This window comes from Candidatus Krumholzibacteriota bacterium, assembly GCA_016932415.1.
Classification (GTDB): domain Bacteria; phylum Krumholzibacteriota; class Krumholzibacteriia; order Krumholzibacteriales; family Krumholzibacteriaceae; genus Krumholzibacterium.
Map to the genome: position 1 here is coordinate 1 of JAFGCX010000018.1, position 115,343 is coordinate 115,343.

At 50.5% G+C, this 115,343-nt stretch carries 75 protein-coding genes, 3 tRNA genes and 1 riboswitch (1 of these 79 running past the window's edge); of the genes, 51 read left to right on the top strand and 27 right to left on the bottom strand.

Going from position 1 to position 115,343, the window contains the following annotated elements:
- From JW814_06650 to JW814_06660, 3 genes are all read left to right on the top strand, one after another.
- Positions 1-2,147, top strand: a 2,147-nt coding sequence (locus JW814_06650; GenBank protein MBN2071123.1) for a T9SS type A sorting domain-containing protein, incomplete at its 5' end; no start/stop codon positions are given.
- 336 nt (positions 2,148-2,483) lie between these two features.
- Positions 2,484-3,701, top strand: a complete 1,218-nt coding sequence (locus JW814_06655; GenBank protein ID MBN2071124.1) for an ATP-binding protein — start codon at positions 2,484-2,486, stop codon at positions 3,699-3,701.
- Between the two features lie 368 nt (positions 3,702-4,069).
- Entirely contained in the window at positions 4,070-6,109 is a 2,040-nt protein-coding gene (locus JW814_06660) for a right-handed parallel beta-helix repeat-containing protein (GenBank protein ID MBN2071125.1), read from the top strand.
- A 36-nt stretch (positions 6,110-6,145) separates the two neighbouring features.
- Here JW814_06660 and JW814_06665 read toward each other — a convergent pair whose 3' ends face one another.
- Together JW814_06665 and JW814_06670 are read right to left on the bottom strand one after the other, a co-directional pair.
- On the bottom strand, positions 6,146-6,610 hold the full coding sequence (locus JW814_06665; protein MBN2071126.1) for a hypothetical protein: 465 nt from the start codon (positions 6,608-6,610) through the stop codon (positions 6,146-6,148).
- Positions 6,611-6,749: 139 nt separating this feature from the next.
- On the bottom strand, positions 6,750-9,215 hold the full coding sequence (locus tag JW814_06670) for a DNRLRE domain-containing protein (protein ID MBN2071127.1): 2,466 nt from the start codon (positions 9,213-9,215) through the stop codon (positions 6,750-6,752).
- A gap of 364 nt (positions 9,216-9,579) precedes the next feature.
- Between JW814_06670 and JW814_06675 the strand changes: the two genes are divergently transcribed.
- The 12 genes from JW814_06675 to JW814_06730 all read left to right on the top strand — a co-directional run bounded on the left by JW814_06675 (position 9,580) and on the right by JW814_06730 (position 26,821).
- A complete protein-coding gene (locus JW814_06675; protein ID MBN2071128.1) occupies positions 9,580-9,918 on the top strand; it encodes a hypothetical protein in 339 nt (112 codons plus the stop codon).
- A gap of 132 nt (positions 9,919-10,050) precedes the next feature.
- Positions 10,051-12,738, top strand: a complete 2,688-nt coding sequence (locus tag JW814_06680; protein MBN2071129.1) for a caspase family protein — start codon at positions 10,051-10,053, stop codon at positions 12,736-12,738.
- A gap of 269 nt (positions 12,739-13,007) precedes the next feature.
- Positions 13,008-14,276, top strand: coding sequence for a hypothetical protein (locus tag JW814_06685; GenBank protein ID MBN2071130.1), 1,269 nt, complete (start codon positions 13,008-13,010; stop codon positions 14,274-14,276).
- 68 nt (positions 14,277-14,344) lie between these two features.
- On the top strand, positions 14,345-15,082 hold the full coding sequence (locus JW814_06690; GenBank protein MBN2071131.1) for a hypothetical protein: 738 nt from the start codon (positions 14,345-14,347) through the stop codon (positions 15,080-15,082).
- 11 nt (positions 15,083-15,093) lie between these two features.
- Positions 15,094-16,626 (top strand): SpoIID/LytB domain-containing protein, encoded by a 1,533-nt coding sequence (locus tag JW814_06695; protein MBN2071132.1) that lies wholly within the window; start codon positions 15,094-15,096, stop codon positions 16,624-16,626.
- A 47-nt stretch (positions 16,627-16,673) separates the two neighbouring features.
- Positions 16,674-17,819: an N-acetylmuramoyl-L-alanine amidase gene (locus tag JW814_06700; protein ID MBN2071133.1), complete on the top strand. Its 1,146-nt coding sequence runs from the start codon at positions 16,674-16,676 to the stop codon at positions 17,817-17,819.
- Between the two features lie 40 nt (positions 17,820-17,859).
- Positions 17,860-18,738 (top strand): tetratricopeptide repeat protein, encoded by an 879-nt coding sequence (locus JW814_06705; GenBank protein ID MBN2071134.1) that lies wholly within the window; start codon positions 17,860-17,862, stop codon positions 18,736-18,738.
- Between the two features lie 100 nt (positions 18,739-18,838).
- Entirely contained in the window at positions 18,839-19,810 is a 972-nt protein-coding gene (locus tag JW814_06710; GenBank protein ID MBN2071135.1) for a hypothetical protein, read from the top strand.
- Positions 19,811-19,871: 61 nt separating this feature from the next.
- Positions 19,872-21,029, top strand: coding sequence for an S-layer homology domain-containing protein (locus JW814_06715; protein ID MBN2071136.1), 1,158 nt, complete (start codon positions 19,872-19,874; stop codon positions 21,027-21,029).
- A 24-nt stretch (positions 21,030-21,053) separates the two neighbouring features.
- A complete protein-coding gene (locus tag JW814_06720; protein MBN2071137.1) occupies positions 21,054-21,890 on the top strand; it encodes a DUF4384 domain-containing protein in 837 nt (278 codons plus the stop codon).
- A 29-nt stretch (positions 21,891-21,919) separates the two neighbouring features.
- Entirely contained in the window at positions 21,920-23,206 is a 1,287-nt protein-coding gene (locus JW814_06725; GenBank protein MBN2071138.1) for a hypothetical protein, read from the top strand.
- A 9-nt stretch (positions 23,207-23,215) separates the two neighbouring features.
- Entirely contained in the window at positions 23,216-26,821 is a 3,606-nt protein-coding gene (locus tag JW814_06730) for a caspase family protein (GenBank protein ID MBN2071139.1), read from the top strand.
- Between the two features lie 56 nt (positions 26,822-26,877).
- Here the strand turns inward: JW814_06730 and JW814_06735 are convergent, their stop codons facing one another.
- The 9 genes from JW814_06735 to JW814_06775 all read right to left on the bottom strand — a co-directional run bounded on the left by JW814_06735 (position 26,878) and on the right by JW814_06775 (position 41,379).
- Positions 26,878-29,220: a S8 family serine peptidase gene (locus JW814_06735; protein ID MBN2071140.1), complete on the bottom strand. Its 2,343-nt coding sequence runs from the start codon at positions 29,218-29,220 to the stop codon at positions 26,878-26,880.
- 32 nt (positions 29,221-29,252) lie between these two features.
- Positions 29,253-29,612 carry a hypothetical protein gene (locus JW814_06740; GenBank protein ID MBN2071141.1) on the bottom strand — a complete coding sequence of 120 codons (360 nt, stop codon included), beginning with the start codon at positions 29,610-29,612 and terminating at the stop codon, positions 29,253-29,255.
- Between the two features lie 112 nt (positions 29,613-29,724).
- Complete coding sequence (locus tag JW814_06745; GenBank protein ID MBN2071142.1) at positions 29,725-32,472, bottom strand: caspase family protein; 2,748 nt, start codon at positions 32,470-32,472, stop codon at positions 29,725-29,727.
- A gap of 129 nt (positions 32,473-32,601) precedes the next feature.
- Positions 32,602-33,756: a pentapeptide repeat-containing protein gene (locus tag JW814_06750; GenBank protein MBN2071143.1), complete on the bottom strand. Its 1,155-nt coding sequence runs from the start codon at positions 33,754-33,756 to the stop codon at positions 32,602-32,604.
- Positions 33,757-33,949: 193 nt separating this feature from the next.
- The gene (locus JW814_06755; GenBank protein MBN2071144.1) at positions 33,950-35,245 is read right to left on the bottom strand and encodes a 2-oxoacid:acceptor oxidoreductase family protein; all 1,296 of its coding nucleotides are present in this window, start codon (positions 35,243-35,245) and stop codon (positions 33,950-33,952) included.
- Positions 35,238-36,377 carry a hypothetical protein gene (locus tag JW814_06760; protein ID MBN2071145.1) on the bottom strand — a complete coding sequence of 380 codons (1,140 nt, stop codon included), beginning with the start codon at positions 36,375-36,377 and terminating at the stop codon, positions 35,238-35,240. The genes JW814_06755 and JW814_06760 overlap by 8 nt, the downstream gene beginning before the upstream one ends.
- Before the next feature lie 36 nt (positions 36,378-36,413).
- Positions 36,414-37,589 carry an acyl-CoA dehydrogenase family protein gene (locus tag JW814_06765; GenBank protein MBN2071146.1) on the bottom strand — a complete coding sequence of 392 codons (1,176 nt, stop codon included), beginning with the start codon at positions 37,587-37,589 and terminating at the stop codon, positions 36,414-36,416.
- A 205-nt stretch (positions 37,590-37,794) separates the two neighbouring features.
- Positions 37,795-39,261 (bottom strand): T9SS type A sorting domain-containing protein, encoded by a 1,467-nt coding sequence (locus JW814_06770; GenBank protein ID MBN2071147.1) that lies wholly within the window; start codon positions 39,259-39,261, stop codon positions 37,795-37,797.
- A gap of 12 nt (positions 39,262-39,273) precedes the next feature.
- Positions 39,274-41,379 carry a TonB-dependent receptor gene (locus JW814_06775; protein MBN2071148.1) on the bottom strand — a complete coding sequence of 702 codons (2,106 nt, stop codon included), beginning with the start codon at positions 41,377-41,379 and terminating at the stop codon, positions 39,274-39,276.
- Between the two features lie 164 nt (positions 41,380-41,543).
- Positions 41,544-41,687, bottom strand: a riboswitch (cobalamin riboswitch).
- A gap of 194 nt (positions 41,688-41,881) precedes the next feature.
- On the opposite strand from JW814_06775, the gene JW814_06780 reads away from it, so the two are divergent.
- Complete coding sequence (locus JW814_06780; GenBank protein ID MBN2071149.1) at positions 41,882-42,436, top strand: acyltransferase; 555 nt, start codon at positions 41,882-41,884, stop codon at positions 42,434-42,436.
- Between the two features lie 61 nt (positions 42,437-42,497).
- On the opposite strand, the gene JW814_06785 is transcribed toward JW814_06780, so the two are convergent.
- Both JW814_06785 and JW814_06790 read right to left on the bottom strand, forming a co-directional pair.
- A complete protein-coding gene (locus JW814_06785) occupies positions 42,498-44,738 on the bottom strand; it encodes a hypothetical protein (protein MBN2071150.1) in 2,241 nt (746 codons plus the stop codon).
- Positions 44,739-44,752: 14 nt separating this feature from the next.
- On the bottom strand, positions 44,753-47,227 hold the full coding sequence (locus JW814_06790) for a hypothetical protein (protein ID MBN2071151.1): 2,475 nt from the start codon (positions 47,225-47,227) through the stop codon (positions 44,753-44,755).
- 195 nt (positions 47,228-47,422) lie between these two features.
- Between JW814_06790 and JW814_06795 the strand changes: the two genes are divergently transcribed.
- Both JW814_06795 and JW814_06800 read left to right on the top strand, forming a co-directional pair.
- A complete protein-coding gene (locus JW814_06795; GenBank protein ID MBN2071152.1) occupies positions 47,423-48,079 on the top strand; it encodes a pentapeptide repeat-containing protein in 657 nt (218 codons plus the stop codon).
- Positions 48,080-48,100: 21 nt separating this feature from the next.
- Positions 48,101-48,454 (top strand): hypothetical protein, encoded by a 354-nt coding sequence (locus JW814_06800; protein ID MBN2071153.1) that lies wholly within the window; start codon positions 48,101-48,103, stop codon positions 48,452-48,454.
- Positions 48,455-48,463: 9 nt separating this feature from the next.
- On the opposite strand, the gene JW814_06805 is transcribed toward JW814_06800, so the two are convergent.
- The 5 genes from JW814_06805 to JW814_06825 all read right to left on the bottom strand — a co-directional run bounded on the left by JW814_06805 (position 48,464) and on the right by JW814_06825 (position 55,504).
- Positions 48,464-50,566: a hypothetical protein gene (locus JW814_06805; protein ID MBN2071154.1), complete on the bottom strand. Its 2,103-nt coding sequence runs from the start codon at positions 50,564-50,566 to the stop codon at positions 48,464-48,466.
- Positions 50,566-52,437, bottom strand: coding sequence for a hypothetical protein (locus JW814_06810; protein ID MBN2071155.1), 1,872 nt, complete (start codon positions 52,435-52,437; stop codon positions 50,566-50,568). Before JW814_06810 ends, JW814_06805 begins: the two co-directional genes overlap by 1 nt.
- 164 nt (positions 52,438-52,601) lie before the next feature.
- Positions 52,602-53,318 carry a hypothetical protein gene (locus tag JW814_06815; protein MBN2071156.1) on the bottom strand — a complete coding sequence of 239 codons (717 nt, stop codon included), beginning with the start codon at positions 53,316-53,318 and terminating at the stop codon, positions 52,602-52,604.
- A gap of 289 nt (positions 53,319-53,607) precedes the next feature.
- On the bottom strand, positions 53,608-54,303 hold the full coding sequence (locus tag JW814_06820; GenBank protein ID MBN2071157.1) for a hypothetical protein: 696 nt from the start codon (positions 54,301-54,303) through the stop codon (positions 53,608-53,610).
- Positions 54,304-54,412: 109 nt separating this feature from the next.
- On the bottom strand, positions 54,413-55,504 hold the full coding sequence (locus tag JW814_06825; protein MBN2071158.1) for a glycosyltransferase: 1,092 nt from the start codon (positions 55,502-55,504) through the stop codon (positions 54,413-54,415).
- A gap of 181 nt (positions 55,505-55,685) precedes the next feature.
- Here JW814_06825 and JW814_06830 point away from each other — a divergent pair.
- From JW814_06830 to JW814_06845, 4 genes are all read left to right on the top strand, one after another.
- Positions 55,686-55,759, top strand: a tRNA-Arg gene (locus JW814_06830).
- A gap of 53 nt (positions 55,760-55,812) precedes the next feature.
- Positions 55,813-56,742 (top strand): ABC transporter ATP-binding protein, encoded by a 930-nt coding sequence (locus JW814_06835; GenBank protein MBN2071159.1) that lies wholly within the window; start codon positions 55,813-55,815, stop codon positions 56,740-56,742.
- A complete protein-coding gene (locus tag JW814_06840; protein ID MBN2071160.1) occupies positions 56,723-57,766 on the top strand; it encodes an ABC transporter permease in 1,044 nt (347 codons plus the stop codon). The genes JW814_06835 and JW814_06840 overlap by 20 nt, the downstream gene beginning before the upstream one ends.
- Before the next feature lie 61 nt (positions 57,767-57,827).
- Positions 57,828-57,903, top strand: a tRNA-His gene (locus JW814_06845).
- A 149-nt stretch (positions 57,904-58,052) separates the two neighbouring features.
- Here JW814_06845 and JW814_06850 read toward each other — a convergent pair.
- Positions 58,053-58,526 (bottom strand): redoxin domain-containing protein, encoded by a 474-nt coding sequence (locus JW814_06850; GenBank protein MBN2071161.1) that lies wholly within the window; start codon positions 58,524-58,526, stop codon positions 58,053-58,055.
- Between the two features lie 282 nt (positions 58,527-58,808).
- Between JW814_06850 and JW814_06855 the strand changes: the two genes are divergently transcribed.
- From JW814_06855 to JW814_06870, 4 genes are all read left to right on the top strand, one after another.
- Complete coding sequence (locus JW814_06855; GenBank protein MBN2071162.1) at positions 58,809-59,246, top strand: single-stranded DNA-binding protein; 438 nt, start codon at positions 58,809-58,811, stop codon at positions 59,244-59,246.
- 135 nt (positions 59,247-59,381) lie between these two features.
- Entirely contained in the window at positions 59,382-61,031 is a 1,650-nt protein-coding gene (locus tag JW814_06860) for a M14 family metallopeptidase (protein ID MBN2071163.1), read from the top strand.
- Positions 61,028-63,877 carry a helix-turn-helix domain-containing protein gene (locus JW814_06865; GenBank protein MBN2071164.1) on the top strand — a complete coding sequence of 950 codons (2,850 nt, stop codon included), beginning with the start codon at positions 61,028-61,030 and terminating at the stop codon, positions 63,875-63,877. The genes JW814_06860 and JW814_06865 overlap by 4 nt, the downstream gene beginning before the upstream one ends.
- Before the next feature lie 153 nt (positions 63,878-64,030).
- On the top strand, positions 64,031-65,044 hold the full coding sequence (locus JW814_06870) for a DUF4097 family beta strand repeat protein (protein MBN2071165.1): 1,014 nt from the start codon (positions 64,031-64,033) through the stop codon (positions 65,042-65,044).
- 166 nt (positions 65,045-65,210) lie between these two features.
- On the opposite strand, the gene JW814_06875 is transcribed toward JW814_06870, so the two are convergent.
- A complete protein-coding gene (locus tag JW814_06875) occupies positions 65,211-66,581 on the bottom strand; it encodes an FAD-dependent oxidoreductase (protein ID MBN2071166.1) in 1,371 nt (456 codons plus the stop codon).
- Positions 66,582-67,148: 567 nt separating this feature from the next.
- On the opposite strand from JW814_06875, the gene JW814_06880 reads away from it, so the two are divergent.
- The 21 genes from JW814_06880 to JW814_06980 all read left to right on the top strand — a co-directional run bounded on the left by JW814_06880 (position 67,149) and on the right by JW814_06980 (position 98,571).
- Positions 67,149-68,894 carry a PAS domain-containing protein gene (locus tag JW814_06880; protein MBN2071167.1) on the top strand — a complete coding sequence of 582 codons (1,746 nt, stop codon included), beginning with the start codon at positions 67,149-67,151 and terminating at the stop codon, positions 68,892-68,894.
- Between the two features lie 113 nt (positions 68,895-69,007).
- Positions 69,008-69,673, top strand: a complete 666-nt coding sequence (locus JW814_06885; protein ID MBN2071168.1) for a hypothetical protein — start codon at positions 69,008-69,010, stop codon at positions 69,671-69,673.
- A gap of 111 nt (positions 69,674-69,784) precedes the next feature.
- Positions 69,785-69,857, top strand: a tRNA-Lys gene (locus JW814_06890).
- Between the two features lie 201 nt (positions 69,858-70,058).
- Positions 70,059-71,990 carry a hypothetical protein gene (locus JW814_06895; protein MBN2071169.1) on the top strand — a complete coding sequence of 644 codons (1,932 nt, stop codon included), beginning with the start codon at positions 70,059-70,061 and terminating at the stop codon, positions 71,988-71,990.
- 430 nt (positions 71,991-72,420) lie between these two features.
- Positions 72,421-73,662 (top strand): hypothetical protein, encoded by a 1,242-nt coding sequence (locus tag JW814_06900; protein ID MBN2071170.1) that lies wholly within the window; start codon positions 72,421-72,423, stop codon positions 73,660-73,662.
- Positions 73,663-73,836: 174 nt separating this feature from the next.
- Positions 73,837-74,751: a hypothetical protein gene (locus tag JW814_06905; GenBank protein MBN2071171.1), complete on the top strand. Its 915-nt coding sequence runs from the start codon at positions 73,837-73,839 to the stop codon at positions 74,749-74,751.
- A gap of 240 nt (positions 74,752-74,991) precedes the next feature.
- Complete coding sequence (locus tag JW814_06910) at positions 74,992-78,402, top strand: T9SS type A sorting domain-containing protein (GenBank protein ID MBN2071172.1); 3,411 nt, start codon at positions 74,992-74,994, stop codon at positions 78,400-78,402.
- 84 nt (positions 78,403-78,486) lie between these two features.
- Positions 78,487-81,000 carry a SpoIIE family protein phosphatase gene (locus JW814_06915; GenBank protein MBN2071173.1) on the top strand — a complete coding sequence of 838 codons (2,514 nt, stop codon included), beginning with the start codon at positions 78,487-78,489 and terminating at the stop codon, positions 80,998-81,000.
- A gap of 141 nt (positions 81,001-81,141) precedes the next feature.
- On the top strand, positions 81,142-81,390 hold the full coding sequence (locus JW814_06920) for a hypothetical protein (GenBank protein MBN2071174.1): 249 nt from the start codon (positions 81,142-81,144) through the stop codon (positions 81,388-81,390).
- A 164-nt stretch (positions 81,391-81,554) separates the two neighbouring features.
- Positions 81,555-83,972, top strand: a complete 2,418-nt coding sequence (locus tag JW814_06925) for a protein kinase (protein MBN2071175.1) — start codon at positions 81,555-81,557, stop codon at positions 83,970-83,972.
- A 188-nt stretch (positions 83,973-84,160) separates the two neighbouring features.
- The gene (locus tag JW814_06930) at positions 84,161-84,586 is read left to right on the top strand and encodes a hypothetical protein (GenBank protein MBN2071176.1); all 426 of its coding nucleotides are present in this window, start codon (positions 84,161-84,163) and stop codon (positions 84,584-84,586) included.
- Between the two features lie 112 nt (positions 84,587-84,698).
- On the top strand, positions 84,699-86,078 hold the full coding sequence (locus JW814_06935; GenBank protein ID MBN2071177.1) for a TolC family protein: 1,380 nt from the start codon (positions 84,699-84,701) through the stop codon (positions 86,076-86,078).
- On the top strand, positions 86,078-87,409 hold the full coding sequence (locus JW814_06940) for an efflux RND transporter periplasmic adaptor subunit (GenBank protein ID MBN2071178.1): 1,332 nt from the start codon (positions 86,078-86,080) through the stop codon (positions 87,407-87,409). The genes JW814_06935 and JW814_06940 overlap by 1 nt, the downstream gene beginning before the upstream one ends.
- A gap of 21 nt (positions 87,410-87,430) precedes the next feature.
- The gene (locus JW814_06945) at positions 87,431-90,556 is read left to right on the top strand and encodes an efflux RND transporter permease subunit (GenBank protein ID MBN2071179.1); all 3,126 of its coding nucleotides are present in this window, start codon (positions 87,431-87,433) and stop codon (positions 90,554-90,556) included.
- 261 nt (positions 90,557-90,817) lie between these two features.
- On the top strand, positions 90,818-93,037 hold the full coding sequence (locus JW814_06950; GenBank protein ID MBN2071180.1) for a T9SS type A sorting domain-containing protein: 2,220 nt from the start codon (positions 90,818-90,820) through the stop codon (positions 93,035-93,037).
- Between the two features lie 92 nt (positions 93,038-93,129).
- Positions 93,130-93,777, top strand: a complete 648-nt coding sequence (locus JW814_06955; protein MBN2071181.1) for a hypothetical protein — start codon at positions 93,130-93,132, stop codon at positions 93,775-93,777.
- A gap of 18 nt (positions 93,778-93,795) precedes the next feature.
- On the top strand, positions 93,796-95,424 hold the full coding sequence (locus JW814_06960) for an alkaline phosphatase family protein (protein MBN2071182.1): 1,629 nt from the start codon (positions 93,796-93,798) through the stop codon (positions 95,422-95,424).
- A gap of 108 nt (positions 95,425-95,532) precedes the next feature.
- Positions 95,533-95,691 carry a rubredoxin gene (locus JW814_06965; protein MBN2071183.1) on the top strand — a complete coding sequence of 53 codons (159 nt, stop codon included), beginning with the start codon at positions 95,533-95,535 and terminating at the stop codon, positions 95,689-95,691.
- Positions 95,692-95,731: 40 nt separating this feature from the next.
- Positions 95,732-96,223: a ferritin family protein gene (locus JW814_06970; protein MBN2071184.1), complete on the top strand. Its 492-nt coding sequence runs from the start codon at positions 95,732-95,734 to the stop codon at positions 96,221-96,223.
- A 130-nt stretch (positions 96,224-96,353) separates the two neighbouring features.
- Positions 96,354-97,514, top strand: coding sequence for an MFS transporter (locus JW814_06975; protein ID MBN2071185.1), 1,161 nt, complete (start codon positions 96,354-96,356; stop codon positions 97,512-97,514).
- Between the two features lie 97 nt (positions 97,515-97,611).
- Positions 97,612-98,571, top strand: a complete 960-nt coding sequence (locus JW814_06980) for an SUMF1/EgtB/PvdO family nonheme iron enzyme (protein MBN2071186.1) — start codon at positions 97,612-97,614, stop codon at positions 98,569-98,571.
- A 10-nt stretch (positions 98,572-98,581) separates the two neighbouring features.
- Here JW814_06980 and clpB read toward each other — a convergent pair whose 3' ends face one another.
- The 5 genes from clpB to JW814_07005 all read right to left on the bottom strand — a co-directional run bounded on the left by clpB (position 98,582) and on the right by JW814_07005 (position 106,802).
- The gene (gene clpB / locus JW814_06985) at positions 98,582-101,176 is read right to left on the bottom strand and encodes an ATP-dependent chaperone ClpB (GenBank protein ID MBN2071187.1); all 2,595 of its coding nucleotides are present in this window, start codon (positions 101,174-101,176) and stop codon (positions 98,582-98,584) included.
- Positions 101,177-101,424: 248 nt separating this feature from the next.
- Positions 101,425-103,134, bottom strand: a complete 1,710-nt coding sequence (locus JW814_06990; GenBank protein ID MBN2071188.1) for a response regulator — start codon at positions 103,132-103,134, stop codon at positions 101,425-101,427.
- A 70-nt stretch (positions 103,135-103,204) separates the two neighbouring features.
- Positions 103,205-103,765 carry a hypothetical protein gene (locus JW814_06995; GenBank protein ID MBN2071189.1) on the bottom strand — a complete coding sequence of 187 codons (561 nt, stop codon included), beginning with the start codon at positions 103,763-103,765 and terminating at the stop codon, positions 103,205-103,207.
- Between the two features lie 24 nt (positions 103,766-103,789).
- The gene (locus tag JW814_07000; protein ID MBN2071190.1) at positions 103,790-106,285 is read right to left on the bottom strand and encodes a sigma 54-interacting transcriptional regulator; all 2,496 of its coding nucleotides are present in this window, start codon (positions 106,283-106,285) and stop codon (positions 103,790-103,792) included.
- A gap of 139 nt (positions 106,286-106,424) precedes the next feature.
- Positions 106,425-106,802 carry a hypothetical protein gene (locus JW814_07005; protein MBN2071191.1) on the bottom strand — a complete coding sequence of 126 codons (378 nt, stop codon included), beginning with the start codon at positions 106,800-106,802 and terminating at the stop codon, positions 106,425-106,427.
- A gap of 554 nt (positions 106,803-107,356) precedes the next feature.
- Here JW814_07005 and JW814_07010 point away from each other — a divergent pair.
- Entirely contained in the window at positions 107,357-109,408 is a 2,052-nt protein-coding gene (locus JW814_07010) for a DUF3857 and transglutaminase domain-containing protein (protein ID MBN2071192.1), read from the top strand.
- A complete protein-coding gene (locus JW814_07015; GenBank protein MBN2071193.1) occupies positions 109,408-111,342 on the top strand; it encodes a DUF3857 domain-containing protein in 1,935 nt (644 codons plus the stop codon). The genes JW814_07010 and JW814_07015 overlap by 1 nt, the downstream gene beginning before the upstream one ends.
- Before the next feature lie 92 nt (positions 111,343-111,434).
- Here the strand turns inward: JW814_07015 and JW814_07020 are convergent, their stop codons facing one another.
- Together JW814_07020 and JW814_07025 are read right to left on the bottom strand one after the other, a co-directional pair.
- Entirely contained in the window at positions 111,435-112,118 is a 684-nt protein-coding gene (locus JW814_07020) for an acetate--CoA ligase family protein (protein MBN2071194.1), read from the bottom strand.
- Positions 112,112-113,479 (bottom strand): CoA-binding protein, encoded by a 1,368-nt coding sequence (locus tag JW814_07025; GenBank protein MBN2071195.1) that lies wholly within the window; start codon positions 113,477-113,479, stop codon positions 112,112-112,114. Before JW814_07025 ends, JW814_07020 begins: the two co-directional genes overlap by 7 nt.
- A gap of 344 nt (positions 113,480-113,823) precedes the next feature.
- On the opposite strand from JW814_07025, the gene JW814_07030 reads away from it, so the two are divergent.
- Together JW814_07030 and JW814_07035 are read left to right on the top strand one after the other, a co-directional pair.
- Complete coding sequence (locus JW814_07030) at positions 113,824-114,564, top strand: tetratricopeptide repeat protein (protein ID MBN2071196.1); 741 nt, start codon at positions 113,824-113,826, stop codon at positions 114,562-114,564.
- Between the two features lie 25 nt (positions 114,565-114,589).
- Positions 114,590-115,343, top strand: the start of a protein-coding gene (locus JW814_07035) for a PEGA domain-containing protein (GenBank protein MBN2071197.1). The gene runs 1,433 nt beyond the window's last position; the window shows 754 of its 2,187 coding nt (coding positions 1-754); it begins with the start codon at positions 114,590-114,592; the stop codon falls past the right edge of the window.

Below are 115,343 nucleotides of genomic sequence, written 5' to 3' on the forward strand. Positions count from 1 at the left end.
TCTCTATTCCAGCAAACGCACTACCCGGGAAATATGAACTTTTAGGTTCTGTCCGTAATCGTGATGATTGGGATGATGTTTATGAAGTCACCGGGTGCGAAATTAATAGCGGATGGGATTGCCAAGATATGTGGATTAGTTGCCTGGGGGTTGGTGATGGTATAAGAACATACAAAGCAGTTATCACAGGAACAGATAATCACTCTCGACCATATCAATTCGAATTAATTACTGATGATATTGACAACTTGGCGGCAACTATCTTGGAATCTGGACCTAGTCATTGGTTTGTGGAAAATATGTTCTTAGTATATCCGCCAATGGCAACACAATCTGCTATCGAGGGTGCGATAAATAATGCTGCAGCCGGAATGGATGCAGATGACATTTTGATGTTCCAACACACTGGACATGGCAATGATAGCAGTGATGACTATGGTGGATTATTTCTCCAAAATAGCGATTATTTTTCACGTGCTGAGTTGTATAATTTCTTGGACACAAATCTTCCGTACGGAGCAACCTGTATTTTAGCTATAAATGTATGTAACTCAGGTGGGTGGATTGAGTGGCTAAACACATTCGATGCTCACCGAATTACATACTACGTTCTCAGCTCAAGTGAAGCTGATGAAGCTACTTCGGTAACAACTTGGGAGTTGGGAATGGACTCAACCCCATTTGGGTATTGTTTGCGAAAGGCGCTTGCAGGATATTCAGATGATAACAGCGATCTCGATGTAGATTTTAACGAAATTCATTCATATGTATTTGATTATATGTCAAATCTTCCCCCTTATTTATTATTAATATATAAAGCAAGTCACCCGATGATATATCCATCGACAGCATCAGACTATCCTGTCCTTATACATCAATATGGCAATATGGATATCTTGCCATGGATAGAGATTCAGCAACCAGACGCAGACATCCAGGTTGTTGCTGGCACTGATATAACTATATCCTGGTATGATAATGACAGTGATGATGATGCGACCGTGAATCTGTATTGGGGAGGGACAACTATCATTTCTGGGCTTACAGATTCCAATGGATCTCTGTGCACACATGATTGGGAGACAGATGGCGTATCACCGGGAGCTTACTATATAATGGGCGAGATTGTTGATGGCGAACACGAACCGTGTTACTCTTCGTCTCCAGGCCTTGTGACAATATTGCCCCCTGAACCACCAGTAGTGATAACGGTGAGCGATTCACCCGATCCACTAACAAGACCTGAAATGCTTATATTATCCGCAAATGTAAATGCCGGGACATCTGCAGTGAACGCTGTCCAATTCTGGCGCGAGAATAATGAAATTGAGGGTCTTCAAGTCACTGAAGTCACCGATTTATTCCTTGGCGAGGATCTATCAGCGGATGGAGGCTGGTCTCTTGAGATTCCTACATCCAATCTGTCTGCTGGTGATTATCAATATTATGCTTATGCAATTGACGTAAATGCTCAGGGAAGTGTAGTTGGCAGTTCTGCACTTTCAACGATGAACACTATTCAAAACATTCCCCCTCAATTCGAAAGCCTCTCGATCTCTGATGGCAGTTTGGAGGGGGGGCAAGAATTTACTCTTATTGCTCACGATCTCACGGATTCCGATGGCCAGATTGTGCTAGCTGAATTCTATTTCGATATTGACAAGAATTCTATATTCGACCCAGAACAGGATACAAAGCTGGGTGATGATGAGAACGGAGCCGATGGTTGGTCGTGGACAGGGTCTCTTATCGACCAACCACCAGGAATGCTTCGCTTTTTCGCTTGGATTAAGGATAACGACAACGGCTGGAGTACGCCCAAAAGCATCTCCGCAAACTCGACAGTAGTTGATGTAGAAAATACGCCTCTGATCTTTGCTTTAGGACAGAATGTTCCTAACCCTTTCAATCCATCAACAACGATTAATTTCAACTTGCCTTATCCCGCACATGTACGAATTGATGTGTTCTCAGTTGATGGTAAACATGTATCTACTCTATTAAATAGATCTAAGGGAGCAGGACATCACGTTGTACAATGGTTGGGTCAAAACGATAATGGAACTCCAATGGCATCGGGTGTATACTTCTACCGGATCCAGGCAGGCAGTTATACTGAGACAAAACGGATGGTGTTAGTCAGATAATTCATAATCTGATTCTTTCTTCAAATGGCTTGAGTATCATTCCAGGAAATTATACAAAACAGCACAATCTGATGGACATATAAAGCATGGGGGCTAGGTCAATGTTCTGATCGTAGATTATCATTAGGAGAATAATTATAGCTAAAAAGATGGATCCGATACATCCTGGAGAGATACTTTGGATTAGTTAAGACTTAATCGGACAATTGACCTCGAAAGAGAGAGGGTCACTGACCTTTCGCCTTGAAAACAGCCACTCAACGAGGCACATAATTTTTCTGCCTGTTGAAAAATAGTCTTGACTAATTTTCAGTTGCATGCAAACATGATACCATGTTGAAAAGAGATTTATACCTGTCGATCTGGCGGCAGTTGTCTGCCGAGAAGCATATGATCCTGCTGAGCGGTCCCCGCCAGTCGGGAAAGACGACACTGGGCAAGATGATCGCGGATGACTATACGAGCAGCCTTTACTTCAACTGGGATGCTCCTCCCAATAAGGCGAAGCTTATAGAGAATCCCTATTTCTTTCAGGAAATACCGAGAAAGGATGATTCGATTCCCATAGTCATGTTCGATGAGATCCACAAATACCGACATTGGAAAAACTATCTCAAAGGTTCATATGACACTTTTCACGAGGAGTTCCTGTTCCTTGTCATGGGCAGCGGCCGGATGGATATATACCAGAGAGGTGGAGATTCGCTTGCGGGAAGGTATCTTCATTTTCATCTGTGGCCCCTTACGCTGGCTGAACTGGCAGACAGGAGTACGTCTTTTAAAAAATTCATAAGAGATCCTCTCGGCGTCGAGACGAAGGGATCGGACGAGCTGGAAGCCCTATGGCACAGGCTCGGGAAGTTCAGCGGATTCCCGGAGCCGTATCTGGCCGCGAAAGCGACGACTTTCCGCCGGTGGTCGAACGCGTATTCCAGGACGCTTATCCGTGAAGATATTAGGGATCTGACCGAAATGAGGTCGGCAGATGATATCGAGATACTGTATTCACTGCTTCCTTCCAAGGCGGGAAGCCCGCTCTCCATCAGCTCGCTCTCACGGGATTTGCAGGTCGCCTACAACACAGTGAAGAGCTGGATTAGCGTTCTTCAGCGTTTCTACATGTTGTTCAGCATACCGACGTGGACCCCTAAAATAGTAAGGGCGATCCGGAAGGAGACGAAGGTATATCTTTTTAATTATGCTCTGATCGACGATCCGGCCTCGAGATTCGAGAACATGATCGCGATGGAACTGCTGAGAGCGGTCTCCAGCTGGAACGATATCGGGTATGGTGATTTTACGCTGCATTTCTTGCGGGACAAGGAAAAACGGGAAGTGGATTTCCTTATCGCTGACGGAAGAAAGCCGATGTTGCTGGTCGAAACCAAGCTGTCCGATACGCAGGCTTCCGCCGATCTTGTCAGGTTTCAGAAGCATCTCAAGATCCCGGCAGTGCAGCTTGTCAATAACGGTGACGAGTTCAGACTCCTGAAGAAAGATGGACAGAAGCTCTTAATCGCACCGGCCTGGCAATGGCTGGCAAGGCTGCCCTGAACATCTGTCTCAGCAAGGGGCCACCAGATGCTATCATGCCTAAGTTCAACGAGGTTGATTTTTCCGCATTGAACGAAACATTAGGATGCTTGATTAACAGGGAAAGATCATCCAGTCACCCCGACCATTTATCTCCCGGGCGACACTCCTTTGCATTAAATCAAAACTTCCCTTCAGTTTTCTCAATTCCTTACGAATAACCAGTAACTGTAGTAATAACAAAGTAGAAGAATTAGTTTGAGGAAACTGACGGGGCATAATCAGCTTTGGCCTGGTTGACAAATCTGTAACTTTGTGATACAATGCCAGTTAGTGCTTAATGGCATTATGCGGCTTCGGGTTTTCTGCAGACTACCAGGGGAAATGAAATGTTAAGAATTATCTGTTCTATGATCGCCATTGCCGTGCTGTCTTCAAGCCTTTCAGCCAGGGTATGGCATATCAGAGATGATGGGAGCGGCGACGCTCCGACGATCCAGGCTGGAATCGATTCATGCAGCAGCGCCGATACTGTTCTGATCGCTCCCGGCTATTATACGGATCCAGGGAATATGGATATTGATTTTAAGGGGAAATCGATCGTGGTGACCTCAGAAGCCGGCCCGGACAGTACGACTGTCTTCGGTTTTCTGACTTCCGCCTTCAATTTTCATAGTGGCGAAGACAGCACTTCGATTGTTCAGGGCTTATTTATTGAGTCAGTTTGGGGGAATACGATATCGATCGATTCCTCATCACCTAAAATAACTGGAAATCGTATTCATAACAATACATATGAAGCATGCATATACTGTGAAAACAGTTCGGCGATGATCTGCGAAAATGAGTTGAGAGCTTCTGAAAATGGGGGTATTTGCATAAAGAGCCTTAACGACAGTTCGACGATATTGAATAATTCTTTTGCCGGTAATGATTATTCACCCTGTATCCAATGCGACAGTTCCTGCGTTGAAATAATCGGAAACAGTACTGAATGGGGAAGATGGGGCATATTCGTAACATATGGGTCTTACTCCATCATCGATAATGAAATAATCCATCCTTATTGTGAGAAAATTAATATTGAAGTTTCTGATCGATACGAATATATCCCGCCATCGCCTGGGGCAGGGATCGAGGTGATAGGAGCGACGACTACGATTGAAAACAACATCCTGTCCCGTGGAGGTAATAGAGGGATAAGTCTGACTGGCGGCTCGCATTATATACATGGAAATGAAGTAAAATATTTCGGCGGGATATATCACGCTGCAGGCATATATTGTACAGATCTGGATTCAACCACTACAATAGGAAATAATTCAATTTCATATATCGAGAGTATGGAAGGCAGCCCGGGTATTTACTGTGAAAATTCAAGCCCATTAATAACCGGTAACATTATATCAGGGAGTCTTTCAAGTGGTGACTGTTCAGGTATTCATTGTGTTAATTCTTCTCCATATATTACAGGCAACACGATAACAAATACCACGATGGTAAATTCGGGCCATGCCGTAATATTATGCGAAAACAGCAGTTCCCCGGTGATTGAAAAATGTATCATCGCCGGCAATCATTTTGATACCGGCGAGAATTGCAGCGCGATTTTCACGGCGGATTCTACCAGCCTCCCTCTTGTCCAATGCTGCGACGTGTACGACAATGAAGCGGATAACTATGGCGGATATTTAACCGACCAGACCGGAATAAGCGGTAATATCTCGGCAGACCCGATCTTCTGCGATCCCGGCGGCAAAGTCTATTCAATCCATGCCGAATCCCCATGCGCGCCGGGCAATCATCCCGAGTATACCGATTGCGGCCTGATCGGAGCTCTCGGAGTAGATTGCTACTTTGTCTCTGCCTTGCTGCAATCTCATTCCGCATCATTTGATAAAGAGGCGATCATCATAGAATGGAAATTGTCAGAACAGTATGGCGAGGAAGAATTCAAAATTTTTCGAGCGAAATCTCCAGCAGAGTTTTATTCAGTGATGGAAAACCCCGGAATTACGAAAGAAGGATTGACATATACAATTCATGACAAAGATATTGACCCTGGAAGCAGCTATCGATACAGGGTGGAGATAAACGATGATGGTCTTCCGAGCCTCCTCTTTGAAACCGACCTGATAGCAACGCCATCCATTCCATTGGTTCTATATCAGAATTATCCAAATCCCTTTAATCCGGAAACAAAGATAAGATATTACCTCCCCGAGAAGAGCATGGTGTCTCTTGAAATATTTGATGTCTCTGGAAAGAAGATAAAAACCCTTGTAAGTGAGATACAGGATAAGGGCAGTAAGGAATATTTCTGGAATGGGATAAACAGCAGAGGCGCTGAAATCAGTTCCGGGATCTACCTGTACAAGTTAAGAGCCGGGAAGAAAGTGCTGACAAAAAAAATGGTTCTCTTGAGATGATGTTGTTCTATCCCGCCCGGACAATTATTCATTGTTTCATGAAATTTCCTCTCCCATTTTCCTGGCTTCATTGTAATCGACATCCAGTTTTTCACAGACGTTTCTAAGCATTGAATCTTCATCTCTGCAAATCTTTGAAAAAAGGCCTCCGTGAGCGTTGGCAATTCCAAAAAGACTTGCCACAGTCAAAAGTTTGATTTCCCCGGGGAGTTCGTCGTTTTCGCTGATAATATCGAGAACCATATTGAGAGAATCGTCGGTAGGTTTTTGAGTTTTAAAGTAATCCGAAACTTCATTTAAGAATATTTTACCTTTGTCAGATATCATCAATCCCGCACCAATAGTTAGATCATTGATTAGATCTGCCTCTGCTTCCTGAATCTTACCGTCTGCCCAGGCAATCGCGTACCATAAGATCAGAGAAAAGGTGGTGCCGATCTCATTCATGTCAAGGTTATAGCTAAGCCCCTTCTCTATGATTTCATCAATTTGATCTTTCATGTTTCTGCTCCTTTTCGATATTGGATCTATTATTGAGTCTTTAGTAAAAACCGGCACACTTTAAAATTCTCCTTTCCTCAAATGAATTTCTTTATGCAACTTGCCCTAACAGAATCAGTTAATCACCGAAATCATCGATTTACCTATATTCTATGATAATTTTTGATTTGTTTTCTCCAATTAAACAAGGTCTTTGCGTGAAACTTTTTAACCTTCTTGAATAATATGGCACTCCTTCTGAATCATCCGATACATATTTGAATATTTCTTCCACAGTCAATTGTCCATCTCTGTTATTATCACCATCCCCTTGAAGGGCTTTCAGGAAAAAATAGGTGAATAGGCTGTGTTTTTTGTCATGGTACCAGCAGCTTGGATATTGATTATCGGTACTTGTAAATACCACCATATTGTTATTGATGCTAACTGGCTTCATTTTTAGTTGAATAACTGCCGCGCTCAATCCGTCATCGATCATTCCCCCGTCCGATTCTCCGCTGAAACAGGCGTCAATTACTATAATAACCGATTTTGCTTTCACCTTGGATACGTTTGAATAAAGCAAGTGTAATGGATAGGCATTTAACTTAACTACTCTCGGATCACAATTAACCGGTAATATATATGCATTATCAGAGTCACGATCTGGAGCTCCGTGCCCTGAATAATAAACAAAGACGTCAGATTTGCCAGGTTTTACGAAATCGTATAGTATGCCCTCTCGATTATCAGCAGTTCCGAATATTGATTGAAAATCAGCCAGGGTTGCATCTGATCGGAAGATGATATTTCCGGGTTTGTATCCCATCGTTTTTACAAGATAGTCTTTAATTATTTCCGCGTCCCTGATTGCATAATCAACGTCAGGTACATCATTTTCGTAGTTTCTGTTTCCGATTACGACTGCTATTCCGCGAGGATTATTCATTTTTGTGTTGGGTATCTTCTCATCCACATCAATCAATAATCCTGGAGGAACAATTATTGTTTCATTCTTTGATTTCCTTGCAGCAGCAATATTTATTTCTCTTGTAGTTTGCTCTTTTTTATTAAATGCCAGTGTTCTTTTTTCTTCCGCACTGAATTTTCCGCTTTGTTCATCGAGCTTTACGATAAAAGGGATTTCCTGGCGGCTGTATCGTTTGTTTGTATAAAAAGAGAATACAAAATCCTTGTATTCCCCTGGGTTCAAGTTGTTTAATTCAAAACTTAACGGTTTGACAGGAAAAAGATCTTTACCATCCATGATTATTAAAGCCGAGGTATTTTTAGCTGCACCAGCTCCAAGATTAGATATTCTTATGGTAACTTCTACCACTTCTCCCGCTTCTATTTTGCCATTTGAATTTGCATCGTCTATCCCAATATCAGAAACGACCAGCGAGGGTGGTTTTAAAGCTTCAGTAATAAAAGACAAGTAAACAGGGTCAGAATCAAATCCTTTTGACTCTACTGCCTGAACCATTATTCGTACAGTTGTAGTGGGAATGTTGATTCCAGCATCCAGGTTTATTACAAGATCAACTGTTTCGCCGGCATTGATATTATCGATTGGTTTGGATGGTTTGAATATTAAGTCTTGAATTATATTTTCAGGAATGACCTTGATTTCTACGTTGTGCGCATTTCCAAGACCAATATTTGTCACCTTTACTGACATTATTCCTGATTCCTCGGCACTCAGAATATTATCAGCGGATTGATCCTGGAACTTTAAATCGATTGACAAACTGGGAGGGTGTTTTTGCACAGGCTTCCGGGCATTTTCAGTGATAAATCCGGCATCAGTGGCTTGAGCCATAAGCTCTAAGGCATACCTCTTTGACTCATCCTCTGATTTTATGCTCTGAAACTTCTGAATGATCTTCATCTGTTTATCCTGCGGCAAAGACATAATATATGCCCTTAATCTTTCCTTATCAATCTCCTCATTTTTAATTTTATTGCTGTCCAATTCTTCACTATAGGATAATAATTTAGGGCCATAAACCGAACCCTGTGAGTGTTCTCGACTGATAAAAGCAAGTTCCTGGTTACGATCATGACTAAATTGTGGTTTCTGCCAGATACAAAAACCATAATTAGATTCTCCAGCTAGAATCCAATTTTTTACAATTTCTGTGACGTCCCACTGGTACCAACCCTCTCTGTCCCCAAAACCTTTTTTCCCGTAGACAGATGCAATTTCAAGTGATACCGATCTTTTTATATCAAACGCAACGCCATCTACAGACCATTTAACCCCATTTACCCTTTCACACCATGTCATTTCATCGGTATCCCAATCTTCTGTTATTTGTGAAACATAGAAAATATTTGTCATATATTCTGATTCACTGCTTAAATACAGCTGTAAAACGCATCTATTGTTTTCATCAAATTTAAATCCTGTGAGATCAAATTTGATTACTCCTCTTGCGGTTCTGTTGATTTTTTCTCTCGTTCCGACTCTTATAATTTCGAGCCCGTTCTCGTTATTTCCTTCACCACAAAGGTTATCCCAATCTCTGTGACATGTATTATCTATAATGGACATTGTTTCCCAGGCTGCTAAGCCTGGTGAAGAAATAAGGGATAATAAAATCATCAGGATAACAAGTCTCATCTTTGAAACCACCCTCTCAAGTTATAAGTCGGCAACGAACATCCTCAGAATCTCTCATTTGTTTTAGCGTCGATAAATTCGAGGCAGTTGGTAGTTTTCAAGTTAACCAGAAAGAATGCTACGGTAAAATAGAAGTAACTACAAGAAATTTAGTTTAGAGGAAGCATCAGTTAACGGGTAAGGAATTAATACAGAATATAGTAGTAACTTAATATTTTAGTTCATGTTAAAGAATAACAAACAAGATGGTTACGGTTGATAAAAAATATCATTTAGAATTCGAGTATTTTGTGGGATAATTTCTTTCACATTATTGCAAAATGGATTTCAGACAGTTTCGTGGAAATCGAAGGGAAAACGGAGATTGTCAAAACGAAACAAGGAAGAAAAACCCGATAGAATAGAATATTACTACGACAGAACCATACCGCCGGAGCATAAGCCCTGGTTTAAGGATGTTATTAGAAGGATGATCCAGGATCTCTTGAGTAATGACATGCATATGGGTACGATGTGGGGTATGTTGAATAAAAATATCGATAGGTATAATTTTTACCCTAGAGGTGATTTGATAGCGTTTGGTGTCAGCGCAAAAAATGCGTCCAATATGCTGGTTCAGGTTGTTGCTGATGGGCAGTGTTTTGTGATTATATTTTCAGATAAGTATATTGCAGATGTGTTGAATGGAAAAGAACAGAATTAGCTCCTTCTTAAAATCGAAAATATTGAAACAAATCAGTCAATTTATATTAAATTGACGAAAATAAAAATTAGCCATACAATGAGCGTCTCAAAGTGGATTTAATATTCCAAAAAACAGTTGGGGGATGGATCGATGAAAATAATATCGAAAATGGTTATGATAGTTATCACCATTGGACTTTGGTCAACTTCCACCAGTGCCAAGGGAGCAGGCAAGGCAGTCGAATTTAATAAATCAAGCGAATTCATAAGTATTCAATCTGGAGCTTTGACTGCCAGTCAGGATCGATTTACCATTTGCGTATATCTAAAACCAGAAAAACAATCAGGCGGGACTTTTGGGCCAACGGTAATTTCAAATACCGACAACAAAGGATATGCACTAAGAATAAATAATGGGTTCGTTTTTGCAGACCTGAGAGTGAAAAAGAAAAATAAGTTATTGTTCGAAGGAGCGTACGTTCGCTCGCGACGATGGTCGCACGTTGCTGTTACTTATGATGGGTCTGCAGTGAGGGTATACGTTGACGGAGAATATAAAGGGGAAATGGCAGCTTCAGGAACAATTGTTGGTAGGGCGGGATGCACATTCATAGGCAGTGAACCTACAGGCTGCAAAAACGCGGGCGGAAATTACGGGTTTAATGGACAAATTGATGAATTATCAATCTGGAAGCGCTCACTTTCAGGAGATGAAATAAAATCGATTATGCAAAGAGAACTGAAAGGCAACGAGGCAGGACTGATTGCTTATTACAATTTCAATAGTATTGGACCAGGGGGAACGATCGAGGATATTAGTGGAAACGGAAACGATGGGACAATTCATGGTGCTCATCTGGTGTCGTCAGGTGCACCGGTTAAAGATCCCTATCCTATCAAGCTTGTTTTATCCACCATGCCTCAAAATCCAAAGTTAAAAGCTGGTCAGACAATTCAAGTATCGGTGAGAGCAATGAATGCCGGTCAAGGCATCGCGGAAAATGTCAGGATATCCTTTAAATGCGACAATCCCAATGTGGTGCTTGGCGATGCAAGGACAATCAAAAGCATTCAACCAGGTGTTGTGGAAAAGGTCGATTATGTTATATCAGGGACTGAACAGCTAGAAAGAGGAGTTGCTTCCTTGATGATTGAGGCCATCGCCGGGGGTAAAACTTCAGCCGAAACATCTATTAACTTAGACACAGAAGCCCATTATAGTCAGCCTGTCTTTCCGGCAGATCTTTACATTGAGGATGTGATGTTTGTCGAACCTTCTGGGAATAATGCTTTGGATGGTTATGAAAAGGGTGAAATACGATTTCGACTGATCAACAATGGCCGCGGAGTTGCTCAAAACATCAAAATATCATTGTCTTCATTGAGTTCTGCAGAGAACCTTTCTTATGAATCGTTAAAAACGGTGGATTCTATCAAACCAAAAGAATCCAAGGAAATCAGTTTTTTAGTGACCGCCTCAGGTAGAGTAATTACCGATTCAAGGGTTTTCAGGATACAGGTAGTGGAAGAATTTGGGTTTGACGCGGATCCGGCCCGGATTAGTTTTGAAACAAGGACTTTTAATCCTCCAGACCTCCGAATTGAAAAAGTTGCCATAAACGATTCTGATAACGAGAGTACGGGCTCCTACGGAAACGGCAATTCAATCATCGAGCCGAATGAGAGCGTTGTTGTTACCGCATTCGTTCAGAACTTTGGCTCCGGTGAGGCTGAAAATGTAAAGGTTTCCATACGAGCAGGGGAGCAGGACCGTAATTTTACATGCCCGGACAACGGCAATGTAACGGTTCTCGGTGATATCGCCCCAGGTGATTATAAATCGGTTAATTTCTATTTTTATACCAACAGGAGATTTACCAAAGAAGACATCCCAGTAAAAATCGAGATCACTGAGTCAAAAGGAGACTATGGAAAAACAATTGATCTGGGTTTGAAAATGAACATTCGCACTCCGAATATAGTCGAAACCAGAGTGGCATCAATAGACCTGCCAAAACCGGAGTTTAAAAAGATTGCTGAAGTATCAAAATCCGACATCGATGATCCTCCTCTCACATCAAAAACAAGACGCCAAAATGGACTGGCTATAATCATCGGCATCGAAAATTATAAATACGCTCCAAAAGTTACGTATGCCGAAAGGGATGCCGGAGCGTTTTATAATTATACCGAGAAGGTATTGGGGATTCCGGATCGAAACATTTACTATCTCATGAATGATGGGGCAACTTCCGGAGAATTCGAAAAAATATTTGACAGGGAAGGGTGGATTGCCAAACGCTCGACCGTCGATACTGAAATCTTTATCTATTATTGTGGTCATGGCGCTCCAAGCATAAAAGAGGGGACTCCTTACTTGATTCCGTACGATATAGACCCCAATTACGCAACCACAGGATTTGCGTTGAGTAAAATGTACGAAACCCTGAACAGCATTAAATCCAAAGCGGTAGTAGTATTTTTAGATGCCTGCTTCAGCGGTCAAAATCGTGAAAGTGAAATGCTGCTGGCAGACGCCAGGCCGGCATTCATCAAAGTAGAGCGGCCTGAAACTTTTGGTGACATAACTGTTATGTCAGCGGCCAGCGGTGTAGAGATCAGCAGCGGGGACCCTGATAAAAGACATGGGATTTTTACCTACTTTCTTTTGAAAGGTCTTCAGGGGCCTGCGGATTTGAACAGGGACAATAAGATAACCGTCAGTGAGATTTTTAGTTATATCAAACCGAACGTTCAGAAAATAGCCGGTCAGCTGGATCGGGAACAAACACCTGTTCTGATATCTGACGAAATGGATTATCTGTTGGTTGAATATTGAAAGGATGTCCATCAATCGCCCACATTGTAGGATATATAACGTCGTTCTCCAATATAAGTCAAAGATATTATTACTTATTTATGTAAGAAATCGATTCTGAATAGCTATTATATCCTCCTGTCAATTCCCGGTCTCTTTATCCGCAATGTAATATTTAGTTGACTAAAAACGGAATATCGTATAGTGTTGATTCGTTTTCAAAGACATTCTATTTAAGGTGCCAGTTCCTGTGTGATATTAAAATATTTACCAGTAAGGAGGCAGGTTAAATGAGATTGTTGCCCATCTCGATTTTTCTGTTTAGTTTCGTGTTTTACTCCTCCGCATATTCCCAGGAAGCCGGTTATAAATACACAAGACCGGAATTGGCGATTTGCATAAAAACGAATAATGTTGAGTTCAAGGATTCTCTAGCAAGGGAGTTAAAGTCAAATCTCGCTTCCCGTTACTCATTGGTTTTTGTAGACGAATGTCTGTTGGAAAAAAAATGTGTCAAAGTTACAGAAATGAAAATAAAACATGAAGTCAATGCTTCGAATCAACACGTATGGCAAGTAGAGGCAAAGGTCCATGTTTCAGGAGCCGATGAGATCTCCAATCCTCATTTTTCAATCAGTGAAACATCGAATAAATATAATAATGATAATTCGTACGCCGAAATTGTTACAAAAACTGTTGAGCAAATTGCGAAGATTTGCAGGTTCGCGCTTCCGGTTAAAGCAAATGTTATCGATTTAGATAATGACATCGTATACCTGGACCGGGGCCAGAAGAGTGGTATTGAGCCAGGGACATACTGTGACATACTGGATTTTAATGGGGAAAAAACGGCAGTAATTAAGATCGACAAAATTGCCGAAGATCACGCTACAGGCAAAATAGTCAAAGGGAAAAGCTCTGTAAATATAGGATATACTGCCGAAACCAGGCAGTTTATAGATAAATATGGATTTGTCCTCGAGTACATGAGGATACCTGTTGATGTCAAAGAGGGAAGCGTATATGAAGCGCAGACTGGAGATGAGATCAGTAAGATAGATCATGCCCAGGCATTGATGCTATCTACTATGTGGCAGTATTCTCTCCAAGGGAACCGAATAAAATTTGGTGGCGGATTATTAAGTTTAGGGGATATGAAAACATGGATCTTTGATGTTTCCGCATCGCAAGCTCACTTTTTACTTTTTGATAGGATGTCAGTATTTCTTGAAGCAGGTGGTGGAGTTTTCAAGATACCCGCTCAAAAGTATGCTCGTCCTGCCGGTGATTATGATGATGATTTTAATGATCAGGGAACATCTAACAATAATTATCAATGGTATTTCCGCGCTGAACCAGGAATAAGTCTGTTTTTTAATGAGATGTATTCGATATCGCTGTTCGGCGGATATTTTTACACAGGTGATGGATCAGATTGGTCAATTGGTAAAGAGCGCGTTGAACTCAACTCGGAATGGGTAAAATATGATTCATTCAAGGTAAGTGGATTTCATTTTGGTGTCATGTTTTCCATATTCGGGACGGGGTATGAAAAATAGTGGTAAGCGGGCATAACTAATTAATTGATAAATAAATAGCTGCGCATCTTGTTGGTCTGGAGGATAACATGCTGGTAAAAAAAGGATTTAAAAATATTCCCGTAATGATCCCGTTCTTTTGGATCTCCATTATGCTGTTTGTAATATTAAATTTTCCGGGAATTACCGTGGGGCAAATTTCCATAGAAAATGAGATCTCAGATCGTTCCCGGGACAACAGCTACGTTTTGATAGCGGATAGTTGTCTTATGGCGGACGATTTCAATTGCGCCGTTGAGATGTTGAAAAAAGCTTCAAAAATAGAAAAAGAAGAAAGCGTCAGGGCCAACATCCAATGGCAGATCGCCGGCATATACGGTCTTCTGGCTAAGGACTATCCTGCCGCGGCGAGAGAGTATAAAAAATTCATTGATGATTATCCCGATAATAAAATGGTAGAGCAGGCGAATTACATGCTAGGCAAACTATTTTTCAACCTCAGGGATCCGAAAAACTCAGCAGAATATCTCAGCAGGATTACTCCCGGAAGCCCCTATTACAAGGAAACAAGGCAATTGCTCGACTGGCTTGACGAGCACTGGAAGTACGAAATCTATAATAACGCAAAAAATATTATGATTGGGATTTCCTTTCTGGAAATCCTGTTTGTAGTATCCTGGATTCTTCTCGGAAATATTCATCAATTGTCTGAAATAATAAGAAAACCGGGATTTATTGTGTTGTTTGTCCTCGTTCTGGTCTTTTTGGCGATAAAGCTTTATTTCAATTTTATGCTTTACGATCTGTTACAGGGTTTGACTCCTTAATGGATAATGAGTTGCATCAGAAGAAAACTATTTTTATAGTAACTGCGGTAATTTTGGTTGCCGGTTTTCAATCTTCATCGTCATCAACTACCTTGGCGGAGGCAGAAGCGTATTTCTCGCGGGGACGCTATCTGGAAGCTATTGACGCATATCTGACTATCAACAGGGAAACTGAAACCGGGTGTGATGAAGCGATCGAACAGGTCGCCGATTTATATAATATATTCCTTGGAGATGAGAAATCGGCGGAGAAGTATTACAGGATATTGATCGATCAATTCAGCGACTCACAGTTCAGAGACGATGCTTTGTATAACCTTTCCCTTATAAAACTTAAGCAGGGTAGTTTAACCGATGGTAAAAACATCCTGAAGCGACTTTTACGGGAATACCCTTCCAGTCCCAGGGCGCCTAATGCCAGGTTTTTTCTTAAAAGGTTGGAGGGAGGTAGAAACCCAGCGGAGAGGGAAGCAGTGTCATTTGCGGATACTGAAGAAACTGTCAGGGTGTTGATCGTCGAAAAAGAAAGATATTTGAAGGTGTCTTCCAGCGGAAAACTCATAATAAAGGGGGAAGATAGTAAAAAAACGATTGCTGAAGTTCCTTCCGGCGCTTTGATGGAATTATCCCTAACAGATAGAAATACGATAAGGCTGATGGACTCAGATCTGGGGGTTTCATCCATAATTTTAGTGTCCGAAAGCGAAAAGCCTGTTCAGTTCAAAAGGAAGGAATATATTGGAAATGTCAAAGTTACAGTAGAGAAAAACGGGTTGGCTATTATCAACCTGCTTCCGTTGGAAAAGTATCTCAAAGGAGTAGTCCCTTCGGAAATGCCAGCGTCATGGCCCGTAGAGGCCCTGGCGGCACAGGCTATCATCGCCAGGACGTATACTCTTTTTCAGATTTCCAAACGCAAAGGGTATTCATATGATGTATACTCCACGACGGGTTCACAGGTCTACGGCGGGGTTTCTTCTGAAAAGATGTCAAGCGATGAAGCAGTAGACGATACTCGAGGCATCATAGTATCCTATGAGGGAAAACCAGCTCTCACATATTACCATTCGAACAGCGGGGGATATGTTGAGGATGACAGAGATGTCTGGGGCACGGATCTTCCTTATCTTTCAGGTTTCAAGGACGAGCACTCTATTACTGGCGAGCCGGTGGAATGGTCGTGCGAAATAACAGATAAGGAAATCGAAAAGAAGATGGGACTTAATGGCAGAATAAAGAATATCCGGACAAGCAACAGTTCGCCATCAGGAAGGATTAACGAGCTGGTGTTGGTAACTTGTGATAAAAACAGGAAGATAGGCGGTAATCGTTTTCGATTGGCTATTGATCCGTTAAAAATAAAAAGTACTTTATTTGAATATAATCGGATAAAGAATGGTATCAGGATAGAAGGCCGCGGCTTCGGGCATGGAGTGGGATTGAGTCAATATGGCGCAAAAAATATGGCTGATAATGGTTTCGACTACAGGGAAATCCTGGGATTTTATTATCCAGGCACATCATTGAAGCGGCTTTATTATTAAATACAGATCTACGGAGTGGTTTTATGAAAACCGTGCGGAATTATTTATTGATATCAGTATTTTTGCTGGCAGCAGCTTTCAATTGTTATGCAGATACTCCTCTGACAAGAGTTATGCCTCTAAAGGTAGGAGAGGTGGACAAGCACACAGCAGTGCTTTTACCGACCGATAGCGAAACACAGACACATGTTATTCAGAAAGCCGGGATCTATTCGATATACTTCCGCAATGCTGTAATATTTCATGGAGGGGAGAAATACAGGATCGAAAGAGATGGTTTCGAATCTGCGAATGTGAAGCAGATGAAACCTGGCGTTGTCGTAATGGAACTTATACATTCAGGGGATTATGAAATCACTGGCGGAAGCTATGATTCAAAACGAGGCGGATATATTTTTTATACAAAAAAAGTCGATAAACCTCAAAAACCGGCAGAGAAGAGCATCCTTGAAATAGAAGCGGAAAGGGAAATACGACAATACCGCGAAAAACTGGCAGGAAGAAAAGCGGGAAGCAGAATAAGGCGAGTAGTAATAGATCCGGGACATGGCGGGTTTGACCCAGGAGCTGTGGGTAAAGGGGGATTGAAGGAAAAAGATGTAGTTCTCGACATAGCAAAAAGGGTAAACAGGATCATTAACGATGAAACGACGATTCAATCCTTTTTGACCAGAAGAGACGATTATTATATACCGCTATCGTCACGTACGGTGATAGCGAATAAATACCGGGCGGACCTTTTTGTAAGCATACACGCTAATGCCAGTGAAAACAGAAGTGCCAGGGGATTCGAAGTTTATTACTGTTCAGAAAAAGCATCATCAAAGGAAGCTTCGGAGGTCGCCAGGAGAGAGAATATTTCTTTCGAAGAGGAGAGTTATTCCAGAGCCGAATCCGGGATGGTGAATATAGAGGAAATAGTATTCAAAGCTGGCAGGGGAAAACTCTGGGAAGACAGCAGGTATACATGCGATAGAATGATCTCCCTTTTCCCTTCTGATGTTGGCGTAAAAGTCAGAGGATCGCAGTCTGCCAACTTTTTTGTTCTAAGGAAGGCAAAGATGCCGTCAGTGCTTGTTGAGGTCGCGTTTATAAGCAATTACGAAGAAGAAGAGTTTCTGGGGAAGGAAAAATCCCGGGAAAAAATGGCGAGAGAAATCGCAAAAATACTGAAAAATCTCAGTTTGGATTAAGTTGTCGATATTTATGTTTGTCCCGGGGGTATTCGAGTTGATGAACATCTTGAATTTATCGATTAAAAGCAATTCCAGAAAAATAGCTGTAGCCATAGTAATCTCTTTAAGCCTGGCCTCATCGTTCAGTATCGTTGGAGCTCAGTCGTTGAATGATCTTCTCGTTCAGGGGAACAGCTATCATTTCAACGGTAATTTTTCAAAAGCGGAGGAAGTATTCGAGAATATCCTGAAGCTTGAACCCGGCAATATCTATGCGATGAACCAGCTGGGAGTAATCTATCTCAAGCAGAATAAAAATGATGAGGCGATGAGGATATTTTCGCAGGTACAGACAAGAGATCCGGAAGATTGTTTCAGCAGGTTATGGAAAGGGATACTTAATCTGGAGAAAGGTGATCTTTCCTCTGCTGAGAGCCAATTCGATAGTATTCTGAAACTTGATCCTTCTGACGCCAACGCCCATTATTTTCTGGGCGCTATATACCAATTCCGTCATCAATACGAGAAGTCGATAGATGAACTTGAGAGATCTAGGGAGTTGAATTCAAGCGAAGCAACTACACACTTCCGTCTGGCAGAGTCTTATCACAGTATGGGGCTTTTTAAAAATGCAATCCTTGAATACCGGAGGACTCTGGAGATAGACCCCGACTATACCGGGGCCTATGACGGACTGGGGTGGATAAGTCTGAATCTTGGTAATACCGATGAAGCGATAGGTTTTTGGAAGGAGATGTTGAGAGTCAATCGGGGCAATATAGGTGCGATTTATAATATTGCCTGGGCATACAACGATCTCGCCTGGAAGGAACTGGAAAAATGTTCAAAGAATAAGGCACTTCATTACTGGAAGGAGGTGCTCAAATACGACCCCGGAAATAAGGAAGCAAAGCATAATGTTGCTAAATATAAATAACATATCAGGTTATGCTAAAAACATGGACTGCGCAGTAAATGCGTGTTATATGATTTCAAATGCGGCTGTAGATAATAAACTTTAACAAAGGAGTCGGGTGATGAAGATCTTTTCAAGGTCAGGTGCTTTGGTAATTCTGATAGTAGCACTTGCAATAGCTTATTCAACACCAAATGCTCAGGACGAGGTATGGTGGGACGCTGAAAAGGATCCAAGTGGAGAGCTGGTAGAAAGAAGATCAATCGGTGACAATCATGGAACTGGTGATAATGCATATTTTAACTGGACTCGGGGGGAAATCGTTGTACAGGGAGTAGGGGTTGCTACCCCAGATGGCGGCAAATACCCCGTTCAGATGGAGGTCGAGGCAAAGAGAGCTGCAAAGCTCGACGCCATGAGAAATCTTCATGAAGCAACTGGAATCGTAGCCATGACATATAGTAGTACTGCAAACAAACAGATGCTGGAAAGTGATTACATTCAGGTTCAGGGTAAAGGGGCCATATCAGGCGCAAGGGAAGTCGGCAAACCGGTCATAGAAAAAGATGAAAAAGGCGGTATCAAGGTCTATATTTGGATGAAAATGTCCCTGTCTGGATTCACAGTATCACTCTATGACAAAATTAATGAGATCGAGACAAAGGAACGCGAGGTTACGCCGATTCAATCTTATGACATGGAAAAAATAAGGCCTGTAAAGGAAATAAATCCTTCGATCAAGGATGACACTTACACAGGTCTGATTGTAGATTGCACTGGCTTGAAAGGCAGGCCCTCGGTTTCACCAAGAATCATAACTGAAGACCAAAAAGAAGTGTACGGGAGCTTGAAGGTCAACAGGCTATGGCTTCTAAACCACGGTCTTGCCGGGTACGCCAGCGATGTAACTTCGGCAAAAAACCTTCAGAAGGACCGGATCGGAGATAATCCTCTCGTAATCAAGCCGGTCATGGTATCAGGTCTAAGCAGTGATTGGGCGGTCGTCGGTGATAAGGATGCGGAGTTGATAGCTAGCGCAAATAAAGAAGAGAAATTTCTCGACAAATGCAGGGTTGTTTTTGTCCTCGATTGAAGTTACAGATCGAATTAAATGATCTTGAGGTAACGATACTGATCGCAGAGAGGTAGTCGTCATGAAAAGATATATAATGACTTTTCCACTTGTGCTTATCCTTATTGTGAGCCTGTCTGTAGGGTGCGCGAAAAAACCGATTGTCCCGGAGAGTGAATTCGATTCTGCCACAAGCCATTACAACCAGGGTATGCGAGAGCTGAAAGCGGGGGATATAGATAAAGCCAGGTGGGAATTTGAAAGAGGCATCGGTTTGAACAGGGCAACCCCTCTGCCGTATGTCGGCATGGCGCTGGTGGAAAAACAAGCTGGAAACAGAAAAGAAGCATTTGAATATTTGAGCAAGGCCATGAAGGCGGATAAGAATTGCGTCGAAGCATATATAGCAAGAGCCGAGATAAGAGCGGCTTTTCAGGATGATGACTGGTACGAAAACGCCTTGAAGGATATCGATAAGGCATTTGAGAAAAATCCTGAAAGCGCAGCGGCTTATTTTACCGAGGGCAAGGTGCACGAAGGCGCTTACGATCTCAACGAAGCGGAGAAATCATTCAGCAGGGTCCTTGATCTGAAAAGGGGGCTGGAGAAGGAAGCGAACCTGGAGCTTGAAAAAATAACAAAAATTAAGAGAGCAGCCCCAGGCAGTAAAATAGGTATGAAAATAGGCCTTGTTGACAAGATAACACGAGGAGAAACGGCGGTTCTTTTTATCGAAGAGTTAAAGCTTGTTGAATTGTTGAGAAGAGAAGCGGGGGAGAAGCACAATACAGATTTTATAGAACCCGGAGATCCAGATTCTTCGAAACCTGGTAATTTCGATGGTAGATTTGCACCATCTGATATAGAAGGACACTGGGCGAAAAACTACATTGAATCCATCCTGAATGTTGGCATAAGAGGCCTCAATGAGTATCCCGACGGTAATTTCAGGCCGGATGAAACCCTGACTCGCGCGGAGTATGCTCTCGTAGTGGAGGACATACTGGACAAGCTTATTGTCGATGAAAACCTTTCGACAAAGTATATCGGCCAGACCAGCCCTTTCCCCGATGTCGGTTCAGCACATTTTGCCTTTAACGCTATTCGGGTATGTACCGAAAAGGGAATAATGAAGACAGGTCTTAAAGATAACTCATTTCATCCTGGCGACGCGGTGAGCGGCGCTGACGCGCTGCTGATTATCAAGGCGATCCAGGATCAACTTAGAACGGTTTTCTAAATGTTCTGACAAGAGGATATAAGTATGAAAAAGCACCATATTTTGTGGGCAGCTTTATTCGTGTTGATAATAACATCAAAAGACGCGTTTTGCGGGGGATCCGAGATCCTCAGGACCAGATTGCAGTCGCAGTATCCCATTGCCGGATGGACAGCGGATCAGGCCAGAGATCGCGCAAAAAATCAAATAAAGCGCGACGCAATGGAAGAATTGTGCGGGGCCAATCTTATAAGTACGACCCTCAGTAATAAGGGGATCCTGGTTGCTGATCTCATTGAAGCAGTTTCCGAAGGGAAGGTAACAGGTTTTAAAGAAATCGTTGATACGATCATTGCCAAAACCAGTGATTACGGCAAAACTGAATATTACTGTTATGTCGAAGCTGTTGTTGAGGTTCAATGTGACAGCGATAAACGGGACCCCGGGTTTCAATTGAAAACAGGGTTAAACAATGCTTTCTTTAGGGAAGGAGAAAAACTGGTATTAAATATTCAGTCCAGCAGGGATTGCTACGTCCATGTAATAAATATTCTGGAAAACGGTGAAATGCATCTGATATTCCCAAACCAGCTTCAGCTCGAAAATAAACTTCTTGAAGGAGATATTCTGACAATTCCAGGGAATGAAAACTTTGATATTGTTCTGCAACCGTTCGAAAACAGAGAAGAGACCAGTGAGGCGATGCTAATAGTCGCTACCAAAGCGGATATAAAAATACCGATATTTTCCAAGCCTGAAGTCGATGGAGACAAGATATCTGGCCCCGAGGTCAGCAGAGCGAGATATGTTTCCTGGCTTATGGGGATAGACCGGGATATGCGCACTGAAAATGTTGAGGCATACAGCATCAAAAAAAATTAAAAATAGTACTTCAATATGAAAGGTATTAGATGAAATTGAGATCTATCATTATAATTTTGGTGAACATATTATTTGTTTCCAGCGTTGATGCTCAAGAACCAGGATATAAATATTCGAAACCAGTTGTGACTATAATGTTTGAAAAAGGAGATGCGAAATTAATATCGAATCTAAAAGTTGAGTTAAAGAATTTACTGGATAATAATTATACCCTAAACTTTTCTCAGGACATAATGACAGAGAGAATTATAAAAGTTTATGTATTTAAACCAAAAAAGGGGCAGCGCAGAAATTCAGTATCTTACACAATAAATGCTAATTTGTTGATAACAGGTGTTGCTGAGGATAAAAAAGAAAAAGTGAAAGAGGCGTTGGGAATTCTTGGAACCGGGAGTGGACCCAATAAACAAATAGCCTATAATAAATCTATAGAGGCTCTGGCATCAGCATTTTCAAAAATATGTTTGTGGGCTTTTCCTATCAGCGCCAACGTAGTTGATATTGAAGATAACACAATATACCTGGATAGAGACAATAAGGCTGGATTGAATAAGGGGGTGTACTGTGATGTATTAAATATGAATTCGGAGAAAGTAGCTGTAGTTCAAATATTAAATACCACTGATGATTTTACAACAGCAAAAGTGGTAAAAGGTGGCGGTTTGATCGAAATAGGAAATACAGTTCAAACAAGACAGTTTTTAACCAAATACGGGTTCGGACTGGAATATCTTAGAGTCCCGGTTCTATGGAAGCCCGGGCAGATTTATAAAGAAGTAACAGGAAATAGAGTCGATGAATTATCGGATGCAAACGCTTTTATGGTTTCATTTGTGACAGACTTTGATATGCATGGGAGCCAGGTACGATTGGGTGGAGGCTATCTGAAAATAAACGATATGAATACAGTAATATTTGATGGATCAGTAACGCTTGCCAGATATTTAATATTTGACGAGCTTTCAGCGTCAATATCTTTTGGAGGAGGAGCTTTATTTCTAGGAAGCCAAAACTACAGCAGGCCTGAAGGTGATTATGGTGATGGTATTGATAACTCAGGAATAACTAAGTCAAACGCTCAGGGATATTTTCGTGCCGAGCCTGGCATTACGCTTCGTTTAAATGATAGTTTTTCAATTTTGTTTTTTGCGGGTTATTTTTATACTGGCGCTGGAGATGATTGGCAAGTAAATATGGGAACTTCAGAGAATCCTGATTATAAAAACCTGGACTCAGAATGGTTGGAGTATAAGAATATTCAGGTCAGTGGTTTCAGTTTTGGAGTAAAATTGTCGTTTGTTGGATTTAACATTTAGCGGTATTAAATGAAAAGTATAAATAAATTGAATGTGCGGCTTATAGCCTTCTTATTATTTATGAGTTTATTTACGCATATTGCTATTTATGCTGAAGCCATTCACTATAAAGAAATAGGAAAGTTGAGTAACTGGGTGAATGCTGTTGACATTCATCCATCGGGGAAAACGATTGCAATTGGCGGAGAAGGTGCAATTATTATTTATTCCATTGAAAATGAAATATTTCATGGAAGATTGGACCGTCACCAAAGTTATATACAATCAATTGTCTATAGTACATCGGGGGATGCTATTTATAGTATAGGTTGGGATGGATATCTAAGGAAAACATTTATTGATGCAAATGAAAAATTTAGTACTGCTCCCGGTTATGATGTGAAGCTTGGAATTGAAAGACCAATTGCTCTGGCGATTTCAAAAAATAACAGTATTTTAGCGACAGAAGCTTCAAATAACCGGATCGCATTATATAACCCTTTAAATTTAGAATTATTGGGATACTTCAACAAAATAGAAGATAAACCGGTCGAGATGGTATTTAGTGATATTGATAAGTTTTTATTTGTAGGCACAAACAAGGGGCAAATATATATATTTGACGTTGATAAAAAAACACTTCTTAAAAAATGGAAAGTACATTCTGGAAGCATCTCGGGAATAATACCAATGAGTTCAGGACAATTTGTTATAACTTCTGGAGACGATAAGAAAATCAAACTTTGGGATATACCAAAATCTAAGATGGTTAAGCAAAAGAAATTAAACGGTGCGGTTTCGGCCATTTCAAAAAGTCCTGATGGGAAATTCCTGTACGTAGCTGAAGGCCCGGGAAGACTTGATATTCTTGACGACGAATTTCAGGAAGTTGCTGAACCAATGACTCATAACGGGAAGGTGCTTTGCCTCGCAATGGACAAGAGTGGAAAATATCTTGGAGCGGGGTTGAACATTAATAAACTTATTGTTTGGCAACCCCATAAGATCAAAGAAATAAGAATGGTGTATGATCAGCCATGCAAGCTGGTTATGCAAGCGGAGTTTGATGACAATAATTCAATCATCCCCAACAAAGCTATTGATGGCGGAGAAAATGTCATTGTTCATGCTGAAATAGTAAATCAGGGAGAAGGCGTCGCTTATGGCGTCGTTTTGAAAGTGACAGGTGACAATAGTGGAATCGAATTCAATGACATTTATAAGGTTGGCAATATACTGCCTGGAGCCACGGAAAATGTCGATATAACCCTTAAGGCTTCACTTGATATTAAGGATGGAGATCTTAATCTTATTTTTCATGCCGAAGAGGACAGGCAGTATGATGCCAGGAGCGGTTTGAAACTAAAGGTATATAAGCTTCCCAAACCAGAATTTGTCTTTTCCGGATTAGAACTTGATGACAGTGGCAGAGGGCAGACAAGAGGCAACGGGAATGGCATCCCGGAAAATGATGAGATTGTCGAAACGGAAGTGTTTGTCAAAAACACAGGGAAAGGTCCGACAAAAAACGCGGAATTAACGGTGAGTGAATGTTCGATGGGTATAATAGTCTCTAAAGAGTCATGTGTTATACCGTATATCGCTTCTGGAAGTACAGGAAGCGCCAGGTTGCGATTCGAGATCCCCAGAGTCTATGGAAGTAATGATTTAAGTGTTACTTTTCAGGTTAAGGATCCTGTCACGGGAAAAAGCAATACGATCTCAAAAATCTGGGCTATTAATAAAAATATCCCTGTTTTGACATGCAAAATAGAGACAGAGGAATCTCTTGCAAACGGGAGAACATCAAAAGTAAAAGTGTCTTTAACCAATTCAGGTGATCTTGAAGCTGAAAATGTAATAGTAAAACTTTCCTCTGTCGGTGGCGTCGAAGTCCTGGCCAGTACTTCGGAACCGATACTGCGAATAGAGCCTGGATCCAGAGGTATAGCAAAATACTTCGATGTTCGAATCCCTGTCGACCACATGATGTCAAAGATATCCCTTCAGGCAGCAATCAGTCAGGATAACTTTGAAGGAACTACATTAAGTAAGGATTTCAGCGTTAAATTGAGAAAACCCGATATTGTATTTGTTGATCTGATCAGGCAGAATAACGTAACTCAAGGTGAGAATTTGGAGTTACACCTTGCCCTGAGAAACAATGGAGATTACGAAGCTCGTAAGCTTTCCGTGCATATAGACTTCGGTCGCCTTGGAAAGAACCGTATTTTCAATATAGATAAAATCGCCGCGGGTGATGAAGTCACCCTGGATAAAATCAACCTTATTATACCATCCGGTATTGCCCCTGGACGATTAGATGTAAGTATTATCGTCCGACAAAATTATTTCGCAGACATGACCAAAATTTATACCTACGATATAGAAGAAGCAAATGTGGCGGTAACTTCCGTAAAACCGGTTAATCCGAACTTGCCGATAGGAAGCGCAAGTATATCGACTGGATCTAGAACTAGAAATGACAAATCTACAATAAAGCTATTCAACATACCTGATAACAACGAAGTATTAACTGACAGGTATCGGATTAAAATTGTAGCTAAATCACCTTTTGGCATTGCGGATGTTATGACTATAATAAATGGAGAAACACAGGACAGATTAAGTGAACGTCCTTCCGATCTGACGATACTACATGCGTCGGACGATATGGATATTAACTATGACGTCGAACTTAAGAATCTCAAGCCGAATAGCACAAATACCGTTGAAATCAGATTGAGGGATAAGAGAAACGAATTCGAGTCCGTAACAGAAGAAATATATTACAGAAAAGAGGAATTAAGGATAGCTGCTGAACTGGATCCCAATATAGATGTAAATATTCCTCCAAAGCTCAAGAATATGAACGAAAATTCTGTGGCACTTCTGATAGGAATTTCGAAATATCAGAAAAAAGATATTCCTGACGTGGATTTTGCGATTATGGACGCAATCGCGGTAAAGCAATACCTGATAGAGTCATTCGGGTACAATCAGGATAATATAATTGAATTGTATGATGATCAGGCAACCAAAACCCAGATTGAGATTGCGGTCAAGGAGATGCTTCACGCTAAAGTGGAAGCAGGAGTATCAAATCTGTTTATCTATTACTCCGGACACGGGGGACCCAATATTGAAACCAAACAGGGATATCTCCTCCCCTTTGATTGTGATCCAGAACCAAGGCGCATTAAGATCAGCGGATATCCGCTCAACGAATTTTACCAGGACATATCAGAGCTTAAAGCGCGCGACGTGACAGTAGTAATAGATGCCTGTTTCAGCGGTGAATCGGATGGAGGATCAGTAATAGGAGACGCAAGCCCGGCAGCTCTGGTTATCAGTAAAAAGGGCCTCAGTCAAGGAAATGGAATTTCATTTACCGCTTCAAGCGGAGCCGAGATAGCAACATGGTACAGAGAGAAAAAACACGGGCTTTTCACTTATTATTTCCTGAAGGGACTGCGAGGTGAAGCGGATATGGATATGGACAAAAAAATAACAGGAAACGAACTGCAATCTTATATCCATAAAAATGTCAATAAAAACGCAGCTTCAAGAGGTAGAATACAGAATCCCGAGATGAGCGGTAACGGCAATCGGATTATACTTGATTATAATAACTAGATTGTCGAAATCGTACTAATATATCTTACTCTCAATATGATGAATTTCATAAATAATCATGAAACTGTATTTTTTCTGCTGATAAGCTTGGTAGCAATCAACAGAACCACAATGATAAGAAATACCCTGTCTTCCCAGAGCAGGTTCATGAAACTCCCCGGATTTCTTATATAATCCCCAAGATATTTATTCATTCGGACTGATGTATAGATCAACGTCAAAGATCCGGTTATAAATAGAACCGTATTTGCGAATATCGAAGTGTGAATCGCGTGTCTTGATACCGTTTGAACATTGATGCGATTTCCCTTCCCCTTAGAAGAAATAAAACCGGTGTCGGATGCTTTTCTCCGCGGAATCAGATGAGTAGACAAATAAAACAGAAATGATATCATCAGAAGGGTGATTAAGACATAATGGATCTTCTCCGCGTCACTGATCATATCCCAGCCGGCGGGTAAAACAGCAGTGGTATTCAAAGGGTGCCTGGTCGTGGCATTCTCAGAATCGATGTCGGAAGTTTTATTTTCTGCTGTCTGCCCGTCGGATGTTCTTATGGATTCAATGATGAACTCGGCGGAACTGTTGTTTTTATCGATTTCAAGAACACTGTTCATGCACGCGTACGCTTCCCTGAACATGCCGTTCTGATAATAGGTAAGGCCCAGGTTATAGTACAGGCCGGAGTTGTTGTTGCCGGACTCAATGGCGTTGTTAAGTACAGTGATAACATCTTCAGCATCATCTCTTATCGACAGGAATACCAGAAGACTCGCGAGTGAATCGATATTGTCCGGATGAGAATCGACATGTTCTATCAATCTTCTGATTTCACGATCGTACTTTTCTGCCAGATCTTTGCTTATCAGTGAGGAATCAATAGCAAGCATATCAGGTACAATATCATCTGTATCAGTGACGATCGAAACAGGTTCGCCAGACAGCACAACTTCTTCAGTTTTATGCCATCTGGAAGAAAAATACCGTTCGATACGGTATCCAAAAGGCATATTGTATAAAAGTATTCCCAGCAAGATAAGAATAATGAAAGCGACAGAAAATTCAGATACCGTCCTGGCAGGTTTTGAAGCTGACTTAATAGTAGCGTTTGTACCGAGTTTGTGAAGTTCCAACCAGTGGAATGCGGCAGGTATATTGATAAGTCCCGAACCCTGCTCGTTTCCGTTGTGAATTTCGTTTATTTTGTTGGAGCCGGCCTTTAGAGCACTTTTCATATCGTCAGGTTTTAGAAAATCGGGCATACCGCGTTCAGTGGAATAAACCTGATACAACTCTCCCAGAAGTGCTGCTGCTCCAGCCGCATGCGGAGCGGCCATACTTGTCCCAGACATGCTGGCATATCCGCCACCAGGAGCGGCGGCTGTAATATTTACGCCCGGAGCAATTACATCCGGCTTTTCCCTTCCATCGGTGGTTGGGCCACAGCTGCTGAAGGAAGCCAATTCACGGTCTTTAGTCATAGCCCCGATGGTAAAGGAGTGAAGTGCGTTACCGGGACACGTTATTGTACTGGACGAGAATTCAACGCCTTGCGGACTTTCTGCTTCATTTCCCGCAGATACTACGACAAACACGCCGTTTGACGAGACATAGTCTACAGCTTTGCATATTGGACATGTTCCATCTCTTGATGTGCTGGAATCTCCGAGACTCATATTTACAACATCAACTCTCATCTCTATAGCCCATAGAAGGGCATCTATGATCATTCTTCTTGAAGTACATCCATCTTTGTCGAAAACCTTTGCGATAAGAAGCCCCGATCCAGGGGCGACACCTTTATATTTTCCAGACGAAGCGGATCCATTCCCGACGATAATCGATGCCACATGGGTTCCGTGTCCGCTGTAATCATGACTATCCATGTCAGGTGTAAAATCTTTTATTTCCAGGATCGAATCCTTTAAATCAGGATGTTCCCGGTCGATACCAGTATCAATAATACAAATTCTTATGCCATCGCCGGAAGGAGGAGAATCTTTTCCCGGAAGCTTAAATGGCAGGAGGATCTTGTCATGGTTGACTATCATTCCGACGCTTGCATCCAGGCAATGCTTGATTTTACCTGTTCCATCGTAGATGCCGTTGATATGAGGTGTTTTTTTTAGCGGTATTAATTGGAAAAATGGTATTTCCGCCGCGAGCATATTCAGTTCAGGATATTTTTTGATATTTCTTGCGCCTCTTGAGCTTATGGTATTTTCAAATTCCTCAAGAGAGAGAAGATCTCCAATTTCGATCAGGGAATCAAGAAAGTGAACATCCTTAATTGCGAAATCGTCACCAATCTCTTCATGACTGGAATCGATATTATTAATATTAAGACTTTTTGCGCTAACAGCTATTTTTTCATACAACGCAGGTTCAATAAAACCCATAGTTTCACCCTCAGAGTTATTGTGAAAAAAAATCAGTCTCTCACATCTGGAGTAATATCTCCTTCGGCATCAAATATTTTTGAGACATTAAACAATTGGAACAGGAGAGGTATTTTATTTACAGGAAGGTTTGCAACTATCATATTCATGAATCCATAAATATTGATAATTTCTAAGTCTGATGGCAGATCAATATTGAGAATATCTTCCAATTTTGTGTTTAGTGATTCTGGGCTTGATTTATTTTCGTTTGATCCTTCCGGAAGATTATCCGATATCTCTATGATGACTTCAATGGTTGCCGATTCGATGTCCATGATATTATTCAGCTTTTCGACAAGCTTAACGTCAATTTTATCGATCTGTTCCGGTGACAGGTTTGGAATTTTCAATTTAGACCACCAATAGTAAGCCGGCACGAAGGCATATACATTCATTCTGTAATTATTACAGGCTCAATTTATGTATCATAAAACCACCAATTTATATACCAAATTAACATGTTTAATATTCAACCAGCACCCGGCTTTTGTCCTTTGTCAATAAGTCAGGTGTCTGTTCACGATCCAGGAACGCGGCGGTTTGCGAGACATTTGGCTTGATATAATTGAATAGTTCCCCGACAGTTATTGAGTTGTCACCGTTCGAATCGGCAAGTCCCTGAAGACCTTTTAGCAGAAAATATGTAAATATCCCATGACTCTGCTCCGGGTAATAACTGCTGATTTCCATGCCACTTGCCGCTGCCATCACCGTTACATTGTTATATGAATCATTACGTTTATGAAGCTCAATTACAGCGGGCCTTGACCCCGCAAGGAGTAATTCCTTTTCGCGGCTCTGCCCGCTGAAACAGGCATCAAGCAAAATTGTAACTGAACTTAACTTGAGGTCGTCCATTGTACTGTAGATGTCAGGCAGAGATAAACCGGAAGTCATGTAATTTGGATCGACATCGGAGGGGATGATATATGGTTCTTTCCTTTTGAGGTTTGGGGCTCCATGACCGCTATAAAATATATAGACATCACTGTCTTCAGTGATTCTCCGGGCGATCCATCCGTCTTTGTCGAATATTTTCATAAATTCGGCTGCTGTAGCATCCTCATTGACGCGATAGATAATGTTCCTGTCAGGTATTCCCAATATGTCCAGCGCGTAATTATAGAATGCGCCGGCATCCCTGGCCGCGTATGTTACGTCAGGAGCATACTTGTATTTTTCAATGCCTATTATTACTGCGAAATCATCGGGCTCTGAATTTTTTGACTTCCTTTTTATTCGATCGATATCTGATGTAATAGCGGGAAGTGGTTTAATGTTAAGCTGCGGGGTCGGTATCTTCGCAATGTCTATATCAATAATATTTGATGACCTTTCATTCATTTTAAGAGCAAGGTCAATAATTTTGCCATAATGCCCTTTTGATTCAGAAAGTTCCACCTTGATCGGGATGTTACTTCTTGAGAAGCGCTTGGTAGTATGAAAAAAGAAAGAATATTCCCTGTATTCACCGGGCGGAATGTTTCCTATGTTGGAAATATCCTTTTCCATTGGAACGAACAGGTTGGGAACGCTGTGATCGACAATTATTTTAGCGGTAACGTTTTCTGCTGTCCCAGTGCCAAAATTTTGTATAAAAGCAGTTACAACTATCGATTCATTCGGTTCTATGATTGAATTTTTGTTGCCGTACGCGTCTCCATCCTCACTGTCATCTATAGCGATTTTTTCGATTCTAAGGTCAGGTGGCTCATACCGTTTTGTTTCAAACCGGATATTTACAGGATCCGCGTCGAATCCGAACTCCTCGACTGCCTGTATTCTGAATTGCCTGTCAAGGCTGGTAATATTGTACTCCGCTTTTATGGGGTAGTGTAATTCTTTTCTGCTGTTTGGGTTTAACCGCTCGACAATCTGCATTGCCGAAAAAATCAAGCCCTCAGCCGAGCCAAGTGGAGAAAGGGATATTCTGATGTTCTGCGCCTCTCCCTTACCTTTATTTGATAGAAAAAAGGATATTTTACCTGTCTCGTATCCATCAAGTGCGTTGTTTCCAGAAGGTTCTTTAAAAACAATATTCTCTATGACAAGATCGGCCGGATAGGTAGGGGAAGAAAACTGTCGTTTTGTCGGTATTTCAAGGACTATCGATTTACTCTGGCTTTCTCTTGTGGACGCATCAACTGTCAATCGGGCAGTTCCAGATTCAATATTATCCGTTCCTTTTATAGTGAAAAAATAATATCGGTTTTTACCGGCTGGAAGAGAGTCAATTATTTTATATTCAGGCGACAAGGAGATAAGACCTGAACGCGTAGGTCTCAGCATCAGTTGAACATTATTCGCGTCACCATCTCCAATATTATCCACTTTTACGGATATTATGACTGAGTCCTGGTCTGTTAAAACAGTATAACCACTCTTTAACGCAGCGGAAACAACAAGCTCAGGTTTTCCGGTTGGAATTATATTTATGATTTTTTGTGCGGATTTTTGAGTAGGATTACCACTGAATTTATATAAAACGAAGGATTTTGTTGTAGTTCCATCATCAAATGTCGCGCCCTTAATGGTTACCGTATATCCCAGTCCAAGCATGTGGCCGGGTTTTGATTCGGTACCAATATTATTCATTTTCAGAATCAGTTGCTTACCCTTTATTTCATATGAACCATCCCATTTTGCATTGGCATATTTACACCGGGTTGGAACATCATCCATCCTCAGGTGAGGATAATCCTTGATGAAGCAAACCTTTGATTTGTCGGAATAATCTATGCCATAGCCCTTTATACCAGTTACTGAAACTCCTGAAACATTACTGCTTTTCGAAGTGCTGTAATTAGCAGGAGCCCCATACACTGAAAAACCTTCCGACCCTTTGCTGCAAAATGAGATCAACCCATCTCTGCCCCCTCCTCCCAGCATGATAAATTTGACATATCTGGCAGTTACTTTTACTTTTTTTGGGCTTTGATTATACTTCAGGTTTGTGACCAGAGTCCAGCGGTCCCATTTTATTCCATCAATAGAATATTCCAGAACGCCGTCAATGGTCTCCTTGTCATTTGCACCAGCATAGAATACGGCAGCGCTTAATTCGTACGTGCCCGGCAACTGCATCTCTATGCTTTCACCGACACGCAACACGTCCCTGCAGGGGCCTTTAATCCATTCAGCCTGAGCTTTTGAGCAAGTAAAAACCGAAATGATCATTATTATCGACATAAAAATGGATATACGCCGCATAAAATGAACTCTCCTTATCTATTTAAAAGCGATTATTTGTCCATATTATTACAATCCCTGCAATTCCCTCAAGGCAATCCTATACCCGGGAATTTGAATTAACAAGCAATAATTTGCCTTCATATGTCGTCATCGTAGATTGGTAAGAGAAAGGTCCAGGTCATCATCCCATTTTGTTTGATCGTCATATTTGGCTTCATTGAGATTGATTCCCTTTAGTATTGTTTTTCTGAAATCGGCTCCGTTCAGGATCGCTCCGGATAAATTTGAACCTTCAAGGTTTGCGTTTTGTAAATTGGCGTTTGTAAGGTTCGCTCCAGCGAGGAAAGCGCGTGAAAGATTCGCGTTTGTCAAATCAGCGTTTGATAAGTCAGCTGTTCTGAAAGAGACATCGGATAAATTACAATGGCTGAAATTTGCGGTTCGAAAATCGGTATTATCCAAATTAGCCGAATGGATCCCTTTACTAAGGTCCGCATTTTTGAACGATGCCCCGATTCCTTTTGCTTCGCCGGCATTTATTTCAGGCAATACAGCTCCTTCAAAATCAGCCTGACTCAGGTCGGCATTTCGCATAAAAACATTGTACCCCGTCACGTTTCGTAATTTTGCGCGAATGAGAGAAGTTTTATGAAACATTGAGCTGCCAATTGATGCATTATCAATCATCGCATCCTCCAGGCATGCTTCTTCAAAATTAGCCGATAACAATTCGGATTTAATGAACACTCCATTTTTAATATCAGCGTTTAAAAATTGAGCATTATTAAGACACGTTTCCTTGAAGATAACTCCCTTCAAGCTTGCCTTGCAAAAATTCGTTCCCGATAGATTCAATCCGGACAGGTCCTCTCCTTCAAGGTTCCTGTCAGATAGATTAAGAGTATTTGACCCGACCAGAGCGAGATTTTTCTCGACATGTTCCCGTGTAATATGTTCCTGTCGTTTAATTACTTCTTCACGTTCCAATTGTTTAAGTCTCATAATTTCCTTTTTTAGGGGGGCAATATCTTCCTTCAGGTTATCCCGGTAATGAATAAAATGTATAATGCAGATCGAAACGTATATAATAACAACAATCAATAACCCGACTCCGAATGAATGAAACCCATTAGTAATATTATTAGTAACAATACAACTTCTAAAACCAGTAATGATTGAAATGAGAATTCCGCCTAATCCAATAAAAGTGGCCCAGATTACAAGTTTGTCAGAAAATTTTTGAGCGTGTTCGGTTTTTATTAGATCTATCTTCTTGTCTATTTCGTCAATGTGTTTATTCATCTAAAATGCCTCCGCTGATAATTGTATTATCTCATCAATAATGGATAAAACCGACGCGCGATACGTTTGAATGTAAAGCTATACGGTAGTATACTGATGATTGTACTTATTATTTGTTCTCTTTTTCAAGCTATTCTTGTGTATTTGTTCTGGAATTGAATTGTCACTGGTTCATGGAAAAATATCAGGGCGGTTATCGTGAAATCTGTTCCCGGATCGTTTTGGCCGCTTCGAGCAGTGCCGCGGTGTCTGTCTTTTCGCCGATACGGTTATCCGAGATCGCCTTTATCAAAGCTTCGACCGGGAATATGCCCGATATTTCCAGCAGGACCAGCATCATGACAAGGGTCGACTCCTTCGGATTGACCGAACCCCTGAAGTCGCCTGTCAGCACTGAAGCACCTGTCGAGGGAAGAGTAATCGTCGAATCGGCCAGCACCGATCCTTCTGTCATACCCTTGATCCTGTTGCTCAAATAAGAGGTTCCGTCTTCCGAAGAGACCAGGACCCAGTCTATCTTCGTTATGCCGGTATATCCGATGTCGCGCGGGGAAAGAATCACCTCGGCCGCGGAGAACCCGGTCCCGACGGTGACAGGATAACTGCCTTTTTTCGTGGCGTTGAGACCCGATGAGACAGCAGCTGTTATGAAGATCTCTGCCGCTACCTGGACTCCCTCTCCCGCAGATCCGCTTACGAGGACCGTAAACTGATCATCGAGAGCGTGTGAGAATTCAAAAGGGACCGGACTGAGCGAACCGAGAAGCGATGAGACGGCGGCGCGGGGCTCGACATCGATCTTGTTGGCGTTCTCATTCATATGCGTCTCGAGAGGCAGATTGAATGCCGGCCCGATGTCGGCGATTTTAATGTCCCTGTTCTGTTTGATCCCGTAGGCTGGACATATCTCGAGGATCTCGACGAGGGAGAATCCCTTTATCCTGAAAGCTTCAACGAGGCTGTCGGAGAAATCGCCCCTGGCGGCTATCCTGCTGACGTACGCGGCGCCCGCGTCCCCTGTGATCTTCACCAGGTCGAGAGGTTCCTCTGTAAAGCCTCCTATCGGTGAACGGGTCCTGAATCCGCCCGGAGTGAGGTCGCTTCGCTGACCTCCGGTCATTCCATAGAGCATGTTATTATGAACAATAACGGTCATATCGAAATTACGGTGAGCGGCTCCGATGATATGATTGATCCCTATTGTGCTTCCGCCGTCGCCGATAAAGACGATAACTTTTTTCCGCGGGTTGTTGAGGGCCGCTGAAATTCCGACGGCAAGAGCCACCGAACGGCCATGAAGTCCGTGGACTGTGTGCGTGTGCGACTTGCGGTCTATTATACCATGGCATCCTATGTCTGTTACCATTATGACGTCAAGCGGATCGATCCCGATTTTTTCAAGCGCCGCGGCGGTGTGGCGGATGATCAGGTTATGGCTGCATCCCCTGCAGAACGGAAGGTCCCCGCTGTCTATATACCTGTTATCCATGGGTCTTCACCTCCTCGATGATCTCATCTGGAGTAACCATCCTTCCGATGGCGTTGACTCCAGAGACACCTGGACGTGAAATTCTGCCGAAAAGGATATGCCTCATCTGGCCCGTCAGATTCTCCTCAGCTACTATCACCCTGCCGTATCTGCCAAGAATCTCCGTATAGGACCCGGGTACGGGGAAGATCGTCTTCAGGATGAAGAGAGAGACTTTCAGGCCTGTCGACCTCATCGTCGCAACTGCTTCCCTGGCGGCCTGCGAGGTCGTTCCATAGGATACGACGATGGCTGTTGCGCCATCATCTTCATCCAGTTCGTAAAAAGTATACGAAGAAATATTTTTTTCAAGTTTCGCCTGGAGCCTTTTCGTGTTATCGAGAGCCTCGGGAGTGCTGTTCTGAAGGATTCCCTGCGAGTCGTGCGTCGAAGCGGTGAGGCGGACCTGGTGTTTTTTGTTCCCAACCGGAAGAAACGCCGGCACAAGGTCTTCTTTCGGATGATAACTTTCGAAGGGCCGATCGCCGGGAAAAAGTTCATGGGTTATCGCGTTGATTCCGGAGAGAGACGATATGTCGAAACTTCTCCTGGTCATAACGTCTTCCTTGGATGTCAGAAGCACGACAGGGCTTCGCAGCCTGACAGCCATCCGTACCGCTTCAGCAGGGAGCGTCCAGCAATCCTCCATGTCCGACGCGCAGATGGTCGGAAGAGGATATCCTCCCGATATTGCTCCCTGGAGAAGCAGCAGGTCTCCCTGCGCGCCGAGCGTCGCGGTCCCGGTAGCGGGACCGCGACGCTGCGCCAGGACGATCACCATCGGAAGCTCCATCATGAGGGCCATGTTTATAGATTCGATCATAAGGGCGAATCCGGGAAAAGAGGTCGCGGTGACAGGGATTCTGCCCGCAGCGGCAAACCCCGACATCCACTGGATGGTAGTAATCTCGTCGGGAGCGGCGAGCGCTATGGGAAAACGTATCGCGCCGAACTGGTAAAGGAGGTTCGCCGGCGTTATGGGGTATCCGATAAAGACATCGGCCCCCGCCCGGGCGAGCGATTCTATGATCAGAGTCGATCCGTCGACCAGGACGATGCCGGGTTTTTCGGCCATCTTTATTTTCGCCGTCATTTCGAACTCACCGATTTACTCAGGTAATACATCTTGCTACTCGTTGCCGAACGCTGACATCCCGGTCAGGTGTTCACCGATAATGAGTGTATGGATCTCAAAGGTCCCTTCGTACGTGTGGACCGACTCAAGGTTGCACATATGGCGCATCGTCTGGTATTCAAGGGTGATCCCGTTCGCTCCGAGCATACCGCGCGCTTTCCTCGCGCCCTGAAGCGCGGCGTTGACGTTGTGTCTCTTTGCCATCGAGACGTGGTAGTGCTTCATCCTGCCCGAATCAGCGAGCCTTCCCAACCTGTGCCCCATAAGCTGGCAATTGGTAAGATCGGTCGCCAGTTCGGCAAGCTTGCTCTGCGTTATCTGGAAAGAAGCTACGGGCTTGTTGAACTGGACGCGTTCGCTCGTGTATCCCAGGACTTCGTCGAAAACCGACTGCAGCGCGCCTGTCGCGCCCCAGGCGATCCCGTACCGCGCCGATGTAAGGCACATCAGCGGGCTTTTAAGGTCGTCCGTGCCGGGAAGTTCCCTGTCGGCGGGGATCCTCACGTCCTCAAGGATCAACTCGGATGTGACAGAGGCACGGAGCGATACTTTGTGCTTCTGTTCGGGGGAGGAGAATCCGGGATCATCACTGTGTACTATGAATCCCCTTATCTTTCCCTCTTCGTCCTTCGCCCAGACGACGGCGATATCGGCGATCGAACCGTTGGTGATCCACATCTTCGTACCATTAAGGACCCAGTCTCCCTTGTCTTTTTTCGCGCGGGTCAGCATCGAACGCGGATCCGATCCGGCGTCCGGTTCGGTAAGCCCGAAGCAGCCCACGATCTTGCCGGCGGCGAGTTCCGGCAGGTATTTCTTCTTCTGCTCCTCCGAACCGAATTTCCATATCGGGTACATCACAAGGCTTCCCTGCACAGACGCGAAACTCCTTACGCCTGAATCCCCTCTTTCGAGTTCCTGGCAGATCAATCCATATATCGTGTAAGAACATTCCGCTCCGCCGTATTCGGCCGGAACGAACGGTCCGAGAAATCCCAGTTCCCCCATCATCGGGATCAGTTCCTTCGGGAAGGTCGCCTTTTCCCAGTGGTCCGCGATAACAGGGATCACTTCCCTGTCTACGAATTTCGCCGCTGTTTCCCTGACAAGTATCTCTTCTTCACTCAGAAGTTCATCGAGGTTAAAAAAATCGAGAGCCTTAAAAGACATGCCATACCCTCCCAAGACTTTTTACGGGCTGTTTCACCAGCCGGAAAGCTGATGAAAAGACCAGTTATTAAGGCCGAACATAATATATGCAGGGTGTCTTTACAAACGAAAATGGAGGGTCCGAGCCGGAGCCGTGGCGATTTGCCGCGGGCGATCCCGCATGATTCGGACGAAAAACGAATATTCCACGCCGGGGCCATTTCCACTATCGAAGAAGAATCAGTTTCCTCGACCCGGTGATGTCGCCGACAGTGTATCTCAGAAAATATACTCCGCTCGCCACTTCGAGGCCGGCATCGTTCCTGCCGTGCCAGAGCGCTTTGTATGCTCCCTTTTCGCGATAAGAGTCGACAAGGACTCTGACTCTTCTGCCGCCCGTGTCGAAGATCTCGAGGCGCACCTTCGATCCGGCCTCGCAGAAATACGGTATTGTCGTAGTCGGGTTGAACGGATTTGGATAGTTCTGTCCAACGGCGGCGATTACCGGGATATCGGAGCCGGAGTGTGCCGGGACGGAAAAAGTGATGTCGAAGGGAGGAAGCCCCGTATCGATCGGATGGGAAGTGATCTCCATATCGGTGGCGGTATCGTATACGCGGATCCCTGGATCGGTCGGCGTCTGGTCGGCGAGGAAAAGCTCTCCATACGGAGATATCCCGATATCGTTGATCACCCACGCGCCGGGGGAGTAGAGCGTCGCCGTCTTTGTCCCAGAGGCCCGGTCGAAACTGACCAGTTCTGTATGGAAACTCGAATTCGTGACGACCGCGTAACCTTTCGCGCCTCCCGCAAGATCGAAGTTGTTGATATCTCCCCCCGCCGCCGTCTCCGTGAGAAGATACCCTTCCGACTGAAAGGTGTAAGGGTTGATTATCTCAATGCCGCCGTCCTGCATCCCGAACCAGCCGACGCATGAAAGATGAAGCTTGCCCGAAGCCTCATCGAAGATGATCTCGGAAAAAGGGTTAGTTCCGGTCAGCGGTATCGATTGCACGCCGGGGACCGCGCCGTCGCAGTCGATGAGAGTGTCTGCGGCGCAATCTATCACGGCGATATAGCTGTCGCCGACAGGGCCCCAGTAGTTGTTCCTGTCGATCCGCTGGATCGCAACGAAGAGTATGTCATGCTTGATGAATATATAAGCCATCTCGCAGAGGCCGTCGCCGTCGGCAAAGGATGAGAGGTCTATGCTGCCTGTGATCTCCCCGGTGATCGTGTTCATGATCAGCAGTTCATTCGTGTCGAAGGTGGAGATATAAGCCTTCGTCTCAGACCTGAAGGCGATATCCTGAGGGTTCGACCCGTTCCCGGTGGAATACTGTCCGATCGTAGCGTACCCGGCGCCGGGATCGAGTATCTGGATATTATCCGCTCCGCCCCTGTTGACGACATATACAAGCTCGTTATACCACCTTGCCACCGCGTCGCTGTGTATCGAAGCTATTCCAGTCGCGGTAGTATGCGATCCGTCGAGCAGGATCCTCGCCGCCGATCCGGACTCGTAGTCCGTTGTCGTGACGAAGGCGTAATCCACGGCGCCGGCGGAAAAAGGGAATGAAATAACGAGCAGGCAGGTCACGATCACTGCCGCAGCCGATCTGTTGAGATTTCCGTTCGACCTGTGCCATCCTGATACTTTTACTGACGACGATCTTCCATCGAAACCCGTCATTATCGTTCCTCCCTAAAGCTGATACCTGACTGAAGCGTAAAAACTCCTTCCGGGAAGAGGAAACCCCGCCACGTCGCTGGTCTTCTCGTCGCCGATATTGAGCCCTTCTATCGTAAAGGTCACACCACCGAGTGGAGGCCTTATAACCAGGTTGAGATTGTGGATCGTCCTCGCGCCGGCCTCTTTCATATTCGCCCTGTCGAGGAAGTTGGGGCTGGTATAGTTCGTCTCCCAGCGCGCCCCCCACCATTTTGCGTCATATTGGAGAGATATCGACGCGGCATGCTCCGGCCTTCCGGGAAGTGAGTTGCCGTTGTAATACGGTATCGGACCGGTATCGACGCTTTCGAGCCAGCAGTAGTTTCCCGAGATCCGAACAGGCCAGGGAAGAGACCCAGCGGCGGAGAGTTCGACGCCCCTGACCGTCGCCGACCCGATATTCTCCGGTTTAACGGTCGACTGCGAATTGGGGAAGAAGAGGATAAGGTCGTCGATCTCGTTATGAAGATAGATGGCTTCGATGAAAAGATCGCGTATCCAGGCGAATCGCTCAGAAGAGAGGATGATCCCGATATCGCGGTTGAAGCCTGTCTCGGGGGTGAGGGAAGCGTCGCCTGTGACGCTTCCGAGATTGCCGAACATCTCGAAAAATGTAGGCACCCTGTAATATCGGCCGGCGTTTCCCTTTATGGTGAGGAAAGAAAAGGGCATCAGCCGCAATCCAGCACCGGGCGAGTCGTTCCTCCCCGTGATCCTTCCCTGGGGAGTAGGAGGAAGCCAGGGGAAAAAGGGCTGGTCGTAGAATTCGTTGGCGTACCATTCCCACCGGTGGCCGTACGTAAAGATGATCCGGTCTCCGAGAAGGGAGAGGTCACCCGAAGCGGCGCAGGAGAGAGTCTCCCTTTTTCTGTCCGGCCCTTCCTCATAGAGGGGAAGGTGCTCGACGGGGTGAAATCTTTCTTTCCGTCCTTCAAAGAAAGTTTCTATCGAAAGGGGAAGAACCGGCGGAAAATATTTCAGCTTCATGTTGCTTCCGTAAGATACTATCGTATTGTCTGTCTTTGCCGCCGTCAGGTCGATCTCGCCCGCCGGGTCGTTAAAAGACTCGCGCGTCGAGGAATAGAAGATCGTCGCGTCGTTATGGAGCGATCCGGAGAATACCGGCAGCGGCTTGAGTCTCAGCCACGTTATCCTCCGCTGGCGCTCAAGCCTTGCTCTCGACGACTGATTCGCTCCGATCCCGGGGACTCCGCCTTCGCGGTGGACGCTGCTGTGATTGAGCGAAAGGGAGGTGAATCCGGCCGGTTTGCACTCCATCCTGCCTGTAAGGCTGAGTTTCGTAAAATCGTTGTTCTCCCTTATGGCGTTAGCGTCGTCAAGAGGATTCTCGGGAGTAGCGTTATCGTCGAGGAATGAAAAGTCGCCGCGGCTTTCGGTATACCCCGCGCGAAGGTGAAGTGTGAGAAGCGAAAGTTGCCGGTCTGCCCCGGCGGAATATTTCCGCGCCCCGAATGAACCGGCTGCTACCGAAGCGCTCATCGAGTTCGCCCCTTCGCCATCCCGGCCGACCCTGCCTGTTCCAGGGACGAGGTTGACCGTTCCGCCCACCGAGGATGCGCCGAATCCGGTAGGGCTGAATCCGCGGTAGACCTCTATCCTGCCTATATCTTCAAGGGAAAGATCAGCCAGGTCGGTCATCCCCGACCACGCGTCGTTTAGCGGGACTCCGTCGATATAGACCTGCACCTGGGTCGACGACGATCCACGGATCGACATCGTCGCGAATGAGCCGAGCCCGCCGTACTGTTTTATCCTTACTCCAACGGTGTTTGAAAGGATACCGGCGGCGTCCTCGAAGGCGCTTTTCCCCTTTTCCAGTTCTATCAGGCCGACAAAGCCGCTTCTGTTGAATATCTCCTTGCCCGGCGTGGAGTGAAACCCCTCGACTACGATCTCCGGGGCCCAGAAAAGGGTGTCGAGGAGAGTCTCTTGAGATTTTTCAGGTTTATTCCGCGATTCCGCGCCCTTTTCGGCGCTTGCCCCGACAGGGCGGAGGACTGTCAGGCATAACGCCAGTGCGATCGGCAGGAAAGACAGTCTGTGAGGACGGCTTCTCATTTCACTCCAGCCGGTTCTGTGCCGGCGGGGAATACCTGTCCTCGTCGAAGAAGATCGATCGTCAGATCCCGGCGGGGGTAACAAAAAACCCTCCGGGCCTTTTTGGAAAAAAAGGTGGAGGGGGTGTCAGCCTCTCCCTATCCTCTCATTCCTCGAAGAGGGCCAGGGACAAAACGCGTCCAGGCAGGTATCCTGACTTATGGCCTTTTCCGCTTCGCGGTCTGGCCAATCACAGTGGCGGGTCCGTGAGGGAGTCTCACCCTCTTCCCCTTTTGCTCTATTTGAGCGCCTGAAACCAAAATAACATCCGGATATTAACGGTCCTCGGAGAAGGTGTCAAGATTTTTCAGATAAAAAAGAAAATCGATCTGTCTCCCGGGCTCCAGACCGGGGCGGTACTATATCGATTGAAGCGCGGGCCGCTGACGAGGTATATTATTTTCAGCAGGCAGGCCGGCCTGCCGGAGGTCATCGATACTGAAAATATGATGAAGGAGATGATATGAGAACGGTTCACGATATGGCGAGAAGGTTATACAGGGCTTTCTTCAGGTATGACCAGGTCAGGGAATTGAAAAAGAACGGTTTCAGGGCCGGAAAGAATCTTAAGATCCTAAGGGACGTGGAGATCGATTTCTCCCACGCCTGGCATATAGAGATAGGGGACGACGTGACTCTCGCGCCGCGCGTCCAGATACTCGCTCACGACGCCAGCACGAAGACGCATCTCGATTATACGAGAATAGGGAAGGTCAAGATCGGCGACAGGGTATTTATAGGGGCCAGTTCGATAATACTTCCCGGCGTGACGATCGGCAGCGACGTCGTCATAGGAGCGGGGAGCGTGGTGACCGGGAATATCCCTGATGGCCAGGTCGTCGCGGGAAATCCCGCGCGCGCGATCTGCGCCATAGACCAATTCCTGCGAAGAAAAGAGGATGAGATGGCGGCCTGTCCGACTTTCGGAGAGGAATATACGATGCGCAAGAATGTCTCGTCAGAGATGAAAGCAGAGATGAACCGCAGGATGACCGGCGGAATCGGTTATATCGTGTGACGACACGAGGATCAGTGAAGACCAGGCCCCGGCGGCTCTTGGTGACAGATGAGCAGTCCGTCTATTTTATCTCCCATAAAGTGAAGATCGCGTCGGCTACGGAATCGACCTGGGCCCTGTTGAAGAACCACAGGGGCAATCCGAAATGAACGCTAGGCGCTCTTATAGCTTCTTCGTTGGGGGCCAGCCTGTCGGCGTATTTCGTCGTCCAGAACGCCACCGGTTGATTATGAAGCACAGATCGGCTGACGATCGCCTGCATCCTGTACAGCGGATGGAAACAGCTCTGGCTGGTGGCTCCGACGTATCGCATCCAGTAGTCGGCGTCATAGATCTCGATATAGTGGAAACCTCTTGTCTGAGGGTAGAAGAACATGCCCGGCTGCGTGACCTTGTCCCACAGATCGAGCCTTCGCGGGAATCCGGGGATATCGAGTGTGTAATTGTCCTGCTCGTCGAGGAGCATATACCTTGCCGCGTCGAGGGAGATGTCCCTGTTGAACGGTATGTCGGTCTTGAAGATCGCCTCTATCTTGTCGAGGGTGGAAACGCAGAAATCCCTGTACGGCATGCATTCCACCCCCAGCGTGTCAGCGCATCCGTACGCCGAGGATCCGGCATTGCACTTGAGGTAATTGGGGAATATCTGCTGGAAGAGCCTCAAGGCCGCTCCAAGGCCACCTGTCCTCTGGCACATCCCAACCGACCAGATATGGCCGCCGGCTGCCATGTAGAAGGGGATATAGTTGAGGACGCGGGCGTCGAGAGGCACGAGCTCTTCCGGCGTGAAGAGTATCAGTCTTGTCCATGAAGAACCGGCTATCGGGTCGACAGCTCCGCTGAACGACCATATTATATTCCTGTACTTGAATATCGTCTCCATCGGAGGAGCCCTGAAATCATGCTCTGAAACGTCGAATATATCCCTGGCCGGGTTGAACTCGGCTGCGCGCAGGCAGATATTGATCCAGAACTCGTCGTGAGCCGATTCGGTCGGGAATGCGTAGATTAGCTGCTGGAAATCGTTGGAGGGGAAATCGTCTACCCAAAGCAGATCGTTCTCGAAAACCGACGGTATCACCGTGATCTCTATGATCGCGAGGGTCCTGATCCCGAGATTGTCATAAGCCTCTATGTAGAACGTGTGAATTCCCGAAAAGAAAGTCTTCGGCTGCGAATTTTTGACATACGGGCTCGGGAATTCTTCCCACTCGGTCGGGTCATCGAAATTCTCGATATCCCACCCGTACCTGTATGAAGAGATGACCCCTCCATACTGGCTGGCGTCTCCATTCCAGGAGAATTTCATCTGGAAGCCAGGCGGCACCTTGCCTGTTTTCGGCACAAGGTCGACTCCGACAAAGTTGAACCTGCCCAGGAAAGACTCCGTCACGTTAAGCATCGGTCCGGTCGGCGTCCTCACCGAAAAAGCCCTGACATTCGTGTTGAGGTTGAAGACGGCCGATAAGGCGCCGGCGTCGTCCTTAGCCTGAACGGCCAGCATGTAAGCCCGCCCCGGCGTGAGGATCTCGTCGTCTCCAATTATAGTCGATATCGCCGAATCTCCCTCCGCGTCCAGGGGATACCACTTGCTCCACCGGCTCTCGAACATCTCCGGCGATTCGTTCAACTGGTCAATCGCCTCCGGATAGTAGCTCGACAGCATGTATCTCGTCGAATCGACGTTCCTGTAGTTCCACGGGCTGTCGATAGGGTCTTTGCCTGTCCATTTGAATGTCGTAAGTGGAGTCAGGTACTGTAACGAGCCGGGGCGCGGGTTCGACGGTGATTCGATATTTATATGCGGAGCAAGGGTCCAGGCGTTGAAAGACCTGAACAGCGTCGGGGAAGCGGCTCCCCTGTTGTCGACAGCCCTGATGAACAGGGTGTGATATTTCGAGAAGACGGCGTACGTTGCTTCGTTTATCGTCACTGTCGTGTTAAAGACGTCGGCTGTCGTTTTGAATACGCTGTCCGTGGCAGTGGTAAATGTCCATTTATCGATCCCGGCGGTATCGGCCGGATTGAATCCGATCGGGTCGCCTTCAACAAGGATTATCTCGTAATGATCGATCTCGCCGTCAGGATCGTCTCCATACCAGAAAAAATGGACATGATATTCAATCGAATCGCCCTCGATCGGACCGTTGGTCAGCTCGATGTTCGGGACCTGGTTTTCAGCGACCTTTCCGAGAAAAACATCATCCCTGGTACATCCCGTGATCGCTATGGCGGCGATGATCGCGGCATAGAGCGGCGCGAACGCCTTTAAGATCCTGATTTCCCGGTGCCGTCTTTTCATCGTACCTTTCCTGATCAGCGGATAACGACAAATTTTCCGATCTTCCTCTTGAAAGCCCCGTCATGAGGCTCAACGGCAAAGATATATACTCCGCTCGTGATGTCCTGGCCGTTCCTCGAGACAAGATTCCATGATACAGTTCCATTCCCCGCGCTGCCGTCATGTTCCTTAGTATATACGAGGTCTCCAGAGATCGTGAAGATCCTCAAAGTCGAGCGGCAGGCCGGCAGATTGCGCAGTTCCACCTTGAGCCCGGACGGGTCGTCGTTGACCGGGCCGAGCTCCCAGGGAGCCATACTTTCGCTGGTGACGGGGTTGGGTACGGCATATATCAGATCGCCGTCATATCCACCGCTTGTCTGGGCGGTGGATAAAGGAACGACATATTTAAAATTCACCGAAGGGGCGTTATATCTTCCCAGGGCGTACGGCTGGCCGTTTCTCGTCTCGTGGTCATACGCGGTGACCGAGTAGAAATAGTGCATGCCGTTTTTCGCCGTCGTGTCGGTGTATTTGTAGTACAGTTTTCCGCCATCCCGGCCCAGATTATACAGGGCGATGCTTTCGATCGTGTCGCATTCCGCTTTGGTTAGCCCCGGAGGGCAGGGGACCGGATCGCCCGGGTACTCGGTCAGGCTCATCTCAAAACTCTCGAGATATTTATCATAATCCGGAAGATTTTTAAGGGGGTAGTATTCCAACCCTCCTGATTCGGGAGCCCCCTTGAATTTTTTGTCCGGCTGCAGGCCGTTGACCAGGTCGCGCGTATCAAGAAGTGACCACAGGTCATGACTCGGCCCATTCTCGATACTCGTTCCGAGGGGCCTGTGCCATTCGTCGGCCCGCCATATCTGGTACCCTTCGAAATCGCATTCGAACGACAGTACGTCGGGCACGATCTCGCTCAGATTATCCCAGTAAATGCTGACTTCGTGGTCGCCTCCCAATACCCGCATATTAGGAGAGATCGGGGCGGCGCCGGTAATAAAGTGAAGTTGATGTTCCTTGCCATCCATCCCCGTCTTGTAGTAGTCGTATGTGACTCCGTACGGCTTGTAGCAGTCGAGATTTCTGTAAGCCGACATCTCGAGCCAGCAATCGGAGTTGGCCCACATCGTATCGCCTTTTTCAAGATCGTATTTTTCATCGATCCCGTCGCATCCGTCGGGGTCAAAATCCTCGATCGGTCCGATGACGGGGCTTTCCCTGCCTATTATTCCCGTTGTCGGGTCGCCGTCAAGGTCATACCAGCATCCCTCGTAGATGATCTGGGCCACGGCGGCGTTGTCGAGCATATCTTCGAAACTGTCGCCCGCCACATAGGCGATGTCGACATCTATCGACATTCCCGCTACAAGGTAGCTGAACGGCCCGGTCGATATCAGTACCCTGTAGTCTCCGGGATTTTCAGTATCGGGGTCGAAGCTTGAGGTCGAAAGAAGCTCGTATCTTTCGAAATCGTTCGTCGGTTCTCCTCCATGCATGTACGGCTGAAGCCCCTGGAAGGTCTGGAAGGCGATGACATTCTTGGCAGGGTACCTTGGAGCATGAAATCCGGTCTTCGTCGTAGTATGGCCGAGCAGGACTATTCCGAAATACCCCGTAGTCACTCCTTCGTCGCCGTTGTCATCATAGACGTAAGCGATCTTGACGTTTACAGGGTATTCAGCCGTCCCTTTCGGGGCGCAGCGCGTTCCTTCCCAGTAGCCGACCTGGTCATCCATATGGTACGTTCCCCGGTCTCTCGCGCCGGCGTCGAGGTCGGCATAGATACCAATGTAGATACTCTGGAGATATGCCAGTCCGACATTTTTCACGGTATACCGGACCGCGACGAAATCATTGAAGAGTTCCTCTCCCCACTGGAAGGACTCCTGCCGGACCTGTATCATAAGGGGTTCGTGTTCGGGCCAGATCAGGCCGATCTGCGGCAGGCCGTCTTCGTACTGGCAGCAGAACATCTGGTCGCCTCTCGCGGCAAAATCCTCATCGATCAGTCCGTCGTGGTCGTCGTCATATCCGTTGAGAAAATCTTCGTCCATCCTGCCGTCCTTATCGTCATCAGCGCCTTCGGAGGGGAGGTGTTCGCCCCCCGGGGCGCCTTCCCTGGTCCTGTAAATCGTGTCGCGGGGGTCGCTCGTCGGACGGAATTCCGTTTCGGGGTAGCCGGTCGATACGTACGGTATGCCGTTATTTATTGCTCCCACCCATATTCCCGCGGCGTAGAGATATTCGACGCTCGATCCGGCCGGGTACTGGGCTGATGGAGAATCACGCATCGGGAGCGTGCTGTTCGGCATCGATCCGACAAACCCCCAGTTGGTGATGTTCATGTGAAGATTGCCTATATTGTGGACGAATTCCCCGTTGATCACAGGGGAGAGATCGGGAGATGTCGTCTTGGAATCAAAAGGGTCATAGCGGTCTGAAGCTGTTCCGGGAATAGCGATTGCAAAGAACAGAAATACAGAGATCAATACAATACGCAAACGGTCATAAGACCCGCACCATGTATTGGACAATTTCCCAACTCCGTGTCTGCAGAACAAGAATGGTTTGACATGCCAACCATCTTCAATAATATATGTAGTACGATTAGAATTCGCAAAAGTTTTGCAGGTTTTTCATGTTTCGTGAAAATAGTTTTTTCAGGGGTTTTTCCGGGTTTTGAGAGATAATTCGCGATGAGCGACCGACGGCACAGGGAGATGATCGAAAAAGGGGCCGCTGCCTGGAACGGGTGGCGGCAGGATCATCCCGATATCAGGCCTGATATCTCCTTTTCACACATAAGACGAACAGATCTCGCCGGAGTCGATCTGAGCGGTTCCGATATGCGCAGGGCCATGCTCCCGGGAGTCTGCCTCAGGGGCGCCGATCTTGATCATGCCGACCTCTCCGGCATAGACCTGATGGAAGCGGACCTTGAGGGGGCGTCGCTCAGGGGAGCCGATCTCACCGGTGCGAACCTGATGGGAGCGAATCTGAAAAAAGCCGATCTTGAAGGTGTGATCCTTGAAAACGCGATATTGTACAGGGCGGATCTCGGGGGAACGGAATGCGCGAGGAATGCCCTGTGGCTGCAGACCCTGATGAACTTTGCCGAAGGGCTGGCGCAGATCGAAGGTGACGCAGGCGGATTTGAGTTCGATGGGATCGAAAGTTCCCACATACATAGCAGTTTCGTTTCCACCGATATCTGCAGGCTCGAGATAAGGCTCGCTGATCCGATAAGCGCCGGGGCGAGCGTCGAGATAATGGGCGCTCTGAACAGGCTTTACAGCAAGGTGGCCGATATCGACCTGCCTGGGCCTATAGTACAGATCGGTCATCCGGAATAGAAAAGGGTGGGGGAGAAGATCTTGAACAGGATATCATTCAGCGGCTCATCCCTTATCATCGAGGAATTCGTCCATATCTTTCTCAGGGAGGAAAGGGATTTTTCCGACCTCCATGAAGAATCGTCGCTGAAATACTGCAGGAGGCTCGGAGAGATCGTCTCATCAGAGGGAGTGGACCGGAAATATCTCGAAAGGGTGTTGTGGTTTCTTGTCAATTGCGATGTCGACGAAGGGGAGATCGAGAGGCTTATCACCTGCGGCAGAGATGAACTGGTTCAGCTGGCGCGCGACGCTGAGATGCTGGAAAAACACAAGCTGAACAGGAATATCAAAAAGTTCTATATAGTCGACGAAGCTGACGAGGCCGACGATTGATCATGCCCTCTACCTGGCAAGTGGAGCGAAGACCTTGATCCTGTGATTTCCCGAGTCGCATATATAGAGATAGCCGTCGCCGGCGACAGCTATTCCCGAAGGGTCGTCGAATCCTCCCTCTCCCGTGCCAAAGCTCCCGAGACTGGAGATGAAGGCTCCGCCGGGATCGAATTTCACTATCCTGCTGTTTCCGTAATCGACGACATGGATATTCCCTCCGGGACCAGTGGCGAGATCGACGGGGCAGTCAAACTCTCCGTCGCCGCTTCCCATTGTTCCCCATCCCGCGACGAAGATCCCTTCCCCTGTGAATTTCTGAACGCGGTGATTATAGCATTCCGAGACGTATACCGATCCATCCGGACCGCAGGTTATACCCATCGGTCCGGAGAATTGGCCCGGCAGTTCGCCGAATTCTCCCCAGGAATCAAGAAAATCACCGTCGGCGCTGAACTTCTGCACCCGGTTGCTGAAATTGTCCGTCACAAAGATATCACCCGAACCCGATATGGCGATTCCTTCAGGTTCGCGGAACTGCCCGTCGGAATCTCCCTCCTCGCCCCATGAGCGGATGAAGTCGCCTTCCCCGGTGAATTTCTGTATCCTTTTGTTTCCCTTGTCGACCACATATATATTGCCGCCAGGGCCGGAGACGATCCCCGCGGGAAAACTCAGTTCTCCGGGACCCGGTCCTCGCGTGCCCCAGAGATCGACACAGATCCCTTCGGGTGTGAATACCTGGATCCGGTGAAGGGTGTTGTCACTGATTATTATCTCGTTTTCCGGCCCTATCGAGACTCCTTTTGGAAAATCGAACTGATCGTTATCTGTACCTTCCTCTCCCCACTGGGTAACGAAGATATAATCGGCAGTCCTGTACGGTCCGGTCGAGACGGATTCGCTTATATCGAGGCCGGAGAAAGTGGCCGGAGTCATCGAGGGGCTGAGGATGCCGGGATCGAAACTGCATGAAGAGGATATGCCGTTGGAAAGTTCCCATATCCAGAAAGGATCGGGATCGATATCCATCGTGGCATCGAGAGACACTCCGATATCAGCGGCGGTCAGCTCTTTGCCGAAGAGGAAGAGGGTCACCGTCGGTATGACAGAGATACTGACCCTTCCGACCGAAGCTTCGGCGCATCCGACAGGGTAGCTGCCAAATTCCACGGAGGCTGAATCGAACTCTCCCCCAGGCAGATTATCGCAATACGTCATGCCGGCTTTGAGCGAAGCCTCAATGGAGCTTCTGATCCCGCACAGGTCGAGATCCGTTCCCTCAAGCCGGATATCAAGATCGTACGATATCCGTGCTTCCAGTGGAAGGGTAAGCTCTTTGATATTGAGATCGATCCAGCGGTCGAACCTGGCGAGGGGATGGATCATCGAATAATCTGACTCTCCGCCGATATCAGCCGATATCTCGCAGTAAAAACGCAGATCTCCTTCAACGGAAGAGTGGAGCTCGATTATATCCCTGTCCTCGATCATCATCGAGAATGTCACGATGGGGCTGAATTCGATGAACCCGTTGTCGATCACGACCGACCCAGCTCCTGGCAGAGCATCCCGCTGGTATAAGATTATCCCTGAAAGATCGAGTCTTCCACCGGTGGGGGGGATGAGCCGATCCTCCGGCGGGTCCGGCCCGCCGGCGCTGACCGGCGGCGGAGAAGAGCCGGAGTCGACTTTCGCGCCGGGAGCACCCGTTCCCGGCTCAAGGATGAATTCCGCGCCGACCTCACCCGACTTGACTATGTCGGTAAGGAAGGCATCTCCTGTCAGAAGGATCATCATCGATCGATCGACTGTGACTGAGATGACCCTTCTTATGTAGCCGCCGAGGCCTGTTCCGGCGATCACCATTCTCGCGCTGATCGGAGGGGGCTCCGCGGTAAAGGCGAGAAAATAAAGATCCCCCTCGCTGTGGTGCATATAGAGGTCGTCGCTTTCAGGGATCACGAACGAGTCATGACTGAGAGCGGGAACGACTCTTTCATTCGGCGGCCCGGAGGGGGAGTCGCCCGCGCAGCCGGCAAGGAAAAGCAAGGGCAGGAGCAGGATGGCGATGGTAGTATATATGAGAGACAGTTTTTTGCAGGCAAAGATCATCACGGGCCACCTTCCCCGCCTGCGCCGAGGATGCCCCATCGATCGAAGATCACAGCGGCGATGCTGTCGACAGTCTCGTGTCTGAAGAACCACAGGGGGAATCCGAAGTGGATCGAAGGGGCGGCGACGGCCGGTCCCGAAAGAGGATCGGGAACGATATCCTCGTATTTCGTCAGCCACAGGGCGACGGCGCAATCGTTCAGGGCCGACGTCGATCCCGCCGCGCGCATCCTGAAGGCGGGATGGAAACAATACTGCGAGAATACAGATCTGCTCTCCATCCAGTACTCGGGATCGTACACTTCTACATATGAGAACCCTCCGGTGAGGCTGGTGGAATCGGTGCTGAAATATTTTCCAGGGGCTGTGACGTCATCGCGAAGCTCAAGGCGGTCGGGGATCTGCGGATATCTCGCCGAAACCGGATCGAAGCGGTCGTAGAAAGCCGATATCATAACGTCGTAATGAGCGCTCTGCCTGTAAGGCATGGCATCGTCGGTCCTGATCGGAGCGACGATCTTGTCGAGCATGGTGACGCAGAAATCCAGATATGGAAATGACCGCCTCCCGCTGCGGTCGCCGGCGCAGTCGCCGCGGGTTCCCGCTATCTCGCAGGCGAGATTCATCGGAAAGAAAATCCCCCTGTCGTCGAAAGTCGCGGCAAGTCCGCCGATCTGGTCGGAGCGTCCGGAGGTCCAGGTGTGCCCGCCCTTCTGAAGAAAGACGGAGAGGATATTCGTTGCCGTGTGCGACAGTTCTCCGATCTGCGATTCGGGGATGAAGTAGATGATATCTCCCCATCGGCTGTTTCCCGCCGAGAATGTCCATATTATATTTTTGTAGAGCCCGATCTCCTCGACACCGGGGGCGGACCCTCTTTCGACGCAGTCGTAGATATCGACCGACTCGTCGAAACCGGCTGCTTTCGACGCGATCGAGGTCCAGAAAGCGTCATGCTCGTATTCAGGGGGCCACGACAGGTCGGGGACAGGCGAATTATACGAAAAGAAATCGTCGACAACAAGAAGGTCGCGCTCCATCGTCCACGGGACGATCTCAACAATTATCCTTCCGCGGGTAAGGTTCCCCGCGCGGTCGACCGCCTCTATATAGAGGGTATGAGTGCCTGAATGGAAGGTGGCGGTCGCGGCGCCGGTGCGCTTCAGGTCGAATGGATCATTCCAGAGATCAGTGTCCTCAATATCCCAACCGCATCTGTAGCCGGCAAGTTCGCCGTAATAGGTGGTGTTGTCGCTCATCCAGATGAAATCGAGCCCTATCCCCGGGGGAAGTCTCCTGGTCACGGGGCTGCCGCGCGTCCCGCTGAACCTGAAGCTTCCGACCAGCCGCTCATAGACGCGAAGGAAGGGGCCTGGTACCGGCGCAACCTGAAAATGCCTCACATTGATATTCTTGTCGAAGACGGTGGTGACCGATCCGCTCGTGCCCTTACCCTGGAAGGCTATGAAGTAATATCTTCCCAGTATCATCTTCTCGTCATCGCCGATCGTGACACTGATCGAAGGGGCGCCGGGGTCTATCCTCGTCCATGGAGACCATTTTTCTTCATAGCGCCAAAGATTGTCGTTGAGGTCGGCGATGAAATCGAAATCGGGATCATATACACCGGCAGTGTCGACGACCGGGCTGAAGAAGTACCTGGCATATTTCAGTGTATTTTCCCCGGCCGCGGCCGCCTCAAAGGTCGTAACGGCGGTGTACCTCGCCGTCCTGGAAGATGGGGGAGGATATTCTATGACGAGATTCGGTTCGGGCACCGGGCCTCCGGGGGCTGTTACCCTGTCTTCGTCGCACCCGGCGGCGGATGCCAGAACCATCATTATCGCGATGAGACGTATCGGATATTTCATTATCGATCACCGGTCCGAAAGAAGGCCGAAAGAAAGAGGGGCGGCGTCATCCAAACTTTTTCAGAGGTGATTATACAATATCGGGGAGATTTAGTCTTGAAGAATATACAGATGCTCTGAATGCTGATCCGGCCGGAGGGGGCCGGCCGGATCAGCCTGTCAGATTATTGGGAAAAGATATATTTTCCGATCGAAGGTACGGGGAGCATCTTCCGGTTGATCGTCCCGACGCGGGATGCTTCCGACGCGGTGACCCGCTCGGCGGTGACTGTGAACTGGTCGTCACAGGCGTAGGCGGCCGCCGAGCCGACATATCCCGCTTCAAGGTGATATGTGAGGACGGCAGTCAGGTTGTCGGTCCCTGAGAACGATATATTGAAATCCATCGTCGTATCATACCAGATGCCGTCAGATTCGAAATAATCCTCAAAAGCTGTATGGCCGACGTGCGTCGCGTCGTTCCATTCGACGGTCCATCCGGCGAAACATATCACTCCGCCCTCGATCGATACCGCCTGCAGCGTAGTGGCGATCCAGGAATACTGGCACGATTCGGTGACCTGCGCCGCCATCATCCCTGTTATCAGGAAGAATCCTTCATAAGCGTTTTCGCTCTCGCATGCCGGACAGTCAGGGCAATCGGGACAGTCGGGATCGTCTGGGCAGTCGGGACAATCGGGGCAATCTCCGGCGTATACTGTGTCGGGGACAGACGGGGGGCAGTCATCGATATATATCGTGTCGTGGACTGTTATGATGTTTCCATCAGGGTCGCCGCCGCCCTCCACAATGACGTTGGTCGATTGATCTGTGTTGCAGCCATGGAAGAGAAAAATGACTGCCAGGCCTGCCAGAAGGGCAAGGGGGATAAACTTTTTCATAGCTCGCTCCCGGGGTTGATTCAGCACTGGATGTCGTAATTGAGCTATAATTTATATAGAACGCAAAAAAACCCTCGAAACACCTCCTTGTGCGTGATCTCCCGCCACTTCAGGCGGGTGGTGTTCCTTGGGTTTTACATACCGATTATATCATTTATCGCTCTGCCGGGTCAAGGGCGTGGATACGCAATCTCGCCTATCTTATTGCGGGTGAAGATGATAAAGAGGCGCCCTCTTGACGGGGGAACGCCTCTTCAGATCGTCTTTTCCGGGGCCTGAGCTCCAGGTGTCACTCTTTTTCGTCGCTGCCTATCGTCTTTATCCTGCCCCAGCTCGTCTTGTCGACAGGAACCACCATGTCGTGCGAGAAGGCGGTGAAACATTCGCCGCCATCCCTTACGCCGTTGTAATTCTCATCGGAAAAGGCCCAGATATGAAGGCCATAGCAGCCGAACCAGCTGATATCGAAGGTCATCGTATCGGAATAATTATTTCCCGTCTCCGTTGGCGTCGAGACGACAAGATCTCCGGTGGGGAAAAATGACTCTGTCAGTACGGTGCCATCGACGAGTATCGTGGGGTAACAGGTTTCAGGTACAAACTTGTCGAAAACGACGAGGATGTTGACGAAAGTAGTCTGTTTGTTGGAAAAACCATCCACGATTAGATCGAAATCGGTCCCGACGAAAACATACCCATCGTTCCCGTCTGTCGATACTTCGAACCCTTCCAGTCCGGGAGCCTGGTAGATACTCTCGTCGATATCGCAACTTCCGATCTCGACAAGGACGTATCCGCCACGGTCGTATTCCGCGTCATAACATGAATCTTCCGGGCCGGCGAGAGAATATTCCGAAGGATCGAAGTGGTATATGCAGGGACCGCCCGGATATACGACAAGACACGGATCAGCGGTGGCTTCTGATGGCATCAGAGCGATGATCATCGCGATCAAGAGAAGCCACCCTGCCTTAGCTACATGCATAATCTCCTCCCCTCATATGCAGGCTAAAGGCTCTTTATTTTCGATGGCATCATACTACAGATCGGGGAATAATTCAATATTATTTTGAATTAAATTTAGGTAAAAATAACTAGGAATTAATAACCGTCAACAATCGGTCGACCGCTTCTTCGATCCCGAACCGTTTCTCCACCGCCGATCTGCCCTTCTTTCCCGTTTCTTCCCTCAGCGCGGCATCGCCAGAGAGCTTTTCGACCGCCGCCGCCATCGCCCCGATATCGCCGGCGGGGACGAGAAATCCCGATCTTTCGTCGTCGACGATCTCCCTCGTGCTGGCAAGGTCGAAAGCGACGACCGGTTTTCCCGATGCCATCGCCTCAATCAGGACATATCCGAACCCCTCCCATAGGGAGGAAAGAAGAAATATATCGATACTGTCCATGAAGCTTTTCATATCTTCGACGAACCCGGTGAAAGTCACCTCTTTTGAGAGGCCGCGACGCGCCACCTGGCGCTCAAGTTTTTTTCGCAGCCGTCCGCTGCCTGCGATGAGAAGCCTGAACTGCAGCCCGCGCTCCCTGAGCACTACGGCAAGATCGATCAGGCGCCCGTGAGCCTTTTCTATCTCCAGCCTTCCCGCTGTCCCCAGGACGATCTCCTCCTTTTCGGCCAACGGCAGTGGCCGGCGGGGCCGGGTGTCCCATTCTTCGAGATCGATGCCGTTGTAGATCGTCGTTATCCTCGCGTCATCGAATATGGCGGGATTATTTGCAAGGATCGTCCCTCTCGTCTCTTCGGAATTCACTATGACAGAGGAGACGCAGTTTTTAAAAAGGTAACGGTTGAGAAACGAATCGCGAAGAGGGATCGCGCTTCCGCGGCGGTAGATCAGCGGGCAGTTGCCGGCGATCCGCGCGGCGGGCCCGGCGACTTTAAGGTCCGAGGGGAGGTTGACGATCAGTGTGTCTATATTTTCGCGCGTGAGAAAAGCGGCGACCCGGCGTATCTTGACGATATTGAGAAAGGAAAGGTTGGATATCTCCATCGTGTGAAGGGGTATCCCCGCCTCGATGATCCGTTCGCGGAATGGACCGCTGCTTCCCGCAGCGGCGCAGATATTCATGCCGCGGCGCGCCAGGCGCGCCGCCATGTCAAGGTGCCACTTTTCTCCGCCACCCCACCGGGCCGACGTATTAAAAAAACATATCTTTTTTTCCTTCATCAATCTGTTATAAACTATGGAGCCGCCGGTGGCAACAGTGAAGGAGCGGCGGCTGGGGCCGCTGATCGGCCCGGGCTTTCCGGGAAATGACGGGCTCTTGAGAGTGCCGGCCGCCGGGTCCGATGCAGATTACCATTGCCTAAGCGCCGCGGTATTGCTAACTTATTGAATCATTTATTATGCGCCCGTAGCTCAGCTGGATAGAGCAACGGACTTCTAATCCGTAGGTCGCAGGTTCGAATCCTGCCGGGCGTGCGTTTTTCGGGGCACCCGGGCCCTTCCGGGTGCCTTTTTAACGGGAAACCGCCATGATAGAAGTCACAAAAGTATCAAAATCGTTCAAGGATGTCGACGCTGTCCGCTCGGTGTCTTTCCAGGTGCGCAAGGGAGAGTTCGTCGCACTCCTCGGGCCCAACGGCGCAGGCAAGACCACGCTGGTCGAGATGATCGAGGGGCTGAGAAAACCCGACTCGGGAGAGATCTCGATCGACCGGCGCAACTGGAAGAGCGACGAGCGCTACCTCAGGTCGGTGATGGGGATATCGCTCCAGGAGACAAGGTTCATCGACAAACTCACCATCGACGAGATCATGACACTCTTTGCAGGGTTCTACGGCCGGGGCGGGGAAGGGATCGCCGAAATACTCGATCTTGTCGGTTTGACAGAGAAGCGCCGATCATACACGATGAACCTCTCCGGAGGGCAGAGGCAGAAGCTCGCCCTGGGGATCGCGCTGATAAACGAACCTTCGATCCTGATACTCGACGAGCCTACCACCGGTCTCGATCCTAACGCGCGCAGGGAGATATGGGATATCCTTCAGAACCTCAGGTCGAACGGGACCTCGATGATCCTTACTACCCACTACATGGAAGAGGCCGAACACCTCTGCGACCGCATCATCATAATGAACAGGGGCGAGGTGATCGCCGAGGGGACGCTCGACGAGCTGCTCGAGAAGCATGGAGCCTGCGAAGTGATCTCTTTCACGCTCGGCGCTCCTTCGATCCCCGATTCGATATCGAAGCTTGATGGCGTAATAAGCTTCGCGGCGGAGAACTCCGGCGGGGCGGGGCGGCTCTGCGTCGACGATATCGTCGCTGTTCTGCCGGGATTGCTCTCCCTCGTGGAGAGGGAACGGCTTGACCTTAAAAGGCTCGAATGCAGAAAGATGAACCTCGACGACCTCTTTGTCTCGCTGACCGGGAGGAGGCTGCATGATCAGGACACTCCGTAACCTCGTCGGCGCGCAGTTCAAGGAGTATTTCCGCGAACCTGAGATCATATTCTGGGCGATGATCTTTCCGATCCTCCTTTCCTGGCTTCTCGGGATAGCGATCGGTTCCGGCGGGAAGAGCGTCGCGAAGGTAGCCGTTGTCAGCGGCGCCGAAGCCCCGGCCGACTCGGATGTTGCCTGGGTCGATTCGCTGACCGCCGAAGCGGGGACGAAACTCATCCCTCTCTCGAAAGATGAAGCGCTCCTCGCCCTGAAAAAGGGGAAGGTCTCCCTGCTGGTCGAGAGGTCGCAAGAGAACACCCTTCTTTATCATTTCGATCCGCGAAACTCGGAGGCCGAGAGGACGTGGCTCCTGATGGAACGCGCGGCGGCGAGGCACTGGGGAGAGGAGAGGGAGAGCTCGATAGCGCCACTCGACATGCCGGGAACGAGGTATATCGATTTTCTCGTACCGGGGCTGCTGGCGATGAGCATCATGAATTCGGCGATGTGGGGAGTCGGCTGGTCCCTTATCGAACTGAGGATGAAAAAACTGCTCAGGCGCATGGCAGCGACCCCGGTGAACAAGGAATTGTTCCTCGGGTCTTATTTCGTCACCCGGCTCGTAACGAACGGGATACAGTTCCTCGCGCTCTATATATTCGTCCATATTTATTTCGGAGTCAGGATACAGGGGAGCATCCCCGCCCTGGCGGCGGTCTTCGTTGCCGGCAATCTCGCCTTTTCCGGAGTGGCGGTCCTGATATCGTCGCGCACCGCCAATTCGAGGGTGGGAAACGGCCTTATAAACGCGATCACTTTACCGATGATGCTTCTCTCGGGGATATTTTTCAGCTACCACAACTTCCCCGCCTGGGCGGTCCCCGTCGTACAGAAACTTCCCCTGACGATGCTGACCGATTCGATGAGGACGATATTCAACGAAGGGACCGGGCTGGCTGGGGCGATCGGCCCCGTCGCCGCTCTTTCAGCCGTGGGGATCGTCCTTATCTATGCCGGCACGAAGATGTTCCGGTGGTATTGATGCGGCGTACGTTTTCACTTGCAGGAACAGGAGTTTGAAGATAAATTAGTATTTCAATGTGGTGGATATAGCTCAGTTGGTAGAGCCCTGGATTGTGGATCCAGTTGTCGCGGGTTCGAATCCCGTTATCCACCCCATTTTTATTTTCACTGCCGGCGATCGAGTCCCGTTGTCGCGTTATCCATTTCCCTAGAATATCGGATTTTTTTGCGGTGGTCCGTATAAAGGAAAACCCGCTGCCCGGGGGGGACAGCGGGTCTCTTGCTGAGATGATGCGAGCGCCAGGTTAATCCAGGCCTTCCAGCACCTTTTTGATCTCTTCCAGTTTGGGAAGGACCCCGGGATCATCTGAGATCCATGAGTACCGGAGCTTTCCCTCGTTGTCTATTACAAATGCTGATCTTTTTGCTACGCCGTGAAGGGGGCCAAGTTCAGCGTGGCACGCGCCGAATTCCTGACACACCTTGGTGTTAAAGTCACTCAGCAGCGGGAATTGAAGACCAAGTTCTTCTTTCCATTTGGCCAGAACAAACGGACTGTCTATACTGGCCGCGATGACTTCCGCGTCTAGGTCCCTGAATTCGTGGAAGCCGTCTCTCATGCTGCAAAGTTCTTCGGTGCAAGGCGGTGAAAATGCCAGCGGGAATAAAAGCATTACAATATTCTTCCCGCCAAGATGTTCGGAGAGTTTCCAGGTCGATTCCATCGATTCGAGAAGCTCGAAATCCCGAACCTTGTCGCCTGTGGCATATCCTGACATCTTTCCTCTCTTTCTACCTTGTACCAACAACTAACAAATCCTAAATAAGAACTGTTAGTATTATGGTTGGTTTCCCGTCACATGTCAAGCTGGATTGTAGCAGAATCGGCGTTGGAAAGCAATTTGAGTATATCTACCTTGTCACTTGTGGCGGCGGGGCAGCCAGGTTTTTTCTTGACCGTCAAAAGATTGTGTATACAATAGGGGTCGAACCTTATGGGGTATGGTGGAGGAGAGATGCCGGGGACGGTTCATTATTATTCTATCGCAGGAGGTGCGGTGATGAGTGGTGTAAACAAAGCTATACTCGTCGGCAATCTCGGCTCCGACCCGGAGCTCAGGCATACAGGGAGCGGTACGACCGTCGCCAATTTCAGCCTTGCTACAAGTGAGAATTTCAAGAGCCGCGAAGGAGAACGGCAGACAAGGACTGAGTGGCACAAGGTCGTCGCTTTCGGAAAACTCGCCGAGATCTGCGGGCAATATCTGCAGAAAGGGAAGCAGGTATATATCGAGGGCCGGATTCAGACGAGAAGCTGGGAAGACCAGTCAGGGAATAAAAAATATACGACAGAGATCATCGCCAACCAGATGGTGATGCTAGGGCGTGCCGGAGACGGAGGCGGAAGGTCAGGCGATGATGAATTCCGCGACGCGCCAGCCGATGACGACGGGTCCCAGGTCCCGCCGGCGGACGACGACGATGACCTGCCGTTCTAGGATCGCTGAAAAATCAGCAGATGTCCGCCTCCTTCGGGCGGGCACCGAGTCAAGCGCCCGATAAGGTTGAGCCGGAGTGGATCATTGATCGACTCCGGCTTTTTTTAGTTTTTCCGGAAAGGGAAAGGTTGGACGATGAAGAGGATAATACCGTTTCTTCTGATCGCGCTTTTCGCGGCAGCTCCGGCCGCCGCGCAGGAGGGACCGCTGACCAGGGCGGAAAAGACAGATTACGCCGAGACGTCCCTTTACGCCGACATCACCGGTTTTCTCGGCGAAGTAAGCAGAAATTCCGATTTTGTCAGGATAACTTCCCTTTGCCGCTCTGCCGAGGGAAGGATCGTACCGCTCGTCATCCTCAGCCGCGAGGGGATCAGCAGCAGGTATGAACTGGCGATGACGGGAAAGGATGTCGTGTTGATCCAGGCGAATATCCACGCTGGAGAGATCGAGGGAAAGGAAGCCTGCCTGATGCTGATCAGGGAGATAGGAAACGGAGAGCTCGCCTCCCTGCTGGACAACCAGGTGATACTCGTCATTCCCGATCTCAATGCTGACGGGAACGAAAAGCTCTCCGAAGAGAGCCGCCGGGACAACGGCCCTGCTCTTGCCGGTGAAAGGGCGAACGGCCAGAATCTCGATCTTAACCGCGACTACCTCAAGCTTGAATCTCCCGAGATAAACGCGCTGGTCGCGATAATGAACGAATGGGACCCCGTCCTCGTCGTCGACATGCACACCAAGAACGGGTCGTATCACAGGGCGCAGGTGACTTACACGACCTGCCTTCATCCCAATTCGCCCCGGCAGATCAGGGATTACATGTGGAAGAAGCTCTTTCCCCAGGTCGAGAAGATGATGGAGAAGGATTCCGGGTACCTGGCGATGCCGTACGGAAATTTCAGGGACAGGCTCGAACCGTCGAAAGGATGGAACAACCACGCCGTCGAGGGAAGGTACGGTTCGAACTATGTCGGCTTGAGAAACAGATTCTCGATCCTCGACGAGAACTATCCCCACGTCGATTTTAAAACGAGGGTCCTCTCGTCGTACGCTTTCATCAGGTCGATCCTTGAATATACAGGCAGGAATATCGGCAAGATGCGCGAGATAGCCCTCGCCGCCGACCGGGAGACGAAAGCGAGTTTTCACCGGAATGAGCTGATGCTCGAATACGGGATCGAGAAACTGTTCGATCTGAAGGTAAAGAGCTACCGGCTGGTCAACGAGAAGATCCCCGAAGAGGCTCTCGACCAGTATCCGTCGTGGTGGAACGGCGTCATCGTGAGAAACACGGGGGAGCCGAAAGATTACGAGATCGAGTATTTTTCGAAAGCGGTGCCGTCGCGCTCAGTCCCCCTTCCGCAAGGGTATGTCATTCTGCCGGGGAACGATAATATAGTCGATAACCTCATCAGGCACGGCCTGTCGGTAAGCACGATAAACAACGCCGTCACGGCGGAGGTGGAGCAGTTCTCGATCGAGAGCATAGAGCCTTCGGGCGAGATTTTCCAGGGGCACGCCTTCATAAACGTCTCCGGAAAATATGCCGCCGCGACTGCGGCGATACCGGCGGGGTCTTCGTATATTAGCCTCGAGCAGCCACTCGCGCGCATTGCCGCCCTTCTTCTCGAGCCTGAATCTGTCGATGGTTTTCTCCGCTGGGGATTTCTCAACCGCGTGGCGGTGAGGCAGTGGGGACGAAACAGACCGGGGATATATCCCGTATACAGAGTGGAAGGGCTTGAAAGGAAGTTCGATCTTACCGATTTGAGAAGGCAGTGACTTTTCGAGGGATAGATAACAATAATGACGCCGGCAGGATCGGGCCAGCCATCTCGCGCCAGTCTGCCCGGCCGCGGAAGGGGCGATTCTTCACCACCGGCGCCGGGGCCGCGCTGCTTTCCCTGTTCCTCGTTTTGACCGCCTCAACTACGCTGGCGGCGACAGATCCGGCCGGTATCGTCATAAACTCATGGAACGCCGACTCGGGGCTTCCCCATAACGAGATAACCGCCCTCGCGCAGAGCGCCGACGGGTATATATGGATCGGGACGCCGGCGGGGCTGGTTCGTTTCGACGGAGCAGGTTTCACCCTTTTCGACCGCTGGAAGGTCCCCCTGCTCGTCGAGAACAGGATCAGTTCGATCTGCGCGGCGAGCGATTCATCCCTCTGGGTCGGAACAGGGGGCGGCGGGATATATTTTATAAAGAATGGCGAGTGGAAGAGGTACGGCCTTGCTGAAGGGCTGAGAAGCGAGCATGTCAGCTGCGTCGCTGAAGGGAGCGGGGGAGAGATATGGTTCGGGACAGAGATCGGACTGCACAGGTTAAGCGGCGGTGATCTTGCGGTCTTCGGGCTCAATGAAGGACTCGCCGACGACATAATCACCGCGATAGACGAAGACCAGGAGGGCAGACTCTGGGCCGGAACGATGCGGGGCGGTCTCGTATCGATCGATCGGGGCGGCGCTCGCAGGTACGGTTATTACGAGGGGCTTGCAGATCCAGGCATTCTCTCGGTCCTGGCGCTGCCCGGCGGCGAGGTCCGGGCAGGGACGATGAACGGGATCTTTTCACTCAGGCCCGGTGAAAATCATTTTTACAGGATCGATGCCGTCGATGGGATCCCGGTGACGGTGATGACCGGGGGGGAGGATGGAGAAGTCCTTGCCGGGACGATGGTAGAGGGACTGAAGGTCCTGGGGGCCGCCGGCTGCCGTGATCTTTTTGTCGATAACGGCCTGGCGAGCTCTCACGTGACCGCCGTGCTGAGAGGCAGGGGCGGCGTCATCTGGGCCGGAACGAAATCAGACGGGCTGATATCTCTCGGAAAGAAAAGAGCCGGTTCGATCACTTCGAAGAACGGGCTTCCCGAAGGGAGGGTATACGCCGTCACCGGAGACGGAGCGGGCGTCCTCTGGGTCGCGACGGAGAACAGGGGGGTCTGGAGGATAGAGGAAGGCGAGGCGACCGGTTATCTCGATGGAAAAAGCGGACTGGCGGGTAATATCGTCCGCGCCCTGATGATAGACAGATCAGGGAGGTTCTGGGTGGGGACGCTCGACGCGGGGCTTACGATAATAACGGGTGACCGTTCTCCCGGGCCGGGGAGCGCCCCGGCGAGGACGATGCAATATATAGGAACCAGGGAAGGACTTCTCTCCGAGAGGGTCACCTCTCTGCTGCAGGACAGGACAGGGACTGTCTGGGTGGGGACAGACGCGGGGCTCAACTATTTCAGCAGCGGAGTGATCGGGCGCCCGGGAAGCGCCGAGGCCCTGAAGGGCCAGAATATCCAGGTCCTCTATGAGGACGCGGAGGGGACAGTCTTCGCCGGGACGAGAAACGGAATATGGAGACTTTCCGGAGCGGTTTTTCAGAAAGAAGCTCCGGAAAAGGGGGCCGGGCGGATCGACGCGATCTCGCTCCTGGAGGACCACAGGGGAAGGCTCTGGGCCGGGACGAACGGGGACGGCATCAGACTTCTCTCTGAAGATACGATCGCCGGGTGCAGATCGAGAGACGGCCTTCCGGGAGATTTCATCTATTCGATATCGGCGGCCGATTCGGGAAAACTCTGGATAAGCTGCGAGAACGGTGTTTTTTCCGTTTTCGCCGATTCTCTGGCCGATTGCGTCACTGGCCGAGGAAGATTCCCTTCGTCCTTTCTCCTCGACGATACCGACGGGATGCCATCGAGCCGGTGCAGCGGCCTCTGCTCTCCGGCTGTCTTCGAAGGCGCCGGCGGCATTTTTTATTATCCCACCTCCGGGGGGCTGGCGGTTATAGACGGCGCCATCGAGACAAGGCGCGGCGGCGGGCCCGACCTGCTGATAGAATCGATCATCGCCGACGGGGCGGAGATCAGCCACGGCAGTGGGCCGGGGCCGATCGTGCTGCCGGGGGGAACGAAAAGGATAGAGATCCGTTTTACAGCCTTCGATTACGCCGATCCAGGCAAATTGAGGTTTCTATACAGGCTTGGCGGAGTCGACGGGGACAGAAAGATCGTCATGCCGGGCGAGCCGAGATCGGCGGTCTATAATGATCTCAGGCCGGGGAGGTACAGCTTTGATCTTTGGGTCATAGGCAACGGGGGCAAGTATGGAAAGATCGAATCACCGGTAGATTTTGAAATAGAGGCTCCGATCTACAGGCGGAGCTCTTTTATTATGATCAGCATTTCGGTCCTTCTGACAGCCGCCGCCCTTGTATATGTCGATCTCCAGCGAAGGAAAAGGAAGAAACAAAGGCTCAAATACAGTACCTCGTCGATCAACCCCGAGCGTATGGACGCGGCGCTCGACCGGCTTGTTATCCTGATGGAAGAGGAATCGATATACCTCGATCCCGACCTTACACTGAAAAAACTGGCGCAGCGCCTCGGGATACACTACAACCATCTATCGAGGATAATAAACGAGAGGTTCTCTGTCAGTTTCAGCAACTATATAAACAGGTACAGGATAGAAGAGGCGAAGAAAAGACTCGTTTCAGAGGAATATAGAAACAGGAATATCACAGAAATAATATATGACACGGGGTTTTATTCAAAATCGACTTTCAATACCGCTTTCAGGAAATTCACCGGGATGAGCCCATCCGAGTATAAAAAGAAAAATATCTGACCCGCCGCGTCCGGAATTGACATTTCGAACGAAAAATCGGTTCGGGATTGCAACACCGGGCGACCGGAGAGCGCCGGAACGCGTATTATACGCGACAGGCAACCGGACCAGGCCGCCTAAAGCGGCCATAAACTTTCAGGAAAGGGGGACGGGATGAAAAAGATTTTGGCGATATTCATCTCTGTCGCGTTCGTCGTTCTCGCTTCGAGCCTCGTTCAGGCCAGGGGCGGTGAAGAGGTACACAAGGAGTTCAAGGGAGTCAAGGAGATCGATATCGGCACGGTGAGCGGAAACGTGATTATAAAGGTCCACAAATCCGACGTAGTCCTTGTCGATCTGGTATATGAAGTCGACCAGGGGGATTTCGAATACGAATTCGATGAAAATGGGGACGAGCTCGAGATCAGGGAGGAATGGCATGGAAGGACCTCGAGCGGCCATGTCGTCTGGACCCTGACAGTCCCGAACGGGACCGACATAGAATTTTCGACCGCGTCCGGAGATTTTGAGGCTTCGGGACCTTTTGGAAGCGTAAAAGCCAGCACCGCTTCCGGTGATATCTATGTCGAGGATACGAAGGGGGACGTGAATGTATCGACGGCGAGCGGCGAAGTGACCCTTAAGAAGGCTTACGGGGGGAACAAGGTCTCCACGGCAAGCGGCAGCATCACGATCGAGAAATCGAACGAAAAATCAAAGCTCAGCACGGCGAGCGGAGATATAAACGCGACCGATATGGAAGGGACGCTCAGGCTCAGCACCGCCTCGGGAGATATCGAGGTATCGCGGTGCAGGGGAGCGTTCAAGCTCAGCTGCGCCAGCGGCACCATCATGGTGGAGAATGTGATCTTCGAGGGGGCGAGCAGTTTCTCGACCGCTTCCGGAGAGGTCGAAGTGATACTCGCCGAGAGCTGCGCTTATGACCTTGAACTTTCGACAGCTTCGGGGGACGTCACTCTTGATTACAACGGCAACGAGGTAAAAGGTTATTTCGAGTTCGAAGCGAGAAAACGCAGGGGCCGGATCAGCTGCCCCTTCGATTTTGACAACGAGGAAGAATTCGAGAGGCACGGAGAGGATTACGTGCGAAAGAGCTTTACCAGAAAGGGCGACGAGCCACAGGTCTTTATGAGCACAGCCTCTGGAAAAGTCACTCTGAAAAAGTAAAAGCCGTTCGGCAATGCGGGGACCATAAAGTTGCGGCTTTTACTCGCAGAAACGGGATTACGCGATGGGGTTGCGTGATCCCGTTTTCTTTTGACCTGACGATCGTATTTCCCACTGCTCTCTCAAAGGTCGCCCGGCGGACCGGCGCTCTACTGCCTTTACTGGATCAATTATCCAGCTTGCCGATGATATCTTCGGCAGCGAGGACTATATTGTTCGCCGCCGGATAGAACGACTGGTACGGTTGGGCAGAATAGCTGAGCAGGGCGAGGTCGTCGACTGTCGCTTCTTTCTGGATGGCGAAAGTGATCAGGTCTATTCTTCCGGTGACAGGCTCACCGCTTACCAGCTGTCCTCCTATGACCCGGCGCGTCTCTGAATCAACTACGAGTTTCGTCCTTATCTTTTTTACTCCCGGCATGATCGGAAACCGCGTTGTAAGCTCGCTGTAGCCGCAGACAGGTTCGATTCCCGCGGCTTTTGCCGCCGCTTCGGTAAGCCCTGTCCCCCCGGCAAAATAATCTCCGACCTTCGTTGCCGCGCCGTTATAGAATCCGGGGTAGCGGCGGCTACGGCCGAGGATGTTAAGCGCCGCAATCCTTGCCATCGGAACGGCGTTGGTGGCGAGTCTGCCCGGGACCGGATCGCCGGTGATCCCGCTGGTGAACTGCGCGCAGTCTCCCACGGCGAAGACACCGGGAATGTTCGTTTCCATCAGGGCGTTTACTATTATACCGCCGCTTCCCAGCTCGACGGGGCTGTCCTTGATGAGTGATAACTCCGGTTTCATTCCGGCGGCGAATATCACGAGGCCGTGAAGCCGGCTGTCAGGTTCGCCGGTGCAGTCGCCGGTCTGAACAAAATCGATCGTCTGGCCCTTGTCGAGGATCACCTTTTCTACGAAAGAGGTTCCTCGAAGCTCGACGACTTTTTCGTTCAGATGCAGGTGGATCCCCGCCGCTATCAGTTCTTCGCCAGGCTGTTCCGACATCTCGGGATCGAGAAGATTCGGGAGGATAGAACCGGCCATGTCGACCAGGTCGATTTCGGCGCCCCTCGCTTTCAGCGCGAGAGCGAGCTCTATGCCGATCGCGCCGGCCCCGACGACGACTATCCTTTTCAGGCCATCGCCTAGCATCTCCATGACAGCTCTCAGGTCGTTTTCAGTTTTAAACCCCATTACACCCTTCAGATCGCTGCCGGGAACAGGGGGGATGAATGGGGTGGCGCCGGTGGCGATGATGAGCTTATCCCACCCGATCGATGTCGAATCGTCGAAAACGATCTTTTTTGCCGAGAAATTTATCGAGCTTGCCATCTTTCTGATCAGATCGGCTCCCGAGTCTGTGACGAGGCTGTCTTTTTTCAGCGTCTTGCCGCTTTCCATCAACCCCTCTATGACATAAGGCATCGCGCAGTAGATCATGCTGTGGTCTTCAGGGCGGATCACCGCCATCTTCATAGATTTTCCAAGCATCTTCGCCAGGGTTATCCCGGCGGGGCCGCCTCCGATGACGACCAGGCCGTATTTTTTCATCTCAACTCCTCGATCTTTGAATCTTCAAAATGCCTGTGCTTGACGCGACTCCACAATCCATGTCCAGTATGCAACTATTTTCCGCCGCTGTCAAAATGTCCGGCTCCAACGGGGATTTTTATTACAGCAAAGAATTATGTTGAATAATTTAAGACATAGTAATAACATCATTGCGCGAAAGCGAGCTTCTTAACAGGGGAAAAGAGTATCTCTCAACGAGTAGGTGATCCCCACGGGATAAAGGCCGTGGGTAGTCGCGCCGTGCTTTCCGATGTCGATCAATCGATGGAAAATTTTTATGGCTGTGGAAAAAACCAATAAAAAGATGGCGAAACTCGAGAAGGAGCTCAAGAGTCACGAGCAGATCGAGGCGAAGCTTAGAAAAAGCGAAGAACGTTTCGATTTCGCCCTGGCCGTGGCCAACGACGGGTTGTGGGACTGGAACGTTTCTACGGGTGTCGTCTATTACGACCAGCGTTATTACGCGATGGCAGGATATGAGGTGGACGAGTCCCCCACCGGTTCGATGAGTTCGCCAAGCGCGTACATCCCGACGATATCGATCGCGTGGAGTCGGAAGCCAGCGACCACCTCGCCGGCAAGACGAATCTCTTTGATGTCGAGTTCAGGTTCCTGCGCGGCAACGGCTCCTATATGTGGATCCGGGGCAGGGGAAAGATACTTGAACGGGACAGTGAGGGCAAACCGATCCGGATGGTAGGGACGCATGCTGATATTACCGACAGGAAGATGGCGGAAGAGGCGCTGCGAAAAAGCGAGGAAAGATTCCGCCTTGCCGCCGAGTCGGCATCAGACCTCATCTTCGAGTGGGAGACGAAGACAGGGAAATTGGACTGGTACGGCAATCTGGACCGGCATTTGAGCAGGGACAGGCATAAGCTGCCTTCGACTGTCGACGAATGGTTGGAGATGATACATCCCGATGACCGGGCCAAACTGGACAAGTCCGGGATGAGCAACCTGACAGCGACAGGACCTTCAGTCAAGGAGTACCGGATAAAAGGTACCGACGGGTCATGGCTGCAATGCACGACTCGAAGCTCTCCCGTCCTCGACGATTCAGGCAAACCGTTGAGATGGATCGGCGTCTGTATTGATGTGACCGATATTAAAAAAGCGGAAGAGGAGCGTCTCAACCTCGAAAGGCAGATACAGCACGCGCAGAAGCTCGAAAGCCTTGGCGTGCTGGCCGGCGGGATCGCCCATGATTTCAACAATCTTCTGCTCGGGATACTGGGAAACGCCGACCTGGCCCTTTCCGAGCTGTCGCCGGTATCGCCGGCGAGAGAGAGCATAGCTTCGATCGAGACCGCCGCGATGCGCGCCGCCGAGCTTACCAAGCAGATGCTCGCCTATTCGGGAAAGGGCAGGTTCATAATTTCCGAAATCGATCTGAACGAGATAATAGACGAGATGACGCACCTTCTCGACGTCTCGAAGGCGAAGAATGTCGTCATCAAATATAATTTTACCGATAACCTTCCCGCGATAAAGGCCGACGCCACCCAGGTCCGCCAGGTCGTGATGAACCTTCTGACGAATGCTTCCGAAGCGATCGGGAAAAAGAGCGGAGTCGTATCGATCTCGACAGGGGCTATGGAATGCGACCGGAGCTACCTCTCGGAGACCTACCTTGATGATGACCTGGAGGAGGGAGTATTTGCTTTTATCGAGGTGTCCGATACCGGTTGCGGAATGGATGATGATACGAAAAACAGGATATTCGATCCCTTCTTCACGACAAAGTTCACCGGCAGGGGACTGGGGATGGCGGCGATACTCGGTATCATCCGGGGGCATAAGGGAGCGATCAAGATCTACAGCGAGCCAGGCAGGGGAACGACTGTCAAGGTGCTCTTTCCCGCTCTCGACCATCCCGCCCGGCAGGAAAAAACGGAAGATCAGGATAAGAAATGGAGATGCGAGGGGACGATCCTGATGGTGGACGACGAAGATGCGGTCCTCGCCGTGGGGAAAGCGATGCTCCGGAAGATCGGGATGAACGTTCTGACAGCCGAAGATGGCGTCAAGGCCCTCGAACTGTTCAGGGAACACAGCGGTGAGATCGCCTGCGTCGTGCTGGACCTGACGATGCCGAGGATGAGCGGAGAGGAGACGTTCAGGGAACTGCGAAGGATAAAAAGCGACGTGAAGGTGATCATGTCGAGCGGCTACAACGAGCAGGATGTGGTGAACAGGTTCGCCGGCAAGGGACTCACCGGGTTCATTCAGAAACCGTACCGGCGCGAGGATCTTCTGAAAGTCCTCCGGAAGGTCATGGAAGATAATTGATTCCAGTCGATTAGGTAAATACCCCTACACATTCATTGAAATACTTCCATTTTTATGCTATAATCGTTGTCTGATAAGAAAGATTATTGATTTTTTTTTAAGGGGAGAAGCTTATGAACATTGCGAAGGTATTTTCACCAGGGCTCCTTTTTATTTTTGTCCTCATCTCGTTCAGCGCCGCTTCGGCCGAGGTCATGACAGAACATTTCGAGACGGACGCGGAGATGCTCGAGTATCTCAGCGACACCATGTTCGTCGCCGAGGGGAGGATCGGAGACAGGGGAGGATACGCCACATTCGAGCTCGATATCGGTAACGATACCGGAGCGCCCGCGCAGACGGCGCAGTACGACTGGATCAGCGGACAGCCCGAACCGTTCACCGTATCGTACGACGCAGTCACCCGACAGGTGGCTTTCAGCCTGGGCGGAACGACTCTCTATTACACGACGGAGTACTTCGATTTCGACCAGATATTCGTCAGGACCAGGGCGACAAATGCCGAGACATCCATTTTGATAGACGACATCGTCGTCGACGGCGAGGCGATCTCAGACCAGAGCTACGCCGACGGGAATGACGGGCTCGACATACTGTGGATCATAGGGGCGAACCTGAACGACGGCTTTCTGCTCTCCGGGACAGCGACCCTTTCATGGACAGGGACAGCTCCGACGAATTCCAGGCTGGCTTTCCAGGTCAAGGTCGGAAAGCTCGCGTTGATCGATACCGAAGAAGCGAGCTGGGGCGGGATCAAATCTGTCGTCAGGCAGCCGTAGTCCGGCCGGAGACCGGGAAAGAGTCTTTGTCCACCGCAAAGGGTATTTTCTCTTGCATTTGAAGAGCTGGGTGTTTACATTAGGGGCACGAAAAATCAAATCCGAATGTGTGCACCGCTAGCTCAATTGGCAGAGCAACTGACTCTTAATCAGTAGGTTCGGGGTTCGATTCCCTGGCGGTGTACTTTTTATTTTATTAAATCACGAAATATTAAAGTGTAGTGAATCTAGCTGTGACCTTTAGATGTCTATGAAATCATTTAAATTCCAAAATTTGTCTGTAGCGATGATTGATATTTATGTTATTATGTGCTCTCCGATCCATAAATTTTGCAATACCAATATAAAGTTTTGAGGGATAATTCGACAGTGAGGAGAGTAGGCTATGAGTAGTAAATCTGGAACACTCCAGGCCTTGCCCGCCGGAATGGGTAAAGGGTCGTCCGCATGGCTAATGATGGTAGTAATGATTATTTTTCTTATGGCTTCCTGCAGCGACAACCCTCTCTCTCCTAACGGAAGTGGAGTCAATTGTATCAACTATGAGGGTTATCTGCATATTGCCGGCTTTTGTAAAACGCAAGGCGGTTGTCCCCGGAGTGTCACAGTTGCGGGAAATTATGCTTATGTAGCCGATGAAACTGCCGGTCTTCAAGTGATAGATATAAGTGTTCCTGGATCACCAACTATCGTGGGATCTGTCGACACACCGGATCTCGCCCTGGGCGTGGCCGTCTTTGGCGACTATGCGTATATAGCCGATTATACTTCAGGTCTTCAGATAGTTGATATAAGCACGCCTGGGTCACCTGAGATCGTTGGATCGTTACACACTCCAAGCGGTGCCGAATGTGTTGCCATCCTGGGTGACTATGCCTATGTAGCGACTTGGCAGAGCGGTCTTCAGATAATAGACATTAGCCTGTCTGGATCACCCGAAACCGTGGGATCAATAAATACTCCCGGTTCAGCCAGGTGCGTTGTTGTCTCGGGAGACTATGCCTATGTAGCTGACTATGATGCTGGTCTTCAGATTATAGATATAACCACGCCCGGATATCCTGAAATCGTTGGATCGATCGACACTCCAGGCAATGCGCTGAACGTTGTTGTTTCGGGAGGCTACGCTTATGTGGCGGATGAGTATTATGGTCTTCAAGTAATAAATGTTAACACACCTGAATCACCTGAAATCGTGGGATCGGTAGACACGCCGGGCAGGGCCTACGTTGTTACCGTCTCGGGAGAATATGCATATATAGCCGATTATACTTCAGGTCTTCAGATAGTTGATATAAGCGTGCCAGGGTCACCGGAGATCATGTATTCAATTGACACAGGTATTGCAATGAGTGTTGTGGTCTCGGGAGATTACGCCTGCATAGCTGGTTCCGGATCTACTTTTCAGGTGTTGGATATATCCCCGATTGAGTCTCCGCCGTTTGCCGGATCTTTCAATACGCCAGGGGAAGTTCGTTGCGTCGCTGTTTTAAGGGGGTATGCCTATGTGGGGGACGGGTATTCCGGTCTTGAGAAATTAGATATAAGCACACCTGCATCACCTTCGGTTGTCGGATCTATCGGTTTGTCGGGCTTCGTCTTTGATGTCGATATCTCAAATGGTTATGCGTATGTAGCGGGGGGCTCTTCAGGTATTCACGTTATAGATATTTCGGAATCAGGATCACTGAGAATTGAGGAGTCTATCAATACGCCAGGTTCCGCCAGGTCCGTTGCCCTATCGGGAGACTATGCATATGTGGCGGATTTTAGTACAGGTCTTCAGATTATAGATATAAGCGAGGTGAGATCTCGTGGGATCGTGGGATTTGTAGACACACCGCAAGATGCTTTAAGCGTAGCAGTATCGGGTAACTATGCCTATGTAGCAGATGGATCTTCAGGTCTTCAGATAATAGATGTAAGCACGCCCGGGACCCCTGAGATTGTCGGATTTGTTGACACGCCAGGATATGCTATTGGTGTCTCAATATTCGGAAATTATGTCTATGTAGCGGATGGAGGCTTCGGCATTCAAATAATGGATATTACCAATCCTGGAGCACCAGTAATCGTGGGATCTATGGATACTCCGGAATATGCCTACTTTGTGGATGTTTTGGGAGACTATGCCTATATTGCTGATGGACTATCCGGTATACAGGTAATAAATATCAGCACACCTGAATCACCTGAAATCGTGGGGTCTATCGACACGCCAGGTCGCGCTTTGAGTGTGTCAATTCTGGGAAACTATGGCTACGTGGCCGATCAGCATTCAGGCCTTCAGATGATAATCCGGCAGTGTGAACAATGAGGATGCGAATTTATCAGCAAGGAGAATTGCAGAGATATTTGAACAGATTCAGTGTTAGTAAGGAAATTATTAGGTAAACAAGGATTCTTGGATCCCGAGATCATTAATAACGCTACTTCAGGCACAAGTGGCGAGATAGACCCCCGTGTTGCAGATATCGACACCTTTCCCGGCGTCCGGACGCATCGTCGGTCACATCATCACCCGAAAAAATGCCGGTCGTGGCGTCCCTAGTTATTTCCCGTTTTCACCTGTATTGCTGTCGTTGTCTCCCATAGTCCCCGGGCCATTTTTCGTGCTCGCGGCGGGGGCATGGAACTTGCGCAAATCCCCTTCTGGCAGTGCTGTTTTGGATAAATTTTCTCCGCGTGGTATCGCAAAATGCCGCCTTGATTTAACGGCGGCGGATCGTGCAGCAGAGGGAGAAACGATGAGTGGACAGGAAAAGGTATATGTCATAGATCCCGTGGATCAGAAAGCCGGCACCAAAGTACCTTCTTCGTCCGTGGAGGATGAAAAGGAACTTCCTGAGTACCTCCAGCCTTCCAGGAAAAACAGGGGCAAGGTTCGGAGAACGTCGCGGGCAAGGACAAAAGACAAGCAGTCGGGTGTTTCCCTGATCCTCTCGTACCTCGCCGGGCCGCTGTCTGTCCTGGCAACCGGCAGGGGGCGCAGGAGCAGGTTCTGGGCGGGACTTGCCGTCTTCAGCGTGGCCCTGACCGCAGGCGTCATGTTGATATGGGGGAAGCTCTCCTGCTGGTCCACGCGCGAATCTCCTCTTGGCGCGATTGTGATGCTCGTGGCGATAGCGGCGGTCATATCCGGCTTCTCCGCGTGGACCAGGGCAGTCGTCCTCGCCGGGAGCCACGAAGGCCCGAGGCTGAGGCGATCGCCCGACTGGATCAGGGGGCCCCTCGCCGCGGGGCTGTTCGGCTTCATCTGTCCCGGTATGGGCTTGTTCGCTATCGGGCGATCGAAACACGCGGTCGCGGCGCTGTGGATGGCCTGCGTTACAGTTATCTCCCTTCTCTTTCTCTCGAGAGTTGAATGGTTGTGGAATTTCAACGCGTATGCCGGAGTATTTGCCGTGAGGCAGGATACGCTGGAATACATATTGACAGGCATAAGCGCGGCGACTGCACTGGGCGGGCTGGCGTGGATCGTGCAGGCGCTGAACGGAGCGCGCCTGGCAGGGCGTGCCTCGAACCGGAAAACCGGTTCGCGCAGAGACTGGGCTGCGGCGGCGCTTCTTCTTTCCATAATTGCCTTACTGGCTTTTTCCAGACCTGCCGTGGTCGCCGAGGCGCTCGACAGGGGCGCTGCAGCCGCCAGCAGCAAGGGCATGAGAATCATCCCTCTTCACCTCTCGCTGGCCGCGATCCGTCTCGATCCGTCGCGTCCGGGTTATGTCATCAGGGCGATCGGGCTTTACGAGGACTCAGGAGATCAGGCGAGGGCCGACGCGATGCGCCGCGATCTCATGGACCGGCTCGAGGCATCAGTGCCGTTTATGGAATATGAGGGGGTCGTGATATCGAAAAACGGGGCTTTGTACAAAGCGCTGACCAATTCCGCTCCGCAAGGTCTCCAGGCCGCCGAAGGGCCGGGTACAAGGGCTATTCCTGCCGAGCTTCTGATACTCGACTGGGGGATCAGCCGGGCGATCCCCTGACAGATGTCAGGATCGATATAATTGGTCTATTTGAGATGATGAACGACCTGGGGCGATACAATTTTCTTGCATCCCGGAATTTAGGGTGATATTTTTAAAAAGACCCCATTATGTAATTGAACGCTCTTATGGTCAGCCGCCACTTTCCCTCGCTGGATAAGGAGGGATGCCGATATGAGAAGAACTGTGGGCTGTAGTATAGTCTTTTTCGCATTGCTGTTCGCTTTTGGCCTTTCAGGCTGCGGCGATGTGACACAGCCGATTGACGACGATCAGGCGATGATGACTGCCTGCAAAAGCGTTAAGCCAGTAGAGCAGGAACCCTACGTCGTAATCGACACCTATCCCGGCTGGAATCCCACAGGAACTGTTACCATGCCGCCGATGTTCAGGCTCAGCTGGCACGCTGCGCTCGGGACCGGGGTTAAGAGGGTCAGGTACTTGTTTCATCAGGTTGAGGATCCGAGCGGCGCGTATAATCCTACATTCAATATTATCGAGGATCTGAATGCCAATCCGTCGAGGTACGAGGACCTCTGGTCCCGCTGGTTTGCATACCCGGCGGGAAACGGAATGGGTAGCGAGGTTCTGATCGGGGATGACGAAGAGATCGGCCTGAACAGGGAGTACGTCTTTGCCGTGCAGGCGATAGGTCCGGGGAAGAGTATCACTAATATCTTCACAAGGAACGTGAATGCGAGGATTTTCCTTGTCTCATTCGGGTCGAGGCTTCGAATCGATATATCGGAGTTGCACCTGGGAGACTATACAATACCGGCAAACGGGTATTTCCAGACGGTGGAGATAAAGTCGGGGACACCACTGAACTTCTCCTGGCAGGGGGACGCATCCTACTATGGCGGTGAGATCGCCGGATACCGTTACGGATGGGACATCACCTACCCTGATGATCCCTCACAGTGGGCCACGGCGGTTTCAATTGAAAACATCTCTGCACCGGAACGAGTTTTCTGGTCGGGCATCCATTTCCTATACGTGGAGGCGACAGATACATTCGGTTCGATTTCCATGGGCGGGATCAAGCTCGTAGTCGTACCGGGAGAACAGATAATGTTCACGAAGGAATGACAGTCTCCTTCCGGGGCAAACATGAATATTGGCTGACTTGACTACATGACCTTGAGATGTCTACGAAATTGTGGGAAGTCCAATATAACCTTTTTTCAACATCAGCTCGAAAATACTTTATAAAGGCTAATCATGCTTTTATCTGTTTAACTTGTACAGAGTGATCAATTTATTTACTTGCCCCGGTTAATTCTGATAGAATTATCGATATTGTCTAAGCATACAATGAGATTTTCTGTTATGAGTAAACACGGCAAAAAGCTTTTATTTAGCGCAGTTGCGGTCCTTGTCCTTGCGGGGAGGCTTAGCGGGGCATGGATTACAGACGGTGTCGAGGTGTGCACGGCCGAATTTCATCAGTTCGAACCAAAGATCACTACTGACGGTAATGGTGGTGCGATTGTCATTTGGGCCGACGTACGCGTAACTGGATCGTATGATGGGATCTATGCGCAGAGGGTAGATGAGAACGGGAACCTTCTCTGGAATCGCGAAGGAATCGCGATAACTGTTACGGCTCAAGACGGCAGTAGCCACAGGATGGTTTCCGATAATGCCGGTGGCGCGATAACTGCATGGCTGCAATCATCAGATATCTATGCCCAGAGGATCGATGAGGATGGGAACCTTCTGTGGGAAACGGGGGGAGTGGTGGTCTGCGAGAATCCGGATCTCCAGTATAAGCTGGTCATGGTGGAGGATGGATACGGTGGTTCGATCATCACCTGGTGTGATAATCGGGACGGCGGCTACGCAATTTACGCCCAGCGTATCGATTCAGCCGGGAATACTCTCTGGACTGCCGGGGGTGTTAATGCTGGCCCCTACATCGTGGGAACCTATGACGAAAGTAATGCCACAACCGTTCTCACGGGCGACGGCGCAGGCGGCGCAATCATGGTCTGGTACAGGGAAACAGATGGCTTGATAAGAGATATAGTCGCGCAGAGGATTGATGCCGCAGGCAATCCTGTCTGGCAAGGCGGCATTCTCCTGAATCCCGATTCAGTCGTTCAGAGGCGGCTGGCTATCGTAACTGACGGTTCTGGAGGGGCGATAGTATCATGGGTGAACTATGAAGATGGCGAGTATGCTATCTATGCTCAGAGGCTTGACCCCGGTGGAAACGAATTATGGACCTCGGGTGGTGTCGAAATTTTTGGAGCAACCAGTTATGATTTTCCTCTCGCCGTCGAAGACGGCAGCGGTGGAGCCATTGTTATGGCTTCCAGCCGCCACTATCTTCAGCGAGTCGACAGAAACGGGGATCTTCTCTGGATTCCCGGCAGTGTTCAGATATATAGTGATAAATCTCTCGATATTGCGCCAGATGATGCGGGGGGCGCCATAGTATCCTGGCGCAGATCGGTTTCGCCTTCAGGGTTCATCATCTTAGCTCAGCGGGTCGACGCTGGCGGCAATAAACATTGGCCGGAAGGTGGGCTCCATATCGCAGATCTTGATGAGGACTTTGGAGCCCAGGGTATGATCCCGGATGGTTCGGGAGGAGCGTACATCGTATATGGGGATTACAGATCTCCGGAATACCAATGGGAGAAGGTATTCGTTCAGAGAGCCGGTTTCGGAAGCAGCCTGGTCTTTCCATCGCTGGTCTTCCCTGTAACCACAGCCGGAGACACTTCCTCCGCCGAACTGGTCTTCAATAATCACCTCGGGAGTCCCCTCGTGCTTCGCGAAGCGCCCTGCTTGGCGGACGAGTTTTTCTATCAGCCGGAATTCGGTGACAGCCTTCATTCGGGCCTGACGGTACCGCCGGACTCATTTATCAGTGGCACCGTGTTCTTTAATCCCCTTTCAGGAGGGGATCATTTCAGAAATATATATTTCGAGGATGCTTCGAACGGTGACACCCTGGCATTGGTTACATTCAGCGGAACTGGCAGGCCGATCTCTTTCGAATGGACAAACGAGACAGATTATTCGAACCGTATTCTACAGGCCGGAGATACACTTGCCCTGAGTTTTGCCATGGCCGATCATGTAGAGGTCGATTCTCTGGTCCTGTATTATACTTCAGGCGGCATGCAGACTCTGGAGAGCGCCAGGATGAATCTGGATCTCGATGATCCGTACAACGATCTTTACAGCGTGAAGATTCAGACGTCTGTCGGAGGTGCGAGGGGCCTGGAGTTTCAGGTCGGTGCTTATAACGGTGTCGTCGAGAGCCTTTACCCGTCAGCAGATGACCGGGAGTATTTTCGGTGTATTGTGGATAACCTTGCCTTCCCGGAACCGATTCCGGCCAGAACTTATTCGATGATCTCCATTCCGCTGGATGTACCTGAAAACACACTTCTTGGAATGCTGGGTGATGATTTAGGTAGCGTGGATCCTGTCAAATGGAGGATGTTCACATATGAACCGGGAAGCTCTGGTTATATCGAGATACCAAATGATACCATTTCAGCGATCGTTCAAGGACAGGCTTACTGGGTGGTCGCCAGTGAATCGCTTCTGCTTGATACGGAGCCGCATGCCGGGGCATCAACGCCGACCGATGCGCCTTTCAGTTTCACACTCAAGCCCGGGTGGAATATGATCGGGAATCCGTTCATTTTCACAGTAAGCTGGGATTCTATTCTGTTAGGGGACTCGTATTCATCCAATCAGTTTGACGTGGAGGATCCTGTATGGTGGAATCCCTCATCGGGAGCTTATGAACTTGGAATTACATATCTCGAACCGTTCGAGGGATACTGGGTGATGAACAACGGTCCGGCAGTCGAGATGAGTATTCCTGCTTCAGATGCATCTGACCTGTCGGCCTGGAGAGACCCGGCAATGGCCATGAACCGTTGCATCCCGGAAACAGGTTGGGGAATTTCTTTAATGGCGATTACTTGCGGTGCTGAGGACATGTCCAATTACTTGGGTGTTAACGCTTCGGCTCACGCAGGCTGGGACAGGTATGACTGTTCAGAACCTCCACAGGCGCCCGGCCGCTGTATTTCCCTCTATTTTGTACGGCCAGGAAGAGAATGCGGTATAAAAAGATATGCTGTTGATATTCTTCCGCCCCCCGGTGCTGGATCAGAAGAACTTGTATCTAACAGGGAAAATGAAGATTTTGCCGGGTATGCGTGGCATTTCGATATTGCCAAGAACTTTTCATGTGATGCTGGCGGGGATAAAATAATAATAGAATTCGATGGTATCAAGTCGATCCCGTCAGAATTCGAAGTTATCCTGGTGGACAGGTATTCAGGCAGCTCGATAAATCTCAGAACGAAGGATTCATATCATTTTGATATTGGTCAGCGGAGATTTATAGAAGAAGTCAGTGAAGCTCGCTTCATGATACTTGTTGGCAGTGATGACTTTATCAAAGAGCATGATACAACAGGCACACCTGAAGTACCTTGCTTATTCCAGAATTATCCCAATCCCTTCAATCCTGCTACAACAATAATGTACTATATACCTGAAAATTGCACCGTCAGGCTTGAGATCTTCGACGTTGCCGGCAGACGGATAGCTGAATTGATCAATGTGTACAAGGATAAGGGGCAGTACTCGAAAGAATGGAATGGAAAGGATCAAAATGGCAATCCTGTAAGCTCCGGAATCTATTTCTACAGGTTGAAAGCCGGAAAAGAGACGATATCGAAGAAGATGGTCCTGCTCCGGTAGGAGCTGTCTTTTTTTGGTGATACCAGAGGATGCGGCCGGAAAATAATTCTATAACAACCAATAAAAAGGCTATATAATAGACCGATGTTGTCCAGGATAATATCAAAAGCGGTTCTTGTCACAGGGATAGCGCTCGTTCTCTTTGCCGCGCTTTTCTTTACGCAGGAATCGTACAGGGTCATCAAGCGCAAGTCTCTCGGCGATGTAAACACCGTGCTCACCGAGGGCCAGAACGGGAAGTTCATCTTCACCAGTATCGACTCGCTCGATTACCTCTCCCCGCCCTACCCCGCTATCGGAGATACGCTGATCCAGGTCGCCGACTCCCTCTCAGGCAGGGGAGAGCTCTCAAGGCTAAAGCTGAGCAGTCCTCCCGGACTGGAGATCCCGATCGTCTACAAGAGCGGCGAGGACACTCTCAGAACAGTGATCAAAACGGTCAAAGTAACCGCTTTTTCGTATTCTCCGCTGGCAATACTTCACTTCCTGCGGGTCCTGATCGCTTTCTCGTTCGCCGGCGTCGGGTTTTGGGCATTCATGAAACGGCCAGATTCCGGGGCGGTCAGGGCCCTGGCGATGTTCTGCTATTCGATGACCGCTTTCATGGTAGGCGCGGTCAACCTAGGGATGCACAGGATCCCGGCATTTACGATTCCCTGGATGGAGTATTTCTTTGATGCCATGGGGATAATCATCGTTTTCGTCGGCGCCTTCTGGCTGAACCTTCAGTTTCTCTTTCCGAAGCCGCGGCTCTTTGTACAGAAACATCCCCTTATCACCTATCTTCTGACATACGTTCCCATTATAACGATCCTGCTTCTTATGGCGTTAGATGCGATAAAAGGGGAGTTGATAATCGGCCTTCTCGTACTGGTTCAGATAGTTACCGGTTTCATCCTTCTGGCCCTGTACAGCAGAAAGACAAAGGACAACCTCGAGAAAAGGCAGACGCGCCTGGTCCTGTGGGGAACAGGTACGGGCGTTTTCCTGATACTCTTTCTGATGATCGTCGGCAACATCGCCAACGCCTGGTTCCGGTCGCAGTCGCAATACCTGCTGATGGGTATCATCATCTTCACTTTCCTCAGCCTTCTTCTTTCGCCCCTTTCCTTCGCCTATGCTTTCGGCCGCTACCGCCTTCTCGAGGTAGAAGGAAAAATAAAGAGGGGAACGCGCTACGCCATCGTCACCGGGCTCCTGCTGGCGGTCTTTTTCGCTCTTGTCTATTTTATCAGCGGGGCGCTTCTCTCGCGTATCAGGGTTGAAAGCCGTGCCATAGTGCCTCCTGTCGCCCTTCTTATGGCGATCGGATTCACGCCTGCCCAGAGAAGGGTCCAGCGGATGCTGGAAGACAGGATCTATCCGGAGAGAAACAGGCTAAGGCTGATACTGAGGGATTTTCTCACGAATGCCATCCTCGTTCCGGACAAGGCCCAGTTCTGGCAGGGCCTCGAGGCGCGATTCAGAGAGGCGCTAAAGGTGACCGATGTCTATCCGGTCATCAGGGCCGGATCGGGTAAGCCGATGAGGCACTGGAGCGGCGAGGAGACGCCGTTCATGCCGGACAGCAGCTTCGGCCGGGGGCTGCTCGAGCTGATGAACAGGCCGATGATGGTCGACGAGGCGATCGCCGCCGAAAAAATCGAACTGACCGCTGAAGAACTCAAGTGGATCATGGAAAAGCGCATCGCTCTCGTGCTGCCGCTGGTGACCCACGGGACGCTGATCGGGTTTCTGGCGGTCGGATCGAAGTCGGAGCAGAGCGATTTCAAAAGCGCCGATATGGAGCTGATCCAGTCGCTCTCTTCGCAGGTAGCTATAGCGACTGAAAATATCATGCTTCTCGAAGAGAATATCGAAAAAAACAGGCTGGAAAACGAGCTGAACATCGCCAGAAAAGTACAGGAGGGGCTCCTGCCCCAGTCGCTTCCCGCGACTCCCGGGCTCGAAGTGGCCGGCAAGAGCGATTCATGCCTCGAGATAGCAGGAGACTACTACGATGTCATCAATCTCGACGAGAACCTCACCGTGCTGGCAATAGGGGACGTCTCGGGCAAGGGAGCCGGAGCGGCGATGCTGATGTCCAACCTGCAGGCGTCGATAAGGACAGCCGTAAAGATAGGGAGCAACCTTAAGAATATCGTCGATCAGATCAACCACCTGATATACGAAAACACGCAGGCTCACCAGTTCATAACATTCTTCATCGGGATCTACGACAGGCGCACCTCTCTCTTCAGCTATGTCAACGCAGGGCACAACTCTCCATACGTCGTCTCCAGGGACGGGTCTGTAAAGCTTCTCGAGCAGGGGGGCCTGATCCTCGGCGCGGTGCCTGATTTCTCGTACGAGCTCGAACAGGTAAAGCTTGAGCAGGGGGACCTGGTATTTCTCTACACCGACGGGCTGAGCGAAGCGACAGATCCCGACGGTGAGATGTTCGAGGAAGCGAGGATCGAGAAATTCATTGCCGCCAACAGGGATCTGCCACCAGGGCGCCTGCTCGAAGCTCTCGAGGTCGAAGCTGGGAGCTTTATCAGGGGCAACCCGATGAGCGACGACCTCACGCTGCTCGCCTTCAAAGTGCTCGAAGCGTAGAATCAGATGAAAAGTGCCGCGCAAAAAGCTGCGATTTACTGAAAAAAAGATCAAGCGATCGCGATAGACCGCCGATAATAATATGGTGAAGAGAGTAATAGGCCTCAGTAAAAAGTGCCGTTTGCCACTGGGAATTTTATGATGACCGATTGCAAGAGAATTGAAATATGCCCTTTCTTCAACGCCAAGATGAAGAACATGCCGGCAATGGCGGAACTTTACAGAAATGACTTCTGCCGTGGGGACTATTCGAAATGCGCCAGGTTAAAACTGCTAACAAGGAATATCCCTGTTCCCGAAGGACTCTCACCAAATAATATCATGAAAGCGGACAGACTGATCGAGGAGTATTCCCGGTCCGGAGTCGCTGCCAGATCTGAAAACGACTGAATAATCCCTTGCCAAATCCGTTTCTTCCGGGGTAACGTCATACCGGCGCGGTTATTATCACCTTATTTTATTGACGAAAAGTGCGGGGCCTCTGGGCTCTGTATATCGATCGATGAAACCGCCCCGGCTTCTGGCAATAGAGAAAGGCGGGAGAGATACAGGCGATGCTGGAAAGGACCATATCGCACTACCGGATCATCGATAATCTCGGAGCTGGAGGTATGGGCGTCGTGTATCGGGCCGAGGATCTCAACCTCAACAGGCATGTCGCCCTGAAGTTCCTTTCCCGTTCACTTTCCGGGGATGAAAACGCGCGAAAACGCTTCTTTCATGAAGCGCGGGCCGCCTCGTCCCTCCAGCACCAGAATATCTGCACAGTCTATGAGATCGGAGAAGCTGAAGAGGAAATATTCATCGCCATGGAACTCGTCGAGGGGCGTGATCTTGCTTCCATAATCGCCGAGGGGCCTCTGCCTCTTGATGAAGCTGCCCGGATCGCCGTCGATATCGCGAGAGGCCTCGTCGAAGCGCATGGCAAGGGTATAGTGCATCGCGACATAAAACCGTCCAACATAATCAGGTCGCGGCGGGGAGTGATAAAGATAACCGATTTCGGCCTCGCAAGGTCGGAAGGTATGACGAGATTGACCAGGGAAGGAGGCGCGATCGGGACGGCGGCGTATATGTCTCCCGAGCAGGCCTGCGGCGCGGCGGTCGACGAGAGGACGGATATCTGGTCGCTCGGCGTCATCCTCTACGAGATGATATCGGGAAGAAGCCCCTTTGCCTCGGAGTATGAGCAGGCGACAGTCTTCTCGGTGATCAACGAGGAGCCCGCCGCTCTCAGCGGCGTCCGCAGCGGCGTACCGCTCGAACTCGAACGGATCGTATCAAAATGTATGGCAAAGAATCCGAAAGAAAGGTACCAGCACGCCGATGACCTGATAGTAGACCTTCAGGAAGCGATCTGCAGGATGGAAAAGGGTGATTCCACGGGCAGGAGTGCCGGAAGGGGCGCGCCGGGGAAAAACGGGAAATCAAAATCGCCGCTCCCTCTTGTTTCGGTGGTCATTGCGGCGGCCGCCATTGCCGTTATCGCCGCGGCGTGGTATTTCCTTCCAGGAAGACCTCTTTCGCGCGGGGGCGGAGGGAGTGATTCGAACGCCGGGCAGGTGCAGTGGCACAATTCTGTCGCTGTGCTTCCCTTTCGCGACCTCAGCAAAACGGGGGACCAGGAGTATTTTTGCGACGGGATGACAGATGCCGTCAACGACCGGCTTTCACGCTACAGGGAACTTAAGGTCATCGCGACGGCGTCGATGATACGCTTTCGCGGAAGCATAAAGGATATCAAGGAGATCGGCAGGGAGCTGGGCGTTGAACATATCGTGGAGGGTTCGGTCCAGCGCGAGGGAGAGAGGATACGCGTCAGGGCCCAGCTTGTAAATGCCGAGAGCGGATTCCATCTCTGGTCGGACACCCTCGATGAGAGGCTGGAGAGCATTTTCGACGTGCAGGACAGGATATCATCGATGATCGCAAAAGCGCTTGAGCTGACAATCTCCGGTGCCGCGGCCAGGGAGCCCGGATTTGCCGCCCCAGATATGGAGGCTTATGAATATTACATGAAGGGTATGCATTTTATAAAAAGCAAGTTCGTCATATCGTTCGCTGATGATGATTTCAGGGCGGGAGTGGAGATGTTCCATCGGGCTCTGGAGATAGATCCCGATTTCACAATGGCATATTACGGCCTCGCCTGGGCATACGAACATCATTACATGGTTACCGAGGATCCACGCGACCGCGAGTATGTGATCGATGTCTGCGTGAAAGGGTGCGCCTTCGATCCCGGTTCGGCCCAGATGGCGGCGCTGAAAGGATACGTCCTTTACGCGATCGAAAAAAACCGCGATGAGGGATTCGGGTTTCTCACCCGCGCCCTCGAACTTAATCCCAACCTCGGAGAGGTGAACTTTCTTGCCGGCACCTGTCTCCTCTACCACGGCCTTTACGAGCAGGCGATCCCATATCTCGCGCGAGCCCTTGAACTTGACCCGTATTACTTCTGGACGCCGTACAAGCTAGGCGTCTGCTATCTCGAACTTGGCGACTACGAAAAATCGGCGCGTTATTTCGATAATTATTTTGAGATGGCGCCGGTGCCGCTTGTTTTCCCCAGCCGTTATATCGCCCTGAACGTCAAGATGGGAGATCTTGAAAGGGTGCGCGAGCTGATCGAACTGACGGAATCGAAGCATCCCGATTACGCCTACCTGCCTTATTGCAGGGCGATCTTCAGAGCGGCCCTGGGAGAAAAGGAAGAAGCTCTTGCCATCTTCGCAAACTCCGAGGTCTACGCTCTTCTCGGAATGAAGACCGAGGCGCTGGGCGCGCTCGATACGGAGATACGAGGCACAAGGGAATACCCGTATATCTTTTACCTCGATCTCCTGAACGATCCATTTTACGACAATCTCCACGGCGACAGGCGGTACCAGGCCCTGCTGGATAGGGAAAAGAAGCTCAACGAGCTTGCGATGAAGCGGTATTCCTCCTTCAACGCGCGAGACCTTCCCTGAGGTCCAATCACGCCGGGCTAAATCGTGCCGGGGCGATCCCGGCGCGCCATAAAGGAATCATTTAAGATTTTTCCGGAACCTGCGGTTAATATATTTGTATACAGGGGGAGAGGTGTTGCGCGCGAAAGGCCGGCGCCATATATTTCGACGGTGATTACAACGACCTGGAAACGAAAGATCAGCGCCACATGAGAGATAAAATAAAAAAAAGACAGATCGCGTTTTTATCGCTGATGCTGATCGGTAACTGGTTCATCTGGGGGATTTACTGCCCGTCCTGCCTCGAGACAAACACGGGCGAAGGCCTCCACGGCCGGTTCTGCCTGGAAGCCGCCGAAGAGGACCACTCCGATATCCACCAGGAGTGCTGCCGCCACGACCATGAGGACCATCCGCACCAGGCGATGGACTCGGTGAAATCCCACGATCACCAGAAACTTGTTTTCACCCTGCCCGGCAGGTCATGGACAGGCGAGGACCCTCTCGTCGCGGTCTCGATCGCCGGCAGGACTGCCGATGATTTTCAGTTTGTAGAATCAAGACTCTCCCGGGCGCCGGAAGATACGGCCTGTCTGCGTCTTGATTCGCTCCAGTCTGTCGTCATGCTCGCTTGAATCGCTCCCCGCTTAATTAATATTCCAGATTAAAAAAGTTCAATTGGACCGGTCCGCGGCGTCATCAAGCGCGGGGCCGATCTGTAAAATTTAAATGTTCAGGATGATAATCATGTCAAGAAAACTTCTTTCGGTCTTTCTGGCCCTGTCGATCCTGCCGTTTGCGAGCTGCGGGAAAAGCGCCGGGGCGATCAGGCTGCCCGAGCCGAGGCCGCTGGGCAACGAGTTCGAACTCTATCAGCCCCCTGAAAAGAGTGTTGTTTCGGAAGAAAGTGTTATCGAGGAGCCGGACGGTCCTCTGACCCTGCGCGGCGCGCTGGCCCTTGCTCTGATGCGCAACCCGGGGCTCAAGGCGTATTCATGGAAGGTCCGCGAATCGGAGGCGATGCGGCTCGAGGCATCATTGAGACCGAATCCGGAGCTCGGTATCGAGGTCGAGGATGCCGGAGGCACGGGAGCGAAAAGGGAGTTCGACGGCGCGATATATACGATCCAGCTGAGCAGGCTCATCGAGCTCGGAGGAAAAAGGGGGAAACGGGAGAAACTCGCTTCGCTGGGCAGCGAGGTCGCCGGCTGGGATTACGAGGCGCAAAGGCTCCGCGTTTTTACAGATGTGACCAGGGCTTTCATCGATCTTCTATCGGCGCAGCAGAAGTTTGAATTTACCGGTGAACTGGTACGGCTGTCCGGCGAGCTGTTGAAGACGGTGGAAAAGCGGGTCGATTCGGGAAAGGATTCCCCGCTGGAGAAGACGAGGGCGGAAGTGACTCATTCCAATATCATGATCGAAGATCAGCGCTCGGCGAGAGAGCTTGACCTTTGCCGCAGAAACCTTTCGCTGATGTGGGGAGTGGCCGACCCGGTCTTTTCAAGGGCGGCGGGAGATCTTGAGCATATCGAACCCCTGCCCCCCGGGGCGGAATTTGCCGCGTTTCTAAAAGATAATCCCGAAATCGCGAGGGCCTCGGCAGAGGTCGAGAGGCAGAAAGCCGCCCTGGATCTCGAGAAGAAGGGAGCTTTTCCCGACATCACCGTGAGCGGGGGAATGCAGAGATTCAGCGAGACGGGGGATAATCTTGTCGTTTTCGGGATATCGATTCCGTTCCCGATCTCCAACAGAAACCAGGCGGGAAAAGAGCTTGCCGGGTATCGCCTGGCCGGCGCGAAAGAGATCCGCGCCGCCGAAGAGGCAAGAGTGCGCTCTGATCTGACAAGCGCCTCCAGCGATCTTTCAGGCGCGTACGCCGAAGCTGTTGAACTGAGGGACAACGTGCTTCGAGGAGCCCGGAGCGTGTTCGACGCGTCCCTTACCAGTTACAGGGAAGGAAAGCTCGATTACCTGCACCTTCTCGACGCGCAGAGGACTCTTTTCCAGGTAAGGACCCGTTATATAGAGTCCCTGGCTCAATATCACAAGGCGAAAGCCGATCTCGAGCGGCTGATCGGACGCCCGGTCGAGGATCTGTTTCAATCAAAAAGCGAGGATGAATAATGAGGTTCTGGAAATTCGCCCTTCTGGCGACAGGATTGTTGATGCTGATAATAGTCGGTACGCAGATGATCCCGAGATCCGGGCCGCCTGACAGGCATGACCATCAGCAGGTCGAAGATCCGCATCGGGAAGAGGCGGTGGACGATCACAGCGGGCATGGCCACGAGGCGGCCGAAGAGGGCCATGAGCATACTGCCGCGATCGAACCGCCTGGCGAAGATCCGCGTCTGGAAGAGGCCGGCTCGCACGATCACGGCGCCGAAAGGGTCGTTCACATATCGGACGAAGATATGGCGAGGTTCGGGATCGAGACGCAGATCGTATCGGGCGGAGAAATCGAGATGAGCAGGACTGTTCCCGGCGAGATCGTCATCAACTCGGACAGGATGGCCCATATCGTTCCGCGCATGCCCGGGATAGTGACATCGGTCCGGGCAGGTCTCGGCGACCGGGTCGATAAGGGGCAGGTCCTCGCCACGGTGGGGAGCGGCGCGCTTGCCGACGCGAAGGCGTCGTACCTTGCGTCGATCGAACAGTTGGGCCTGGCCGAGGCTGTATATATCCGCGAACAAAAGCTTCGAGAGGAGAATATCTCTTCGGAGCAGGAATACCTCGACGCGAGGAAGGCCCTGGCCGAGGCGAAGATAGCGACGCGAAGCGCCGGGCAGAAACTCCGCGCCCTCGGATTCGACAGCGAGTATCTCAGCCGGCTTGAGTCTGAACCGGCCGAGATGTTTACCGTTTTCAAGATAACCGCGCCTTTCAGCGGGACTGTCATCAAAAGACATATAACGCTCGGAGAGGCGTTGAGCGCCGAAGAGGATATTTTTATAATCGCCGACCTTGACACTGTCTGGGCCGATCTTCAAATACAGCAGGGCGACGCGGGAGTGATAGATGCCGGCCAGGAGGTGGACATCAGATCGAGATCGGGAGACGATGTCATCAGAGGAGTGATCAGCTACATCGATCCGGTGATAAACGAAAATACCAGGACAGCGCTGGCAAGGGTGATCCTCGACAACCGTTCGGGAAAGCTCAGGCCCGGCACTTTCATCACGGCGGATATTCTGATAGCGAGCCGATTCGCCGGCGTGCTTGTAGCGAAAAACACCGTGCAGAGCGTTGACGACGTGCCTTGCGTCTTCGTCAGGGAAGATGGCCTCTTCGAACTCAGGCCGGTCAGGACCGGGCGATCGAACGACCTGCATATCGAGATCCTCTCCGGCCTTCTCGCCGGGGAAGCGGTCGCGACGAAAAACAACTTCCGGCTCAAGGCGGAGATCGAAAAGGGAGAAGGGGACCCTTCGTGCATTGGTCATGAGCATTAAACCTGATGGAGAAATAACGGAATGATCACAAAATCAATACAGATGGCGCTCAGGCACAAGTGGCTCGTCGTGACGGGGTTTATCGGGGTCTGCCTTGCCGGGGCGATATCCCTGGCAAATATGCCGATCGACGCTTTTCCCGATATAAGCCCGAACCTCGTCCAGGTATTCGCCGAACTTGAGGGTATGGCGCCGGAAGAGGTCGAACAGTTCGTGACAAGGCCGGTCGAAGTGGCGATGAGGGGGATACCGGGGGTGAGGAAGATCCGTTCGATATCCTCTCTCGGGCTCTCCACCGTCAATATCTATTTCGAAGATGATGTCGACATCTACCTCGCGCGGCAGCTCGTCTCGGAAAGGATCAAGGAGGCGCAGGAAGGTATCCCAGGTGGGGTCAATATGCCGCACGGGATCGAGATGGGAGCTGTGGCAAGCGGGATGGGGCATATCCTCGCCTATTATCTCGAAGCGGAAAAGACCGGCCTCACCGAGCAGCGCACCCTGCAGGACTGGGTGATCAAACGCGATCTTCAGACCGTGCCGGGAGTGGCGAAGATCATCAGCCAGGGGGGATACGAAAGGCAGTACCAGATCAGGGTCTCGCCGGATCTTCTACTCGAATACGGCCTCACGATCGACGATATCGTAAGCGCGATCAGGGAAAACAATCTCAATCTCGGCGCCGGGATAATCGAAAAAGGCTCGGAAGAGCTGGTGGTCAGGACGATCGGCATGATCGAGACGGTCGCTGATATAGAGAACACGGTGGTCTGCGCGCGGGATGGATCGCCGATATATATAAAGAACGTAGCCACCGTCGAATTCGGCGAGGCGTTCAGAAGAGGGGTCGGGATCCTCAACGGCGGGAAGGAGATCGTCACGGGAAGCGTCTACAAGCTGCACGGAGCGAATTCGTTCGAAGTGATCGACCGCCTGAAAAAGAGGATCGACGAGATAAACTCCACCCTTCCCGGCGGCGTACGGATGGAGATCTTTTACGATCAGTCGGCCCTTGTCAGCAACAGCATCAATACCGTCAGAAACTCTCTCGCCCTGGGCCTGGTGCTGGTATGCCTCGTCTCCTTTCTTTTTCTTGGGGATTTCCGTAACGCACTTATAGTCCTCTGCTCCCTTCCATTTTCCACGCTCTTCGCCTTCATCCTGATGAAACAGGCGGCTATCCCCGGCGACCTGATCTCATTCGGAGGGATCGCGATCGCGCTGGGGATGATCGTCGACGCGACGATCATCATCGTTGAGAAGATATATTCGACTTTCGGAGATACGGCGAAGGGATCGCCGATAGAGAGCAGCATCCTCGCCGCGGCAGGCGAAGTGGGCCGCCCGATATTTTTCGCGATCGTAATAATCATAACAGTCTTTCTTCCGATCTTCACGCTGGGCGAAGTCGAGGGAAAGATGTTCAGGCCGCTCGCGTTCGCCGTATCGACCACGATGGTCGGGTCGCTGATATACGCCCTTGTAATCGCTCCGGTCTTTTACCAGATGCTGCACGGGAAGAGGCATGGGGTGAAGAAGGGAAGGGAAGTTCCCGCCGCTCTTATCGATCGTTACAGATCGATACTGCTCTATTCGCTCGAGCGCAGGAAGCTCGTCGTGACTGTCATAAGCGTCCTCGTCGCGGCCGGTATAATCGTCTTCAGCCTACTGGGAAGGGAATTCGTGCCGACGCTGCAGGAGGGGTCGGTGCAGGTCCTCGCCTATATGAACCCGAACATCTCCCTTGAGGAGATAGAAGCGGCGACCGGAGAGATATCGCGCGATATCATGAGTTTTCCGGAGGTAAGGAATGTCATAGCCGATATAGGGTATGGAGAAGTCGGGCCGCATATGCACCATACCAACTACGCCTGCATGACGGTGACTCTCAGGCCGAAGAACAAGTGGAAAACGAGCCGGAACCAGGAAGAGCTGGTCGAAAGGATAGACCAGAGGCTCAGCGGATATCCGGGAGTGTCTTTCAGTTTTTCGCAGCCGATCAAGCATGAGGTCGACGGTCTCGTCGGCGGTTCAGGTTCGACGGTGGTAGCGAAACTCTTCGGCCACGACATGTCTCTTCTGAGGGAAAAAGCTGCCGAGATCGTCTCGGCACTTGGCGATGTCGAGGGAGTGGCCGACATGAGGATCGAACAGGTCGACGGCCAGACGCAGCTCCAGATCGAGATGGACAGGGCCCGGATCGCCAGGCATGGCCTGAGCAGCCTGGATGTGCAGCTTGCCGTTCAGAGAGCTCTTGCCGGCGAGGAGGCGGGAAAGGTATTCGAGGGCGAGAAGATCTTCGCGATCACGGTGAGATACGAAGAGGACTACCGCGGGGATATCGGCGATATCGAGGAGCTTCTTCTCCGGACGCCGGCCGGATACAACGTCCCTTTGAAGGAACTCGCCCGGATCGAGGCGGTGACAGGCCTGAGGCAGATATCGAGGGAGGATACGAGGCGTTATATCTCGATCCAGTGCAACGTGCGCGGCCGAGACGCGGGAAGTTTCGTTCGCGACGCGCAGAAGGCCGTGGATGCGGGAGTCAGCATCCCGGCCGGGTACATGCTCGCCTGGGGCGGCCAGTTCGAACTTCAGCAGGCGGCGAACAGAAGGCTCGGCCTTATCATCCCGCTGACCCTGCTTCTTGTCCTGATGATGCTATACGGCCTTTTCAATTCATTCAGCGACGTCCTTCTGATAATGCTCAATATTCCGCTCGCCCTTGTCGGGGGAGTATTCGCCCTTCTTCTGTTCAGGGAGAATGTAAGCATTCCTTCGTCGATAGGATTCATAGCCCTGTTCGGGATCGCGCTCACTGACGGGCTCGTTCTCGTCTCGCGTTTCGACCACCTGAGGAAAAAGGGGATGGAGCTGAGAGAGGCGGTGATCACCGGGTGCATGTCAAAACTGCGGCCGGTCCTTATGACGACTATAACGACGGCGCTCGGCCTTATGCCTCTTGTGATCGCGTCAGGCACCGGTTCGGAGATACAGAGGCCGCTTGCCGTCGTCGTCATCGGAGGACTCGTCTCTTCGACGATCCTCACGCTGATCGTCCTGCCGACTCTTTATGAGTGGGTCACGCGGAGAAGAGGTGCGGGCGCGAAAGACAGGAGAAATAACAGATCTGGGATGGCAGGATAATTGAAGGCGTCATGGGGTGTTATCCTTATTCGGCTAAGGCCGCACGTGCGTATATTAGCTTAACTTCCCTGTAATTAATCGTTTACCGCCCCGCTGCCCGTACTGTGCCATTGACAAAAACCTCCATTTATGGTAAGATTCTGCTTTATCAGGCTTTTTGGATAAATCATCCTGGCTGTATTTCCGGGGGGGAAGTGCGGTCAGAGCAAGACATCCTCTTCATTTTGAAGCGGGCAACTTTGGCATCGGAGGGTACGCACCATGAAAGCTGTGTCAAAACTCCTGTTTTTTGTTCTCTGTCTCTCCCTGATCCTTCCACTTTCATCAGAGGCAGCCACTGTCATAATGAATGACAACGGGTTTCTCTATGTCGTCGGAGATTTTCCATATATGGAACCTGGCGACCTTCTTGGTGGAGTGGGCTTTATAAGCTCCACAGTGCCGGAGATCAATGTCGATCTGCTGTCCAGCGAGATGACATGGAGCATCAGTTCGATGGTCGTGACGGAACAGTTCGTCGTCGGATCAAGGATTTATACCAATTTTACCGGCGGCGCGGTAAAGATCGCCGTCGACCCATCGATGAACGGGTCATACGAGCTCGATCCCGATATCAGCGCAATACCCACTACCTTCGAGGATGGAGAGATCTTCCTGTCCGGGACGATAACTTCCGCTTATATGTCGTATGATCTCACCTATCAGAACGGAGCCCTGGTCACCCTTGTAAATTTCACCAACGGTACGGGGTTGGCCGAACTTGAAGAACCGAATGGAAATATTGTCGAGTTCACTTTCGGCCCGGACGATCCCAATATCCCCGACGGTTTCTCTCTCCAGGCGATCGGCCAGATAAGCGCGCCCGCTCTCTGCACGGTGGGGGGTAACGTAAGTTTCATATACAATCCGGCTACCTGCCAGAAGTGCCTTGGTATAACAAGGCTTGCCCTTGAATACAGTGGCAGTGGAGATCTTTCTTCCGTCGTGTTGACCGGCGGCGTGCAGTATGAAGTGTTCGGCAATCTGCTGGTGCTTACTCCCTGCGAGTTCGACGAATATCTCCCCGGAAACACGAAGATAAGCATCGGGTGCGAGGATACCGATATCCACACATCTTGTTCGAGGCCTATCCAGGTCGGTAATGTCATCGATGATTTTACGGTGACGGACGTTCAAAAGGTGATCATCCCCTGCGAGGACGCGAACTGCGATGGTATAGTCAAACTCGTCCTTGAATATATAGGCACAGGTGATCCTTCAACGGTAACCGTGTCCGATGGCGCTGTCGCCACTGTCGAGGGAAATATCATCACGATAACGGCGACCGAAGCGCAGCTGCACGGGAACACGACGATCGCGGTCGGATGCGATGCGGTCACGATTCACACGTCATGCTCGCAGCCTCTTGAAGAGGGTTTTGTCTTCGAAGATTTTGTGGTCCTCGATGTCGAAGAATTTTTCTGCCCGGGCGGTGACGATTATTCGGCTACGAGCGGGCCGGTCGTTGGCGTCACGGTTGATATCGTTGACGGCGAAGGAAACACCCATTCGACTCTGACAGATGAGTCGGGCAACTATCACTTCTTCGACGTCGCGACCGATTCGATAGCTGTCAGCGTCATAGTGCCTCTCGGGTACTATCCGGAATCGCCGACTGAAGTCGATATCGTCTGCCAGCCAGGCGATCACGCCGTCGTCGATTTTCTGTTCGAACGCCTCGCGACCCAGGACTGCCCCCGGAGCACCGGATTCTGGAAACACCAGATCACATGCGCTCTGCAGGGCAAGCAGAAGGGCGTCCAGGTCCCGGCCGATTTGCTCCTTGAATATTTCGTGACGATCCATTCAAGATTCGACCAGTACTTCGAGATATTCATTCCTGTCGTGACCCTTGAGGATTTCAGCAGCATCTTCTCGCTGAAAAAACCGACGATGTACGAGAAAGCGCGCAAGGAATTCGCCGGCCTGCTTCTCAACGTCGTCTCGGGAAGGCTGAGTTCATGGCAGTTCATCAGCACGGATCAGGCAACGGTAAGCCAGGCGATAACTTTCATTTCGCAGCTCCTCGTCGATGATAATCCGTCGAATGACGAGCTGGCGAAGGATATCGCAGAGATGCTCAACCATGACGAGATCGTAGCGGCGGGCCTGATCCCTCTCGATATCGACTACATAGCCTATCGCAGAGGGAACGATACGCCGGGCGCCGTCACGAACGTCTCGAATTTCCCCAACCCGTTCAACCCGATGACTACTATCAGCTACGAGATCGAGAACCAGGCTCCAGTGACGATAGCGGTATATAACGTCGCCGGACAGAGGATCAAGACGCTCGTTTCGAACATCGTCCAGAGCGGATTCAACACGGTCCAGTGGGACGGCAGAGACAGCAATGGCGATCATCTCTCGTCGGGGATCTATTTTTACAGCATCAAGGCGGGGAATGAAACAGTAACGAGAAGAATGGTACTTCTCAGATAACCTGAAAGATCAACAAGCCGGGCCTGGATGCCAGGCAAGCGCCAGGCCCGGCGCAGCAAAAGTTTTTAAGGGGAGAACGCAAGGAGGACTTGATGGGTAAAATGCTTATGTTTCTGTGCGTGGGCCTGTTGCTCGTTCCGAACGTCACGCTGGCCCAGGAACAGATCGAGGCTTATGGAGCCGACTATTTTACGGCGCCGGAACAGGTCGGGACGGTCGTGACCTTCGTATCGATGCTCGAACCGCCTGTCGGTTTCGATTATCCGTTCACCGTCGATTTCGCGAACAATGAATACACGATGTATTGCCAGACTTCGATCACGAATATCGCGTCATCGATGTTCGCTATCGATATCTCGTACGCCGATGCCGAATTCATCATCTACGAAGACCCGTCCGGAGACGGCGATTACGGAACCAATCCACCCAACGCGGTATCTCCATCCTCGTTTCAGAACGGTACGGTTATACTTGTCGGGACGATCTCGAATTTCCTGAGGACCGACGATCCGTTCGGATTTCTGCCACCGGTGCTGGTGGCTGACTGCGTCTTCACCGGAGGGACAAAGCTCGCGGAGCTGCCCGCCCCCGACTCCTGGACGATGCATGGGGGATTGTCATCGAGTCCGCCACCGGTCGGATACAGGCATACTTCGACGATGAAGATATTTTTTACCGGCGTCGTTGGATCGGATAACACCTCGTGGGGAGAAATAAAGGATCTTTCCGGAGAGAAATAACAGGGGTTGATGGAGGAAATGACGGTTCGGAGATTCCTTGCGTCGATCTTCCTGCTTCTTTCGGCAGTGGTATGCTCCGGCAGTGACTGTCTTTCCGGCCGTCCCTTTATCAATGCCCCGGCGGCGGAGCCGTTTTCATATATCATCCACATCAGTATCGACGGCCTGCGGCCGGACGCTGTGACTTCGCTCGGACCTCTCGGCGCTCCGAACCTCTTTCGCTTGCGGGTCGAGGGCGCGCTGACCGATAACGCGCGGACAGATTATGACGTCACCGTGACCCTTCCAAATCATATCTGCATGCTGACAGGCAGGGCGGTCCTTGGGCCTGAGGGGCATGGAGTGGATTTCAACTATGACGATGGCAGTACGGTGGCCGAAACGCACGGCACATATGTCGCCAGCGTCTTCGATGTGGTAAGCGATCATGGCCTGAAAGCCGCCCTCTACGCCAGCAAGGACAAATTCGCCCTGATCGACAGAAGCTGGAACGGGGTAAATGGAGCAGAAGATACCGTCGGTGCCGATGACGGCCGCGACAAGATAGACAGGTATATCTACCAGCTCGATATCTCCGCTCTGACCGATTCGGTACTTTCATCTCTTGAGACGGGGGGCCATCGGTACAACTTCATTCATTACGGAGATCCCGATGCCGCCGGTCATTCGTCCGGCTGGAAAAGCATCGAGTATCTCGATGCCGTCCAGGCTGTCGACTCGCAGATCGGCAGGATCTTTGACCTGCTCGATGCCGATCCCCTTTTCCAGGGAAATACCGCTGTCATAATCACATCCGATCATGGGGGGCTTGGGTACGATCACAGCGACCCGGCGATCAGCGACGATTATACCGTACCGGTCTATGTATGGGGCCCGGGGATCCCCGCCGGCGTCGATCTGTACACGCTGAATATCTCCAGCCGTGAGGATCCGGGGTCGGCAAGGCCCGATTACGAGGCTGTTCCGCAGCCGCTGAGGAATTCAGGCACAGGCAACCTCGCGCTTCATCTTCTCGGCCTTCCACCAGTCCCCGGTTCCTCGGTCAACGCGGAACAGGACCTCGCCACCAGTCCGGCCGGAGAAGACCTTCCCGCCGTCATGATCACGAGCCCGGTTAACGGGGCTGTATATTCGCCTCTCGATACAGCCGTCTTCGAGGTGGACGCTTCGGCGGTCTCCGGGGGAATCGCGAAAGTCGAATTTTTCGCGAACTGGGAGAAGCTCGGAGAGGATCTTTCATTCCCCTATCGATTCGAGTGGAATGGAGTCCCTCTCGGCGAGTACCGGATAACAGCCAGGGCGGTGAAGGAGAATGGTATCGCCTCCAGCAATGGAATCAGGATCGAGGTCTTCGATCCGTATACCGGTGACGACAGCGATCCTCTCCCGAAAGCGCCGGTCGCCGTTTATCCCAATCCTTTCAGATCTTTGGCAAGGATAGAATACACGATTGAGAGTCCCGCCGTTGTGAGTCTCTCCGTTTACGACCTGGCCGGGCGCCGGGTAAGGTATCACTCGCTGGGCCCGCGCGGGAAGGGAAGGCACAGCGCCTTTTTCAATGCTTCAACGCTTGGGCCAGGTGTGTATTTTTTCCGGCTGAAGATCGGCGCGGGAGTCGAAACCGGCAAATTGATGATCATCAGATAGCCTCATGCAGGCCGGGAAAGGGCCTAAAGCCACTGCTGACCGGCACTTGCCATTTGATATGGACAAAATATCATTTTTAGAATAAATTAGGATGAAAAGGAGGCAATGATGAAAAAATGGAGATGTACGATCTGCGATTATATTTATGATCCCGAGATCGGCGATCCTGATGCCGGCATTGATCCAGGCACATCATTCGAGGATATTCCGGATAGCTGGGTATGTCCGGAATGCGGTGTAGGCAAAGATATGTTCGAGAAAGTCTGATCGAGGTTGAATAGCACAATTCAGGTCAAGGAGGATATAAATGGGAATCACTTTCAACGCGGATGAAGTATTCGAGATGGGAATGGATATCGAGAAGAACGGCGAAGCCTATTACAAAAAGGCCGCCGAACTGGCCAAGGACCCGAAGGTGAAAAAGGTCTTTGAATACCTTGCTAAAGAGGAAAAATCCCATTGGGAGATATTCAAGAAACTTCGCGACACGCTGGGCGGCGACTCAGCCACTCCTACGGTCATGGACCCGGAAGGAGTAAACAACCTTTATCTTGAAGCGCTCGTCAAATCGCGTCTTTTCTCCAACGAGAAAGAGGCCGAACAGGTCGCCGAAAAAGCTGCTGACGCTATCGACGCGCTCAATGCGGCGTTGATCTTTGAAAAGGATACGATCCTGTTCTTCTCCACTATGAAATCAATGACGAGGGCTGACCTTGGCTCCGAAAAGATCAACCTTCTCATCGCCGAGGAACAGAAACATATAATCAGGATATCCGAGGAGATCAAAAAGCTCTCGTAAGATCGAGAGATCGATCTTACGCGCGGGTCCACGGCCAGAGAGGCCCGGGTGGCCCGCGGCCAATTCTTGCCGGCAGTATCATGGAAAGTCGCCGCCGGATGACCGGCGGCGACGATCTTTTTAAGACCAGATGAAGAATAAGCAGAAATCCGGTCTCAGCAAGGTGGTGACGATATCACTGGCGCATCTTGCCCATGATATCCCGACAGCTTTTCTCGCCCCGATCCTCCCGGTTCTGATAGAAAAATTCTCTATGAGCGTCTTCATGGCGGGTCTCCTTGATATATTCAGGCGGCTGCCATCGCTCGCCAACCCCTTTCTCGGGCTTCTTGCCGACAGGATCCGCATAAGATACCTGATCATAGTGACTCCCGGCCTTACGGCGGTCCTTATGAGCCTTATCGGGATAGCACCGGGATACGTATTTCTTGCCGTGCTGATGCTGCTGTCGGGAGTCAGTTCCTCGATCTTTCACGTGACGGCCCCGGTGATGATGAAGAATGTCTCGGCGGGAAAGATAGGGCGGGGGATGAGTTATTACATGCTCGGCGGCGAACTGGCCAGGACACTTGGGCCACTTGTGATACTCGGCGCTGTCTCGCTATGGGGGATGGAGGGGACGTACAGGCTCGTCCCATTCGGCCTGCTCGCTTCGTTGATCCTTTACTTCATGCTGAAAGATGTCTCGATCGAGAAAGGCCCGAAGGAAAAAGGAGACGGAGGAGCGCGGAAGGTGCTCGCCGGTCTTGTGCCTTTCTTTATTTCGGTCACGGGGATATTCCTCTGCCGGGCTGCGATGAAAGCGGCGCTGACTATCTACCTGCCTACCTACCTGACTTCACGGGGAGCTTCGCTCTGGGTCGCGGGGATATCCCTTTCGATACTCCAGTTTTCCGGCGCCGGAGGGACGTTTCTTGCCGGCATCATATCTGACAGGATCGGCAGGAAAAAGACGCTCCTTATCATATCGGCGGTCAATCCGTTCCTCATGTGGATGTTCATGACGCTTGACGACAGGTTCGCGATCCCCATCCTGGTCCTGACCGGGCTTTTTCTTTTTGCCAGCGGACCGGTGCTGCTGGCTCTGGTCCATGACATCGATTCGAAAAGGATGTCGTTTATAAACGGGATATACATGATGCTGAATTTCCTTCTAAGTTCGCTGATGATCCTCGTCGTCGGAATCGCCGCCGACAGAATCGGCCTTGAACTAACATTCAGGATATCGGCGTTTGTCGCGGCGGGATCGGTTCCCTTCGTGATCTGGCTGAGACCCCACAGGGCAAGCTGAAGGGAAGAGGATCTTTTCCGGCTCTCTCAACAGCTGCCGGTGTTATAATAGAAAAAGGTTGTCCGGTATTTTCTGGTTTATTTTCAGGAGGATTGTTTTGAGACTGTTTATCCCGTTCTTTTGCGTCTTTCTTCTGACTGCTGGATGTTCCAGGCATCAAGAGGGGCCGGGTGAGCTTGTCTTCATCGAAGGCGGAAGTTTCATCATGGGGAACAGGTTCGAGATGGCCGACCAGGATGAAAAATTCCTCCACGAGGTGAGGCTCGGACCGTACTATTTCGGCCGGTGCGAGGTCAGCGTGGGGCAGTTCGCCGAGTTTGTCGAAGAGACGGGATATGTGACGACCGCTGAGAGGCTTCGCAACGCCTCTGTCTTTATCGGAAAGGCGATCCGAAGACCGGGGAACGCGAGCTGGAAGAGGCCATACTTCAAGCAGCATGACATGCATCCCGTCGTATGCGTCAGCTGGTGGGACGCCATAGCATATTGCAACTGGAGAAGCGCCAGGGAAGGGCTCGCGCCGTGCTACGTTACAGGGCCTGATTCGACCGTTACGTGGGACAGGGAAGCTGACGGGTACAGGCTTCCTACCGAAGCTGAATGGGAATATGCCGCGAGGAGCAGGGGCAGGGATATCAAATATTCATGGGGCGACAGCATGCCGGTGATCGACGGCCGGCCGGCAGGCAATACGCGCGATGAAGCGGCGCACAGGCAGTGGGGGGTCGGAAGCTACTGGGAAGGATATGATGATGGTTACGCCTGGACGGCACCGGTCGACACATTCGCGCCCAATTTCTCCGGCATACACGGGATCAGCGGAAATGTCTACGAATGGTGCTGGGACTGGTATTCGGAAGAGTGGTACGAAAAAAGCCCGGTCGAAGATCCCATCGGTCCGACTGAAGGGACGATGCATGCCTGCAGGGACGCTGGTTTCGGATGCCCCATCTACCAGGAGGTCGTATCGTCGAGGGGCAAGGGATATCCTTATCTCGCTTTCAGCTGGGGTGGATTCAGGATAGCGAGGTCTTACCATGGAAAGACCGGGTCCTGACGACGGCAGGTCATTTCTTCGCCGTGAATGTCGTCTCTCCGTCCTTCCAGCCGGCCAGAAGAACAGTTCCCGGTTCCATGGCGCTTTCCAGCAACATCTTCGAAAGCGGATCGAGGATCATCTTCTGGATGAGCCTTTTAAGAGGCCGCGCTCCGAACTGCGGGTCATACCCTTTACGGGAAAGCTCTTCGATAAGTTCCGGTGATATATCCACCTCGATCCCGTTTTCTTTCAGCCTGCCGTTGACCCGTTCGATCTGCAGCCTGACGATATCTGCGATATCCTCGACAGAGAGAAAATCAAAGACGATTATCTCGTCAATCCTGTTGAGGAACTCGGGCCGGAAGAACTCTTTCAGCGCTGCGGTCATCTTTTCCCTGATCTCTTCCCTTCCCACAGATTCGCTTTCGGCGAGGTACCTGCTTCCGAGGTTCGAGGTCATTATGACGATCGTGTTTCTGAAATCGACAGTGTGCCCCTGCGAATCGGTAAGCCGTCCCTCGTCGAGAAGCTGCAACAGGACGTTGAATACGTCGGGATGGGCTTTCTCTATTTCGTCGAAGAGGATCACCGAATAGGGATTTCTGCGCACCGCTTCGGTCAGGTATCCGCCCTCGTCATATCCGACATATCCGGGAGGGGCTCCGAGAAGCCTCGAGACGGAGTGTTTTTCCATGAATTCAGACATGTCGATCCTGACGATCGCTTTTTCATCATCGAAGAGCTGCTGGGCGAGCGCCTTTGCCAGTTCGGTCTTGCCGACGCCGGTCGGACCGAGAAATATGAACGATCCAAGCGGCTGGTTCGGGTCGTGAAGCCCCGCCCTCGAGCGCCTGACGGCGTTGCTGACCGCTTCAATAGCCTTTTCCTGTCCGATCACTCTCAGGGAGAGTCTTTTTTCAAGATTGATTATCTTTTCTTTTTCCTCTTCGACCATCCTTGTGACGGGGATGCCGGTCCATTTGCTCACGATCGAGGCTATATCGTTCTCGGTCACTTCCTCGCGAATCAGCTGACTGCCTGATTCTTCAAGATTTTTGAACCTCTCTCCCGCCTTCTGCAGTTCTTTTTCGAGTCCCACGATCACGCCGTATCGTAGTTCGGCGACTTTTTCCAGGTCGCCGGCGCGCTCCGCAAGCTGCTCTTCCGTTCTCGCCCTGTCGAGCTTTTCCTGGACCTTGCGGGTCGCGTTGACGATCGATTTCTCATCTTCCCATCTCAGCTTTATCGCTGATCCCTTCTCCTTCAGGTCGGAGAGACGTTTGTTGATATCATCGAGTCTTTCTTTGACCGCGCTCTTTTTCTTTTCCTTTTCCAGCGCCTTCTTCTCGATCTCCAGCTGAGTGGCCTTCTCCTGGATCTCGGCAAGTTCGAGCGGGACGCTGTCCATCTCCATCCTCAGCCCCGATGCCGCTTCGTCGATAAGGTCGATAGCCTTGTCTGGCAGGAACCTCGATGTGATATACCTGTTCGAAAGGGTGGCAGCCGCTATGAGGGCCGAATCTATTATCCTCACTCCATGATGTACTTCGTACTTTTCCTTCAGCCCTCTCAGGATCGCTATAGTCTCGTCGACGCTCGGCTCGCTGATAAGGACATTCTGGAAGCGCCGTTCGAGAGCGGCGTCTTTCTCGATATATTTGCGGTATTCATCAAGAGTCGTGGCGCCGACGCAGCGCAATTCCCCTCGAGCGAGAGCCGGTTTTATCATGTTGGAGGCATCGACCGCTCCCTCGGCGGCGCCGGCGCCCACGAGGGTGTGCAGTTCATCAATGAAAAGTATGATGTTGCCGTCCGATTCTATAACTTCCTTCAGCACAGCCTTGAAACGTTCCTCGAACTCGCCCCTGAACTTCGCGCCCGCTATCAGCGAGCCCATGTCGAGAGCGAGCAGTCTTTTGCCCTTGATATTCTCAGGCACTTCGCCGCCGGCTATCCTCGAGGCGAGCCCTTCCACAATCGCCGTCTTTCCCACGCCGGGTTCACCTATAAGAACGGGATTGTTCTTTGTCCGCCTGGACAGGACCTGGCTGACCCTTCTTATTTCTTCGTCTCTTCCGATCACCGGGTCGAGTTTTCCCTGCCGGGCAAGGCGTACCAGGTCGGTGGTGAAGCGCTCAAGAGCGCGGTAGGTGTTCTCGGCGTTCTGATCCTTCACGCTCTGAGTCCCCCTGACCGATTCAAGCGCCTTCATGAGGCTATCGCGGTCGACTCCGGCAGAAGAGAGGATCCTCCCGGTCGTTCTTTTATCTGAGGTCATCGCGAGAAGAAGATGTTCGCTGCTGACATAGTCATCCTTCATCCTGTCCGCTTCAGTCATCGCGTCGCTGAAAAGTTCCTGGAGTTCGATCGACGGGCGCGGATCCGTGATCCCCTTCTCGACCTTCGGGCACGATGAGAGGGCGCTTGAGAGGGATGCCTGGAGCAGGGAGATATCGGCGCCGGTCTTCTTCAGGATCGGAATGACGATTCCGCCCTCCTGAGCCAGAAGGGCATCGAGAAGATGTACCGGTTCGACTTCGGTATTTCTTCTGTCGATAGCTGATTCGCCGGCCGCGACGAGTGCTTCCTGCGCTTTGACTGTAAATCTGTCCTGAATAGACATGGCAACTCCTTTTTAAAGGCTGAATCGCAGCATCTGTGCCAGTTTATTAAAAGTTACTTTAACACTCATAATATAAACGGTTTAAACAGTGTTTCAATAGCATTTCTTCTCGTTTCTGGCATCTGCGTGTGACATGTTGGCAGGCTATCCCTCTGTGATGAATGTCATCGTGGCAGTTGGCGTACAGTCTGGCAGATATATCTGTCTGTCCTGATCGTGCTCTGGGATGAATAACAGGCCGGTTTATCTCATTGACCCTCGTCTCCGAGGATCTCCGATATCTTTGTTGAAAGCTGCGTCATCAGGAAAGGCTTCTGGATAAATCCGTCTATCCCGCTGTGTAGTATATCGCCCGCTCTTGAATCGAGTATGTACCCGCTCGAAAGAAGGGCCTTCAGTCCAGGGTCGATCGATTTCAGCTCGGAGAATACCTTTGCTCCGTCTATGATAGGCATCACCATATCAAGTATGACAAGGTCGATCTCCTTGAAGTTCTCCCTGTAAAACTCGATCGCTTTGAGGCCGTTTCTGAAGGGGAATATTTCAAAGCCAAGATGATCGAGCATATCTGTCGCTACTTTCAGGACAAGTTCGTCATCGTCGATGACGACTATCTTCCCTTTTTTTTCGGTCTTTTTCGGTCTTCCGATGGAGAATGAATCGGCGTGGCTTTTACCGCTGAGCGGAAGGTATACCTTTACCGATGTGCCGATATCTTCCTCGCTGTATATCTCTATCGAGCCATTGTGATCCCTGATGATCCCGTAGACTACGGCGAGTCCCATTCCCGAGGCTCCCGTTTTTTCCTTCGTGGTGAAAAAGGGGTCGAATACTCTTCCGATGATCCCCGCAGGTATCCCCGCCCCGGAATCTTCGAACGAAACCCGCAGATACCGCCCCGGAGAGAGATCGGAATGAAAAGAGCAGTAGATCTCATCGAGATCGATCGTCTCGGTAATGATGGAAAGCTCTCCGCCTTCGGGGATAGAATCTTTCGCGTTCTGAAGTATATTGAAAAATGCCTGTTCGAGCTGATCGGGGTCGCCGGTGATGTGAAAAGGTCTCGCGTCAAGCCTCGTGTTTATCCTTATCTTTCTGTCTTTTCTGCCGATCGCTTTCGTGACTACGCGCCCCAGGATCATGTGTATATCGACCGACTCTACCTGGCGCATGTTTTTTCTCGAGTATGAGAGGAGCTGGTCGGAGATAGTCGCCGATCTGCTTATCGATTTCCTGATCAGTTCAGCGCAGTCATATACTTCACTGTCGCCGGCGTGGTTTGACATCAGCAATTCAGTATATCCCAGAATCGTGGAAAGAAGGTTGTTGATATCATGAGCGAACGATCCCGCCAGCGCGCTGATCGCTTCGATCTTTTCCCTTTTTCTTATCTTTTGTTCGAGCATTATCCTGTCAGTGATATCAAGCGCGATCGCGTATATGATCTTTTCGCCCCCTGGCGCGCCGGCAAGGATCGCGCTTATTACGATATGCCCCGCATGGTCCGCGCCCTCGTGGACGATCTCTATATCGAAAGGCGATAATTCCCCCTTCTCGAGGACCTGCTTGAATTTTTCCTTGAAGAGCGACAGGTTGTCCCTGATGGAAGGAATCTGGAAAAGCTTTTTCCCCGAATATTCCTCGTTTTCGGTCCTGAGGAACTTTTTTGCCACCTTGTTCATCCTGATCACGGTCGCGTCAGTCTTTATGATAGCCATAGCTGCGGGGGAAGAATCGAAAAGAAGGGAGTTTTGTTCTCTGGTCTCTTGAAGAAGCCTGGCCAGTTCCTCCACCTTGACGGATTCTGCTGACGCTCTTTCCGATTCAATGGAAAGGGCCTTCCGCGCGCTTCGCAATCTTCTATAGAGGATCGCCGCGAGGACCGCCACAGGAGGAAGAAGGACAGATAGAGCCAATGCCGCTATTTTCCACGCCAAAGCAGTCTGCCCGGGCTCCATCTTGATATCACCCCCCCGTTAAGATGTCAGTTCAGACAACGGCCGGATCCTTGATTTTTCCGATATGCTGTTATTTTCTTTTCCGGCGTCCGGCGCTCCCTATCTCCCTGATCTTCTTTTCCGATCTTCTCATATATCTTATCAATTCGTCATATCCCGTCATGCTGACCCTGTTGGACCTGAGCCCGCGAAGATCGAAAAATTCGATATAGGCGAGTGGCGAACTTCTGTCGTACCGGTTTTCCCTTCCCCTGAGATTGCTGAGGCCGAACCTGATCTCTTCGCCGCCGACCCCGTAATGGGGATCGAGTTTTCCAGCGGTGATGCTGAACCCCTTCTCAATCAGCCCCGACATCGGAATGAATCTGCCGACCATCCCGTCGGGAAGGATGATCTTTTCGCGGACGACGACCAGGGCATATTCACGCGGGGCGAAAATATAATCTTTTCCCGATCTTATCAGGTCGTGTTTTCCGGTCTCGTCGGATCCTTCTTTCCAGAAGATTATCTCCCTGGCTGTCAGGGGGTACTGGGTCAGTTGAAGGAGATTTTCATCGAACGGTTCGATGGTGAGGATATTCTCTTTGACCAGATCCCTGATCATAAGATTCGTAAGGAGGTTTCCGTACACTTTATTCTCCTATCCAGCCGCCTCCTAGCGCAGGGTTTCGCCGATCCTGGCAAGGCGATGGATTCCAAGTCTGGTCATTCTTGATTCAAGCGTCGAAGGTTTCATTCCCAGTATGGCCGCCGCTCCGCTTCTGCCCCTGATCCTCCAGTTCGTCCGGTCGAGCGCGTCGAGGATGTGTCTTCTCTGCGCTTCATCAAGTGTTATGATCTTTTTGGTGTCTATTTCCGCTTCCTTCGGTATCCTGATCCTCAGGACAGGACCGCGGTTCCTGATTATGGCCCGTTCGATAACATTGCGCAGCTCCCTGACGTTGCCGGGCCACTGGTAGCCCTGCATTTCTTCCATCGAATGCCTCGGGATGCTTTCTATCGATTTTCCCATGCGGTCGCTGAATTCACTTATAAAGTGCCATACCAGAAGGGGAATATCCCCTTTTCTTTCACGCAGAGGCGGGAGTACAAGGGGGAAGACATTCAGCCTGAAGAAGAGGTCGGCCCTGAATCTCCCTTCCTTGACCGCCTCGCCCAGGTCCCTGTTTGTCGCCGCTATGACCCTTATATCGAGCTTGACAGCCTCAGTCCCGCCGACTCTCGTAAGCTCAGACTCCTGCAGTATCCTCAGCAGCTTGGCCTGCGAACTCAACGTCAACTCGCCGATCTCGTCGAGGAAGATCGTCGACCGGTCTGCCGATTCGAAATATCCGGTCTTCTTCGAGAGAGCGCCGGTAAAAGAGCCTTTCTCATGGCCGAAGAGCTCGCTTTCGATAAGATTCGACGGGAGGGCGGCGCAGTTGACTGCTATAAATGGACGGTCTTTTCTCATGCTCATCTTGTGGATCGCCCGCGCGACGAGCTCTTTTCCAGTGCCGGTCTCGCCCATAAGAAGCACCGTCGAGTCTGTCGCGGCGACCTGGGAGGCCTGCGACATGATTTTGATGATCCCCGGGCTTTCGCCGATGACGTTGCCGTGGCCGAGGATCCTTACCTCGCGCCTGAGGATGACATTTTCCGCTTCGACATTTTCCTTAAGGTGTTTGATCTCAGAAAAGGCGTTCTTAAGCTGTTCCTCGGACAGTTTGCGAACCGTTATATCCCTGGCGAAAACGAAGAGTATCTCTTTTCCGTCTATCATCGTGTGCTGCATGCTCAATTCCACAGGGTATTTTTTACCATTCCTTGTCGTATGGAGAGATTCAACAAGGATGTTTTTTCTCTCCCGCAGATCCTCCCAGATCTCTTCGCGGCTGCCTTCGCTGAAGAATGGGTCGATCGCGGATATCTTCATCGTCATCAGTTTTTCTCTAGGATAGCCGAGGGTCCTGCAGGCGTGCTCATTGACGTATCCGAAACCCAGGTCGGGATTGATCCAGAATATCTCGTCTGTCGCCTGGTCGATCGCCGTCTGTATAAATCTCATCCTTGTCTCGGCCTTCTTTTTCTGGGATATATCCCTGCAGAACTTGAATATATATTTTTCTCCCCTGAACTCGACTGTATTTATCCTTACCTCGACCGGGTACAGCTCGCCCGATTTTTTTCTGTGTATTGTCTCGATACAGACTCCTTCATTTTTTTCAGCCTGCTGGAACAGGCCAGTCACTTCTTCTCTGTTGATACCGGGGTTGATATCGGTGATCGACATCTTCAGGAGCTCGTCTCTTGAATACCCCAGAAACCTGCATGCCTGGTCGTTGGCGAATCCAAGGGTCATGTCCGGCCTTATCCAGTAGATCTCGTCGCCGGCAAGGTCCACGGCGGTCAGCGTCAGACGGATCATCTCTTCAGCCTCTATGCGGGCGGTGATATCCTTTATATTTCCCGTGATGACTATTCCGTCAGACTCGGTCCTCGTCTGGAAGGAACGAAGGTGGAACCAGTGCCATTTGCCATTGGCATCGTTGATCCTGAATATCTCGTTGACCGGGTTATCCTCGTCGCTTTCTTTGAGAGCCGACTCTACCGATATTCTGTCTTCGGGATGTATCAGCTCTATAAAGAGGAAGGGGTCCTCAAGCAATTCTACCAGGGGATATCCCAGGATAAGTTCGATCTGCCTTGAATATGAGAGAGCGCCACGCGTGCTGGACCATTCCAAAAATATATCGTGCGCGTTTTCGACCAGCATCTCGCACTGTTTCCTGCTTTCGCGCGCGGCCTGATCGGCTCCCCTCGACCGGTCGATCAGCTTCTGGAGTTCTGCCGCCTGATCGTCGAGCGCCATGGCCTTCTCGGATAACCTGTCCTCAAGACCGGCGAATGATTCCTGCAATCTTTTCCGGGAAAGATACAGCGCCGTTATCAGGACAAGAGATGTGAGCAGTGTTGCCACAAGCATTACAAGGTAGAAGAAATTGGCGGAGGCGGTCTTTTCTATCGGATGATCAGTATCCCCGGGGGCAGCCTGCGTGGCGGCGCGGCAGCCGGTTTCATTGCCGGAGACTGCATTTTCCGCTACAGCGAAAAGAATGATGAACAGAAAAATCATCAGGAGGAGAAAGACCTGATTCGAAAGTTTTCGCATTCCCGGCTGCCCTTGAGAAGTAGACGTCTTTCGGATGGTATTTAGGAATACATTTTACTATTATATATTATCAGTATACAATAGTATAATACCTTCAGCTATGATTATGAGTATTATTATCTGCGGAGTTCTTCTTATGTCACCGGGCTGCTCCGGCGAGGCAATCCTGGAGTTTTTCCTGCCGGAACTGTACTCTCAGCGGTTCTGACCCCAGGTAGAGCAATCTCCTGCACGCACAGACGAGAGTCCATTTTCCGCGGTAGATCTCGACATTATTTCCGCAGGCGGGGCAGTCGATCCAGACAGATTTTCCCATCGTATCCTCCTCGAGGGCAAGATCGGAATAGACGAGTGAATTATGAGCCGGGGTATTCTCCCTGTCCAGAAAGACAAGCCGTTCGGGGGAAGATCCGTTGGAAAGGAGGTGTCCGCAGCCGCAGACCAGGGTCCATTTGCCCTGATAATCCCTGTAGGTTCTTCCGCAGGCGGGACATCTTTTCAGTTCGGGGTCAACCATCACTCTTCCATTGCCAAATAAAGTACAGACTGTCGTTATTTCAGTATGACCTTCTGGAAGGGGATCAGGGTGGCCGGATGTAAAAGTTTTTATGCTAAAGGCAGTCGATCATCCGTGATCTTTCTCCCTCGTCAGATATTGTTGTCTGCATCTTCCGTACCGGAAAATTTTTGTTTTTAACCGGGCATCCAACTCTTCAGCATCAATTGCGTTAGAGATATCATTGGGATATGGTGGAAAGAAAAATTTACGCGTCATCGCCCCCGATATTTCGTGTTTCCACGATTATTCGGCTCAGATAGAGTCGTACCGGTTCTGTCGATCCCGAGCTGACCAGGTGAAAGGCCCGAGGCACCGTACGGTGTGGGATCGATACCTGCCCGCGTCGAGCCGCCCTTCTTGACACCTGACGGCAAATCAAATACGATAGGGATCCTGAAGACGTGCACAGGGCCGGGCTGCTCCGTCGATCCAGAGCGGACAGCACGTCCCGCCTGGCCTGCCGAACGCCATGATCGCGCCGGCAGACCGTGTAAGAATGACAGGAGGTAGTTTTGTCAGCTGACGAATGGAAAAGGAATCTTCGAGCGGCGGCTGTTGTTGCCGCCATCATCATTGCCGTTCCGTTGGCCGGTCCACTGGCCGTACAGACCGGTCTTCCCCCGGGCGAGAGGCCGCCCGCGGATGTCTTTTCCCGGGTCGCCGATGCCGGAACAGCGGCTGATCATGGAAACGCGCCATACCTGGTTGTATATGATTCGGCGATCAACCGTATGAAACCCTCAGGCGTGACTTACGTGGAAAGCTATACCATAAGAAAGGTCCTGACCCCGGCAGGCCAGAGAAGCCAGTCTGTTCTGCGATGGAACTACGATCCGCAGAGCAGTTACGTCGAAATAAGGGATGTCAATATAATCCGGGATGGACAGAAGATCCCGGTCGATCTATCGAATGTACACGACCTTCCCGCCCCGCAGTACGCGATCTACTGGAAAGACAGGATCAAGACGCTGCAGCTGCCGAGGCTGAATATAAATGACGGGATCGAGATAAGGCTCTTCAGAAAAGGATTCACCTATGCCCTGCTGGAAGGGCGGAAGCCGGACGCGGACGCGGTTCCCGGAGATGAGAAATATATTCCCCCGATGCCGGGAGAGTATTTCGATATCGTCCTTTTTTCTGACGATGCTCCTGTCGTGGAGAAAAGGTATACGCTCGTCCTTCCATCGGACAAACGTCTCCATTCGCAGATATATAACGGCCCGCTCTATTCGAGCACATCGTTTGCCGGCGATACGACAGAGTATACATGGTGGGGGCTCGATCTTCCCGCCACAGCCAGGGAGCCCCGCCAGCCTGACAGGAGCGATTTCGCGGCGAAGGTGGTCATGGCGACCGCCGAAAGCTGGGAAGCGAAAAGCCGGTGGTTTTTCGACGTCAACCGGGGCCAGTTCGAGGTGACCGAAGATATCAGGATGAAAGTCGACGAGATCCTCCGCGGCGCCGGGGTGGCGAAAGGCAGCGAGGAAGAAAGAGCGAAAGTGCTGCTCCACTGGGTCGCCCAGAATATCCGATACAGCGGGCAGACCATGGGCGAGGGGGAAGGATTCACCCTTCATCCGGGTTCGATGATATTCGAGCAGCGCCATGGCGTCTGCAAGGATATCGCCGGGATGCTGGTGACGATGATGAGAGCGGCGGGGATGAACTCTTTCGCCGCGATGACCATGGCGGGCAGCCGGATAGATGATCTGCCGGCTGATCAGTTCAACCACTGCGTCTGCGCCCTGAAAAAGGAGGATGGATCTTTCGAGATGTACGATCCGACCTGGGTGCCGAACAATAATAACATATGGTCCCTTCTCGAAGCGGAGCAACACTACCTGGTAGGGACTCCGGAAGGGGAAGACCTGTCGAGGATAGATTACAGCCCGCCGGAAGAGTCACCCCTGGTGATAGCCAACGACGCGAAGCTGGCCGCTGACGGGACTCTCGAGGGAAAGATCAGGCTTTCCGGTTCCGGCGCCCTGGACAGCCGCCTGCGCGGCATTATCGCCGGGAGCCGGAAAGATGAGATCGGCGGGACGCTTGCCCGGCTGCTGTCCCCCGTCAGTAACAGGGTCGAGATCCTGGGTTTCGAGTATCACCCGACCGATGATTTCAGTTCTGATATGTGGCTGACGATAAGTTACCGGATCGCGCGTTTCGCTCTTCCGGTCGATGGAGCCCTGGAGTTCAGAAGTCCGATGATGCAGATCGTTCTCAACAACGTCCGGCTCTTCAGGCCTTCCCTCACCGAGTGGGGAGATTCGAGGCAGACGGATGTCTTCCTCTATTATACCCAGCTGATCGACGGGACAGAAAGTATAAGGCTTCCGAAAGGTCTTGTCGTAAGAGATCTTCCCGAATCTGATGTCGTGGACGAGGAGTACGCAAGTTTCAAAGGGACGAGCAGGATGGAAAAAGGAAGGCTGGTAATAACCCAGCGGGCAGAGATCAAAAGAAGACAGATACCTCCCGGCGGATACGCCGGGTTCAAAAAAGCTGTTGATGAAGCGAGGGAGTGGAGCGAAGTCTCGTTCCGCGCCGGGAAGGGAGGCAAGTGATGAAGAGATCAATGACTGTTTCAGGAATATTAATAATCGTTTCCGCTCTTTTGTCTTTCTCTTCGAGTCTCCGGGCTGAAAAGATGGGGATCTCCGGTAGGCACGATCTCGATCAACTCTGGTCGAGGGCGCGAGAGATATTCGATCCTGCCGGGTTTGACGCGATAGTCCTCTTGGAAAGCGAAGGCGTGTCGCTGATGGAAAAGGGCGATCTGAAAAGAAAGATCCACAGAGTTGTGTGGATAAGCACAGGGGTAGCCATACATGAACACGCCGATCTGAGAATACCATACAATTCGAACGGTTCATCGATGAAAGTCCTTAAGCTGAGGACCTGGCGCGGGGGAAGATGGTGGCCTGACGAAAAAAAGATAAGCGATACGGCAGTGGTGGAGACCGTTCCGCACGCCCTCGCCCTGGCTGATGATTATTCGACGGTCCGCGAGACCATGCTTCTGCACGATGGGATAGAGCTTCCATGTATACTCGAGACGGAATATGAGATAACGGGCGCGGGGGAAGCAAATGATGGATGCGACGGTCTTTTCATATTCGCCCGGCGAGATCCGGTCGTGATGTCGGCATTCTCCCTCGATCTACCCCCTGGCGCGGGAGTCAGGTTCGCCACGGGCAATGGAACAGGCGATCCGGAGATCGCAGCGCTCGAAGGAGGCGGAAAAAGGTACCGGTGGATGATGGAGGATCCGGGAAGGCTCTCCGCCTCGCTGGATGAGGATCATACTTCGTACGCGCCATACCTTGCCTGGTCGACCTGGAAGGACTGGAAAGCTCTCGCTTCAAAAATCATGGATTCGTTCAACGGAGCCGCTGATCCCGGCGCGTCGCTGGCCGATACCGCCGCGGCAAGGGCGAGATACGAACCGGGGACACTCTCGAAGATGAGAAAGATCGCTTCGCTTGTCGATGAGTTCACCACGAATATCGCCTACGACGCGAAGCTGTGGAGTTTTTCTCCGAGACCGGCGGTGCGGACCTACGAGACGGCGTACGGACACTCCCTAGATCGGGCCGTGCTTGCCGCTTCGCTGATGAGAAGCATCGGGATCGAGGCATGGCCGTTCTACAGGTCGGCAGGGACGGGCGATATCGATATGACGGTGCCTGGACTGTCGCGTTTCGGCGATATCATGCTGATAGCCGGCGAAGGGGAAGTCACGGCGGTCTATGATCCCTCAACGGGAAGGGTCACCGGCAGGACGGGTATTTTGACGGGCCGGACGGTATTCATGTGTGGAGAGGATGGCGATACTCCCTCGCGTTTCAAACCGGTCCACGCCGGGAAGACCGGGCTGTTCGAACTTACACTTACCATCGACGCCGGTATGGACAAAGAAGCGAAGGGAAAGGGATATCTCAACGCCTCTAATATACTGAGCCCTTACGACGATATGGCGGGGCTCGGCGGCCAGGCGCCCTCTTATCTCGGCAGGCTTGCCGGAGCGGTATTGCCGGGCGCTGAGACAGAATCATATGACATCGAACTCTTTTCCGAACACGCAGTAAAGATCGGGTTCGATTTCAGCGGCGGAGTTTCCGAGGCGGGTGACGGCGGCAGGGTGAGCTTGATCGCCGGTGAGCCGGAAGGGGGTATCTTCTCGTTCCTGGGAAGAGACGTACATCTGTACCAGGAGAAAAGAGAATCTCCCGTCTGCCTTCCCTCAGGAATGGTCCAGAAGATATCGCTCGTGATAGAGACAGTAGGGAGGGAGGTCATCTATATTCCCGAAGAGGTCTCGATGGAGAATGAGGCGGGGAGTTTCCTGCTGACGGTGAGGAATGAAGAGGGCAGGCTCATCGTCGACCGGACCCTTTCCATTGATATAAAGACAGTCCCGGCCAGCATGTGGCCCAGGCTTCGGACTCTCCTTCTCGAATGGACAGATCAGGCGAACAGGACGGTGATATTGAAATAGAGAAGCGAGGCGGGCGAAGGGACCGGATCCCATCCGGCGGCGAGAAGTAAAAATGGAATGAACGAAAGGCTGGAAGGGCAGGAAAAGCTCTTTCAGCCTTTCTCTTTCAGGATCATTCTCGCGTCGGCGATGACGCACCTTGAACCGGAACAGATGACCGGATTGAGATCGACAGAATCGATATAAGATTCGAGTTCCATCACTATATCTGAGAATTCGATCATCAGGGTGGTGAGAGCGCCGATATCTACCGGGTCGGATCCCCTGAAACCCCTGATCAACTGCTGTCCCTTTATGCCGGCGATCATCGATGAGACATCTTCTTCATTCAACGGCGCCATCCTTACCGCGGTATCTTTGTATATCTCTACTCCCACGCCGCCGATCCCCAACAGGATTACCGGGCCGAACTGGCTGTCTACCTTAGCTCCTATTATCAGTTCTATCCCCCTGGCCATCTCGGCTACGACGGCGCCTGTGAAACCGGGGAGCAGGCTGAGGCGCTTGAATGTTGCGCGCAGCTTCTTTTCGGAGTCTATTCCGACGACGACTCCGCCGACATCCGACTTGTGGATTATCTCGGGAGAGACGACTTTGGCGACAACGGGATATCCGTGTTTTTCAGCGAAGGCGACCGCTTCTTCTTCATTGACCGCCATTGTGGATTCGGTGGTATCGAGTCCGCCGACACGAAGGATCTCCATTGCGTCCGGCTCTGTGATCCATCCGGCCTTTTTCGAGCGTTCCAATATGGGTTTTATTTTCTGGATCAACATGTCCTGCACCTTTTCATCGCCTCGACCATGAGTACCGCTCCTTCGATCGAGTGCGCCACAGGGACCCTGTTAAGCTGGAACCCCTCGATGATCATCTTGTATTTTTCCACGTGAGGGACGTACGCGATGATCGGTTTGTTCTCTTCCTGGGAAAGCTGGCCGAGCCTGGCGCCAACATCGGACGTGACCTCGGGCAGATAGGGAAGAAGAAGCATCAGGATGCAATCTATATCGTCGTTTTTGGACAGTTCCCTCGCTGCGACCACGAAATCGTCGTCGCGGGCGCTACCTGTCAGATCGAGAGGATTACCGAGTGATGCTATCTTCTGAATGCTTCCAGAGAGATTTTTCCTTATCTCTTCCTGGACATCCTCGGCCAAAGAGGGGATCTCAAGGCCGCCCTGGCTGCAACGATCGACAGCGACTGCTCCATGACCCCCGCTCGCCGTTACGATCCCGGCCCTTCCCCTGATCGAAACGGGATAACTGCTCAACCCCTCGCAGAATGAGAGCATCTCGTATTCATCGAGAGCTTCGACGATGCCGAACTGTCTCATGACAGAGGAAAAGACGGTGTAATCGCCGGCGATCGAAGCTGTGTGGCTTGAGACGGCGCGGGTTCCCGCTTCGCTCTTCCCCGCTTTCATTATGATTACCGGTTTGGGGCAGCGGCTTGCCGCGTGAGCGAATTCCCTTCCCTTGCCGGGGCTGAATCCCTCGACATAGAAGGCTATGACATCGGTCCTGTCGTCGCGGGCGAAGAACTTCAGAAGGTCTATCTCGTCGATCACCGCCTTGTTGCCGATACTGACGGCCCTGGAGAGCCCGATCCCCTGCCCGGCGAATTTGACCATCTGGTCGACGAGGATCCCCCCGCTCTGGCTGACGATCGCTATATTCCCGCTTTCAGGTCTTACCATCCGTTCGCTCGGCAGGAAAAAAGAATCGACGAAGTCAGGGGAGTAGATGCCGAGGCAGTTCGGACCGATAATCGGAAAGTCGGCTTCAGAAGCGATCCGGCGCAGTTCTTCGGTGAGATCGGTCCGGCCTGTCTCGTCGAAACCTCCGGAGATGACCGCCGCTCCCCCGACCCATTTATTGACGCAATCCTCGAGAACGGGAGGTACATGGTCGGCCCTCACCGCTATGACAGCGAAATCAATCTTTTCGGGGATGTCGCTGATCTTCCTGTATATTTTCTCCTTGTAATATTCGCCACCCTTCGGATTGACGGCGAAGACCCTGACGGGATAACGGAAATAATTCTTGTTATATATGACGTTGGCCGGATGCCGGTCGTTAGTGAGCGATACTCCGACAACGGCCATCGTCTTCGGTTCAAACAGGGTCCGAAAATCCAATTCCTTCCGCTCCTTATTAAAAGGTCTGTTGTTGAGGTATCCTGCACCAGATAGATCGTGTTGTCAAGGAGGAGAATTTTCCGCGGGAAGCAGCGGAGGCGCCAGTGAACCGTGCTTGAAGCATGAGATCGATATCCGTGATCCTTCGCTAATGGCCCCTGCAGGGGCGAGTCCCCGAACGAGAAGGTAAATTATTATTGAGATAGTATCTTCGCCGGGCAGACGGTTCATTTTTATATCTTTAAACCCAATTCGACACTTGATTCGATTTCAGAATTGGGATAGAGTCCTCGGAGTCGAGCGGACAATTAATTTATAATAATCATGGCAGTCGGGGGAGTAGCATGTTTAGTTTTTTTTCCAGGTCGCGGGATCTGACGAGAGCTTTGTCGATATTTCTTACCATGACATTTCTTTTTTCAATCGCTCCGGTCTGCGCCCAGGAACCGGAGGACAGGATATTCGCGATCTGGGAAGAGATAGGACTTCTGAGGGCAAGGGGCGATTATGGGAAGGCTGAAGAGATCCTCGAACAGGTCCTGATAGATTATGTCGACGACGAGTTTGTGCTGAGAAGAGCGTGGAACCTTCTTGTGCACACAAGGTTCAAGATGAATGATGATGAAAGTGCCATGGAGACGGCGAGGATGGCGCTTGAGAGATTCCCGGATCTGACAGTGAATACGGCGATCCTGCCGGCCTCGATGAATGATACTTATGACGAGCTTAGAAGTTCGATGTACGGTTCTCTCGAAGTGACCGGTCCGGAAGGAGCGGTGTTGTTCCTCGACGCCGATTCGCTCGGAACAGCTCCGGTTAAGTTCGAATATATCCGCACGGGAATGTACCTGCTGACAGCTTCAAAAAAAGGGTACCACTCCAGGGCGGATACGGTCAGGATCGATCCAAGCGAGACCCTGACCTTCGGCATGACGCTCGACAGGAGAAAAGATACCAGGTGGTGGCTCTACAGGATAGTACCTGCCGCCGCGGCCGTCGCGCTGATAATATATCTGACGAGGCCTGATAATTCGAGCACGCCGGTCGAGCAGCCGCTTCCCTGGCCCCCTGATCCACCACAATAATACAGGCGGGAGATGAATAAAGAAGATGGTTTCTGACAGAGGATTCAGAACGATACCAAACCCGTATATTGTCGGCAATCCCATCGAAGACAAAAAAATGTTCTTCGGTCGGCTCGATGATTTCGAGTTCATAAGGAAAAAAGTCACCGCCAACCGGCAGGGCGGTATAATCGTACTCTGCGGATCGCGAAGGAGCGGCAAGACCTCTATCCTCTTCCAGATAAACCAGGGCAGGCTGGGTGATGATTTTCTTCCCGTATTGATAGATATGCAATCGGTCACGGTCCAGAGCGACAGGGAATTCCTCGAAATAATCGCGAGGGAGATAGACGCCGTCCTGGAAGGTTCCGGTTCGCTGGTAGACGAGGGATTTCAGTCGCGGCTTGAAGCGAATCCTCTTCTAGCCTTCAATGAGTTCACCGGGAGACTCAACGAGAAGATAGCCGGCAGGAACCTGATCCTGATGTTCGACGAGTATGAGCTTTTCGAGACGCATATCGAGCGCCAGCGATTCAGCAAGGATGTCCTCAATCTGATGGCGTACTGGATGGAAAACAACGAAGGAGTCTATTTTCTCTTTACCGGCTCGGACAAGCTTGAAAAAAGGAATCCTGAATACTGGGAATCGTTTCTCGGTAAAGCCCTTCATCGAAGGATCAGTTTTCTCAGCCATGCCGACGCTCTGAGGCTGATCAGCGAACCGGTGAAAGATATCGTCAAATATGACAAGGGAGTCACCGGGAAGATCTTCGAACTTACGGCGGGCCAGCCATTTTACA

Bases quoted from the DNA above. Each gene is read 5' to 3' on its own strand.
- JW814_06665 (MBN2071126.1), bottom strand. From the start codon at position 6,610: ATGAAAGATCAAATTGATGAAATCATAGAGAAGGGGCTTAGCTATAAC.
- JW814_06840 (MBN2071160.1), top strand. From the start codon at position 56,723: ATGATCAGGACACTCCGTAACCTCGTCGGCGCGCAGTTCAAGGAGTAT.
- JW814_06970 (MBN2071184.1), top strand. From the start codon at position 95,732: ATGGGAATCACTTTCAACGCGGATGAAGTATTCGAGATGGGAATGGAT.
- JW814_06960 (MBN2071182.1), top strand. From the start codon at position 93,796: ATGACGGTTCGGAGATTCCTTGCGTCGATCTTCCTGCTTCTTTCGGCA.
- JW814_06910 (MBN2071172.1), top strand. From the start codon at position 74,992: ATGAGTAAACACGGCAAAAAGCTTTTATTTAGCGCAGTTGCGGTCCTT.
- JW814_06670 (MBN2071127.1), bottom strand. From the start codon at position 9,215: ATGAGACTTGTTATCCTGATGATTTTATTATCCCTTATTTCTTCACCA.
- JW814_06815 (MBN2071156.1), bottom strand. From the start codon at position 53,318: ATGAAAAAGTTTATCCCCCTTGCCCTTCTGGCAGGCCTGGCAGTCATT.
- JW814_06895 (MBN2071169.1), top strand. From the start codon at position 70,059: ATGAGTAGTAAATCTGGAACACTCCAGGCCTTGCCCGCCGGAATGGGT.
- JW814_06870 (MBN2071165.1), top strand. From the start codon at position 64,031: ATGAAAAAGATTTTGGCGATATTCATCTCTGTCGCGTTCGTCGTTCTC.
- JW814_06680 (MBN2071129.1), top strand. From the start codon at position 10,051: ATGAAAATAATATCGAAAATGGTTATGATAGTTATCACCATTGGACTT.
- JW814_06720 (MBN2071137.1), top strand. From the start codon at position 21,054: ATGAAAAAGCACCATATTTTGTGGGCAGCTTTATTCGTGTTGATAATA.
- JW814_06905 (MBN2071171.1), top strand. From the start codon at position 73,837: ATGAGAAGAACTGTGGGCTGTAGTATAGTCTTTTTCGCATTGCTGTTC.
- JW814_07030 (MBN2071196.1), top strand. From the start codon at position 113,824: ATGTTTAGTTTTTTTTCCAGGTCGCGGGATCTGACGAGAGCTTTGTCG.
- JW814_06725 (MBN2071138.1), top strand. From the start codon at position 21,920: ATGAAATTGAGATCTATCATTATAATTTTGGTGAACATATTATTTGTT.
- JW814_06900 (MBN2071170.1), top strand. From the start codon at position 72,421: ATGAGTGGACAGGAAAAGGTATATGTCATAGATCCCGTGGATCAGAAA.
- JW814_06690 (MBN2071131.1), top strand. From the start codon at position 14,345: ATGCTGGTAAAAAAAGGATTTAAAAATATTCCCGTAATGATCCCGTTC.
- JW814_06825 (MBN2071158.1), bottom strand. From the start codon at position 55,504: ATGAAGGAAAAAAAGATATGTTTTTTTAATACGTCGGCCCGGTGGGGT.
- JW814_06915 (MBN2071173.1), top strand. From the start codon at position 78,487: ATGTTGTCCAGGATAATATCAAAAGCGGTTCTTGTCACAGGGATAGCG.
- JW814_07005 (MBN2071191.1), bottom strand. From the start codon at position 106,802: ATGGTTGACCCCGAACTGAAAAGATGTCCCGCCTGCGGAAGAACCTAC.
- JW814_06925 (MBN2071175.1), top strand. From the start codon at position 81,555: ATGCTGGAAAGGACCATATCGCACTACCGGATCATCGATAATCTCGGA.
- JW814_06755 (MBN2071144.1), bottom strand. From the start codon at position 35,245: ATGGATAACAGGTATATAGACAGCGGGGACCTTCCGTTCTGCAGGGGA.
- JW814_06990 (MBN2071188.1), bottom strand. From the start codon at position 103,134: ATGGAGCCCGGGCAGACTGCTTTGGCGTGGAAAATAGCGGCATTGGCT.
- JW814_06885 (MBN2071168.1), top strand. From the start codon at position 69,008: ATGAACATTGCGAAGGTATTTTCACCAGGGCTCCTTTTTATTTTTGTC.
- JW814_06930 (MBN2071176.1), top strand. From the start codon at position 84,161: ATGAGAGATAAAATAAAAAAAAGACAGATCGCGTTTTTATCGCTGATG.
- JW814_06685 (MBN2071130.1), top strand. From the start codon at position 13,008: ATGAGATTGTTGCCCATCTCGATTTTTCTGTTTAGTTTCGTGTTTTAC.
- JW814_06715 (MBN2071136.1), top strand. From the start codon at position 19,872: ATGAAAAGATATATAATGACTTTTCCACTTGTGCTTATCCTTATTGTG.
- JW814_06780 (MBN2071149.1), top strand. From the start codon at position 41,882: ATGAGAACGGTTCACGATATGGCGAGAAGGTTATACAGGGCTTTCTTC.
- JW814_06710 (MBN2071135.1), top strand. From the start codon at position 18,839: ATGAAGATCTTTTCAAGGTCAGGTGCTTTGGTAATTCTGATAGTAGCA.
- JW814_06765 (MBN2071146.1), bottom strand. From the start codon at position 37,589: ATGTCTTTTAAGGCTCTCGATTTTTTTAACCTCGATGAACTTCTGAGT.
- JW814_06975 (MBN2071185.1), top strand. From the start codon at position 96,354: ATGAAGAATAAGCAGAAATCCGGTCTCAGCAAGGTGGTGACGATATCA.
- JW814_06795 (MBN2071152.1), top strand. From the start codon at position 47,423: ATGAGCGACCGACGGCACAGGGAGATGATCGAAAAAGGGGCCGCTGCC.
- JW814_06775 (MBN2071148.1), bottom strand. From the start codon at position 41,379: ATGAGAAGCCGTCCTCACAGACTGTCTTTCCTGCCGATCGCACTGGCG.
- JW814_06860 (MBN2071163.1), top strand. From the start codon at position 59,382: ATGAAGAGGATAATACCGTTTCTTCTGATCGCGCTTTTCGCGGCAGCT.
- JW814_06735 (MBN2071140.1), bottom strand. From the start codon at position 29,220: ATGGGTTTTATTGAACCTGCGTTGTATGAAAAAATAGCTGTTAGCGCA.
- JW814_06760 (MBN2071145.1), bottom strand. From the start codon at position 36,377: ATGACGGCGAAAATAAAGATGGCCGAAAAACCCGGCATCGTCCTGGTC.
- JW814_07000 (MBN2071190.1), bottom strand. From the start codon at position 106,285: ATGCGAAAACTTTCGAATCAGGTCTTTCTCCTCCTGATGATTTTTCTG.
- JW814_06660 (MBN2071125.1), top strand. From the start codon at position 4,070: ATGTTAAGAATTATCTGTTCTATGATCGCCATTGCCGTGCTGTCTTCA.
- JW814_07015 (MBN2071193.1), top strand. From the start codon at position 109,408: ATGAAGAGATCAATGACTGTTTCAGGAATATTAATAATCGTTTCCGCT.
- JW814_06940 (MBN2071178.1), top strand. From the start codon at position 86,078: ATGAGGTTCTGGAAATTCGCCCTTCTGGCGACAGGATTGTTGATGCTG.
- JW814_06945 (MBN2071179.1), top strand. From the start codon at position 87,431: ATGATCACAAAATCAATACAGATGGCGCTCAGGCACAAGTGGCTCGTC.
- JW814_06810 (MBN2071155.1), bottom strand. From the start codon at position 52,437: ATGAAATATCCGATACGTCTCATCGCGATAATGATGGTTCTGGCATCC.
- JW814_06965 (MBN2071183.1), top strand. From the start codon at position 95,533: ATGAAAAAATGGAGATGTACGATCTGCGATTATATTTATGATCCCGAG.
- JW814_06950 (MBN2071180.1), top strand. From the start codon at position 90,818: ATGAAAGCTGTGTCAAAACTCCTGTTTTTTGTTCTCTGTCTCTCCCTG.
- JW814_06875 (MBN2071166.1), bottom strand. From the start codon at position 66,581: ATGAAAAAATACGGCCTGGTCGTCATCGGAGGCGGCCCCGCCGGGATA.
- JW814_06745 (MBN2071142.1), bottom strand. From the start codon at position 32,472: ATGCGGCGTATATCCATTTTTATGTCGATAATAATGATCATTTCGGTT.
- JW814_06730 (MBN2071139.1), top strand. From the start codon at position 23,216: ATGAAAAGTATAAATAAATTGAATGTGCGGCTTATAGCCTTCTTATTA.
- JW814_06955 (MBN2071181.1), top strand. From the start codon at position 93,130: ATGGGTAAAATGCTTATGTTTCTGTGCGTGGGCCTGTTGCTCGTTCCG.
- JW814_06835 (MBN2071159.1), top strand. From the start codon at position 55,813: ATGATAGAAGTCACAAAAGTATCAAAATCGTTCAAGGATGTCGACGCT.
- JW814_07020 (MBN2071194.1), bottom strand. From the start codon at position 112,118: ATGTTGATCCAGAAAATAAAACCCATATTGGAACGCTCGAAAAAGGCC.
- JW814_06855 (MBN2071162.1), top strand. From the start codon at position 58,809: ATGAGTGGTGTAAACAAAGCTATACTCGTCGGCAATCTCGGCTCCGAC.
- JW814_06785 (MBN2071150.1), bottom strand. From the start codon at position 44,738: ATGAAAAGACGGCACCGGGAAATCAGGATCTTAAAGGCGTTCGCGCCG.
- JW814_06805 (MBN2071154.1), bottom strand. From the start codon at position 50,566: ATGATCTTTGCCTGCAAAAAACTGTCTCTCATATATACTACCATCGCC.
- JW814_06750 (MBN2071143.1), bottom strand. From the start codon at position 33,756: ATGAATAAACACATTGACGAAATAGACAAGAAGATAGATCTAATAAAA.
- JW814_06770 (MBN2071147.1), bottom strand. From the start codon at position 39,261: ATGACGGGTTTCGATGGAAGATCGTCGTCAGTAAAAGTATCAGGATGG.
- JW814_06820 (MBN2071157.1), bottom strand. From the start codon at position 54,303: ATGCATGTAGCTAAGGCAGGGTGGCTTCTCTTGATCGCGATGATCATC.
- JW814_06920 (MBN2071174.1), top strand. From the start codon at position 81,142: ATGACCGATTGCAAGAGAATTGAAATATGCCCTTTCTTCAACGCCAAG.
- clpB (MBN2071187.1), bottom strand. From the start codon at position 101,176: ATGTCTATTCAGGACAGATTTACAGTCAAAGCGCAGGAAGCACTCGTC.
- JW814_06935 (MBN2071177.1), top strand. From the start codon at position 84,699: ATGTCAAGAAAACTTCTTTCGGTCTTTCTGGCCCTGTCGATCCTGCCG.
- JW814_06705 (MBN2071134.1), top strand. From the start codon at position 17,860: ATGAACATCTTGAATTTATCGATTAAAAGCAATTCCAGAAAAATAGCT.
- JW814_06850 (MBN2071161.1), bottom strand. From the start codon at position 58,526: ATGTCAGGATATGCCACAGGCGACAAGGTTCGGGATTTCGAGCTTCTC.